This window comes from Burkholderia sp. SCN-KJ, assembly GCF_024656005.1.
Taxonomy (GTDB): Bacteria; Pseudomonadota; Gammaproteobacteria; order Burkholderiales; family Burkholderiaceae; genus Burkholderia.
The window spans coordinates 56,986-171,891 of sequence record NZ_JANKOG010000010.1 but is presented as its reverse complement, the minus strand read 5'-3'; the positions used below and the strand labels follow the sequence as shown (position 1 = coordinate 171,891).

General features: G+C 67.8%; 98 protein-coding genes and 3 pseudogenes (1 of these 101 only partly in view). 60 read left to right on the top strand and 41 right to left on the bottom strand.

Going from position 1 to position 114,906, the window contains the following annotated elements; all coding sequences use genetic code 11:
* Window positions 1-240, top strand: the 3' portion of a protein-coding gene (locus tag NQV17_RS18610) for a hypothetical protein (protein WP_257773379.1). Its footprint begins 111 nt before the window's first position; only the last 240 of its 351 coding nucleotides appear in the window; its start codon lies beyond the left edge, outside the window; the stop codon is at window positions 238-240.
* Window positions 241-436: 196 nt separating this feature from the next.
* Here the strand turns inward: NQV17_RS18610 and wrbA are convergent, their stop codons facing one another.
* Together wrbA and NQV17_RS18600 are read right to left on the bottom strand one after the other, a co-directional pair.
* A complete protein-coding gene (wrbA, locus tag NQV17_RS18605) occupies window positions 437-1,039 on the bottom strand; it encodes an NAD(P)H:quinone oxidoreductase (RefSeq protein ID WP_124646406.1) in 603 nt (200 codons plus the stop codon).
* Window positions 1,040-1,100: 61 nt separating this feature from the next.
* A complete protein-coding gene (locus NQV17_RS18600) occupies window positions 1,101-1,826 on the bottom strand; it encodes a pirin family protein (RefSeq protein WP_257773378.1) in 726 nt (241 codons plus the stop codon).
* A 127-nt stretch (window positions 1,827-1,953) separates the two neighbouring features.
* Here NQV17_RS18600 and NQV17_RS18595 point away from each other — a divergent pair, with 127 nt between their 5' ends.
* The 11 genes from NQV17_RS18595 (at window position 1,954) to NQV17_RS18545 (ending at window position 12,432) form a co-directional block, all read left to right on the top strand.
* On the top strand, window positions 1,954-2,871 hold the full coding sequence (locus tag NQV17_RS18595) for a LysR family transcriptional regulator (RefSeq protein WP_257773377.1): 918 nt from the start codon (window positions 1,954-1,956) through the stop codon (window positions 2,869-2,871).
* Between the two features lie 103 nt (window positions 2,872-2,974).
* The gene (locus tag NQV17_RS18590) at window positions 2,975-4,096 is read left to right on the top strand and encodes a Fic family protein (protein WP_257773466.1); all 1,122 of its coding nucleotides are present in this window, start codon (window positions 2,975-2,977) and stop codon (window positions 4,094-4,096) included.
* Between the two features lie 319 nt (window positions 4,097-4,415).
* Window positions 4,416-5,399 (top strand): lysozyme inhibitor LprI family protein, encoded by a 984-nt coding sequence (locus NQV17_RS18585; RefSeq protein ID WP_257773376.1) that lies wholly within the window; start codon window positions 4,416-4,418, stop codon window positions 5,397-5,399.
* Window positions 5,400-5,973: 574 nt separating this feature from the next.
* Complete coding sequence (locus NQV17_RS18580; protein WP_044847696.1) at window positions 5,974-6,984, top strand: AraC family transcriptional regulator; 1,011 nt, start codon at window positions 5,974-5,976, stop codon at window positions 6,982-6,984.
* Window positions 6,985-6,995: 11 nt separating this feature from the next.
* Window positions 6,996-7,670, top strand: a complete 675-nt coding sequence (locus NQV17_RS18575) for an NAD(P)H-binding protein (RefSeq protein WP_257773375.1) — start codon at window positions 6,996-6,998, stop codon at window positions 7,668-7,670.
* Between the two features lie 41 nt (window positions 7,671-7,711).
* Complete coding sequence (locus NQV17_RS18570) at window positions 7,712-7,900, top strand: hypothetical protein (protein WP_257773374.1); 189 nt, start codon at window positions 7,712-7,714, stop codon at window positions 7,898-7,900.
* Between the two features lie 108 nt (window positions 7,901-8,008).
* Window positions 8,009-8,626 (top strand): START domain-containing protein, encoded by a 618-nt coding sequence (locus NQV17_RS18565; protein ID WP_257773373.1) that lies wholly within the window; start codon window positions 8,009-8,011, stop codon window positions 8,624-8,626.
* A gap of 111 nt (window positions 8,627-8,737) precedes the next feature.
* A complete protein-coding gene (locus NQV17_RS18560) occupies window positions 8,738-9,571 on the top strand; it encodes an oxidoreductase (protein WP_257773372.1) in 834 nt (277 codons plus the stop codon).
* A 41-nt stretch (window positions 9,572-9,612) separates the two neighbouring features.
* Window positions 9,613-10,461: an SDR family NAD(P)-dependent oxidoreductase gene (locus NQV17_RS18555; protein WP_257773371.1), complete on the top strand. Its 849-nt coding sequence runs from the start codon at window positions 9,613-9,615 to the stop codon at window positions 10,459-10,461.
* 451 nt (window positions 10,462-10,912) lie between these two features.
* Window positions 10,913-11,326 (top strand): DoxX family protein, encoded by a 414-nt coding sequence (locus NQV17_RS18550; RefSeq protein ID WP_044847690.1) that lies wholly within the window; start codon window positions 10,913-10,915, stop codon window positions 11,324-11,326.
* 161 nt (window positions 11,327-11,487) lie between these two features.
* On the top strand, window positions 11,488-12,432 hold the full coding sequence (locus tag NQV17_RS18545; RefSeq protein ID WP_257773370.1) for an SDR family oxidoreductase: 945 nt from the start codon (window positions 11,488-11,490) through the stop codon (window positions 12,430-12,432).
* 463 nt (window positions 12,433-12,895) lie between these two features.
* Here the strand turns inward: NQV17_RS18545 and NQV17_RS18540 are convergent, their stop codons facing one another.
* Window positions 12,896-13,510: a cytochrome c gene (locus NQV17_RS18540; protein ID WP_257773369.1), complete on the bottom strand. Its 615-nt coding sequence runs from the start codon at window positions 13,508-13,510 to the stop codon at window positions 12,896-12,898.
* A gap of 518 nt (window positions 13,511-14,028) precedes the next feature.
* Here NQV17_RS18540 and NQV17_RS18535 point away from each other — a divergent pair.
* A complete protein-coding gene (locus NQV17_RS18535) occupies window positions 14,029-14,610 on the top strand; it encodes a hemerythrin domain-containing protein (protein ID WP_257773368.1) in 582 nt (193 codons plus the stop codon).
* Between the two features lie 70 nt (window positions 14,611-14,680).
* Here NQV17_RS18535 and NQV17_RS18530 read toward each other — a convergent pair whose 3' ends face one another.
* Together NQV17_RS18530 and NQV17_RS18525 are read right to left on the bottom strand one after the other, a co-directional pair.
* Window positions 14,681-15,052, bottom strand: a complete 372-nt coding sequence (locus NQV17_RS18530) for a DUF3564 domain-containing protein (RefSeq protein ID WP_257773367.1) — start codon at window positions 15,050-15,052, stop codon at window positions 14,681-14,683.
* A gap of 184 nt (window positions 15,053-15,236) precedes the next feature.
* The gene (locus NQV17_RS18525; RefSeq protein WP_257773366.1) at window positions 15,237-15,410 is read right to left on the bottom strand and encodes a hypothetical protein; all 174 of its coding nucleotides are present in this window, start codon (window positions 15,408-15,410) and stop codon (window positions 15,237-15,239) included.
* A gap of 470 nt (window positions 15,411-15,880) precedes the next feature.
* On the opposite strand from NQV17_RS18525, the gene NQV17_RS18520 reads away from it, so the two are divergent.
* The 3 genes from NQV17_RS18520 (at window position 15,881) to NQV17_RS18510 (ending at window position 18,378) form a co-directional block, all read left to right on the top strand.
* Entirely contained in the window at window positions 15,881-16,210 is a 330-nt protein-coding gene (locus tag NQV17_RS18520) for an H-NS family nucleoid-associated regulatory protein (protein ID WP_044847685.1), read from the top strand.
* A gap of 258 nt (window positions 16,211-16,468) precedes the next feature.
* Window positions 16,469-17,716, top strand: coding sequence for an MFS transporter (locus tag NQV17_RS18515; RefSeq protein WP_257773365.1), 1,248 nt, complete (start codon window positions 16,469-16,471; stop codon window positions 17,714-17,716).
* A gap of 95 nt (window positions 17,717-17,811) precedes the next feature.
* Window positions 17,812-18,378, top strand: coding sequence for a DNA-binding protein (locus NQV17_RS18510; RefSeq protein WP_257773364.1), 567 nt, complete (start codon window positions 17,812-17,814; stop codon window positions 18,376-18,378).
* Between the two features lie 196 nt (window positions 18,379-18,574).
* On the opposite strand, the gene NQV17_RS18505 is transcribed toward NQV17_RS18510, so the two are convergent.
* From NQV17_RS18505 to NQV17_RS18490, 4 genes are all read right to left on the bottom strand, one after another.
* The gene (locus tag NQV17_RS18505; protein WP_374692731.1) at window positions 18,575-19,648 is read right to left on the bottom strand and encodes a polyamine ABC transporter substrate-binding protein; all 1,074 of its coding nucleotides are present in this window, start codon (window positions 19,646-19,648) and stop codon (window positions 18,575-18,577) included.
* Between the two features lie 278 nt (window positions 19,649-19,926).
* Window positions 19,927-20,097: a hypothetical protein gene (locus tag NQV17_RS18500; protein ID WP_193759844.1), complete on the bottom strand. Its 171-nt coding sequence runs from the start codon at window positions 20,095-20,097 to the stop codon at window positions 19,927-19,929.
* Window positions 20,098-20,545: 448 nt separating this feature from the next.
* On the bottom strand, window positions 20,546-21,238 hold the full coding sequence (locus NQV17_RS18495; RefSeq protein WP_257773362.1) for a pentapeptide repeat-containing protein: 693 nt from the start codon (window positions 21,236-21,238) through the stop codon (window positions 20,546-20,548).
* Window positions 21,239-21,324: 86 nt separating this feature from the next.
* A complete protein-coding gene (locus tag NQV17_RS18490) occupies window positions 21,325-21,963 on the bottom strand; it encodes a TetR/AcrR family transcriptional regulator (RefSeq protein WP_257773361.1) in 639 nt (212 codons plus the stop codon).
* 228 nt (window positions 21,964-22,191) lie between these two features.
* On the opposite strand from NQV17_RS18490, the gene NQV17_RS18485 reads away from it, so the two are divergent.
* The 4 genes from NQV17_RS18485 (at window position 22,192) to NQV17_RS18470 (ending at window position 27,375) form a co-directional block, all read left to right on the top strand.
* Window positions 22,192-23,316, top strand: a complete 1,125-nt coding sequence (locus NQV17_RS18485) for an aromatic ring-hydroxylating dioxygenase subunit alpha (protein ID WP_257773360.1) — start codon at window positions 22,192-22,194, stop codon at window positions 23,314-23,316.
* 12 nt (window positions 23,317-23,328) lie between these two features.
* On the top strand, window positions 23,329-25,056 hold the full coding sequence (locus NQV17_RS18480) for an FAD-dependent oxidoreductase (RefSeq protein WP_257773359.1): 1,728 nt from the start codon (window positions 23,329-23,331) through the stop codon (window positions 25,054-25,056).
* 113 nt (window positions 25,057-25,169) lie between these two features.
* The gene (locus NQV17_RS18475; RefSeq protein ID WP_257773358.1) at window positions 25,170-26,069 is read left to right on the top strand and encodes an acetoacetate decarboxylase family protein; all 900 of its coding nucleotides are present in this window, start codon (window positions 25,170-25,172) and stop codon (window positions 26,067-26,069) included.
* Between the two features lie 55 nt (window positions 26,070-26,124).
* Window positions 26,125-27,375: a trans-acting enoyl reductase family protein gene (locus NQV17_RS18470; protein ID WP_257773357.1), complete on the top strand. Its 1,251-nt coding sequence runs from the start codon at window positions 26,125-26,127 to the stop codon at window positions 27,373-27,375.
* A gap of 145 nt (window positions 27,376-27,520) precedes the next feature.
* Here the strand turns inward: NQV17_RS18470 and NQV17_RS37945 are convergent.
* Together NQV17_RS37945 and NQV17_RS18465 are read right to left on the bottom strand one after the other, a co-directional pair.
* Window positions 27,521-27,601: pseudogene (locus NQV17_RS37945) on the bottom strand (type 1 glutamine amidotransferase domain-containing protein); the annotation flags it as partial.
* Window positions 27,602-27,793: 192 nt separating this feature from the next.
* Window positions 27,794-28,882, bottom strand: coding sequence for an AraC family transcriptional regulator (locus NQV17_RS18465; protein ID WP_257773356.1), 1,089 nt, complete (start codon window positions 28,880-28,882; stop codon window positions 27,794-27,796).
* A gap of 241 nt (window positions 28,883-29,123) precedes the next feature.
* Between NQV17_RS18465 and NQV17_RS18460 the strand changes: the two genes are divergently transcribed.
* The 3 genes from NQV17_RS18460 (at window position 29,124) to NQV17_RS18450 (ending at window position 33,438) form a co-directional block, all read left to right on the top strand.
* A complete protein-coding gene (locus NQV17_RS18460) occupies window positions 29,124-30,515 on the top strand; it encodes an APC family permease (protein ID WP_257773355.1) in 1,392 nt (463 codons plus the stop codon).
* Between the two features lie 64 nt (window positions 30,516-30,579).
* Window positions 30,580-31,977: an aspartate aminotransferase family protein gene (locus NQV17_RS18455; protein ID WP_257773354.1), complete on the top strand. Its 1,398-nt coding sequence runs from the start codon at window positions 30,580-30,582 to the stop codon at window positions 31,975-31,977.
* Window positions 31,978-32,013: 36 nt separating this feature from the next.
* Window positions 32,014-33,438 (top strand): aldehyde dehydrogenase family protein, encoded by a 1,425-nt coding sequence (locus tag NQV17_RS18450; RefSeq protein WP_257773353.1) that lies wholly within the window; start codon window positions 32,014-32,016, stop codon window positions 33,436-33,438.
* A gap of 67 nt (window positions 33,439-33,505) precedes the next feature.
* Here the strand turns inward: NQV17_RS18450 and NQV17_RS18445 are convergent, their stop codons facing one another.
* The gene (locus NQV17_RS18445) at window positions 33,506-34,360 is read right to left on the bottom strand and encodes a FadR/GntR family transcriptional regulator (RefSeq protein ID WP_257773352.1); all 855 of its coding nucleotides are present in this window, start codon (window positions 34,358-34,360) and stop codon (window positions 33,506-33,508) included.
* A 233-nt stretch (window positions 34,361-34,593) separates the two neighbouring features.
* Here NQV17_RS18445 and NQV17_RS18440 point away from each other — a divergent pair, with 233 nt between their 5' ends.
* From NQV17_RS18440 to NQV17_RS18405, 8 genes are all read left to right on the top strand, one after another.
* The gene (locus NQV17_RS18440; protein ID WP_257773351.1) at window positions 34,594-35,802 is read left to right on the top strand and encodes an ABC transporter substrate-binding protein; all 1,209 of its coding nucleotides are present in this window, start codon (window positions 34,594-34,596) and stop codon (window positions 35,800-35,802) included.
* A gap of 69 nt (window positions 35,803-35,871) precedes the next feature.
* Window positions 35,872-36,732, top strand: coding sequence for a branched-chain amino acid ABC transporter permease (locus NQV17_RS18435; protein ID WP_044847063.1), 861 nt, complete (start codon window positions 35,872-35,874; stop codon window positions 36,730-36,732).
* Window positions 36,729-37,772 (top strand): branched-chain amino acid ABC transporter permease, encoded by a 1,044-nt coding sequence (locus tag NQV17_RS18430; RefSeq protein ID WP_257773350.1) that lies wholly within the window; start codon window positions 36,729-36,731, stop codon window positions 37,770-37,772. Before NQV17_RS18435 ends, NQV17_RS18430 begins: the two co-directional genes overlap by 4 nt.
* Entirely contained in the window at window positions 37,769-38,536 is a 768-nt protein-coding gene (locus tag NQV17_RS18425) for an ABC transporter ATP-binding protein (RefSeq protein ID WP_257773349.1), read from the top strand. Before NQV17_RS18430 ends, NQV17_RS18425 begins: the two co-directional genes overlap by 4 nt.
* Window positions 38,533-39,234: an ABC transporter ATP-binding protein gene (locus NQV17_RS18420; RefSeq protein WP_044847066.1), complete on the top strand. Its 702-nt coding sequence runs from the start codon at window positions 38,533-38,535 to the stop codon at window positions 39,232-39,234. The genes NQV17_RS18425 and NQV17_RS18420 overlap by 4 nt, the downstream gene beginning before the upstream one ends.
* Window positions 39,235-39,268: 34 nt before the next feature.
* Window positions 39,269-40,549: a Zn-dependent hydrolase gene (locus tag NQV17_RS18415; protein ID WP_257773348.1), complete on the top strand. Its 1,281-nt coding sequence runs from the start codon at window positions 39,269-39,271 to the stop codon at window positions 40,547-40,549.
* Window positions 40,546-42,048 (top strand): M81 family metallopeptidase, encoded by a 1,503-nt coding sequence (locus NQV17_RS18410; protein WP_257773347.1) that lies wholly within the window; start codon window positions 40,546-40,548, stop codon window positions 42,046-42,048. The genes NQV17_RS18415 and NQV17_RS18410 overlap by 4 nt, the downstream gene beginning before the upstream one ends.
* 120 nt (window positions 42,049-42,168) lie before the next feature.
* Window positions 42,169-43,365, top strand: a complete 1,197-nt coding sequence (locus NQV17_RS18405; protein WP_257773346.1) for a beta-propeller fold lactonase family protein — start codon at window positions 42,169-42,171, stop codon at window positions 43,363-43,365.
* Window positions 43,366-43,535: 170 nt separating this feature from the next.
* On the opposite strand, the gene NQV17_RS18400 is transcribed toward NQV17_RS18405, so the two are convergent.
* On the bottom strand, window positions 43,536-44,294 hold the full coding sequence (locus NQV17_RS18400; protein ID WP_124521195.1) for a hypothetical protein: 759 nt from the start codon (window positions 44,292-44,294) through the stop codon (window positions 43,536-43,538).
* Window positions 44,295-44,444: 150 nt separating this feature from the next.
* Complete coding sequence (locus NQV17_RS18395) at window positions 44,445-44,636, bottom strand: hypothetical protein (RefSeq protein ID WP_185735474.1); 192 nt, start codon at window positions 44,634-44,636, stop codon at window positions 44,445-44,447.
* A 350-nt stretch (window positions 44,637-44,986) separates the two neighbouring features.
* Here NQV17_RS18395 and NQV17_RS18390 point away from each other — a divergent pair, with 350 nt between their 5' ends.
* The 16 genes and pseudogenes from NQV17_RS18390 (at window position 44,987) to NQV17_RS18315 (ending at window position 61,736) form a co-directional block, all read left to right on the top strand.
* Window positions 44,987-45,418 carry a hypothetical protein gene (locus tag NQV17_RS18390; RefSeq protein ID WP_257773345.1) on the top strand — a complete coding sequence of 144 codons (432 nt, stop codon included), beginning with the start codon at window positions 44,987-44,989 and terminating at the stop codon, window positions 45,416-45,418.
* 112 nt (window positions 45,419-45,530) lie between these two features.
* A complete protein-coding gene (locus NQV17_RS18385; RefSeq protein WP_257773344.1) occupies window positions 45,531-46,343 on the top strand; it encodes an alpha/beta fold hydrolase in 813 nt (270 codons plus the stop codon).
* A 188-nt stretch (window positions 46,344-46,531) separates the two neighbouring features.
* Window positions 46,532-47,701: a class C beta-lactamase gene (ampC, locus tag NQV17_RS18380; RefSeq protein WP_257773343.1), complete on the top strand. Its 1,170-nt coding sequence runs from the start codon at window positions 46,532-46,534 to the stop codon at window positions 47,699-47,701.
* Window positions 47,702-47,780: 79 nt separating this feature from the next.
* A pseudogene (locus tag NQV17_RS18375) lies at window positions 47,781-47,861 on the top strand (histidinol dehydrogenase); the annotation flags it as partial.
* A gap of 9 nt (window positions 47,862-47,870) precedes the next feature.
* Window positions 47,871-48,038, top strand: a pseudogene (locus NQV17_RS18370) (GntP family permease); the annotation flags it as partial.
* A gap of 319 nt (window positions 48,039-48,357) precedes the next feature.
* Window positions 48,358-50,931 carry a type VI secretion system Vgr family protein gene (locus NQV17_RS18365; protein WP_257773342.1) on the top strand — a complete coding sequence of 858 codons (2,574 nt, stop codon included), beginning with the start codon at window positions 48,358-48,360 and terminating at the stop codon, window positions 50,929-50,931.
* A gap of 11 nt (window positions 50,932-50,942) precedes the next feature.
* Window positions 50,943-51,695: a DUF4123 domain-containing protein gene (locus NQV17_RS18360; RefSeq protein ID WP_257773341.1), complete on the top strand. Its 753-nt coding sequence runs from the start codon at window positions 50,943-50,945 to the stop codon at window positions 51,693-51,695.
* Window positions 51,696-51,735: 40 nt separating this feature from the next.
* Window positions 51,736-51,939, top strand: coding sequence for a toxin VasX (locus tag NQV17_RS18355; protein WP_257773340.1), 204 nt, complete (start codon window positions 51,736-51,738; stop codon window positions 51,937-51,939).
* Window positions 51,940-51,964: 25 nt separating this feature from the next.
* Window positions 51,965-54,298 (top strand): T6SS effector BTH_I2691 family protein, encoded by a 2,334-nt coding sequence (locus tag NQV17_RS18350; protein WP_257773339.1) that lies wholly within the window; start codon window positions 51,965-51,967, stop codon window positions 54,296-54,298.
* A gap of 3 nt (window positions 54,299-54,301) precedes the next feature.
* Window positions 54,302-55,390: a DUF6708 domain-containing protein gene (locus tag NQV17_RS18345; RefSeq protein ID WP_257773338.1), complete on the top strand. Its 1,089-nt coding sequence runs from the start codon at window positions 54,302-54,304 to the stop codon at window positions 55,388-55,390.
* 6 nt (window positions 55,391-55,396) lie between these two features.
* Window positions 55,397-55,891: a hypothetical protein gene (locus tag NQV17_RS18340; protein WP_257773337.1), complete on the top strand. Its 495-nt coding sequence runs from the start codon at window positions 55,397-55,399 to the stop codon at window positions 55,889-55,891.
* Window positions 55,892-55,960: 69 nt separating this feature from the next.
* Window positions 55,961-56,221, top strand: coding sequence for a PAAR domain-containing protein (locus tag NQV17_RS18335; protein WP_069220720.1), 261 nt, complete (start codon window positions 55,961-55,963; stop codon window positions 56,219-56,221).
* Window positions 56,222-56,232: 11 nt separating this feature from the next.
* Complete coding sequence (locus NQV17_RS18330; protein WP_257773336.1) at window positions 56,233-57,372, top strand: hypothetical protein; 1,140 nt, start codon at window positions 56,233-56,235, stop codon at window positions 57,370-57,372.
* Between the two features lie 4 nt (window positions 57,373-57,376).
* Complete coding sequence (gene tssF / locus NQV17_RS18325; protein WP_257773335.1) at window positions 57,377-59,254, top strand: type VI secretion system baseplate subunit TssF; 1,878 nt, start codon at window positions 57,377-57,379, stop codon at window positions 59,252-59,254.
* 363 nt (window positions 59,255-59,617) lie between these two features.
* Entirely contained in the window at window positions 59,618-60,529 is a 912-nt protein-coding gene (locus NQV17_RS18320) for an NAD-dependent epimerase/dehydratase family protein (protein ID WP_257773334.1), read from the top strand.
* A 304-nt stretch (window positions 60,530-60,833) separates the two neighbouring features.
* Window positions 60,834-61,736 carry a LysR substrate-binding domain-containing protein gene (locus NQV17_RS18315; RefSeq protein WP_257773333.1) on the top strand — a complete coding sequence of 301 codons (903 nt, stop codon included), beginning with the start codon at window positions 60,834-60,836 and terminating at the stop codon, window positions 61,734-61,736.
* Window positions 61,737-61,870: 134 nt separating this feature from the next.
* On the opposite strand, the gene NQV17_RS18310 is transcribed toward NQV17_RS18315, so the two are convergent.
* From NQV17_RS18310 to NQV17_RS18280, 7 genes are all read right to left on the bottom strand, one after another.
* On the bottom strand, window positions 61,871-63,265 hold the full coding sequence (locus tag NQV17_RS18310; protein ID WP_257773332.1) for an efflux transporter outer membrane subunit: 1,395 nt from the start codon (window positions 63,263-63,265) through the stop codon (window positions 61,871-61,873).
* A complete protein-coding gene (locus tag NQV17_RS18305) occupies window positions 63,262-66,453 on the bottom strand; it encodes an efflux RND transporter permease subunit (protein WP_257773331.1) in 3,192 nt (1,063 codons plus the stop codon). The genes NQV17_RS18310 and NQV17_RS18305 overlap by 4 nt, the downstream gene beginning before the upstream one ends.
* Window positions 66,450-67,685: an efflux RND transporter periplasmic adaptor subunit gene (locus NQV17_RS18300; RefSeq protein ID WP_257773330.1), complete on the bottom strand. Its 1,236-nt coding sequence runs from the start codon at window positions 67,683-67,685 to the stop codon at window positions 66,450-66,452. The genes NQV17_RS18305 and NQV17_RS18300 overlap by 4 nt, the downstream gene beginning before the upstream one ends.
* Before the next feature lie 280 nt (window positions 67,686-67,965).
* Complete coding sequence (locus NQV17_RS18295) at window positions 67,966-68,307, bottom strand: DUF4148 domain-containing protein (RefSeq protein ID WP_257773329.1); 342 nt, start codon at window positions 68,305-68,307, stop codon at window positions 67,966-67,968.
* Window positions 68,308-68,483: 176 nt separating this feature from the next.
* Window positions 68,484-69,626: an FAD binding domain-containing protein gene (locus NQV17_RS18290; protein WP_257773328.1), complete on the bottom strand. Its 1,143-nt coding sequence runs from the start codon at window positions 69,624-69,626 to the stop codon at window positions 68,484-68,486.
* Between the two features lie 37 nt (window positions 69,627-69,663).
* Complete coding sequence (locus NQV17_RS18285) at window positions 69,664-70,539, bottom strand: alpha/beta fold hydrolase (RefSeq protein ID WP_257773327.1); 876 nt, start codon at window positions 70,537-70,539, stop codon at window positions 69,664-69,666.
* 131 nt (window positions 70,540-70,670) lie between these two features.
* Complete coding sequence (locus NQV17_RS18280) at window positions 70,671-71,390, bottom strand: TetR/AcrR family transcriptional regulator (RefSeq protein WP_257773326.1); 720 nt, start codon at window positions 71,388-71,390, stop codon at window positions 70,671-70,673.
* 351 nt (window positions 71,391-71,741) lie between these two features.
* Between NQV17_RS18280 and NQV17_RS18275 the strand changes: the two genes are divergently transcribed.
* Genes NQV17_RS18275 through NQV17_RS18265 form a run of 3 tightly spaced genes read left to right on the top strand, consistent with a single transcriptional unit; the run spans window position 71,742 to window position 74,920 of the window.
* Window positions 71,742-72,473 carry a YoaK family protein gene (locus tag NQV17_RS18275; protein WP_044847097.1) on the top strand — a complete coding sequence of 244 codons (732 nt, stop codon included), beginning with the start codon at window positions 71,742-71,744 and terminating at the stop codon, window positions 72,471-72,473.
* A gap of 48 nt (window positions 72,474-72,521) precedes the next feature.
* Window positions 72,522-73,463, top strand: coding sequence for a glyoxalase (locus tag NQV17_RS18270; protein WP_257773325.1), 942 nt, complete (start codon window positions 72,522-72,524; stop codon window positions 73,461-73,463).
* A 14-nt stretch (window positions 73,464-73,477) separates the two neighbouring features.
* Window positions 73,478-74,920, top strand: coding sequence for an alginate export family protein (locus tag NQV17_RS18265; protein WP_257773324.1), 1,443 nt, complete (start codon window positions 73,478-73,480; stop codon window positions 74,918-74,920).
* Window positions 74,921-74,948: 28 nt separating this feature from the next.
* Here the strand turns inward: NQV17_RS18265 and NQV17_RS18260 are convergent, their stop codons facing one another.
* Window positions 74,949-75,854 (bottom strand): LysR family transcriptional regulator, encoded by a 906-nt coding sequence (locus NQV17_RS18260; RefSeq protein WP_257773323.1) that lies wholly within the window; start codon window positions 75,852-75,854, stop codon window positions 74,949-74,951.
* A gap of 118 nt (window positions 75,855-75,972) precedes the next feature.
* Between NQV17_RS18260 and NQV17_RS18255 the strand changes: the two genes are divergently transcribed.
* Together NQV17_RS18255 and NQV17_RS18250 are read left to right on the top strand one after the other, a co-directional pair.
* The gene (locus NQV17_RS18255) at window positions 75,973-76,623 is read left to right on the top strand and encodes a DsbA family oxidoreductase (protein WP_257773322.1); all 651 of its coding nucleotides are present in this window, start codon (window positions 75,973-75,975) and stop codon (window positions 76,621-76,623) included.
* Window positions 76,624-76,690: 67 nt separating this feature from the next.
* Complete coding sequence (locus NQV17_RS18250) at window positions 76,691-76,891, top strand: hypothetical protein (protein WP_257773321.1); 201 nt, start codon at window positions 76,691-76,693, stop codon at window positions 76,889-76,891.
* Between the two features lie 22 nt (window positions 76,892-76,913).
* On the opposite strand, the gene NQV17_RS18245 is transcribed toward NQV17_RS18250, so the two are convergent.
* Window positions 76,914-77,822, bottom strand: a complete 909-nt coding sequence (locus NQV17_RS18245; RefSeq protein ID WP_257773320.1) for an AraC family transcriptional regulator — start codon at window positions 77,820-77,822, stop codon at window positions 76,914-76,916.
* A 396-nt stretch (window positions 77,823-78,218) separates the two neighbouring features.
* Here NQV17_RS18245 and NQV17_RS18240 point away from each other — a divergent pair, with 396 nt between their 5' ends.
* The 3 genes from NQV17_RS18240 (at window position 78,219) to NQV17_RS18230 (ending at window position 83,934) form a co-directional block, all read left to right on the top strand.
* Window positions 78,219-81,122, top strand: coding sequence for a winged helix-turn-helix domain-containing protein (locus NQV17_RS18240; RefSeq protein WP_257773319.1), 2,904 nt, complete (start codon window positions 78,219-78,221; stop codon window positions 81,120-81,122).
* A 165-nt stretch (window positions 81,123-81,287) separates the two neighbouring features.
* Window positions 81,288-83,183: an amidohydrolase gene (locus NQV17_RS18235; RefSeq protein WP_257773465.1), complete on the top strand. Its 1,896-nt coding sequence runs from the start codon at window positions 81,288-81,290 to the stop codon at window positions 83,181-83,183.
* A gap of 79 nt (window positions 83,184-83,262) precedes the next feature.
* Window positions 83,263-83,934 (top strand): phosphohydrolase, encoded by a 672-nt coding sequence (locus NQV17_RS18230; protein WP_257773318.1) that lies wholly within the window; start codon window positions 83,263-83,265, stop codon window positions 83,932-83,934.
* Window positions 83,935-84,078: 144 nt separating this feature from the next.
* Here the strand turns inward: NQV17_RS18230 and NQV17_RS18225 are convergent, their stop codons facing one another.
* The 14 genes from NQV17_RS18225 to NQV17_RS18160 form a co-directional block, all read right to left on the bottom strand.
* Complete coding sequence (locus NQV17_RS18225; RefSeq protein ID WP_257773317.1) at window positions 84,079-85,191, bottom strand: alkene reductase; 1,113 nt, start codon at window positions 85,189-85,191, stop codon at window positions 84,079-84,081.
* A gap of 161 nt (window positions 85,192-85,352) precedes the next feature.
* Entirely contained in the window at window positions 85,353-86,570 is a 1,218-nt protein-coding gene (locus NQV17_RS18220; protein ID WP_257773316.1) for an MFS transporter, read from the bottom strand.
* A gap of 184 nt (window positions 86,571-86,754) precedes the next feature.
* Window positions 86,755-87,051 carry a hypothetical protein gene (locus NQV17_RS18215; RefSeq protein WP_257773315.1) on the bottom strand — a complete coding sequence of 99 codons (297 nt, stop codon included), beginning with the start codon at window positions 87,049-87,051 and terminating at the stop codon, window positions 86,755-86,757.
* A 181-nt stretch (window positions 87,052-87,232) separates the two neighbouring features.
* Complete coding sequence (locus tag NQV17_RS18210) at window positions 87,233-88,150, bottom strand: LysR family transcriptional regulator (protein ID WP_044847103.1); 918 nt, start codon at window positions 88,148-88,150, stop codon at window positions 87,233-87,235.
* Window positions 88,151-88,221: 71 nt separating this feature from the next.
* Window positions 88,222-90,483, bottom strand: coding sequence for a molybdopterin cofactor-binding domain-containing protein (locus NQV17_RS18205; RefSeq protein WP_257773314.1), 2,262 nt, complete (start codon window positions 90,481-90,483; stop codon window positions 88,222-88,224).
* The gene (locus NQV17_RS18200) at window positions 90,483-90,983 is read right to left on the bottom strand and encodes a (2Fe-2S)-binding protein (RefSeq protein WP_257773313.1); all 501 of its coding nucleotides are present in this window, start codon (window positions 90,981-90,983) and stop codon (window positions 90,483-90,485) included. Before NQV17_RS18200 ends, NQV17_RS18205 begins: the two co-directional genes overlap by 1 nt.
* On the bottom strand, window positions 90,980-92,263 hold the full coding sequence (locus NQV17_RS18195) for a cytochrome c (RefSeq protein WP_257773312.1): 1,284 nt from the start codon (window positions 92,261-92,263) through the stop codon (window positions 90,980-90,982). Before NQV17_RS18195 ends, NQV17_RS18200 begins: the two co-directional genes overlap by 4 nt.
* Window positions 92,264-92,919: 656 nt before the next feature.
* Window positions 92,920-94,044: an FAD-dependent monooxygenase gene (locus tag NQV17_RS18190; protein ID WP_257773311.1), complete on the bottom strand. Its 1,125-nt coding sequence runs from the start codon at window positions 94,042-94,044 to the stop codon at window positions 92,920-92,922.
* A gap of 157 nt (window positions 94,045-94,201) precedes the next feature.
* Window positions 94,202-95,347 (bottom strand): amidohydrolase family protein, encoded by a 1,146-nt coding sequence (locus tag NQV17_RS18185; RefSeq protein ID WP_257773310.1) that lies wholly within the window; start codon window positions 95,345-95,347, stop codon window positions 94,202-94,204.
* Window positions 95,348-95,375: 28 nt separating this feature from the next.
* Window positions 95,376-97,022 carry a cation/acetate symporter ActP gene (gene actP, locus NQV17_RS18180; RefSeq protein WP_257773309.1) on the bottom strand — a complete coding sequence of 549 codons (1,647 nt, stop codon included), beginning with the start codon at window positions 97,020-97,022 and terminating at the stop codon, window positions 95,376-95,378.
* Window positions 97,019-97,378 carry a DUF485 domain-containing protein gene (locus NQV17_RS18175; RefSeq protein ID WP_257773308.1) on the bottom strand — a complete coding sequence of 120 codons (360 nt, stop codon included), beginning with the start codon at window positions 97,376-97,378 and terminating at the stop codon, window positions 97,019-97,021. The genes actP and NQV17_RS18175 overlap by 4 nt, the downstream gene beginning before the upstream one ends.
* 94 nt (window positions 97,379-97,472) lie before the next feature.
* Entirely contained in the window at window positions 97,473-98,699 is a 1,227-nt protein-coding gene (locus tag NQV17_RS18170) for an FAD binding domain-containing protein (RefSeq protein WP_257773307.1), read from the bottom strand.
* A 1-nt stretch (window position 98,700) separates the two neighbouring features.
* Complete coding sequence (locus NQV17_RS18165; protein WP_257773306.1) at window positions 98,701-99,183, bottom strand: VOC family protein; 483 nt, start codon at window positions 99,181-99,183, stop codon at window positions 98,701-98,703.
* 136 nt (window positions 99,184-99,319) lie between these two features.
* Entirely contained in the window at window positions 99,320-99,592 is a 273-nt protein-coding gene (locus NQV17_RS18160; RefSeq protein ID WP_257773305.1) for a ubiquitin carboxyl-terminal hydrolase 14, read from the bottom strand.
* A gap of 207 nt (window positions 99,593-99,799) precedes the next feature.
* On the opposite strand from NQV17_RS18160, the gene NQV17_RS18155 reads away from it, so the two are divergent.
* Window positions 99,800-101,071 (top strand): NAD(P)/FAD-dependent oxidoreductase, encoded by a 1,272-nt coding sequence (locus NQV17_RS18155; RefSeq protein WP_257773304.1) that lies wholly within the window; start codon window positions 99,800-99,802, stop codon window positions 101,069-101,071.
* A gap of 73 nt (window positions 101,072-101,144) precedes the next feature.
* Here NQV17_RS18155 and NQV17_RS18150 read toward each other — a convergent pair whose 3' ends face one another.
* Window positions 101,145-106,229, bottom strand: coding sequence for an ATP-binding sensor histidine kinase (locus tag NQV17_RS18150; protein WP_257773303.1), 5,085 nt, complete (start codon window positions 106,227-106,229; stop codon window positions 101,145-101,147).
* Window positions 106,230-106,585: 356 nt separating this feature from the next.
* On the opposite strand from NQV17_RS18150, the gene NQV17_RS18145 reads away from it, so the two are divergent.
* The 3 genes from NQV17_RS18145 to NQV17_RS18135 all read left to right on the top strand — a co-directional run bounded on the left by NQV17_RS18145 (window position 106,586) and on the right by NQV17_RS18135 (window position 109,315).
* Window positions 106,586-108,055, top strand: coding sequence for a winged helix-turn-helix domain-containing protein (locus tag NQV17_RS18145; protein WP_257773302.1), 1,470 nt, complete (start codon window positions 106,586-106,588; stop codon window positions 108,053-108,055).
* Between the two features lie 101 nt (window positions 108,056-108,156).
* Window positions 108,157-108,528: a response regulator transcription factor gene (locus NQV17_RS18140; protein ID WP_044847117.1), complete on the top strand. Its 372-nt coding sequence runs from the start codon at window positions 108,157-108,159 to the stop codon at window positions 108,526-108,528.
* Window positions 108,529-108,646: 118 nt separating this feature from the next.
* Window positions 108,647-109,315, top strand: coding sequence for a response regulator transcription factor (locus tag NQV17_RS18135; RefSeq protein ID WP_235879315.1), 669 nt, complete (start codon window positions 108,647-108,649; stop codon window positions 109,313-109,315).
* Window positions 109,316-109,418: 103 nt separating this feature from the next.
* On the opposite strand, the gene NQV17_RS18130 is transcribed toward NQV17_RS18135, so the two are convergent.
* Window positions 109,419-110,861, bottom strand: a complete 1,443-nt coding sequence (locus NQV17_RS18130; protein ID WP_257773301.1) for an efflux transporter outer membrane subunit — start codon at window positions 110,859-110,861, stop codon at window positions 109,419-109,421.
* Window positions 110,858-111,886: an HlyD family secretion protein gene (locus NQV17_RS18125; RefSeq protein ID WP_257773300.1), complete on the bottom strand. Its 1,029-nt coding sequence runs from the start codon at window positions 111,884-111,886 to the stop codon at window positions 110,858-110,860. Before NQV17_RS18125 ends, NQV17_RS18130 begins: the two co-directional genes overlap by 4 nt.
* A gap of 83 nt (window positions 111,887-111,969) precedes the next feature.
* Here NQV17_RS18125 and NQV17_RS18120 point away from each other — a divergent pair, with 83 nt between their 5' ends.
* Entirely contained in the window at window positions 111,970-113,556 is a 1,587-nt protein-coding gene (locus NQV17_RS18120; protein WP_257773299.1) for an MFS transporter, read from the top strand.
* A 130-nt stretch (window positions 113,557-113,686) separates the two neighbouring features.
* On the opposite strand, the gene NQV17_RS18115 is transcribed toward NQV17_RS18120, so the two are convergent.
* Window positions 113,687-114,508, bottom strand: a complete 822-nt coding sequence (locus tag NQV17_RS18115; protein WP_257773298.1) for an alpha/beta fold hydrolase — start codon at window positions 114,506-114,508, stop codon at window positions 113,687-113,689.
* Window positions 114,509-114,906: the final 398 nt, after the last annotated feature.

The window sequence follows — 114,906 nt, the reverse complement described above, 5'->3', positions numbered from 1 at the left end:
GAGAATCCGGCATCCGCACCGACGCAGAAGCAACTCGACAAGGCGCAGAAGAAAGCTGCCCGCAAGGCAGCGCGCGCGCGCCACGCGAAGGACCTGAAGGCGATCGGCACGGGCACCGGCTACCGGCTCACCAACGACCAGAGCAACTATCCGCAGAACGCGGTGGAGAAGGCGCCCGCGACGAAGGCGGCGCCGGCGCCTGCTCCGGCCGCGCCCGCCGCGCCGGCATCGGGCCAGTAAGGGCCGGGCCGGTAGGGGCTGACAAGGACCGACAAGGACCGACAAGGACCGGCAAGGACCGGCAAGGACCGGCAAGGACCGGCGTTCGCGCAATGAAAAACGGCGCCGGGTCGACCCGGCGCCGTTCGTCCTCGTGCGCGCCGCGCAGGCGGCACGCGGCGCGGTCCCGGGCATGCCGGGACGGCCCGCAGCCGCGTTACGACGCGAGCTTCGCGGCGAGTTCCGCGACGTGCTTGCCCTGGTAGCGCGCGATGTCGAGTTCGTTCGCGCTCGGCTGACGGCTGCCATCCGCGCCCGCGAGCGTGGTCGCGCCGTACGGCGTGCCGCCCGTGATCTCGTTCATGTTGACGAGCCCGCTGCACGCATAGGGCACGCCGACGATCACCATCCCGTGGTGCAGCAGCGTCGTGTGGAACGACGTGATGGTGGTTTCCTGGCCGCCGTGCTGCGTACCGGTCGACGCGAACACGCTGCCGATCTTGCCGACGAGCGAGCCTTTCATCCACAGGCCGCCGGTCTGGTCGAGGAACGTGCGCATCTGGCCGGCCATGTTGCCGAAGCGGGTCGGCGTGCCGAAGATGATCGCGTCGTAGCCCGCGAGTTCGTCCACGGTGGCGACGGGGGCGGCCTGGTCGACCTTGACGCCGATCGCCTTCGCCTGGTCGGCGGGAATGGTTTCCGGCACGCGCTTGAGCGTGACCTCGACGCCGGGCACCGATTGCGCGCCTTCCGCGACGTGCTGCGCCATCGTTTCGACGTGCCCGTAGGACGAGTAGTAAAGAACGAGTACCTTGGCCATGTTGCGAATCTCCGATTAAGAAGGCCCCGCCTTCAGCGGGGCCCGAGGTTCCAAGCAGGCGTCATGCCCACTCGGCCGTCACTTCGACCGGACGCAGGTCGAATACCAGCACTTCGGCATCCTTGCCGTCGGCGAACGTCAGCGCCTGTTCGTTGCGGATACGCGCGCCGTCGCCTTCGCCGAGCGTCACGCCGTTGACCGTCACGCTGCCGCGTGCGACATGCACGTAGGCGAAGCGGCCCGGTGCCAGTTCGAGCGTGGCGCGCTCATCGCCGTCGAACAGGCCCGCGTAGATCCGCGTGTCCTGGCGGATCTTCAGCGAACCGCCGCTGCCGTCGGGCGACACGATCGGCGTGAGCTTGCCGCGCTTGTCGGCTTCCGCGATGTTGGTCTGCTGATAGCGCGGCTCGGCACCCTTCTCGGACGGTCCGACCCAGATCTGCAGGAAGTGGACGGGCGTCTCGTGCGAATGGTTGAACTCGCTGTGACGCACGCCGGTACCCGCGCTCATCAACTGGACGTCGCCCGGCACGATCACCGACCCGGTGCCCATCGAATCCTTGTGCTCCAGCGCACCGTCGAGCACGTACGACAGGATTTCCATGTCGCGGTGCGGGTGCGTGCCGAAGCCGCGGCCCGGCGCGACGCGGTCGTCGTTGATCACCAGCAGGTCGGAGAAGCCGACTTGCTTGGGATCGTAGTAGTTCGCGAAAGAAAACGTGTGACGGGAGCTGAGCCAGCCATGCTCGGCACGGCCACGTTGGTTTGCTGCACGAGTCTCGATCATGATGTTTTCCTGGATGTCGCCGGACCTCGGAAGTGGGCCCGGCCGTTCGTTGAGATGAATCTTAGGTCAATCTATTTGACAAATAAATGGCCGTAGAGATAATGACTGTCGCTATGGAGTGGACAATATGGAACTCAACGACCTGAGGATCTTCGTCGCGACCGTCGATGCGGGCAGCTTCACGGCGGCGGCCGACCAGCTGATGCTGTCCAAGCAGTTCGTGAGCCGGCGCACGATGGCGCTCGAGGCGTCGCTGGGCGTGCGTCTGCTGCATCGCAACACGCGCAATCTCGCGGTTACGGAATCGGGGCAGGAGTTCTATGCGCGCGCGCAGCGGATCCTCGCCGAGGTCGCCGACGCCGAGCAGGCGATGTCGGTGCGCAGCACCGAGCTGCACGGCTCGCTGAAGATCAGCGCGCCGCTGTCGTTCGGGATCACGCACGTGTCGCCGCTGATCGCGGAATTCCTGTCCGCGCATCCGGCCGTGCGGCTGAACGTCGACCTGACCGACCGGCGGGTCGACCTGATCGGCGAAGGCTTCGATCTCGTGCTGCGGATTGGCACGCTCGAGGATTCGACGCTGATCGCGCGAGCGCTCGGCGCGTGGCAGATGATCGCGTGCGCGAGCCCCGCTTACCTGAAGCGGCACGGCGCGCCCGCGACGCCGGCCGACCTCGCCGGCCATACGTGCCTGATGTACGGGCGCGAGCGGCGCGTCGGCTGGGAATTCCGGGTCGACGGGGTGGCGCGCACCTTCGACGTGCAGGGGCCGCTCGTCGCGAACAACGGCGAAGTCGTGCGCGACGCGGCGATCGCGGGGCTCGGCATCGCGCTGCTGCCGCATTTCATCGTCGGCGCGGCGCTCGACAGCGGCGCGCTCGTGCCGGTGCTCGACGCGTACGCGCCGCCGCCGATCACGCTGAACGCGGTGTTTCCGCAGCACCGGGAAGGGTTCGTCACGCTGCGGACGTTCATCGGGTTTCTGACCGAGCGGCTGGGGAAGGCCGTGCCGGCGGCGAACGGCGGCGCGGACCCGCGGCGGTAGAGGCGCGGGCGTGCGACGCGTGCGGTGAATCCAGACGTAATCTCCGCAGGATTTGCGGAGATTGTTGAGTCATGCGGTGAATCGGTGGGATAATCTCCGCATCATGAGCGGAGATTACACCTTCATCTGGCAGTCGTCCGACTGGCCCGCCTGGCGCTTCGACCTCCCGGCACTCGCGACGTCACTGGCCGATGTCAGCCGTGCGCAAGGTGCGCTGGCCGGGAGACTGGCGGATGTCGGCCTCGCACTGCGCGATGAGGCCAGCCTGGCCGCATTGACGGAGGATGTCGTCAAGACCAGCGCCATCGAGGGCGACAACCTGAACGTCGCATCGGTCCGATCATCGATTGCGCGCCGGCTCGGCGTCGATATTGGGGCGCTGGCGCCGGTTGATCGCCATGTCGAGGGCGTGGTCGACATGGTGCTGGACGCGACGGCCCGTTCGGCGGAGGCGGTCACCGAAGCCCGGCTGCGCGGGTGGCATGCGGCGCTTTTTCCGACCGGCTATTCCGGGATGTCGCGGATCGCCGTCGGCGCGTGGCGTATGGATGCGAGCGGGCCGATGCAGGTGGTGTCCGGGCCGATCGGCCGGCAACGCGTGCATTTCGAAGCGCCGCCTGCCGCGCGCCTGCCGAACGAGATCGAGCGCTTCCTGCGGTGGTTCAATGCGACGCCGGTCGAGCCCTTGCTGATCCGGGCCGGCCTGGCTCACCTGTGGTTCGTCACGCTCCACCCGTTCGACGACGGCAACGGCCGTATCGCACGCGCGCTCGGGGATCTGGTTCTGGCGCGCGCTGATCGGAGCCCGCAGCGCTTCTATAGCCTGTCGGCGCAAATCCAGCGCGAGCGCAATGCGTATTACGACGTGCTGGAGCGCACGCAGCGCGGTTCGCTGGACGTCACGGCATGGCTCGCGTGGTTTCTGGATGCGCTGGGTCGGGCCGTCGATCACGCGCACACGACGCTCGATGCGGTTCTGGTCAAGGCGCGCTTCTGGCAGCGATGTGCGGGCCTCGCGATGAACGAGCGTCAGGTCAAGGTGATGAATCGCCTGCTCGATGGTTTCGAAGGGAAGCTGACGACCAGCAAGTGGGCCGCCCTCGCGAAGTGCTCGCAAGACACGGCGCTGCGCGATATCGAGCAGTTCGTCGCGCGCGGTGTGCTGCATCGCTCGTCGTCCGGTGGCCGGAGCACGAGTTACGAACTGGTGCCATTCGACGGCTGACGGCTGACGCTTGCTCGCGCTGCCGGCGTTCGCGCGTGTCGCCATCACGGCGAGCACATGCAAGGCCGAGGCATCGTGCGCGTGATCGGTGTGGATGGCGCGCCCGGTTCGGGTTACGCTTCGGCGGGCGGGGCGAGTGCCGCATGCCGCGCCGGGCATTTTTACCTCGAACGTTGCGGGCATGGCGTTTCTACAGGCCCGCGAACCAGCGACGATCCAGGCCATGACAACCCAGAACCGATCGAATGCTCGCGCCGGCGAGCGAGGGCAGGCCGCGCTTCGCGGCCGGCATGCGTGGAGCGTGAGCCCGCGAGCCGCCATGATGTTGGCAATACTGACGATCGCGCCGATGGCTGCGCATGCGGCCGGCTTCGACTGCGCGAAAGCTGCTTCGCCGACCGAGAAGACGATCTGCGCGGACGCCGGGCTGTCGTCGCTCGACGGCCGGCTGGCGGCGGCGTGGCAGAACACGCTCGCCAAAGGCGGCGATACCGCCGTGCTGAAGGCGGCACAGTTGAAATGGCTCAAGCAGCGCGATCGCTGCGGCAACGATGCGTCGTGCCTCGGCGATCGCTATCGCGAGCGGCTCGCGAGCCTGAACGGCGCGCCGCTTGCGGCCGACCGCTGGCAACAGACGTGGTATCGCGACAGCGACAACCCGTCGTTCGGCGGCGTGCTGACGTTCACCGGCACGGCACCGCGTCTGCACTTCGAACTGAGTGGCAACAACGGCGCGAATACCGGCGGCCTCGACGGCGATATCGACCTGCACGGCGAGCGCGGCACGTTTCGCCAGGATCGATGCCGGCTCGATTTCAGCCGCAAGGGCGGCCGCGTGCAGGTCGCGCAGCAGGGCGGCGATGCCGATTGCGGCGCCGGTGCGGGCGTCGTGTATTCGGGCGAGTACGTGACGGCGTCGAAGGCGCAGGCGAGCCAGGCGGCTGACCTCGTGACGCTGAAGGTGCTGGCCGACGCGCACCAGAATGCGATCGCGCACACGCTGCTCGGCGCCGACTATCAGACGCTCGTCGATACGATCAACACCAGCGCGGACGAGCAGGATCTTGACGGCCTGAACGCAGACGTGAAGTCGTACTGGGTGCGCGGCATCGCGACGACGAACGCCGCGATCGTGATGCGCCGGGGCACAGAGTTGTGGATCGGGCTGCTCGTGTTCGATGCCCATGACAAGGTGCGCATGCGCTACTACTCGAACGTGCCGGCGTGGAAAAAGACCGTGCCGAAGACCATTCGCGCCTGGCACGACAATCTCGACAAGACGCTGCCGATCGATGTGATGTGATCCGGCGGGCCGCTGCGCCGGGCGTGACGAGGCCATGGTCTTGGGCCAAGGATCTTCGCAAGCGACGAGCGGCCATCCTGGCCCCGGGCACTGTCTTCGGCTGCGTGCCGGTGTGCGACCGAGATGAAACCGTCGCGTCGGCAGGGGGCTGCGCCACGGCGGCGCACGCGCCCAGCATCACCACGCAAAGAACGGGGAGCGTGGCTGCTGTTCGCAACGACGGACGAAATGCCATATGGCTCCGATGAAGGTTGCGCGGTCTCGCAGAAAAAGAACCGGCATGGATTCGAACCGGGACCGTCGCACGATGAACGGGCCGCCGGGAGAGAGCCGTGCCGAGTATGAACGGTCATCGCGACGCGACGGTTGGCAGTAAGCATGCCGTAAAGAATCGTTTGAATTCTTCGCATGCCTTGCGCCCGCCCGCTATCTCTTGTGCAACTGCCGCCCCCATCGAATGTCACATCCTGCGATCGATTTGGCGCGCATCGCATGTATCCGATCGTGGTTCAACAGCTAAGCTGTTACCGCACGCCGGACCACGTCCGGCCATCATCGACTTTGGTGCACACCCATGGCACGCAACCTCACTTTCTCTCTGGATATCGCCTGGCGCACGCTGCTGAAGGACTTCGGCGTGCAGCCCGACCACGTGCTGCGCAGGGCGCGTCTGCCTGAAGACCTGTTTCACCGCGCGGATCGCGGGCTCGACACGGACGAGTACTTCCGCTTCTGGCGCGCGCTGGAGCTGGAAGCGAACGACCCCATGTTTCCGTTGCGCCTGGTCGAGATGGTGTCGGCCGAGGTATTCGATCCGCCGCTGTTCGCCGCGCTGTGCAGTGCCAACCTGATGCAGGCGGTGCAGCGCCTGGCCAAATACAAGCAACTTGTGGCGCCCATGAGGCTCGAGGTCGACGTGGATGAGGCCGGATCGCTGACGGTGTCGCCGCGCTGGTTGTCGGTGCAGACCGAGCTGCCCTGTTCGCTGCAGGTGGCCGAGGTCGCGTTCTTCCTGCGGCTGGCCCGCCTGGCCACACGCGAGCCCGTGCAGGCATTGCGGGTGGCCCTGCCACAGCTTCCGCCCGCGAGCTGTGCGCCGCGCTACCAGCGCTTCTTCGGCGTGCCCGTTCAACGTGGCGAGCGTCCGGCCATTACCTTTGGCGCCGCCGATGCCCTGCGCCCGTTCCTGACCGTGAACGAAGGCATGTGGCGCGTGTTCGAGCCCGAACTGCGCCGTCGGCTCAGCGAACTGGACGCAACAGCCACCATGGCCGAGCGCGTGCGTGCGGTGCTGCTGGAACTGCTGCCCGGCAACACGGCCACTATCGAGAAAGCCGCCGAGCGCCTGGGGCTGAGCAAGCGTACGCTACAGCGTCGCCTCGAAGACGAAGGCGAGAATTTCCGCTCGCTGGTGAACACCACCCGGGAGAGTCTTGCCCGCCACTACCTCGGGAGCACGACGATGACTGCCGGCGAAATCGCCTTCCTGCTCGGTTTCGAAGATCCCAACTCCTTTTACCGCGCCTTCCTGGAATGGACCGGGCAGACGCCGGATACCGCACGCAATGCCATGCGCCTGAACTGAGAACGACACTCATGACCCTGCAAGAGAAACAACGCAAAGTGCTGCTGGCAGGTGCCACCGGACTCGTGGGCGGCCTGATGCTGAAGGCCCTGCTGGCCGACCGGACTGTCTCGGAGGTCCATGCGCTGAGCCGCCGCCCGCTGGCTGTGCACGACCCCAGGCTCCAGGTCCACCAGGTGGATTTCGGCCGCTTGCCCGCGCTTGCGCAGGTCGACGAGGTGTACCTGTCTATGGGCACCACGATCAAGGTGGCGGGCAGCAAGGCGGCCTTCCGAGCGGTGGACTTCGATGCCAACCTGGCCGTGGCGCAGGCCGCATTTGCGGCGGGCGCGCGGCGTGTGGGGCTGGTCAGCGCCGCAGGGGCGAATGCCCGGTCGTCCATGTTCTATACCCGCGTCAAGGGCGAACTGGAAGATGCGCTCAAGGCCATGCCCTTCACGGCGCTGGTCATCGCGCAACCTTCGCTGCTGCTGGACTACCGCGACGGCCTGGGCCAGGCCACGCGGTACGGCGAGATCATCGCGATCCCCGTCGCCAGACTGCTCGCGCCGATCCTGCCCGGCGCCTACAAGCCCGTACACGCCGAGGCCGTTGCCCAGGCGCTGGTACGAACCGTTCCCACGTCCCGGGGCGTGGTGGTCCTACCTTCTGCCGAGCTGGCCCGGCTGGGCGCCGCGCAGAATTGAGCGAGATGGGAACGCGTCGGCTGCGCGCAGGCCTGCCTTTGATGCTGGCGATCGACGTGCTGATCGCTCCGCCGATCGCGCCCGCGGGCATGGACGATGCCGAGGGCCGGGAAACGGCGCGGCGCCTGGGCTACGAGGCTGCGGTCGCGCAGCTGCCTGCCATCCGGTCGGTCTTGCAATGCCACGGCCTCGCGGTCCAGGTTGCACAGGCGCGAACGAAATTGCCCTGAGTCACGTTCAGGCTGGCGCCGATCGCCATCCCTCTGGCGCGCGTGGCGAGTTCGCTGCGGAGCCTGGCCCTCTATGGTGAAGGCATCTTCACTCCATGAGGTTTCGCGATGATCGCCCGACGCAATGTTCTTTCCGCCGCCCTGCTGATTGGGCTGCTGGCCAGCCAGACGACCTTCGCGCAGGACGGCTGGTCGCTCGCCAGGCAGGCCGATGGCATCAGGGTCTACGTGCGCAACGTCGCCGGATCGCCGTTGCGCGAATTCCGCGGCGAGGTGCAGATCCGGGCTACCCCCGATGACGTCGTCAAGGTGCTGCGTGACGCCGATGCCTACCGTCAATGGATGCCCGACGTGGCCGCTTCCGAACTGCTCAAGGCCACCGACACCGAGCAGTTCCATTACCTCGACAACAAGGCGCCCTGGCCGGTTTCCAACCGCGACGGCATCTACCACTTCACCTACACGAAGGCCGGCGACGGCGCGCTCACCGTGCGCGTGGAGGCGGTCCCCGACTACCTGCCGTTGCGCGAGGGCAAGGTGCGGATTCCGCAGGCCAAAGGTCAGTGGAAGCTGGTGCCCGACGCAGAGGGTGTGAAAGTCACCTACCAGATGCATGCATCCCCCGGCGGCGCCATTCCCGACTGGCTGGCCAACCGGACAGTGGTGGACACGCCTTACGGGACGCTCAAGGCACTGCGCAGCCGTGTGCAGGAAGCCGGCCGATGACCATCGCGCCTCGTGCGGCGGCGCGGATCGCAAGCCGTTTGGCGCATGACGCGAGGCAAGCGGCCTGCTTTTCCTGAAAAGCTAGCGGCAATTCAACAAACGAGGTGCGACATGCCCACCACAGGAAAGAGAAAAACGGCTTTGGTCACCGGCGCATCGTCAGGCATGGGCAAGGCCATTGCCCAGCGTCTGATCAAGGACGGCTACCTGGTCTATGTCGCTGCGCGCAGTGTCGACAAGATGGACGACCTGGCGCGACTCGGCGCCGAGCCTCTGCGCATGGACCTCTCCAGGGACGACGAAATCGTCGATGGCGTCAAGTTCATCCTGTCCCGGACGGGCGGGGTGGACGTGCTGGTCAACAACGCGGGCTTCGGCCTGTATGGGCCGGTCGAGGAAATCAGCATCGACGAGGCGCGCTACCAGTTCGAGGTCAATCTGTTCGGCGCCGCGCGGCTCACGCAACTCCTGCTGCCGGCCATGCGGGCCAGGCGCTCGGGATACATCGTCAACATCACCTCGATGGGCGGCAAGATGTACAGCATCCTGGGGGCCTGGTACCACGCGACCAAACACGCACTGGAAGGCTGGTCGGACTGCCTGCGCCTCGAAGTGGCCGAGTTTGGCATCAAGGTCGTGATCGTCGAACCCGGCGTGATCGAGACGGGCTTCGGTGATGCCGCCACCGACAGCATCGTCAAGCGCTCGGCCAGCGGCCCGTATGGCCGCCTGGTGCAGATGGTGGCCAAGTCGATCAAGAAGACATACGGACACGGCACCGGTAGCGATCCGCGCGTGATCGCGGACGTGGTCTCCAAGGCCGTCTCCAGTCGCAAGCCGCGCACGCGCTACGCGGCCGGCAAGTTCGCCAAGATGCTGATCCGCATGCGCGTCTGGCTAGGCGACCGCATGTTCGACCGCATCATCCTCAGTCAGACGCGCTGACAGACCGTACGGCTTTTTTTCCCAACATGGAGGTATGCGATATGACATCGAAAGTCTGGTTCATCACGGGCGCCGCACGCGGATTCGGGCGCATCTGGGCAGAAGCCGCGCTGGCGCGCGGCGACAGGGTGGCTGCAACGGCCCGCAACGCGGGGTCGCTGGACGTGCTTGCGGAGCGCTATGGCGACCGGGTACTTCCCTTGGCCCTGGACGTGACCGATGCGCAGCAGGTTGCGGACGCAGTCACGCAGGCGCACCAGCGTTTCGGGCGGCTCGACGTGGTGCTGAACAACGCCGGCTACGCGTTGGTTGCCGCCATCGAAGAAGCCACGGTCGACGACGTGAAAGCCGAATTCGAGACGAATTTCTTCGGTGCGCTGCGCGTCATCCAGGCGGCGCTGCCTGTCCTGCGCAGCCAGCGCAGCGGGCATATCCTGGGCGTCTCCAGCGTAGCGGGCATCGTGGCCGGTCCCATTTCCGGCTTCTACAACGCCTCCAAGTGGGCGCTGGAAGCCCTGCACGACAGCCTGGCGCAGGAAGTCGACAACTTCGGCATCAAAGTGACGCTGATCGAGCCCGGTGCCTACGCGACCGACTTCGCGAGTCCCGCGTCCCTGAAGATCTCCGAGGGGCTGGAGGCCTACGCCGCGCTGCGTCAGCAAGCGTTCGCGCGGGGTGCGGCCATGGAATTCGGCGAACCGCAGGCCACGGCGCAGGCCGTGCTGCAGGTCGTCGATACGGACAAGCCGCCGTTGCGTCTGTTCCTCGGTACCGAGGGCATGCCCGTCGTGCGTGCCGCCTACGCGGCGCGACTGGCCGAGTGGGAGCAATGGGAGGCTGTATCGAATGCGGCCCAGGGCGTCTCGATCCGCCAGGCCATCGTTACCTGAGGTCAAGCCGTGGCCGGTGCCATCGGCATGTCCGGCGGGTGCCGTTCGGCGTATTCGCGGGCTGAGGGGGCCTCGAAGCTGCGCTGGCCGGGCCACCGCCGATCGCCAGCTGCCTTTGCATGGAAGGGAAAGCCGCGACAGCCCTTTCGTGTGAGATGCCCCGCCGGCCGCCGATGACGCGTTTGTTACGTGACAATTGTCCACTAAATCGAGACAGCCAATCTTGTTATGACGGATTGATGATTTCCGGTGAGACAGTAGACTGCACCCGTGCTTCGCCAGAACCGTTCCGCAGCGCGCCACGACGGCGCGACCGGACGGATTCTTCGGCAGCGGGCCGGCCGGCCCGCGGTTCGATCGTGCGAGGCGGGTTCGTTGTCGATCCGTGAGTTCGCCGTTGCGGCGGACGTCGGCACCGAATGCGTCAAACCGTCAAATCAAGGTGATTGCTATGCGTTACGTTTCGCTGGAGTCGAAGAAGGACGAGCTGCTGCTGGCGGCTCGCGTGCTGCTGATGATCCTGTTCGTGCTGTTCGGCTGGCAGAAGCTGAACGGCTTCTCGGGCACGGTCGCGTACATGGCGTCGACGGGGGCGCCGTCGCCGGAGCTGTCGGCGGTGATCGCGGTGGCGGTCGAGCTGGTCGGCGGCGCGCTGATCGCGGTCGGGTTCTATACGCGTCCGCTCGCGCTGGTGTTCGCGGTCTATACGCTCGCGACCGCGTTGATCGGGCATCGCTACTGGGCGCTGCAGGGCATGGACCAGTACCTCGCGATGATCAACTTCTACAAGAACATCAGCATCATCGGCGGGCTGCTGTTGCTCGCGGTGAGCGGGCCGGGGCGGTATTCGTTCGACCGGAAGTAAGCGGGCGCGAGAATTCGTGCTGCTCGACGGGCCCGGTGCGTGGAAGCGCGCCGGGCCCGTGTTTCATCATCCGCCCGTCGTCGACGGGCGAGCGAAATCGACATCGGTTGCCGGTTCTCGTATAGATTGGGGGCCCTCATTCCCTTTCATCGTTGGCTACCGTGTCGCACCCGACCATCCTTCTCATCGGCGCGTCCGGCCTGCTCGGCCGTGCGGTTGCCGCATCGTTGTCCCGCGAAGCGTCGCTGACGCTCGTCGCAACCATCCGGAACCCGGACACCGCGGGCGCACGGCGCCTCGGATTGCCGCCGGAAAACGTCGTCCGACTCGACGTGCTCGATCAGCCGGCACTCGAACGTCTGTTCGACACCCGCCGCCCGGCCGCCGTGATCATCTGTGCCGCCGAGCGCCGCCCGGACGTCTGCGAACGCGACCCCGCGGCCGCGCGCGCGATCAACGTCGATGCGCCGGCCCGCATCGGCGCGCTCGCCGCGCGCTACGGCGCGTGGACGCTCGGCATCTCCACCGACTACGTGTTCGACGGCAAGGCCGCGCCGTACCGTGAAGATGCCGTGCCGAACCCGCTGAACATCTACGGCCGCACCAAGCTGGAAGGCGAGGCCGCGTTGCTCGCCGCGTCGCCGCTTGCCTGCGTGCTGCGCCTGCCGTTGCTCTACGGCCCGATCGTCGACTGGCGCGAGTCGGCCGTCACGAGCCTCGTGCCGGCGATCGTCGCGTCCGCGCGAGCGGGCGCGGATGCGGTCGGCATGGACGCGTGGGCGATCCGCTATCCGACCTACACGCCGGACGTGGCGGACGTGATCCGCGACCTGACGCTGCGCCGGCTCGCGGGCTCGCCGGTCACGGGTATCCGTCATTGGTCGGGTGAGGAACCGATGACGAAGTACGACATCGCGCAACGGATCGCGGCCGCGCTCGGGATCGACGCCGCGCTCACGCGGATCGACACGCCGGCCGATGCGACGCCGCGTCCGTACGACTGCCATCTGGATGCATCGCGCGTGCGCGCACTCGGCATCGCGCATGCGACGCCGTTCGCGGCCGGGCTGCAAGCCGTGTTGCGCGACGCGCCACCGCTGCCGTAAGGTCGGCGCGCCGCAATGCCGCAACGTGAACGTGTGGCAGCGGTCGGCGCCGGTGCGCGGCTGGACGTTACACTGCGCAACATTTCCGTTTGGCGGGAAGCGTCCGGGCCGCGAGGCGGCCCGTCCGGTTCGCCGATACCCTGGCGCATTCGAAAAATCACGCGAGCAAGCGAGAGCCGATCGTGGCGTGTCTTTGTATCGGATGCGATCGCGCGCGCGACCTCGTGCGTGCCCGTTCCCTGCCGACTGCTTTCTGGCCGCGTTGCCGGACGAAGCGAAACGTTACGTCATCCATATCGATATCGACCCGTTCCATGCGCCGTGGCTCGGGACGAGCCCGGCTGAATCGGGGGTGATCGTGTCAGCTGTCATCGTGGTTGCGTCCGCAACTGTGGGTTGCGGACGCAATCGTGGATCGATTCAGCAGTGCCGGCGACGTGCGGAGGATTTCGCGCTTGCGACCCTACTGCGATTCGAGCCATGTGGCGACCGCATTGGCGTCGTCGGCATCCAGCGTATGAGCAACGGCTGTCATGACGGGGGAATTGGCACGTGTCTCGTTCTTGAAGAACTCGATCTGCCGAAGCAGATAGTTCACGTGTTGTCCGGCAAGCCGCGGGAACGCGCCGGCACCCTGGCCCTGCGGGCCATGGCACGACGCGCATGCCGGGGTCCCCCGGTCCGGTACGCCATGCTCGAAAATATCCTTCCCCCTTGCCATCAGCGCGGCGTTGCCTGCCTTGCCATGCACCGGTTCCTGATGCGAGTAATAGGCGGCAAGCGATGCAATCGTCGCATCGTCGAGCCGCGACGCAATACCCCACATATACTCGCGCGCATGCGTCTCGCCCCGCGTGTGCTCGCGGAAGCCCTTGAGCTGCACAGTGAGATATTCCGGTGTCTGAGCGCTTAGGCGCGGGAACATGGGTGATTCGCTGTGTCCCTGTGCACCGTGGCAAGTGGCACAGACCTGCCGAGCCAGCTGCTCCCCGTCCTCGGCGCGTGCGTGCGACGGGACGCTGCCGATCGCGATGACGATCGGTAGCAGTGACATTGGCAAGGAAAACATCTTGTTCATCTTTCTTTGCTTCCAGTCGAACCGCGGTACAGCGAAACAGCCGGTATCGGTCGCTTGCTTTGGTATCGATGTCTTCCCTGGTGGGCTCATGCTTGCGTAGCGATACTGAATACAGTGTGAGAGCGCCGGAGACGGGTATCTTGATTGAAGTCAAATACGAGTGTATTTCGACGCTCGCCGCGGGTGTCTCGCCGGTCCATCGCTGTGGCCCATCTTTGCACGATCGTGCTGGCGGCAGAGCGCACCCGGACCTCGAAAACCAGGTGCCGGATCGATGACAAGCACGAGCGATTCAGTCGGCAGGGCGCCTGTTCGAATCGGCCGACGCATGCCGACTTCGCGCGTTGCCGGGCCGGCACACTCTTTGATCTCCCTCAAAGCCGTCGCGTCGGCACACTTTGATGTCGAGCCGCAGCCGACCAAGATGGAAATTGTGGGCACTGGCTGACGGGCTCGCCGAGCAAGCGAGTCGATCGAGCGATCGCCAGTGCATTCCGCCTGTTTCCGTGAGGTCTGGTATGTCGTCGTTGGGGCCGCGGGCCGCGATCACCGTCATCCTCCGTGAGCACGAGCGGCTGTCTGCCGTCGTCGAGGGCATGCGGCGCTATGTCCATCTGCTTGCGGCTGGCAAGCCCGTTCCGGGTCTCATGGTGTTCCGGGCGATGCTCTATTACATTCGAGAGTACCCCGAGCAGATACATCATCCGAAAGAGGAGCGCTACCTGTTTGCCCCATTGCGGGATGCGGCTTCCGAATTCGACGGCGTGATCGACGAACTGGAGACTCAGCACGCGCGAGGTGACGGGATGTTGACCAATCTCGAACACGCGCTGACCCGGTACGAGTTGAAGGGTGCGCCCGCATTAGCGGCACTGGTGGCGCTGGTGGATGAATATGCCGAGTTCTATTCGGATCACCGGTTTACCGAGGAGACGCTGATTTTGCCGGCCGCGAGACGTCTGCTGTCAAACGAGGACTGGGCGGAACTTGACCTCGCCTTCGGAGCCAATCGCGATCCATTCGACGGGGTCAAGCTCGAAGCCGATCTCGGCAAGCTGTTCTCGATGATCGTCAACGCGATTCCGGAAACGGAAGATTAGCGGTTCGCGCATGGGTCTCGGCCGAGGCTCTCTACCGAGCCAGGATGCCGGCTCCGTGTGTGCGGCGCGCTCAGCGTGCGTCGTCTGCAAACAGCCGGTGCTCGGGTTCGGCCTGCTCGGTATCGAGACATTGCACGCGCCAGCGACCGGCATCCGGCGCGTGATGGGCATGTGGGTACCAGCGTGCCATGCCGGATGCGCCGACACCTGGTGCTTTGGCATTGCCGGACGCGAAGCCGTCCAGGACGATGAGCGGACGGCTGGCATCGGGCACGGCAAGCTGGATGCCGTCGCCGGTCCGGGCAAGCGTCCCCCATGACGGCATTGTCATCGCGTAGTGGCCTTCACACGACCACTTTTGCTCGTCGAAATCAAGCCAGACGATCGCATACGCGGACGGGCCGGCATGCGCGAACGTGTCGAGATGAACGGTGATGCGCATGGTGGATTCCTGTGACGAGTGACTGCCGACATCCGGTGAGAGGGCATGGGTCCAGTCTAGGTTTGGCCGTGCGCCTGGCCTTGACGCACGTCAACCGGTCAAGCGGCATGACGGCCATCAACGATCGCTGGCTCGACGACTTCCGTCGTGGTTTTCTCGTAACGCTGATGCGGGCATTTCCTCGTCAATTCTTGCTGGCTTCGCCGCTCAGCGTGTCGCGCTCGACCGCGATCAACGTAGACTCTGGTGCATACACAAGCCGGTCGCGCACCGGCGAGGTCGGCCGCTTGACGAGCGGGTCGGGACCATGAAACGTACAGAACACTTGTCCTGCCGGCAGTGCCGGGTCGAATCGCACGTGAATTTCGTGCTGCCCATCAATCCCAACCCAGATCGGCCGGCGCGAAGCTGCATGCGCTGTTCGCGCGGATCGCGCGGGACGGGTGCAGCTTCGGCACGTGAAACGCCGCGCCGGCGTCGAGGCTCGCGGCCCAAAGCCGGCGAGTGTGCGCCGGACCGCAAAAGTCCTCGAACATGACCGATGCGCACTGCTATCATTCGCGCCATGCCGCGCCCCAACCACGGGGCGGCGCCAGGCGGCGAGGAGGTCGCCGCCGAAGGCTCGCCGCGCGTTCGAACGCGGCGCGCCAGGTGTTGCGTGCCGATGTCATGCGGTTTTCGACGATGGTGTCGCGTTCGGCACACTTCGAAAGCCTTACAGATCGAGGCAAACGATTCACACATCGCAACACAGATTGGCGGAACTTCGTGATAGGTTCTGCCATCGGAGGTTTTTTGAATAAAAACATGCCCAAAGAGGATGAATACATGACCCAGGCTCTGCAGGAACTCGAAGCACAACTTCGGGACCTGAACATCAAGCTGTCGGAAGCCAAGCAGAAGGAGAAGCAAGCCGCACTCGCGGCATTCAGGGAGCAGGTCCAGCTGTTGGGCATCTCGCAGCAGGAAGTGCTGAGCGCCCTCGGCTACATCGTCCAGCGAAAACGCAAGGCGCCTGCCAAGTATTACGATCCGACGACCGGCCGCTCGTGGTCGGGCCGCGGCCCGCGACCCAAATGGCTTGAAGGCCGGGATCTCGATACGCTGCTGGTCGACCGCGAGGCCAAAACCTGGTGGCCCGGGGACGACCAGGGCTGAGGCAGCACCGCACCGGCACCGCGCCGGTGCCGTTCGAACCGCGCCGGCCTCACCACTCCCGCGTCCTCCCGTTCTTTCGGTGTCCCGGCCTGACTGCGGGATCGCCGGCTTCAACATCTTTCAAATTCATTACCACCGCTACCCGCTTCCGTTCCCGGAAGCGGGTAGCGCGGCGCTTTCTGCGTGCGCCCGTGCGCCGGCCCGTCATGCGCGGGAACAGGCTTTAGAATGTCGCCCGGACATTTCCGGCGGGACACCATGGCAGCAAACATGAAATCTTCGGCGCTCGACGATCCGGCGGCGCCGCGCGGCGGGCAGGTCGGGGCGTATGCGTGGAAGGCGCTGGCCGGCTCGGCGATCGGCTACGCGATGGACGGCTTCGACCTGCTGATCCTCGGCTTCATGCTGCCGGCGATCACCGCGGCTTTGCAGCTGACGCCCGGGCAGGGCGGCGCGCTCGTCACGTGGACGCTGATCGGCGCCGTCGCGGGCGGCATTCTGTTCGGTGCCCTGAGCGACCGCTACGGCCGCGTGCGCGTGCTGACCTGGACGATCATGCTGTTCGCGGTCTTCACCGGCCTGTGCGCGTTCGCGCAGGGCTTCCGGGACCTGCTCGTGTATCGCACCATCGCGGGCATCGGCCTCGGCGGCGAATTCGGCATCGGCATGGCGCTCGCGGCCGAAGCGTGGCCGGCGAGCAAGCGGGCGCGCGTGTCGTGCTACGTCGCGCTCGGCTGGCAGGCCGGCGTGCTGCTGGCCGCGCTGCTGACGCCGCTGCTGCTGCTCCATATCGGCTGGCGCGGGATGTTCGTGGTCGGCGTGTTGCCCGCACTGCTCGCGTGGGTGCTGCGCAACCGGCTGCACGAGCCGGAAGTCTTCGCGCAGCGCTCGACGCAGCCGCGCGCCAACGCGTTCCGGATGCTCGTCGCCGACGCGCGCACCGCGCGCACGAGTCTCGGCATCGTAATCCTGTGCTCGGTCCAGAACTTCGGCTACTACGGGATCATGATCTGGCTGCCGACCTTCCTGTCGAAACAGATGGGTTTCTCGCTGACGAAGTCGGGGCTGTGGACCGCGGCGACCGTCGTCGGGATGATGATCGGCGTCTGGACCTTCGGGCAGCTCGCCGATCGCATAGGCCGCAAGCCGACGTTCCTGCTGTACCAGCTCGGCTCGGTCGTGACGGTCATCGCCTACGCGCGCCTGTCGGACCCGACGGCGATGCTGTGGGCCGGCGCGCTGATGGGGATGTTCGTCAACGGGATGGTCGGCGGCTACGGCACGCTGATGTCCGAAGGCTATCCGACCGCCGCGCGCGCGACCGCGCAGAACGTGCTGTGGAATATCGGCCGTGCGGTCGGCGGCTTCGGGCCGGTGGCGGTTGGCGCGCTGGCCGCTCACTACTCGTTCCAGACGGCGATCGCGCTGCTCGCCGGCCTCTACGTGCTCGACATGGTCGCGACGCTGTTCCTGATCCCCGAGCTCAAGGGCGTCGAACTCGAATGACGATGCATGACGATGCGCGGCGCGCGGCCGGGTTTCGCAGCCCGGTGCCGCGCCGCGGTTCAATTCAACGATTCATCACATCACCGGAATACACGATGCAACGCAACCACCGAACGATCGGCGTGATGGGCTCGGGCAAGGAGCCGTGGCTCGCGTTCTCCGAGCCGCTCGGCGCATGGCTCGCGCAGGCCGGCTTCAACCTGCTGACGGGCGGCGGCCAGGGCGTGATGCTGGCGGTCGCGCGCGCGTTCGCCGGCGTGCCGGGGCGGGCCGGCCGGTCGATCGGCATCCTGCCGACGCAGGCCGATCCGCACGCGGGCTTCGTGCCGCTCGACGGCTATCCGCATCCGTTCGTCGAGATCCCGATCCTCACGCCGCTGCCGCGCCGCGAACCGGGTGCCGATCCGCACACCATCAACCGGAACTACGTGAACGTGCTGAGCAGCGACCTGATCGTCGCGCTGCCCGGCGGGCACGGGACCGCCGAGGAGATCGCGCTCGCGCAGCGCTGGCGCAAGCCGCTCATCTGCCTCGGGCCGGACGGCGCGTTTTGTGAGCTCGCGGCGGGCGCGACGTGCACGTCGTCGCTCGACGACGTGATCCGCTTCATCGACGCAGCGTTCGCGGCGGCGCTGCCGCATGCGGAGCCGGTGCAGCGATAGTGCGGCCGCGGCCGTGCGTCAGTCGCCGGGTGCGGGTGCCGACGGCGGCTGGTCGTGCAGCCGGTCGAGCACGGCCCGTTCGGATCGGCCGTCGCGCATTCGCGGCCGTTTCCCGAAAAGTGAGTGATCGTCGCAGGAGCGCGTCGGCGCGTGCTGGCGATCTGTCGGTGCGGCTCGACTGGCCGCCCCGCGCTGGTCAGCGCCCCGTCTTCAGTTGCGCCCACAACCGGTTCTGGAGCCGGCGAATCTCGGGCGGCATCGGCTTGAGCAGCGTCATCTTGCTCAGCACCTCGTCGGCCGGGTAGACCGACGGATCGCGCGCGATCGCGGGCTTCACGAACTGGCGCGCGGCCTTGTTCGCGGTCGGGTAGAACACCGCGTTGGTGATCCCCGCGTTGACCTTCGGGTCCTGCAGGTAGTTGATCCACTTCAGCGCGGCATCGCGGTTCGGCGCATCCTTCGGGATCACCATCATGTCGAACCACAGCAGCCCGCCTTCCCGCGGATTCGCGAAGCGGATCTCGTACGGACGCTTCGCTTCCGCCGCACGGCGATGCGCGATGCCGACGTCGCCGGAATAACCGAACGACACGCACAGGTCGTTGTTCGCGAGATCGTTGATGTAACCCGACGAGTTGAACTGCGTGATGTACGGGCGCACCTTCTTGAGTACTTCGTACGCGGCGCGGTAATCGGCCGGATTCGTGCTGTTCGGATCCTTGCCCATGTACTGCAGCGTCGCGGCGAACACGTCGACGGCCTGGTCCAGGAACGATACGCCGCAGCTCTTCAGCTTCGCCATGTTGGCCGGGTCGAACACCAGCGCCCAGCTGTCGACCGGCGCCTTGTCGCCGAGCGCTTTCTTCACCGCCTGCACGTTGTAGCCGATGCCGTCGGTGCCATACGCCCACGGCACGCCGTACTGGTTGCCCGGATCGGCGTCGGCGACCATCTTCATCAACAGCGGATCGAGGTTCGACAGGTTCGGCAGCTTCGTCTTGTCCAGCGGCTGGTAGACGTTTGCCTGGATCTGCTTGGCCATGTAGTTCGACGTCGGCACGACGATGTCGTAGCCGGAGTTGCCCGACAGCAGTTTCGCCTGCAGCGTGTCGTCGCTGTCGTAGTTGTCGTAGCGCACGTGCAGGCCGGTCTGCTTCTGGAAATTCGGGATCGTGTCCGGCGCGATGTAGTCGGACCAGTTGTAGATATTCAGCTCGCCGGCCGCCTGGGCGTGTGGGGTGACGACGGCGGCGATGCCCGCGACGGACATCGTGGCGGCGGTTGCGATGGTGCGGCGAAGGGTGCGGAGTTGCATGGCTTGTCTTCCGTATCGGCGTACGCGGCGCTGGGCGGTTGGCGAGTCGTCGCGCCACGGTTCAGGTGATGGACGTGTGGAACCGGCCGGCGCTCGAATCGAGCGCCGGCGGTGCATGATGATCAGGAGTCCGTTCGGTATGCGAAGCGAATCGTTCGGACATAAAACGCGAGTCGATCGGGTCGCGAGTCACGCGACACGATGCGCAGGTCGAACGGAGCGGAGGGGGCGCGCTAAGGCAGCAGCGACGCCACGTCGTCGGTGTGGATCGCGACGTATGCGCGCGCGGCGACGGCGTTGTGACGGCGGACGGAACGGCGGGACAGGATGGTGTAGATCGACAGATGCAGGCGAGGACTTTGCCGGCGGTCACTGTCGTCGGTGGACGAGATCGATGCACGCACGTTGCGCGCATCGCCTCGTCTCCACCGCACCAGCGGGCCACGGATTCTCACGATTGCTCTCGACCGGGTTGTTGAAAGTATTGAACACCTGGCGACTCGCGGACGCTGGCCGTTTCACGTGTCGATCGCCGCATTTGCCGCGCGGCGGCAGCGGGACCGTCAAGCAAAACGAAAGCATGATGCAAAGCGAAATCGCCGAAACATCGCGTTCCTGTGAATCATCAGGTAAATCGCTGTAAGGATGCCTCCGGATTTTCCCTAGTGATTCGAGCGCCGATGGATCGGGTCGATGAGCGTGAGCGCCGGGGCGTGCGTGACGTGTGCCGGCCGGGATGCGGCCGAAGTGATGAGAATATTCGACAGATTGCCGGCAGCACATGCGACATTTGCGGTTCGCGGCCGGCGTCACGCATGTCGGCCGCGGGGCGAAGCAACGCGCGTGCGGTCGTCAGGCGACCCGGATCCCCAGATTCTCGATCAGCATCGCGGCCTGGTCATACGAGATGGTCGCGCCGCGCAGCACGCCCGACGCGAGCAGCTTCGGCGTGCCGCCGAGTTCCACGTCGCGCAGGTCGGCCCCGTCGAACCGGGCGTCGTTCAGATGCGCGTTGCGCAGGCTGCCGCCTTCGAACACGGCGTCGCGAAAGTCCGTGCCGGCGAGATCGGCATCCGAGAAGTCGAGCGCCACGAGCCGCGTTTTCCGGAACGAGAAGCGGCGCAGGCTCGCGCCGACCAGCAACGTGTTCGCGAATTCGATGCCGAGCGACTTGCATTCCTCGAAGTCGGCGCCGGTCAGCCTGCATTCGTCGAAGCGCGCCGAGCCGAGCTTGCTGCGGCGCCAGCTCGTGTTGTTGAGATCGCAGGACTGAAACTGCGCGTCCTCGAGGTCGGCCGACGCGAAGCTCGTCTGGCGCGCGCGGCAGCGAATCCACGCGGTCTGCGCGAGCGTCGCGCCGACGAACGACGCTTCCGCGAGCGCGCAGCGCTCGAATCGCACGCCGCGCAAATCGAGCCGCGACAGGTCCGCACCTTCGAGATCGCAGTCTTCGAGACGAATCGGCGCAGGCGAGCCTTCGACGAGAAGCAGCAGGTCGGCGCGATCGAGCGTTCGGCCGGAGACGGAAACTCCGCAGGTCGTCATGGGGTAGTCCGGTGTGAGTTGAAATGTTCGAGGCCGGTATCGGATGGTATCGGCCGGGCTGAGCGACATCGCGCGGGCGCCGCCGCTCAGCGCGCGGCCTTCATCCGGGCCGCGACCGGCTTGCCGGCCGGCTCGCGCTGGAACGTCCACAGGATGCGCATCTGCGCGCGCATCGCCTGCTCGTCAGCCGGAACCAGGCAGTACGCGAGCCCGATACGGCTGATCAGCGCGATGATGTCGTCGAGCGCGGGCACCTGCGCGCCGTGCACGGCGATGTATTCACGGTACGGCTTGTCAAGCACGCGCTGCCACATCGGCGCGATGTTCTCGACGATGTAGCCGAACACGTCGGTGGACAGGCTCGTGGCCAGATAGTTGTGGTGAAAGCCGCCGTGATGACGATCGCGATAGCGCACCGCGAAGCACACGCTCTCTTCGCAGTAGGCCTCGAAGTCGTGCTCGAAGGCGGTGAGCGCGCGCTGCATCTCGTCGAAGAACTCGGCGTTCTGGATGCCGATCACGCCCTGGATCAGCTCTTTCTTCGTGCCGAAGTAGCGGTACAGCGTGCGCCGCGAAATGTTCGCGCGGCGTGCGACGTCGTCGATCGACAAGCGGTCGATCCCGTGCTCGATCATCGCGTCGAGCGTGGCGCGCAGGATCGCGCTTCGCCCGTCGTTGACGCTGTCCATCCTGCTGGCGTCGCCCCAGCGCAGTTGCCGATCCATACCTTTCCTCGTTGCCGTGCGTTGCGCGGCGTGTGCCGATGTGCCGACCGAATACGTCGGTTCGGAATTTTCGCACACGTTGTCACAAAAATGGAGTTTGTGCCATTATGCGTCACAAAATAAGCAGTTTGTGACATAGCGCCGGGTGCATCGACCTGCCCGGTGTGTTCCCGGCACGGTCCGCCACGCAGTGCAGGGCTGCGCCTTTCGACTGGAAGGAGACGATCCATGACCGAATCATCCACGCCGGCCACCCGGCATCCCGTTCACCGGATTCATGCCGCACCCATCGACGCGCGCTACGCGCGCGGCTGGCATTGCCTCGGGCTCGCCGACGACTACCGCGACGGCCGCGTGCACGGCCTGGCGATCTTCGGCACGCGCGTGGCGGTGTTCCAGGGCGAGGACGGGCAGTTGCGAATCCTCGACGGCTACTGCCCGCACATGGGCGCCGACCTCGGGCGCGGCCACGTCGACGGCAACGCGCTCGTGTGTCCGTTTCACGGCTGGTCGTGGGCCGGCGACGGCACCTGCACTGCGATTCCGTATTCGCAGCGCATCCCGCCGAAGGCGCGCATCAAGTCGTGGCCGGTGATGGAGCAGAACCGCCTGCTGTTCGTGTGGAACGATCCGGAGGGCAACGCGCCCGATCCGGCGGTCGAGATTCCGCGCATCGACGCGTGCTTCTCCGATGCGTGGAGCGACTGGGCGATCGTCAAGTGGGTGATCGACACGAACTGCCGCGAGCTGATCGACAACCAGTCCGACATGGCGCACTTCGGCCCCGTGCATGGCGCGCCGATCGACTACTTCTGCAACACGTTCGCTGGCCCGGTGGCCTACCAGAAACTGCGCGGCGGCAGCACGCGGCTGGCCGGCAGCGGCGGGTTGACGGCCGACTCGGCCTACTTCGGCCCGGCATACCACATCACGCTGATGACGGGCGAAGCGCAGGGGCAGCCGCTCAGGTCGATCCTGCTCAACAGCCACGTGCCGATCGATACGAACAGCTTCGAGCTGCGCTTCGGCGTGATGGTCGAGAAGAATCCGGCGCTGACGGAAGAACAGAATCGCGCGATGGTCGACGGCTACGTGCTGGCCGCGCAGTCGGCATTCCGCGAGGACGTCGCGATCTGGGACCACAAGACGCGCGTCGACAATCCGCTGCTGTGCGAAGGCGACGGTCCGATCTATCGGCTGCGCCAGTGGTACCAGCAGTTCTACACGGACGTGGGCGAGCTGCCCGCGCGACACGCGAGCGTCGAGGTGCACGAATACCGCGGCGAGCACGGCGCCTGGCGCCAGCTCGCCGACGTGCCGGCCGATGCGGCAAGCTGCCTTGCCACGATCTGAGCGGAGGCGATCATGCACGACGATCGACACGATTCGTTCGGCGACGCCACGTACGACGTGGTGGTGGTCGGCTCCGGCGCGGGCGCGATGACGGCGGCGCTGCGCGCGCACGACCAGGGGCTGTCGGTACTGGTGGTCGAGAAGAGCACCGTCTATGGCGGCACCACGGCGGTGTCCGGCGGCGGCATCTGGATTCCATGCAACGACCAGATCGCCGCGCTCGGCGGCAGCGATTCGTATGACGAAGCAATCATGTATTTGCGCGACGTGGTCGGCGAGGATTTCGACGCGCGGCGCATCGATGCGTATCTCGACAACGGCCCGAAGATGGTCGCGTATCTCGCGAAGCACGCGCACACGCGGTTCAACGCGGTGCCGCGTTATCCCGACTACTACCCGGACCGCAAGGGCGGCAAGCCCGGCTACCGGACGATGGAGCCGGCGCCGTTCGATGCCGCGCGTCTCGGCGCGCATTTCGACACGTTGCGCGCGCCGTCGCCGGCGACGCTGATCGGCGGGCGCATCGCGATGACGCAGATCGAGGCGCACACGATCCTCGCGAAGGAGCGCGGCTGGCTGAGGCTCGCCGCGCGCCTGATGCTGCGCTATGCCACCGATTTCAAATGGCGGCGCCGCACGCCGCGCGACCGGCGCCTGACGCTCGGCAATGCGCTCGTCGCGAGCCTGCGCGCGGCGCTCGAGCAGCGCGGCATCGCGCTGTGGCTCGCAACCCCGATGCGCTCGCTGCACACCGACGGCGCACGCGTGAACGGCGTGGTCGTCGAGCGCGACGGCCGGCCGTTCGGCATCCGTGCGACGCATGGCGTCGTGCTCGCGTGCGGCGGATTCGAGGCGAACCAGGCGATGCGCGACCAATATCTGCCGAAGCCGACGCGCGCGGAGTGGAGCGCGGCGCCGCCGATCAACACCGGCGACGGCATCCGCGCGGGGCTCGCGCTCGGGGCCGACGTGGCGCTGATGGGCTTCGTCTGGGGCGTGCCGACGGTGCGCGTGCCGGGCGAGGAGAAGCAGCGCGGGCTGTTCGTCGAGCGCTCGGCGCCGCGCTGCGTGATGGTCAACCGGCTCGGGCGGCGCTTCGTCAACGAATCGGCGCCGTATCCGGACGTGATCCACGCGATGTATGCGGACCATGCGAATACGCAGGCCAACGTGCCCGCGTGGCTGATCTTCGATGCCGAATATCGCAAGCGTTATCCGTGCGGCGTGCTGCTGCCCGGCAGCGTGCAGCCGGACAGCAGGATCCCGCCCGGCTGGCTCGACTCCGTCATCTATCGCGCGGGCTCGCTGGCCGAGCTGGCCGCGAAGATCGGCGTGGATGCGCAGGGGCTCGCGCAGACGGTCGAGCGGATGAACGGTTACGCGCTCACCGGCATCGATACCGAATTCGGCAAGGGCGGCAACCTGTTCGATCGCTATTACGGCGATTCGTCGTCGAAGCCGAATCCATGCCTCGGGCCGATCGAGCGTGCGCCGTTCTATGCGCTGCGGGTCGACCCGGGCGAGATCGGCACGAAGGGCGGCTTGCGTACCGATGCGCATGCGCGCGTGCTGCGTTCCGACGGTTCGGTGATCGACGGCCTCTATGCGCTCGGCAACACGTCGGCGGCCGTGATGGGCAAGACCTACCCGGGCCCCGGCTCGACGATCGGGCCGGCGATGACGTTCGGCTATGTCGCGGCCGATCACATCGCGGCCGCGCGTTCCGACCGCTTCCTCTAGTCGAGGCCTTGACCTTGAAGTCGGGTTGAATCTTAGAGTGCCTGCTGACGGTAGTGAATCGGCAGGCCCGCACGTTGCCTGCGACGATCAATCTTCGACGAGAGGCAACGCAGATGGACAGGCGCTTTACACAGGTCGAATTCGGGCCCCACAAGGTCGATGTGCCCGAAGGCGGGTACTACGACCGGTTCCGGATGAATCCGGATCTCGACGCGGTCGCGCGGGATCCCGCCGCGGGGAACATCGATTTTTTCCGTCGGATTCCGAAGCGTCAGGTCGCGTCGCGCGTCGGTCCGACCTGGGCGCCGAATTTCTACTATCGCTCCAGCAGCATCCAGCTGCTGTTTCTCGCGCCGCTCGAGCGCCTGCGTACCACGCTGCCGGTGCCGCTCGAACCGCTGCGCGCATTTCCCGGTTACGGGCTGGTCGCGCTGACGTTCTTTTCGTATTCGGTCTGTGACAACGATCCGTATGACGAGGTGTCCGTCGCGGTCGTGATTCGCCGGCCGGGTGCGCGCGGCTCGCATGCGCTCGAGCTGCTCGACGCGATGCGGCGCCGGAGCTTCTTCGCGCATGTGCTGGCGCTGCCCGTCACCACGGAAATCGCGCGGGTGCGCGGCGTGCACGGCTATCAGCTGCCCAAATGGCTCGCCGATATCGACATGAACATCGGCGCACGCGTGAGCGCGCGGATCGCCGGGATGGACGGCCGGCCGGACCTGACGCTGAACGCACCGTCGCCCGCGCTGATCGACGTGCCGTCGCAGTCGCGGATGGGCACGAATACCATGGTCAATCTCGTCGACGGCGTGTGGCACCAGAGTTCGGTGCAGACGAATACGCTATCGTTCGCACAGCGCGTGTTGCCGCTCGGCATCGAGCTGGTGCGGCACGACGGGCCGCTGAGCCAGCTGCTCGACGGGCTCGGCGTATCCACCATCGTGCGGTTCGACGTGGTCAAGGATGCCCAGCTGGTGCTGAATCTGCCGACGCCATTGGGGAACGTTCAATGAACCCGTTCGATGAATCCGGCTGCTCGTAACCAACCCGTTTTCGGAGGAAGCATCGATGACCCAGCCGACCCGTGATCTGGATCTCGTCGTATTCGGTGCCACCAGCTTCGTCGGGCAGATCCTGACGCGCTACCTGTCCGAATACCTGTCGGGCAGCGGAGAAACGCTGCGCTGGGCGATCGCCGGCCGCTCGGAGGCGAAGCTCCGGCAGGTCAGGGACGCGCTGGGCGCCGCGTGGCAGGCGCTGCCGATCATCGTGGCCGATGCAGCCGACGAAGCGCGGTTGCGTGCGTTGTGCGTGCGCACGCGCGTCGTCGTGTCGACCGTCGGCCCGTACGCACTGTATGGCGAGCCGCTGGTGCGGATCTGCGCGCAGACCGGCACGGACTACTGCGATCTCACCGGCGAGACGCAGTGGATCAAGCGGATGATCGAACGGTACGAACCGGCGGCCAGGCAATCGGGCGCGCGCATCGTGCATTGCTGCGGTTTCGATTCGGTGCCGTCGGACATCGGCGTCCTGTTCCTGCAGCAGCACGCGCGGCGGCAGTGGGGCAGGCCGGCCACGCAGGTGAAGATGCGCGTGAAGACGCTGAAGGGCGGTGCGTCGGGCGGAACGGTCGCGAGCGTGATCAACGTCGTGCGCGAAGCCGCGGCCGATCCCGCGTTGCGCCGCGAACTGCTCGATCCGTATGCGCTGTGTCCGAAGGATCATCGCTTTACGGTGCGGCAGCACGCGGTCCGGTCGGCGGAATTCGATCGCGACGGCGGCACGTGGATTGCGCCGTTCGTGATGGCGGCCATCAACGAGCGCGTCGTGCATCGCTCGAACGCGCTCGCGCACAACGCGTACGGCAGCCGGTTCGCGTATGACGAAGCGGTCATCACGGGCACGGGTTTCAAGGGCCGCCTCGCCGCGCTCATGATGATGGCCGGCCTCGGCGCGTTCATGGCGGGCGTTCTCGTCAAGCCGGTGCGCAGCCTGATGGAGCGCTTCCTGCTACCGAAGCCCGGCGAGGGGCCGAGCGTTGCCGCGCAGCTGGCCGGCCGTTTCGATCTGCGCTTCTTCGGGCGCGCCGACGACGGGCGGACGCTGCGCGTGAAAGTCACCGGCGATCGCGATCCGGGCTACGGCTCGACCGGGAAGATGCTGGGCCAGGCCGCGCTCAGCCTCGCGCTGGATTGCAGCCGCGACGGCGAGAAGACCGGGCGCGGCGGCGGCTTCTGGACGCCCGCGACGATGTTCGACGAGCGCTTCGTCGAGCGCCTCGTGCGTCATGCCGGGTTGCGTTTCGAGGTGCTTTGAGCGTGTGGCGCACGCGTCCGGGTCGACAGGAATCGAAAAAACAGAGGATCACGAATCAACGTGAGGAGGCAGCTTGCTGCAACCTGCAACCGCGGGTCGGAAGGCCGGATCCGGTGTCGCCGGCGCGCCGCGCCGGTCGGACGCGTTACAGGAGCGCGATGACCTGCGCGGCCGTCGCCTTCGCCGACTGCGGATTCTGCCCGGTCACGAGACGGCCGTCGTCGACGCGCCGCCATTTGTCGGATGGCAGGACACCTGCCCATGGCCTCGATACGCTTGCCGAGGCAAACCGTAACCTTTAAGTGAAGTTCAAGGGCAGGCGTTTTTCGCCTTGCCTTTGCGCGCGCGCGTTGCCCATGACGAGGCCGGGAAGTGCCGGTACGGCGCGGAGTGGCTGACGTTCGCGCGCCGCGCGATTTCAGTCGTTCGCGCCCGCGCGCGGCGTCTTGCCGGTCCAGCGCCGGTACGCATGGCGGAAGCTGCGCGGCTCGCTGTAGCCGAGCCGCTCCGCGATCGCGGCCACGCTCAGCGCCGGCTCGTCGAGCAGCCGCACCGCCTCCTGGCGACGCACGTCGTCGAGCAGCGACTGAAACGTGATGCCGTCCTTGTCGAGCCGGCGTCGCAAGGTGCGCTCGGTCAGGTGCAGCGCGTTCGCGAGCGACGTCATCGACTTGAAGCGCGCGAGGTCGCGCGCCATCAACTCCTTCGCGCGATCGGCGAAACGCGTGCCGACCGACGCGGCCCACTGCCGTTCGAGCGCTTCGCATTGCCCGTGCAGCGCATTGAAACTGACCTCGTTCGCGAGCCGCGGGGCTTCCGTGCCGTTCACGCTCGTGAACACGAGCCGGTTCTCGTCCGCATTGAACGTGACCGGGCAGTCGAAGTGGCGTGCGTAGTCCGCGCCGTTGCGCGGCGTGCGGCGGGCGAGATGCAGCTGCGCGGGCCATACCGGCTTGCCGACCAGATCGGACACGATCAGGCGCAGGCTCGACAGGCACATGTCGGTCTGGAACACCTCGAGGTCGGGTTCGCCGTTGTAGCGGCCGATCGTCACGCTCATCCCGTCCGCGTGCGCGTGCACGCGCACGTCGAAATACAGCCCCATGAACAGCGGAAACTGGCTCATGCACCGGAACGCCTGCATCACGGAGCCGCTGATCAGCATCGCGTAACCGGCCAGGCCGAGCGTCGACACATGGAGCCGCGCGCCGATCGACAGGCCGATCGACGGTACGCCGCTGCAGCGCAGCAGGTTGCGGAAGCAACGTTGCTCCTGGCCGCGATTCACGTGCAGGTTCGGCGACGCGACTTCGGCCGCGCCGAGGCCGGTGCCCGCGAGCAGCGCGGCGCCGTCGATGTGCCGGACGCGGCATTCGTCGAGCGCGACCGCGATCGCGTGCACGGTGGCGGGAATGTCTTCCTGGCGTCCGGCCGGACGCGCGAGGCCGAGCGCCGAACGCAGGCTGCGTTCGGCGCGGCTTTGAGGTCGATGGGACTTGCTGTCCATGGCGAGGGGCGGCAACGGGTTCGCGTAGAACATAGCCGGAATGTCCGCGAAACGCCAGAGGGCCCGCATCAGCGGGGGAGCAGGCCGGCTGCCACGCGTCCGGAAATATCCCCCGATTACGTCCGCTTTTCTCATTCGTCGTCGATTTTTTGGCGCACCACACTCGTTTCCGGATCGCGCAATGCCCGCATTGCCGACGAGACGAGTGTTGATGTCATGGACCACGCCACGTGAGGACAGCATGAAAGACACCAGGCCGGAGCAGCGCACGCCCAGCGCCGCGACAGACGACGTGCGGGCGCGCACGGACGGGCACGCCGACGCGGGGCCACACGCCGCGCATTCGCTCGGGCTGTTCACGCTGGTGATCTTCGGCCTCGCATACATGCTGCCGATGACGGTGTTCACGACCTACGGGATCGTCACGCGCGAAACCAACGGACACCTGACGATCGCGTATGCGGTCACGCTGGTCGCGATGCTGCTGACCGCGCGCAGCTACGGCCACATGGCGCGGCTGATGCCGAGCGCCGGTTCCGCCTATACGTTCGCGAGCCGCAACTTCGGCACCTCGGCCGGCTTCATGGTCGGCTGGGCGCTGCTGATGGACTACCTGTTCATCCCGATGATCAGCTACCTCGCGATCGGCATCTACATGAAACAGCTGTTCCCGGCCGTGCCGGCCAGCGTGTGGATCGTCGCGAGCATCGCGCTGGTCACCGGGCTGAACATCGTCGGCATCCGGCTCGTCAACCGCGTGAACCTGATCCTGATCGCGAGCCAGCTCGTGTTCATTGCGGTCTTCGTCGCGGCGGCCGCGCATGTCGCGGCCGGCGAGGGGCTGGCGCCGACGCTCGCGCTGCCGTCGTCGGGCGACGCGCGGGCGATCTTCGCCGGGTCCGCGATCCTGTGCCTGTCGTTCCTCGGCTTCGATGCGGTGTCGACGCTGTCGGAGGAAACGCGCGAGCCGCGCCGCACGGTGCCGCGCGCGATTCTGCTCTGCACGCTCGCGAGCGGCCTGCTGTTCATGCTGATCGCGTATGCGGGGCAGGTGGTGTTCCCCGACTGGCATGCGTTCAAGGATCTCGATTCGGCCAGCCTCGAACTGATGCGGCGCATCGGCGGCGGCACGCTGTCGGCGCTGTTCGTCGCGGTCTACGTGGCCGGCTGTTTCGCGAGCGCGATGGCCGGCCAGGCGAGCGTCACACGCGTGCTGTTCGCGATGGGCCGCGACCGGGTGCTGCCCGAGCGCGTGTTCGGCCACCTGCACGCCCGGTTGCGCACGCCGGTGCGCGCGACGCTCGCGGTCGGTGTCGTGTCGCTGTCCGCGCTGTTCATCTCGCTCGATCTCGCGTCGACGATGATCAGCTTCGGCGCGCTCGTCGCATTCGCGGTCGTGAACCTGTGCGTGATGCGCAGCTATCTCGGCCGCCCGGAACATCGCCGCTTCGCGGGCTGGATCAGGTACGGCGCGGTGCCGGCGCTCGGCTTCGCGATGAACGTCTGGCTGTGGTCGGGCCTGTCGCGCCAGACCTTCTACGTCGGCATCGGCTGGCTCGCGATCGGGCTGTGCCAGCTGCTGTGGCTCACGCGCGGCTTCACGCGCCCGGCGCCGACGCTGTCGATGAACTGAACGACCGGCCTGCGGCTTCCGGCTGCGGGCCGCCGGTTTCGAATCCCTGAAGGAGGAATGACCCATGAACGGTGTTGACGTCAATCTCGATGCGGACCTGCAGGCGCTCGGCAAGCGCCATCTGCTGATGCACTTCACGCACGCCGATGCGTATCGCGACCACGCGCTGACGGTGTTCGACCGCGGCGAAGGCTGCTGGCTCGTCGATCGCAACGGCAAGCGCTACTTCGACGGGCTCGCCGGGCTGTACTGCGTGCAGGTCGGTTACAGCCACGGCGCGGAGATCGGCGACGCGATCCGCGAGCAGATGGTGCGGCTGCCATTCGCGACCAACTGGGGCTACGGCCACGAGCCGGCGATCCGCCTCGCGCACAAGCTCGCGGCGCTCGCACCGGACGGCCTGAACCGCGTGTTCTTCACGTCGAGCGGCTCGGAGTCGAACGAATCGGCGATCAAGCTGGTGCGCCAGTATCACCAGGCGCGCGGCGAGCCGCAGCGGCGCAAGTTCATCGCGCGGCGCGTCGCGTATCACGGCACGTCGTTCGGCGCGCTCGCGCTGAACGGGATGACCAACTTCCGCAAGCATTTCGAGCCGCTGATGGCGGGCGTGCGGCACGTGAGCAACACGAAGCGCTACGGGCGGCCGGAAGGCGAGACCGAAGCGCAGTTCACGCGCCATCTGCTCGACGAGATCGAAGCGCTGATCGTCCAGGAAGGGCCGGACACCGTCGCCGCGCTCGTCGTCGAGCCGCTGCAGAACGCGGGCGGCAGCCTGACGCCGCCGGCCGGTTATGCGCAGGGGCTGCGCGCGCTGTGCGACCGGCACGGCGTGCTGCTCGTGGCGGACGAAGTGATCTGCGGGTTCGGCCGGCTCGGCGAATATTTCGGGTCGACGCGTTACGGGCTGAAGCCGGACCTCATCACGTTCGCGAAGGGGATCGCGTCGGGCTACGTGCCGCTCGGCGGCGTGATCGCGAGCGACACGGTGGTCGACACCGTGCTCGCCGGCCCGCAGCAGATGTTTCTGCACGGCGCGACCTACGGCGGCCATCCGGTCGCGTGCACGGCCGCGCTCGCGAACCTCGCGATCATGGAGCGCGAAGGCGTGCTCACGAACGTCCGCGCCAACGAAGCGGTGTTCCGCGAGACGCTCGACGGCCTGCTCGAGCTGCCGTGTGTCGGCGACGTGCGCGGCGACGGCTATCACTATTCACTCGAACTCGTGACCGACAAGGCCGCGCGCCGCTGGGCCGCCGGCATCGGCGCGCAGACGTTCGTGTCGACGCTGCTCGCGCCAGCGATCTTCGAAGCCGGGCTGTTGTGCCGCGCCGGCGTCGACCACGAAGGCACGCCGATCGTGCAGTTCTCGCCGCCGCTCGTGATGTCGCGCGACGAGATCGTGTGGTTCGTCGCGAAGATCCGCGACATTCTCGCCGACACCTACGCGCGTGCGACGCGCTGAGCGCGTCGCACGCATTCGCCACCACAGGAGCATTCGATGCGAACCTCACAACAGAGCTATATCGCCGGACAGTGGTGCGATCCGGCCGATGCGCGCGCGATCGACGTGATCGATCCGGCGACCGCGAAGCCATACGCGCGGCTCGCGATCAGCGGGCCGGCCGACGTCGACCGCGCGGTCGGCGCGGCGAAGCGGGCATTCGACGCGTATTCGCGCTGGACGGTCGACGCGCGCGTCGCGCTGCTGCAGCGCGTGCTCGACATCTACCGGCGCCGCTACGACGAAGTCGCGCGCACGATCAGCCAGGAGATGGGCGCGCCGATCGCGTTCGCGCGCGCGATGCAGGCCGCGGTCGGCACCGCGCATCTCGAACAGACGATCCGTGCGCTGCAGTCGTTCCGGTTCAGCACGCAGACCGATTCGCTGCTGGTGTCGCACGAGCCGATCGGTGTGTGCGCGCTGATCACGCCGTGGAACTGGCCGATCAACCAGATCGTCTGCAAGGTCGCGCCGGCGCTCGCGGCGGGCTGCACGATGGTGCTCAAGCCGAGCGAGATCGCACCGTTCAGCGCGATCCTGTTCGCGGAGATCCTGCACGAAGCCGGCGTGCCGCCGGGCGTGTTCAACCTCGCGCACGGCTACGGGCATGAGGTCGGCGATGCGCTGTCGCGGCATCCGGACGTCGACATGGTGTCGTTTACCGGCTCGACGCGTGCCGGTGTCGAAGTCGCGAAGGCCGCGGCCGATACCGTGAAGCGCGTGCACCAGGAACTCGGCAGCAAGAGTCCGAACCTGATCCTGCCCGATGCCGACATCGAGGATGCCGTCACGCGCGGCGCGCGCAGTTGCTTCAGCAACAGCGGGCAGTCGTGCAACGCGCCGACGCGGATATTCGTGCACGTCGATCAGCTGGCCGCGGCCGAGGCGGCGGCGCGCAAGGAGGCGGAGCGCACCGTCGTCGGCGATCCGCGTTCGCCGGAAACGGGCATCGGGCCGGTCGTCAGCCGCACGCAGTTCGACCGCATCCAGCAGCTGATCCGGCGCGGCATCGACGAGGGCGCGACGCTCGTCGCCGGCGGGCCCGGCCGTCCGGACGGGCTCGGCGACGGCTTCTACGTGAAGCCGACGGTGTTTTCGAACGTCACGCCGGACATGACGATCGCGCGCGAGGAGATCTTCGGGCCGGTGCTGTCGATCCTGACCTACCGGACCGAGGACGAAGCCGTGGCGCTCGCGAACGATTCGGTCTACGGGCTCGCGGCTTACGTGCAGACGAAGGATCTCGAGCGCGCCCGCCGCATCGCGGCGCGCTTGCGCGTGGGCAACGTGCACATCAACTATCCGGCGTGGAACCCGGCCGCGCCGTTCGGCGGCTACAAGCGTTCGGGGAACGGGCGCGAGTATGCGGAGTTCGGCCTCGTCGAATATCTGGAGACGAAAGGCACGACGGGGTACGCGTGAGCGGCGGTGGCCGACCGCCGCCGGACGGTCGGCCCCTGCCGCGAGCCGGCTTCGCGTGTACCGACAGTCAGTTATCCTCGCGATCTGCCGCGGCCGCGTCGGCGCCCGGAACGGGCGCGGCGGCCCGCCTGCGGATTTCGGAGTCGAGGATCAAGCGCCCGCGCAGCTTCCCTTTCATCCGCTTCACGTGCTTGGGCGCCTCGGTCATGTGCTCGACCATCAGCGCACGCACGCGCTCGGCATCGCGCGCTCGCGCGGCCAGCAGGATCTCCTTGTGGATCGACACGTTCGCTTCGCCGAAGCGCTTGTGCTCCACGAGCGGCGTATCGTTCCTGAACTCGATCAGCTGCCGGATCATCTCGTTGATCAGCTCGCAGCTGAAGCGCAGGAAGGGGTTCGGGTTCGCGGCCGCGAGGATGTCGTGGAACGTCGTGTCCTCCTGCCGCTGGCGCAGCATGTGGCCGCGGTCGTGCACACCCGACGCGCCGTCGCAGCACGCGATGTTCGCCTCCAGCGCCGCGAAGTCGCGCTCGGTCAGGTGCGGCACGGCGCCCGCCGCCAGCTCGGGTTCGAGAAGCTTGCGCACCGTGTAGATGTCGTCGATCGTCACGTCCTTGAAGAACAGGTAGTTCTGCAGGAGTTGCAGCGTGCGGTCGAGCGGCACCTCGACGACCATCCCGCCGCCCGACGGCCCCGTCGTGACCTTGATGAGCCCCTGCACCTCGAGCGACTTCAGCGCCTCGCGGATCGTGCTCTTGCTCACCGCGTACAGCTGCTGCAGTTCCGCCTCGCGCGGCAGGCGGTCGCCCGGCTTCAGGTCCTTCTCGGTGATCAGCCGCTTGATCTCCTCGGCGACGAGATCCGCCCGCTTCGGCTGCTTGATTTCGACCGCGAGGCCCGCCCTGGCTCGGTCCATGACCATCTTCAAGACTCCTTTGTCTGACTGCGCGCCACGTCATCGTCGACGATCCGTTGCGGCGCGGGGTACGGAATTTTGCCTGATTGACACCAATTTTGATCAACTCTAGCATCAGGTTCATTCTATTTATCATGATAAATAGGATCAACCGGCGACGCGCATCCTGCAGGGCGTGGATACGGTTTGGGTTTGGCAGTCGGTCGCATCGTGTGTCCCCCTTTATCAGGAGCGTCAACTTGAATCGCCGAGAACTGTTGAAACTGGCCGCGCTGTCGGCCGTGCCGGGTGCGCTCGGCAGCATGTCGTCCCGGGTCGCCCTCGCGCAGGGTTCGACCATCCAGCTTGCCTGCCCGGTGCCGATGTCGGGGCCGTTCGCCGCCAATGGCAAGTACGCCGATCTCGGCATGCAGCTCGCCGTCCGGCAATACGGCAAGGTGCTCGGTGCGCCGCTCGCGTATACGGCACTCGACACCGAGGGCAAGCCCGCGACCGCCGTGCGGCGCGTGCAGGAGATCGCGCAGCAGAAGGGGGCCCGCTTTTTTGCGGGCGGCATCCTGTCGTCCGAATCGCTGGCGATGGGCAAGGAAGTCCAGAAGGCGGGCGGCGTGTTCATCACGACGGCGGGCGCGGACGAACTGACCGGCAAGGACTGCAACGATGCGACGTTCCGCTGGTCGGTGCCGACCTTCGGCGCGATCGAGCAGACGGTGCGGCCGTTGCTCCAGATGCTGCCGAAAGCGAAGCGCTGGTACACGATCACGCCGCAATACGTGTTCGGCGAGGGCCTGCTGTCCGCCGCGAAGGCGATCTTCAAGGAGAAGGGCATCGAGCATGTCGGCAACAGCTACCACTCGCTCGCCGAGAAGGAGTTCAGCGGCTACCTGACGAACGCGGCGGCCGCGCAACCGGACGTGCTGCTGATCCTGAACTTCGGCTCGCAATCGTCGGACACGCTGCGCCAGGCCGTCAGCTTCGGGATGAAGCGCAACTGCACGATCCTGCTTGCGTGGGCATCGGGCCTCGAGCAGTTCGAGGCGCTCGGCCCCGACATCTGCGACGGCGTGTATTTCGGTGCGCAGTACTGGCACGGCATCGATTCGCCGCTGAACCGCGACTTCGTGAAGCGCGCGAACGCCGCGTTCAAGGCGAACCCGAACTACAGCCTCGCGGGTTCGTACATCTGCTCGAAGATCCTGCTCGACGCGATGGTGAAGGCCGGCAGCGCCGATCCGAAGAAGGTCGTCGCGGCGATGGAAGGCATGAAGTACGACGGTCTCACGGGCCCGGAGGAAATCCGCAAGGGCGACCACCAGGTGCTGAAGAACTACTACCTGCTGAAGGGCAAGCCGAAGAGCCGGATGAAGAACGCGGACGACTACGCGGATATCGTCAGCTCGGGTCAATCGTTCCTGTCCGTCGACAAGACGGGGTGCAAGCTCGCGTAACGCGATGGGCGCGTTCGCGGCCGTCGCGCGCCGCGGACGTCCGTTTCACTCCTTTCCGATACGGAAGCCATGAACGTCTATCTGCTGCAGATCGTCAACGGCATCGGCGTGGGCATGCTGTATTTCCTGCTCGCCGTCGGCCTGTCGATCGTGTTCGGCCTGCTGCGCTTCGTGAACTTCGCTCACGGTGCGTTCTATCTGCTCGGTGCGTACCTCTGCTACCAGGCGCTGCAATGGTCGGCCAACTTCTGGGTTGCGCTCGCGGTCGTGCCGCTCGTCGTCGGCGCGTTCGCGTGGATCGTCGAGAAGCTCGTGCTGCGTCACGTGTATGCGCAACAGCATGAATTCCACATCCTCGCGACCGTCGGGCTCGCGCTCGTGCTGCAGGAGTGCGCGATCCTCGCCTGGGGCCCGCTCGGCGACAACGTGCCGCCGCCCGACGCGCTGAACGGCGTCGTGATCTGGGGCGGCTTCGTCTACCCGAAATACCGGCTGTTCGTGATCGCGTTCACGGCCTTGCTCGCCGGACTGCTGTGGTGGGTGCTCGAAGGCACGCGGCTCGGCAGTACGGTGCGCGCGGGCAGCGAATCGACGGAGATGGTGTCGCTGCTCGGTATCAACGTGACGCGCGTGTTCAGCCTCGTGTTCGCGCTCGGCGCGGCCACCGCCGCGCTCGCCGGCGTGCTCGCGGCACCGATCCGCGGCGTCGATCCGTTCATGGGCATCGAGGCGCTCGGCGTCGCGTTCGTGGTGGTCGTCGTCGGCGGGATGGGGAATTTTCTCGGGGCGCTCGTCGGCGGGCTGCTGGTCGGCATCGTGCAGAGCCTGATGAGCACGCTGTGGCCGGAAGGCGCGCGCTTGATGATCTACGTCGCGATGGCGGCCGTGCTGCTGCTGCGTCCGAACGGATTGCTGGGGAGGGCTGCATGATCGAATCGTCGAAACCGCTGCCGCCCGCGGCGGCGGCCTCGCCGCGCGCGCGGCCGTGGCACGGCGCGCTGCGGCGGCCGGAGGGCTGGCTCGCGGTGGCCGTCGCGTGCGTGCTGCCGCTGGCGCTGAGCTCGGGCTCGCTCGCGACCGAAGTGCTGGTGTTCGCGCTCGCCGCGCTCGGTTGCAACCTGCTGCTCGGCTATACGGGGCTGCTGTCGTTCGGGCAGGGCATCTTCTTCGGGCTCGGCAGTTACGCGGCGGGGCTGGTGCTGACGCACGGCGTCCGGTCGGTGACGGCTGCGCTCGTCGCGGCCGCCGTGCTCGGTGCCGCCGCGGCCGCGCTCGTCGGCTGGTTCTCGATCCGGCAGCGCGGCACTTACTTCGTGATGCTGACGCTTGCGTTCGGGCAGCTGTTCTACTTCCTCGCGTATACGACGCCGGATGTGACGGGCGGCGACAACGGGCTGCTCGACATCCCGCGCCCCGCGCTCGCCGCATTCGGGCATCCGCTCGTCTCGCTCGATTCGCCGTGGCGCTACTACGGCTTCGTCGCGGTGCTGTTCGTCGCGGTGTTCTGGCTGCTGTTGCGCGTATCGCGTTCGGTGTTCGGCCGCACGCTGCTCGCGATTCGCGACAACGAGGCGCGCGCGGCGGCGGCCGGCTACGACGTGCAGCGCTTCAAGCTCGCGGCGTTCGTGATCTCGGGCGCGGTCACGGGCCTCGCGGGGGCGCTGCACGCGCTGATGACGGGCATCGCGCCGCTGTCGAACATCGACTATCACACGAGCGAGATGATCCTCGTGATGACGGTGATCGGCGGCACGGGCAACCTGTTCGCGTCGGTGCTCGGCGCGGCATTCTACGTGCTGTTCGCGGATTGGCTGTCGACGCTGTGGCCGCGCTGGCTGCTGTTGCTCGGCCTCGTGCTGATCGCGGTCAGCCTGTTCATGCAGCGCGGATTGTGGGGACTCGGCGAACGCGTCGCGGCATCGCTGCGGCGCGCCGATCGCACTGCGGCTACGGCCAGGGAGCGGCAATGAGCGAAGCGATTCTCGAAGCGCGCGGCATCGTCAAGCGCTACGGCAAGTTCACGGCGCTGGGCGGCGTCGATCTGCGGATCATGCCGCGCACCGTGCATTCGGTGATCGGCCCGAACGGTGCCGGCAAGACGACGCTGTTCCATACGCTGACCGGCACACTGCCGATCACGTCGGGCTCGATCCTGTTCGATGGTCACGACGTGTCGCGCGAACCCGATCACAAGCGCGTGCGGCGCGGCATCGCACGTTCGTTCCAGGTGACGAGCCTGTTTCCGAACCTGAGCGTGCGCGAGAACCTGCGCGTCGCCGCGCAGGGCGTCGAATCGCGGCGCGCGCTGAATCCGTGGACGCCGCCGCGCGGCGCACTCGCGCATCACGGCGTCGTCGACGAGGTGCTCGAGCGGCTCGGCCTGCAGCGCTTCGCCGACACGGCGGCCGGCGTGCTGTCGCATGGCCAGCAGCGCCGGCTCGAGGTCGGGATGGCGCTTGCGGCGCGGCCGCGCGCGATCTTCCTCGACGAGCCGACGTCGGGCATGGGCATCGACGACCTCGACGACATGAAGGCGCTGATCCGCGGCCTGCGCGACGACTACACCGTCGTGCTGATCGAACACAACATGGGAATCGTGATGGACATCTCGGACACGATCACGGTGATGCAGCAGGGGCGCGTGCTGGTCGAAGGCAAGCCCGATGCGATTCGCGGCGACGCGCGCGTGCGCAGCGCGTATCTCGGCAACATGATCACCGGAGGCCGCGCATGATGCTCGACGTGAAGGAAGTTCACGCCTGCTACGGCAAGAGCCACGTGCTGCAGGGCATTTCGCTGAACGTGAACGAAGGCGAGACGGTGACGCTGCTCGGCCGCAACGGCGCGGGCAAATCGACCACGCTCAAGGCGATCGCGGGTGTCGTTGCGCCGACCGGCGGGACGGTGACGTTCGCCGGCCGGCCGGTGTCCGGGCAGCCCGCGCACCGGATTGCCGCGTGCGGCCTGTGCTTCGTGCCCGAGCATCGCGGCATCTTCCGGCTGCTGTCGGTCGAGGAAAACCTGCGGCTCGGCGCACGCCGCGATTCGCCGTGGCAGCTCGACGATATCTACCGGATCTTCCCGCGCCTGAAGGAGCGCCGCCGCAACGGTGGCGCGCAGTTGTCGGGCGGCGAGCAGCAGATGCTCGCGATCGGCCGCGCGCTGATGAACCACCCGCGGCTCTTGATGCTCGACGAGCCGGTCGAAGGGCTCGCACCGGTGATCGTCGAGGAGATCGTCGCGCAATTGAAGCAGATCAAGGCGGCCGGCGTCGCGATCCTGCTCGTCGAACAGAACCTCGAAGTGTGCACGCAGCTTGCGGACCGCCACTTCGTGATCGAACAGGGCGTGATCGTCTACGAAGGCAGCAACGCGGCGTTCGCGGCCGATCACGAGGTGAAGGACCGTTACCTGGGTGTCGGCGTCGCGTAAGCGCCGGGCCCGTTCATTGCGAGGAATTCCACCGATGCAAGTTCTGGATTCGACACAGGGCGCCACGGCGTCCGGCCTGCGCGTCGACGGCGCGCGGCTGTGGGACAGCCTGATGCGTCTCGCGCGAATCGGCGCGACCGACAAGGGCGGCGTGTGCCGCCTCGCGCTCACCGAACTCGATCGCGAGGCGCGCGACCTGTTCGTCGCGTGGGCGAAGGAAATCGGCTGCACGGTACGCATCGATGCGATCGGCAACATCTTCGCGCGACGTGCGGGCGAACGCGACGACCTGCCGCCCGTGACGACGGGCAGCCATATCGACACGCAGCCGACCGGCGGCAAGTTCGACGGCAACTACGGCGTGCTCGCCGGCCTCGAAGTGCTGCGCACGCTCGACGACGCGGGCGTGCGTACGCGTGCGCCGCTCGAGGTCGCCGTGTGGACCAACGAGGAAGGCTCGCGCTTCGTGCCCGTGATGATGGGCTCCGGCGTGTTCGCGGGTGCGTTCACGCTCGACCACGCGCTCGCGCAACGCGATCGCGACGGCACATCGGTGGGCGATGCGCTGGCCGCGATCGGCTATGCGGGCGACGCGAATGGCGCGCATCCGGTCGGCGCGTATTTCGAGGCGCATATCGAGCAGGGGCCGGTGCTGGAGGCACACGACACGACGATCGGCGTGGTCGAGGGCGCGCTCGGGCAGCGCTGGTACGACGTGACCGTACACGGGATGGAGGCGCATGCGGGACCCACGCCGATGGAACTGCGGCGCGACGCGCTGCTGGTCGCGGCCGATCTCGTGCGCGCGGTGAACGGCATCGCGCGTGCGCACCCGCCGCACGGGCGCGGCACGGTCGGCTGGGTCGACGTCCATCCGAATTCGCGCAACGTGATTCCGGGCCGCGTGACGCTGACCGTCGACTTGCGCGCGGCCGACGATGCGACGCTGGCGGCGATGGATGCGGAATTGCGCGCGGCCTGCGCCGATCTGGGGGCGGTGGCCGGCATGCGGATCGACGTCGAGCAGGTCGTGTATTTCGCCCCGCAGCCGTTCGACGCGGCACTCGTCGAGCGGGTGCGCGCGGGCGCAAGTGCGCTCGGGCTGTCGTCGATGAACGTGATCAGCGGCGCGGGTCACGACGCGGTGTATCTCGCACGCGTCGCGCCCACCGCGATGATCTTCGTGCCGTGCAAGGACGGGATCAGCCACAACGAAATCGAGGACGCCGATCCCGCCCACCTCGAAGCGGGCTGCAACGTGCTGCTGCATGCGATGCTCGGCGCGGCGGGCGTGGCGGAGGGCGCCACGCGATGAAGATCCTGATCGCCCGGATGAACCACGAAACCAATACGTTCTCGCCGGTGCCGACGCCGCTCGCCGCGTTCGGCCGCAACGGCCCCGACTGGGGCGACGACGCGTATCGCGCGAACCACGGGATGCGCACCGCGATGGCCGCGTTCATCGATGCGGCGGCTCGCGCAGGCGCGGAGATCGTCACGCCGGTGTCGGCGGCCGCGAACCCGAGCGGGCCGGTCGCCGCCGACGCGTATGCGGCGATCTGCGACGCGATCGTCGCGGCCGCGCCCGGCTGCGACGCGGTGATGCTCGACCTGCACGGCGCGATGGTCGCCGAGCAGAGCGCGGACGGCGAGGGCAACCTGCTCGCGCGCGTGCGCGCCGCGCTGCCCGATGCGCCGATTGCGGTCGCGCTCGACCTGCACGCCAACGTCACGCAGAAGATGATCGACCATGCGGACGTGATCGTCAGTTTCAAGACCTATCCGCACGTCGACATGTACGAGACGGGCGAGCACGCGGCGCGTGTGCTGCTCGACGGGCTGCACGGCCGCGCACGGCCCGTGCTCGCGTGGCGGCAGCCGCCGCTGATGACGTCGACGCTGCGCAGCGCGAGCGCCGAAGGCGCGATGCGGCGCGCGGTGGAGGCCGCGCGTGCAGCCGAAGCCGACGGGATGCTGGCGGTATCGGTGCTGCCCGGCTTCTCGCTCGCTGACATTCCCGCGCCGTGCATCAGCATCGTCGTGGTCGCCGACGGCGACCGCGCGGCGGCCGACGCGGTGGCCGAGCGCATCGCCCGGCAGATCTGGGACGCACGCGACGCGTTCGTCTACCGCAGCGCGCCGCTCGCGGAATCGGTCGCGCAGGCCGCGGCGCTGGCGCGCGGTGCGGACCGTCCGGTGCTGATGCTCGATCACGGCGACAACTGCATGTCGGGCGGCCCGTGCGACACGATGGACCTGCTGGAGGAAGCGCTCGCGCAGGGGCTCGACGGGATCGTCAGCGGGCCGCTGTGCGACCCGGATGCAGTCGCGGCGCTGATCGACGCGGGCGTCGGCGCGACCGTGACCGTGCCGGTCGGCAACCGGATGCCGTCGCACGGCGGCGCGCGGCGCGCGCCGTTTCGGGCGACGGGCATCGTGCGCGCGATCACCGACGGCGAATACGTGATTACCGGGCCGACGTATACGGGCCAGCGCGCATACATGGGCCGCGCGGCGGTGCTCGATATCGGCGACGCGACGCTGGTCGTCACCGAGCGCACGCAGGAGCCGTGGGATCTCGGCGTGTTCGAGAGCGTCGGCATCGATCCGCGCCGCGCGCGATTCCTGCTGCTGAAGTCGCGGATGTACTGCCGGCCGGTGTTCGTGCCGATCGCGGCCGCGCTCGTCGAGTGCGACAGCCGCGGCGTGACCGGTTCGGACTACGGGCTGTTCCGCTACGAGCGGCTCGCGCGACCCGTGTATCCGCTCGACGACGTCGGCCGGTGGGACAGCGCGGGCGTGCGCACGACCTGAGCGGCGGGCACGAGACGCCGGTTTCGCGCGCTTTCGTGCATCATGCGGTGGCATCGACCCGTCGAGCAGCAGGGTCGTGCCAGTCCTTGCATCCGCAACCGATCCGGAGAACCGACCGCCATGCATTCGAATCGCTTTCGCCTTCGTCGCGCCCGCCTGCTCGCCGCGCTGACGCTCGCTACCACCGCCGTCACCGCCGTCACCGCGCACGCGGCCGACTGGATCGTGTCCGGCAACGACGGCAAGTATCAGCGCGTCGAAGGGCGCGACACCTATCTCGCGTCGCCGCCCGCCGACACGCTGACGCTGCTCGACGCGAGCGTGTTTCCGCCGAAGTTCGCGCTGCAGGTCGACGTCGAGAACGGCATCCAGGGGCCGCCGCAGGCCGTCGCGATCGCACCCGACGCGAAGCTCGCGCTGGTCGGCGCGCCGACGCGCTACGACCAGACCGCGAAGCAGCTCGTGTTCGACACGTTTGTGCAGGTCGTGAACCTCGCTGCGTCGCCGCCGGCGATCACGCGCATCGAGCTCGGCACGCACCCGCAGGGGATCGCGATCGACCGGTCGGGCCGGCTCGCGCTGGCGGCGAACCTCGACGGCAGCGTGTCGATCCTGCGGATCGACGGAGCGCAGGTGACGCTCGACGGCAACCTGAAGATCGGCAAGAAGCGGCTCGCCGGGATCAGCTTCACGCACGACGGCAAGCATGCGCTCGTGTCGCTGCGCGACGAGCAGGGCATCGCGGTGCTGAACGTCGACGACGGCAAGGTGACCGACAGCGGCACGCGGCTGAGCACGGGCGTCGCGCCCTACACGATCGACGTGTCGAGCGACAATCGCTGGGCCGTCGTCAGCAACGTCGGGCTCGCGGGGCTGCCGGGCTATACGGGCACGCTCGCGGGCGATGCCGATTCGATCGCGCTGATCGACGTGTCGCGCACGCCGTTCCGCACGGTCCAGTACCTGACGGTGCCGTCGCTGCCGGAGGGCGTCGCGATCTCGCCGGACGGAAAGTGGATCGCCGTGCAGGCGATGGACGGCTCGAACCTGACGCCCGACAACCCGGGCCGCCACAAGCTCGGCAAGGTGGTGCTGTTCGAGATCCGCGACGGCCGCGCGGTGCAGACGAGTGAAGTGCCGGGCGGCGAAGCCGCGCAGGGCATCGTGTTTACCGCCGACAGCCGGCACGTGATCGTGCAGTTCAACGTCGAGCGGCAGCTCGCGCTGTATGCGGTGGAGGGCGGCAAGCTGCGCGATACGGGCAAGCGTATCGCACTGACGGGCGGGCCCTCGTCGTTGAGGACGTTGCCGCGGTGATTTGCTGAAGCGTTCGACGGGCGGGTCGACGCGTGCGTCGCGCCGGTCCGGGATGCCGGGCTGCGCACGCAGCCCGAAGTCGCGATGACGGCGACGGTCCGCCGCCATCCGCAAGCCGAACGGCTCGCGCCGCTACGCGTCACGCAGCGCCGGCCGTTCGCGCCCGCGGCTCATTGACCGAGCAACGCCGGCAGGTTGCCCTCATAGAGATGAACGCCCGCGTGGACGGTCTGGAACCACGAACACGCATACAGCTTGCCGCCGCACATCCGCCATTTCTTGCAGAAAGACAGATCCTCCGACAGCGAGCGCCCGTCGGGTTCCCTCAGGAACTCGAAATGTTCGTACATGGAGGTCGAATTCGGCGACAGGTTCCGATAGCTCGGCGGAAACTGGACCTGCGTCTCGGGATAGGCCTGCGCCATCGTGTCGAACACGGGGCGCGCGATCATCATCAGGCCGGCGCCGCCCGAGTGGATTTCGGAAACCGAATCGAGCTGGATCCGGGACTGTGCACCGTCCACCGCATACGCGGTCTGGCTGTAATCGGCGCTGAACAGCGCGAGCCGCTCGGGCGGCGCCGACGGATCCGAGCGCGCGGCCTCGGCGACCGCCGCCCAGTTGATGCTCTTGGACGGATAAAGCCCGAGCATCACGTCGTGCTGCTGTTCGAACATCCGGATCACGTCGCTGCCGCGAAAGCCGATGTCCGCATCGATGAACATCATGTGCGACAGGCCGCTGTGCAGGAAGCGCTCGACCGCGACGTTTCGTTGCTGATGCAACAGTGCGGTGCCGCTCAGGTAGAAGTATTCGAACGCGAGGCCGGCGCTCAGGCACGCATGCTGAAGCTCCAGCAGCCCGTTCACGTAGGGCAGGTAACACATGCCGCCGTAGGCGGGCGTGGCGACGAAAATGCCTTGTTTCATGATCGGACGGCCTGCGTGGGCGGTGCCCTGTTCGTGCTGCGCGAGAATGACGACTCCGACCCGCATCTTACCCTGCGTCGCGGCTCGCCGGTCGGCGTTTTTCAGTGCGGCGGCGAAGCGCGTCTGTCGCTGCCGCGCGCGCTGCCGCCGTTACGGACGCAACAGGTCGAATCCGCCGAACACGACCACGCCGCTGAGCGCAATCATCGCGACCGAATGCTGGCCGAAATAGAGAATCGCGGCCGCGAGCCACGTGGTCAGGCAGAAGGCGCCGATGCGGGCCATCGTGAATTCCTCGAAATGCGTGATGAAGGGGGGCGTGCCGAAGTCGGCGCGTCGCATGTCGATGCGGGCGCGGGGCTCGCGTTGCGACGGCGCCGGACGGCATCGCGTGTCGGGCCCGACCGGACGGGCGCCGACGCGGGGCAGCCCGCGAGGCCTTGCCGGAAGCAGCCGGTGTGCTGCGGCAGCAGGCCAGCCGGCGATTTTACCAGCGTCGACGGCCGGCCAATCTGGCCCCTTCGCGACGATCGGCGGTACGCGCACGGCGCGGGCATCTCTGGGCATCTCTGGGCATCTCGGGGCAGTTGGAAAGGCGGGGCTCAAGTTTCATCCGACGAATACCGTAAACCGGTTGCAAGGTATCCCCTGTTCAACCGACCCGAGTCACACACTCACTACGGACCGACACGATGCAGATCGACCCTTCTTCCGCCGCGCAGACCTCGCCCGCCACCGGCAACGCGACCGCCGATCCGTCCGGCACCGGTGCCGCGTCGACGGCGACGTCCGCCGCATCGTCGCCGGCGGGCGGTGCCGCCCAGTCGGACGGCGCGGGGCAGACGCCGGGCGCGTCGGGATACTCGGCCGAGGATCCCGCGGTCAAGCAGCTGAAGCAACTCATCGAGCGCTTGCAGAAACAGCTTGCGCAACTGCAGCAGCAGATGGCGGCGGCCGCGCAGCGCGCGAAGCACGATCCGGCCGCGGCACTCGAGCAGCAGACGCTGGGCGCGGAAGCCAGCACGATCTCCGCCGCGCTGTCGACGGCGATCGCGCAGCTTGCGCAGGCGATCCAGAAGTCGGGCGGCTCGACGTCCGGCGCGCTGGTGTCGACGCAGGCCTGAAGGCACGGCACGGCGCCGGGCCGTCGCGCACCGCAGCGCGCGGACGCGTCGCGGCACGCTGTCGCGCGCATTACAATCGCAGGCTCGTCTCCCTCGCAAGGACGGCAGAACGATGAACGCGGAATTCGCCGACGACGACCTCGTCCGCTTCGACGCGCAAGGCGGCACGCCGCTGCCGGCGGCCGACGCCGAAGGATGGCTGGACCACGACGGCGCGCGCATCTGGCACGCGTCGTTCGGCCATGGCCCGCCGGTCGTGCTGCTGCACGGCGGCCTCGGCCACGGCGGCAACTGGGGCAACCAGGTGCCGGCGCTGCTCGCGGCCGGCTACCGTGCGATCGTGATCGACAGCCGCGGCCACGGCCGCAGCACGCGTGACGATCGCCCCTATTCGTACGAACGCATGGCCTCCGACGTGCTGGCGGTGCTCGATGCGCTGCGCATCGGGCGCGCACGCTTCGTCGGCTGGAGCGACGGCGCGTGCGTGTCGCTTGTGCTGGCCGCCCGCGCGCCGGCGCGTGCGGCGGGCGTGTTCTTCTTCGCGTGCAACATGGATCCGGGTGGCACCAAAGAGATGGTGCCGAGCCCGCTGATCGACCGCTGCTTCGCGCGGCACCGCAAGGACTACGCGCGGCTGTCCGCGACGCCGGACCGGTTCGACGCGTTCGTCGCCGCCGTCAGCGAAATGATGCGCACGCAACCGGATTACCGCGCGGCCGACCTCGCGGCGATCGCCGTGCCGGTCGCGATCGTGCAGGGCGAGCACGACGAGTTCATCCGCCCCGACCATGCGGCGTATCTCGCACGCACGATTCCGGGCGCGACGCTGACGATCCTGCCGGGCGTGAGCCACTTCGCGCCGCTGCAGCGGCCGGCGCGCTTCAACGCCGCGATGCTGGCGTTTCTCGACCGGTTGCGGGGCTGACCTCCGCATGGCGGCCGGTTCGCGCGCCGCATAAGATTTTCTTTAGGCTCGCGCAACATATCGTCGATTGTCGGTTGGCGGCCGGAAGCGGATAGTCCTGCTTCGACGGGCCGGCTGGCGCGGCGTCCGCGCGGCGCGGCCTGATCAGTTGTTCATGCAACCATCGGAAAATCGAAGGAACCGCACCCATGCGATTCAACGCGATCCGCATCGCCGCGACCCTGTTCGTCGCCGCATGCGCCGCCGCCACGGCCGGCCGCGCGGCCGCCGCCACGCAGGACGAGATTCACGACACCGTAACCCGCCACGTCGCACCGCTGATGAAGCAGTTCGCCATTCCCGGCATGGCGATCGGCATCGTCGCCGACGGCAAGCCTTATGTGTTCGACTACGGCGTGATGTCGACGCAAACCGGCCAGCCGGTGACCGGCGACACGCTGTTCGAGATCGGCTCCGTCAGCAAGACGCTGACCGCGACGCTCGCATCCGACGCGCAGGAAGGCGGCGAGCTGTCGCTCACGGATCCGGCCGGCAAGTATCTGCCCGCGCTGCGGGGCAAGCCGTTCGGCGGCGTGACGCTGCTCGAGCTCGGCACGCATACGCCCGGCGGGATGCCGCTGCAGGTGCCCGACAGCATCCGCGACGACGCGGGCCTGATGCGCTATCTCGACGCGTGGCGTCCCGCGTACGCGCCGGGCACGCGCCGCACGTATTCGAACGTCGCGATCGGGATGCTCGGGCAGCTCACCGCGATGGCGATGAATCGCGACTTCGCGGGGCTGATGGAACAGCGGCTGTTTCCCGCGCTCGGGATGACGCACACCTACATCAACGTGCCTGCCGCGCGGCAGGCCGACTATGCGCAGGGTTATACGCAGGACGGCAAGCCGATCCGGATGACGGGCGGCATGCTGTGGCAGCCGGCGTACGGCGTCAGGACGACGGCGGCCGACCTGTTGCGCTTCGTGCAGGCGAACATGGGGCTCATCGAAACGGCGCCGCGGCTGCAGCGTGCGCTCGAACGCACGCACACCGGCTATTTCCGCGCGGGGCCGTTCACGCAGGACCTGATCTGGGAACAGTATCCGTATCCGGTCGCATTGCCGACGCTGCTCGCGGGGAATGCGCCGCCGATGCTCCACGACGCGACGCCCGCGACCGAACTCAAGCCGCCGCTCGCACCGCGCCCGGACGCGTGGATCAACAAGACGGGGTCGACCAACGGCTTCAGTACCTATGTCGCGTTCGTGCCCGCGAAGCGGCTCGCGATCGTGATGCTCGCGAACCGCAGCTTCCCGATCGAGGATCGTGTGAAGACTGCGTACCGGATCGTCGAGTCGCTGGGCGGCAAGCCGTAATCAGCGTCGTGCCAGCCCGTGCGGAATTGCTTGTGACGGGTGAGCAGTCCGGTCTCGTCAACGCGACTCGGCCGGGCGGCACGTCGCGTTTGGCGACAAGGTGATTGGCACGAACCACACGCTGCCGACCGGCAAGGCCGCGCGCTATACGGGCGGACTGTGAGGCGGCTGGACGATGGACGCGTTGCCGGGTTCGCCGCAGATCCAGAACGTCGTCCCGACCACGTTCTTCAGGACGACGACATGGGCCGGCCCGTGGCTCGGCGTGACCGGCTCGGTGTCTATCGTCGTCGCGGGCCTCGCATTTCTCGAATGGCGCCGCCAAACATCACCTCGGGGCTGCGGGTCCGCGTGGCTTCGACGTCCCGCACCACCTGCACGAGCAGTAGTTGCAGCGTCCGGCGATGGACGATCAGAACCCGATGTTCGGATGGCTATCGCTCGAGGTCGAAGAGCGCCGTGCCGCGATCCTGTCGCCCCGACGGACGCTCCTTTGAGCCAGCGCACGACGGAGCGACAGCGCACGCGACGTACCCAGATCGGGCGGATCGATGCCGAGTTGCTCGCCGAGATGCGCCATCCACCATTGGCTCAGCGACCGAACCCCTTCCGATGGGCCTGTTCCGTGCTTTGTGGTATACGTCTGAGCTTATGTTGTGCGCTGGGACGCGGCAGTTCAAATTTGCTGCGCCCCCTTTTCCGAGGGCGCACGGGCGGCCCAGCGGCATTTCGCGCCCGGATCAACGGATAAAAAAACAATGCAGAACACGGCACAAGCCCTGAGAGACCTTGCGCTGGGGCCGCAGCACAACCGGCAAGTGCAAATCAGCTTTCCGGACGATAACGCGCCTTACAGAATCTTGCTGCCGAACGCATTCGAGGCGGTTGAAGCGCTATCAAAGGATTTCGCGTACAAGATCGAAATCCTGTCGGACAACGACCAGCTCGCGCCGAAGGATTTCATCGGCAAGCGCGTGACGGCCAGCTTGGCACGTGGTGACGGCAGCCAGCGCTATTTCAACGGTTATATGTTTGCATTCCGACACATTCGTACGGACGGCGGCTGGGTTTTCTATGAGGCGCATGTCGGCCCGTGGCTGCGCTATCTGAAATATAGCCAGCACAATCGCCTGTTCCTCGATCAGAACCTGCACGACCAGACTGCGACGATCTTCCAGGACTACGGCGCGTTGCCCGAATGGGATTGGCAGGTCGGCGAAGACGATCCGCGTATGACGATGGCCTGTCAGTTCGACGAAGACGATCACAATTACGTGCATCGGCGCTGGGAACATGCCGGCTATCTGTACTGGTACGAGCACACCGCCACGTCGCACAAGCTGACCGTCTCCGATCCGACGCGTCCCGCGCATGCAATCGACGGCAAGCTTCACGAAATCCGTTTCCATAATGGCATGGGTGCCGAGGAATCGGACAGCATTCTGAGCTGGTCCCCGTTCCAGCAGACCACGTCGACGCATGCGGAACTGTCCCGTTTCGATTTCAAGAGCCCGACGCCGACCCATGTTCAAACGAGCCTGTCGAGCACGGAAGCCGCGCTGCCGCAGCTCGAATGGAACGAGTACGCCGGCGCATACGGCTATCGGAACATGGAGCATGGCTATCAGGTCGTCAATCGCCGGATGGAGGAAATCGAAGCGACGATCAAGCGCTTCGATGCGACGGGCAACAATCGCTTCGTGCAGCCGGGGCGCTGGTTCCGACTGACGGACCGTTACGGTTCGGCGCTGAGCCGCGATCAGAGCGACGATGAATACCTGATCATCGCGGTTCGTCATGTGGCGACCAACAACTATCTGCAGGACACCGGTGTGCTCGCGGAATACCGCAACGAGTTCACGTGCGTTCCTAGGGCGACGCCGTGGCGGCCCGGGCGCGGCTTCAACAGTGTCGACACGAAGATCTTCGCGCCGCAGACAGCGACCGTCGTCGGCCAGTCAGGCACAAGCATCCACACCGACGAACACGGCCGCGTGCGGGTTCAATTCCACTGGGATCGCGACGGCAAGTATTCGACGTGGGTGCGGGTCGCAAGCGGATGGGCCGGCGGCGGCCAGGGGATGGCTGCGCTGCCTCGCATCGGTTCCGAAGTGATCGTGCAATGGCTCGACGGCAATCCGGACCACCCGATCATTACGGGCCGCGTGATGAACGCGCGCAACGTCCCGTCGTGGAAGCTGCCGGGCGAGCATGCGCTGATGGGCATTCGCAGCCGGGAACTGAACGGTGCGGACGGCAACGCGTCGTCCGGTCGCAGCAATCACCTGATTTTCGACGATACGGCGAACGCCATTCAGGCACAACTTCGGTCTGACCATGCGGCGAGCCAGCTTTCGCTCGGCAAGATCACTCGCATCGAAGACTGGCAGGGGCGCAAGGATGCCCGAGGCGAGGGCTTCGAGCTGCGTACGGATGAGGTCGGCGCGATTCGCAGCGGCAAGGGCATGGTGATCAGCACAGAGGTGCGTCCCGCCGCGCAGGGGCATCTTTCGGATGTTGGTGAGCCGGTATCACGCCTGACCAAAGCGCAAACGTTACACGGACAACTTGGCAAGCTCGCGCAGCATTATCAGGCTCAGGACAACGGTGGGGACCAGACGCCGATCGCCGACGCGCTGAAATCGCAGGTGGAGGGTATCCAGGGCGCGGGTGCGACGGGCAGCAGCGACAAGGGCGAGTTCCCTGAGCTCAACGAAGCGCATCTGTTGTTGGCAGGCGCGGCCGGCATTGCCGTCACGACGCCCGCGACGGCGCACGTCACGGGCGGGCAGCACGTAGCGGTCACGGCCGGCGATAGCATGTCGGTCGCGACAGGCAAATCGCTCTTCGCGAGCGTATCGGACAAGTTTTCGTTGTTCGTGCACAAGATGGGCATGAAGCTGATTGCGGCGAGCGGCAAGGTGCAAGTGCATGCAGAAAACGACGAGCTGGAACTGCTGGCGAAGAAGGTCCTGTCGATCATCAGCACGACGGACTGGATCAACATCACCGCCAAGCAGGGCATTCGCTTGACGGCCGGCAACAGCCGGCTCGAAGTCAGCGCGAAAGGCATCGTGGGCTATACGCCCGGCGAGAACAAGATTCATGCGGGCAGCCACGATACGGTGGGGCCGGAAAGCATCCCGGCGCAGTTCCCTGGATCGGACTTGTGCTCGCAATTGGCTGACGGTGCCGCACAAACCGGCCAAGCGTCGATCGCGCTCACCTGATGGATGACCAAATGAAAACGTCCACGCCCCCGATGCAGGCTGTACCTGATCGTCAGGAGCCGATGACGACTGGATTCCTGTTGGTGGAACCTGCGACCCTCGCGCACGTGCCTGATCTAGCCGCGCTCGACATGCGTGCCTGCACGCCACGCGTACTGGCCCATCGCGAAGAACTGATGCCACGGTTGATCGACCTCGCCGCGCTCGATCCGGAGGGGCGACGGATTGCGACCGAACGATGGCAAGAGGAACCGGAAGTTGAGCGACCGCCCGCAATTTGCGCGTGGATCGACAGCGCCGTGGATGCCGATGCGCTCGCCGAACACATCGCGCGGTATCTGGTCGGTCCTGGAGAGGGTGGACAGCCGGTGTTCTGGCGGTACTACGATCCGCGTGTCTTGAGCCTCACGCTGGCAGTGTTCGATCCGACCCAGCGACTGGCCCTCTTGGGACCCGTCCACGAATGGTGCTTCGCTTGGGGCGGCCATCGCTGGCGCAGCGCCGGCATAGGTGCCGAAATTGTGCCGCCGGACGATCAATCGTCGGGCTGGCCGCGCCTTGACCAGTGGCCACGTATCAACCGCAGCGAGATCGCCGACCAGATTCGCCGCCGGCTGCCGGCACTGTCGGTCGATCAGGCAGCGCAGTTGCCGGCAGCGCTCGATGCGGTCTTGCGCTCGGCGGGCGGACAGGATGCGATGACCACTGACGCGCTCGTCGAAGATGCGGTTCAACGTATGCGGCACGCTTTCGCGACCGAATAAATACTGTCACTTCACAACATGAAATTCCGAGGATCAACCCATGCCGACCACTAAGGGCTGTCCGCTTTGCGATCGCCAGTCGCTGCTGATCTATCCCGTCCGATACGCGATCGCGTGCCCGCGTGGCGCATCCAAAGCGCCGGCTCTGTCCGGCAATTTTCGGATCGACGGGCGCGCCCCTCAGGCCGTTGCCACCGCCAAGTACACGCTGCGCGCATTGCGCCCCGGCTATCTGTACACGTAAGAAGCGGAAGAAGCTGGCCGCCTATATGGTTCTCGACGACGGGATCATGTGGAATTTTCCGCCGGACGTGACGCCGCCGCCGGGCGACGCGGAGAACGCGCTTACCCAAGGCTGCGCGATGAACGGAGACTTGGCTTTCGAATCGTTTGGCCGTTGTGTGAGCGTTGAACACACGCCCGGAAGTGACGAGGCGGCCAACCTCTGGATTGGCTGGTCGAGTGTGCGATGGACCAAGGACCTCGTACACAACAAAGTCAATGACGCCGCTTGGCGCAAGCAGCATATGCAGTGCATCAGCGTTCCCGCGATGCTGGCCGGGGGCGCGACCGATACGGGCGAATTTCAGGCCACCCAGAGCAAGATCGCGCATTTCGCGATGGACGCTCAGGCGATGAAGTCGGCGTTTGGCTTTAGCAACCGCGCGCCCAAGGACGAGATTCGCTTACGTCAGCGCAACGTCGCCAAACGAATCGGCGATGCGATGGCCGAGTCGCCCAACAAGAAAGGTTTTGTGGTCGCGGTCAACGACCCTGTCGGCCTCACTAACGATCTCGCGGAACTGACGGTTCCCAACCTGAACAACGGTTTCGACGAACAGGTGTATTGGAAGTGGACTTCGGCGCAACTGCTCGAACGTGCTGAAGCGGGAATCCGAGCGAATGCGAAGGCCGTTACGGGACTGACCTATGGAACCTCGAAAACCATCGCGGACGCCAATGCAGTCAATATGAAGGTCGGCGCACCAATTGCACCGGATGCGATTGGTTTTTTCCACGTGATGCGCTCCTGGGTTAGAACGGGAAGTCTTGAGCAGGCGATGAAGGAAGAGGATCGAAAGACCGAGAACGTTCCCGCAACGCAGGAAGATGCGGCGAACGAGGCTTGGGAGGACGCAGCGTTCAAGGTCGGTTCCGACGGGAAGCGAACCAGCGTGCTTGATGAAGAGACGTTGAAACGCTTCCCGCAGGAGTATCAGCAAGCGCTCGAAGCCTTCAAGCCGAAGTGGCAGCCGCTAGTGCAAGCGCATGCGGATTGGCTCAAGTCGCAATTGCTCGCCGAATGGATGGCTGGTGTTCACGATTCGCAAGATCTTCGGAGCGGCTACGCGTACAGTGAATCGTGCGCACAGGCTATTGGCGCTGCTGTCGGTACCGAGGCTTGCAAGAAAGTGCTCGATGACTGGTTGAACGGTCAAGCTTCGAATATCCGCAATCTGTACGTGCGTGCCCTGATGTTCAATCAGGACACGCTGATGAAAGCGGCGGATGCACAGGTGCACGGTTCTGATATCCAGTATGAGAACTTCCTGAACCTCTACAAGGAAGCGTTCAAAAAGATTGAAAAACTCGGTAACGCGGCCGACCTGCGCGATCGACTCATCGTGACGACCGCCAATCAGATCGTCGGCGTACTCACGAAGGCAACGCGGGGGGCCGCGCTCGGCTTCGTGACCATTCGATTGGCGATACAGTCAGGTGTTCGACTCAAACCGTCACAAGTCAGCAAGCTTGCCATTCGCGACTGGGCTTTACAGCAAGCCCGGGAGTTGGGCGTCAAACTGGACGGCAACCGGACCGAACAGCGCGCGTCGGCAACCCAAGTCGGGAAGCAGGTTCTGAGGACGGCACCACCGAGTGATCCGAATATCGTCGCCTACGAGATGGACGTCGACGCTCTGGTCCGGGACGGGAAGTTGGAGGCCAGCGCGATCAAGGCCGTTAAAGTTCCGGGAGTGGACTCAGCTAAGAAGTGGCTCAATTCGTCGACCGAGTTCAATTTGGGCGTCGTGACTATAATCTTCCAGATGACCACGCTCACGTTTGCCACCCTAGATTGGAAGGATCGAGATCAGTTCAATCAGACCGAAACCACTCTGAAGGGCATTGGTGCTGTTGTTGCGATCGTCGGCACTCTCGTCGAATACTCGTCGGAGACCGTAGTGAAAACACCGGCTCATCCTTTGTCAGCATATCTCATGAAAGCGTGGGGCGTCTCCAAGGGAGGCGCCGAGGCGGGGGTAAAGTTTGGCCGTGGACTCGGCGCGGCCGCAGGCATCTTCTTGGCTGGGTATGACATTTTCAAGAACGCGCCTGAGGCTTTCCAAAATCACGAGAAGAAATTGGGATGGCTCTATATCGGCAGTGGAAGTCTTGGCGCGTACGTTGCTGTTGCCGCACTTTTCAGTTGGCCCCTATTCTGGCCGGCCCTGATTTTGTCGATTCTGATAGCAATTGCGATTGCAATTTTCAAGGCGTCAGCCCTCAAGGATTGGGTCTCACGTTGCAAATTCAGCAAGGGGGAGCACTACGACTCCCTTGAGGCGGAACTCAAGGCATTTAGCGCGGCGGCGGGAGGCTGACATATGGACGAACGCGTCATGAAGAAGTGCATCGGCAAGCCGATACCAGAGTGGGATCTAGCACATCGCTTGCCGATCGATCGATTTGTCGGTCCGGATGTTCAGGATTGCGGTGCAACATTCAGCATTAACTCGATATTTATGGATGTGATCGAGCCTTCCTTTCTCGAAAAACAATGGTTTGTCACTGGCGTAGTGTTCGCCTTCCTGTGTATAGGGATCGGGCCATATGTCTATTGGCTCACTCATATTCGCTACCCATACGCGGCTGATTCACTGGGCGATTTTTTTGCGGTATGCATTTCTCTAGGATTTGGTTTCATAGTCTGGAAACTTGGGCGCGGCCTGTTCTTTGGTCTCCGCCACCGCCCGATCCGCTTCCATCGCGAAGCTCGCAAGCTTTTCGCGATTCGCGCGCGGCGCTTTTTCGCGAAACCCGGCGAGGGTGACATCGTTTGGGAAGCACCGTGGACGGAAGATTCGATCTTTTGCCTGCACCGCGAAGACACGTCCTTCGGAACGATCTTCCACATTCGGCACTATACGGTCGACGACCACGGCAATGTCACTCGCGTGTTCTCGATCGGTCGGGAATGGACCGGCAAGCGGCAGGTCGAAATGGCGCTCGCGCAGTGGAACTATTGGTGCGCGTACATGAATGACGGCCCGAACGGCTTGCCCAAGCCGATGCTGTTTCACACGCGGCATGAGACGCCGCGCGAGTCGTTCCTGTTTTCGTTGTATAGCTTTGGGATGCGTGCGCCGGTCTTCATTCGTCTGTTGATGATGCCGCTGATTCTGGTTTTCACCGTCATGCGAATCCTTGCGAATGCAACGTGCCGCGATCCCGTCTGGCCTGCCGCGATCGAGCAAATCTCCGCGATCGCTCCCGACGATCTTTACGCGGAACCCCGCTCCGGGACGCCTGTTGGATGGGGGGGCACGGTTTTGGCCCAGCAGCGCGGCGAGTACCCGGATGATCCGAAAGCACGGGTCGAAGACTGGGCGGGAGAACCCGATGGCGGAACGTATGCAGCAGCTTGGCTCGAGAACCCTGATGCCGACATGATGCACGCGGCGACCCGCAGCTAACGATGAATGATGAAGAGGGTTTCCGGCATGATAGAGAGGCGAATCGTAGCGACACTAGCCACTACGCTTGCGTTGTTCGTTGGATGCACGCCAAGTGCGTTCGCAAAATACGATGCTGCGGAAAAAGCGGTTCGGGCAGCACTGTCCGATGACCAGGATATCGAGTTTTCCGACTTATACGAAAGCACTCCCGATTTGCATGGAATAAGTCAAACGCCGAACGACAAGCGCACGTTCATTTGCGGTTACGCCACCTACAAAAAACAGGATGGCAAACCAGTTCGAGTACGCTTTATCTATGTGGTCCATTCGGATGATCCGTCTCTCGCCGACTATGGCCCGCTCAACCTGGAGAAGCCTGAGTTGAATTACGGCGTTCGTGATGAAAGCAGTGGAGGCAGGTATGCGACCGCGTTCGAATTCTCCGGGTGGAATCGCGTTTGCGCCAATGCTCAGCATCCGAAAACTTTTAGCGGAGTCGCTCCGAAGAGCGACGGTTGACCTGGATGCGGTACCGATCGGGTCTTGCTAGTTCAACAGCATGGCAATGCAAACGATGCGGAAAGGATGATGAAGGATGAAAACGGACGAGGCGTGATCCGCCTCCACGACAAGACGACCCACGGCGGCGAAGTCATCACCGCGAGCGACGATCTGACAGCGCTTGGCGTTCCGGTTGCGCTGAAGGATCACCTGACATGGTGTCCGAAGTGCGGCGGGCAGTTCAGGATCATTCCGCAAAACAGCACGCGCAACCATCACGGTACGCCAGTCGCCTTTCACGACGATTTGACGGAGTGCGGGGCGCGACTGATTTCGTCGCTTGAATAGAGGTATTGCGCATGAGCGGTTCGGTAGGTAGAGCGGAGAAAGTAACTTTGACGGGGGCGTCATCCCACAACCCCGTCTTGATATCCGAGGCCCGGCGTCAAGCTCTGCGCGCCGACATTCGTCAACGGCTCGTGACCGCGCTGATGCGCTCGGGCGACGCCGTCACCGATCCGAAGCTCGCTCGCTTGCCCGGACCGGTTCGCTATCGGGTCACGGGTGCGCTCGCCGCGTGGGACGCGCTGCGAGCTGAAACAGATTGCGTGGCGTCGCCGACCCTAACCGAGATGCTGCGGTCGCACGGCATCCTTCGTTTGACGCGCTATTTCGATCGGTTCACACGGGACCTCTTGCCGCACGGCGCTGACGGCCGCCCGGCCGACGTACTCGCCGGGGTCGCTCAATACAGCGCCGTTTGGCTGGCATTCGAGGTACGCAAAGGAGCTTTTTACGAGCCGACCCCACCGCTGCACCGTCTGCTCGACGCCGCCTATATCGCGGAGGATGTGTCGATCGGCATGCTCGAGATGCCAACCGATACGCTGTGCATCATTCCCGAACCTAACCGCTGGAAACAGGCTGGCGACATCGAGGCGATCGCGATTTTCAAGAACGACCGGTCAATCGGGTTTGCGGCATGGCTAATGCCTGGCAGTCCTGATGATGGCGCGACGATAGATTCGATTACGCTTCCGCTGGAAGACCCCGACAAGACGATCCGTGAGTTGGTGGACGACTTGTTCCAGCGGCCTGCGGCTGACGGAATGCCCGATCCGCCTGCCGCTCAGCGGTTCTGGCGCGACGCCCTGGACTATGCGATCAAGATGTTGTTGTACCTCAACGTACGCGATGCACAGGTCGTCCATGATCGCGCTTATTCGAACGCGCCGCGACACTTTCCCGGGCTCGGCAAGCGCAAGCGCACGGAACGGCTCGCCGAAATCGAACAACTCTACGATCGCCACGTCGTCGGCCCCGCGATTCTCGACGCCGAGGCGGCCGGATCAGTCCCATCGGACAGCGTACAGCGCGAAGTAAGCGGCCACTGGCGGCGGCCGCACTTCCGGATGCAGCCATACGGCCCACAAGCGGCATTGCGCAAACTTATCTTCGTCGGCCCAACGCTCGTGCGTCCCGATCGACTGGGGCTATAGCTGAATGGATCACCTGCTGTCGCATTACGAATACGAACTCGGGTTGTTCGCGCGGGCGTTGGGCGATTTCGCGATCCGCTATCCGAAGATTGCCGCTCGGCTGGGCATCCAGAGCGGCCGGGCCGACGATCCGCATGTGACGCGTCTGATTCAGACCTTTTCGTTTCTTGCCGCACACCTCGATTCGAAGCTGGCCGACGACTATCCCGAATTCACCGAGGCGTTGCTTGAGGTTGTCCACCCGCATTATCTGCGCACGGTGCCATCGTGCGCGATTGCCCGATTCGAACCACGGGCGATCGTCGGTCAACTGACAGAGCCGGTCGTCGTGCCGCGTGGCGTGGAGTTGAATGCACGTACAGCCCCGGTGCGATTCCGGTCGGCCTACGACGTGACCATCTCGCCATTGCAAATCCGGTCCGCGCGGTATGCACCGACGACGCTGGCACCGTCGGCCGTGAGATTGCCCGCCGACGCAACTGGCATGCTGTCGATCAGTTTTACGTCGGCTGCCGGCCCGTTCACGGCGGCCATTACTGACGGCCCCATACGTGTCCACCTTTCCGGCGAGCGGCCGTTTGTCTCGTCGCTGCTGGATGCTTTGCTGCTGCGTGCGGCCGCCGCGTATGTTGAGGTCGATCAATGTGGGCGCTGGCGGGCCATATCGAAGGTGCCGTTTGAACCGGTCGGTTTCGCCGATGACGATCGCTTGCTGCCGGGTAGCCGAACCACCAGTCGCACCGCGACCACCTATCGCTACTTGCTGGAATACTTCGCGTTTCCCGAACTGTTCGATTTCGTCGATCTCGACATCGGCCGCGTGCGGCGTGCAGCAAGCGCCCCCGATGCTCGGGAGTTGACCTTGCACGTCGTGCTGCGCGATATGCCCGCCGATTCGGTCGCTGCGCTGGCGCTCGCATCGCTCGACGCAACGGCGTTCAAGCTGTTTTGTACGCCGGTCGTGAATCTCTTCTCTCAACCGGCCCTGCCCATTGTGTTGAAGGAGCAGGACGCCTATCCGGTTCAGCCCATGCGACTGGCGAAACATTCACCGCTGGGCGTGTATTCGGTCGACGCGGTCTATCTGGGCGAGCTGTCCACGAAGAAGGACAAGGACGGGGACGTGTCGCTCGACAGTGATCGACCTAGAACCCTGGTGAGACCCTATCAGGCACTGAGTCACGATCCACGCCCCGATTCGGCGACGGTCTATTGGGTCGCGTTTCGTGATCGCGACGCGGGATCGCCCGGTCGTCAAACCATGATGCTGTCGCTGGTCGGGCTGGACGGACAGTCGGCCCGGCCAAAGCTGCCTCAAATCGATGTGGTGACGACGGTGACGAATCGCGACTTGCCGGCGCGCTTGTCGATCGGCAATTCGGTGGGCGATTTGCTGCTCGAAAGCAAGGCGCTGGATTGTCCGGTTCAGTTGATTACTCGACCGACATTGACGGCCGAGCTGCCGCGCGGCAATGGCGCGTTGTGGCGTGTGCTGTCGACGTTATCGCCGCATCCGCTGGATCTGACGCGGGACGGGCTGCCGGCCCTGAAAGCATTCATGCGGCTGCACGCGGTGCGCACGACGCCGCTCGCGCAGCGCTGCATCGACGCGATCACCGGCCTGGACTACAAGCCGGCGATCAAATGGATGTCGCTCGATAGTCAGTTTCCGTCGTTCGTGCGCGGCATCGAAATCATGCTGTCGTTCGACGAGGCCGCACTGCGAGAAGTCAGCCTGGTCGTGTTCACGAAACTGCTCGAACGGTTCTTCGCGCCGTACGGGCCGATGAACAGCTATGTTCAACTGGTGGTTCGTTCGGCGCAGACCGGCCGGGAACTGACGCGAGGCGTGACCACGCCCGGCACGCAGCCGCTGATTTGACCGTGGTATGCCCGACCGCTTACCTGCGGACGCAAGATCGACTACTTGATCACGCAGGTCGCGGTGGCGACGCTGCTCGTGTCGGCGATTTCGATCGCGATCGGCATCGCGTCGTTCTACACGTCGCTGTTTCGCGGGCTGGCGCCGCCGATCTTCCCGCGCGGATCAAAACTCTTTTCACGATCCGCTTCTTTCGCCGCCCGCGCGCGGCATCGATACTGTTGCTACAGGCCGTGTTGCGCAGGTTCGACGCGCAGCACGGCCGGCATCGACGGCCCGCGCCCATCCGAACACCGGTGCGCGCGGGCCGACTCATTTCCGCGAGGCGCGGGCAGTTTCGCGGCCTCGCCATCGGAGCGGTGGATGAAGGGCATCAAGGTATTCGTGACGGGCGCGGCCGGCTATATCGGCGGCTCGGTGGCCGCACGGCTGGTATCGGAAGGGCATGTCGTCACCGGGCTGGCGCGCGACGGCGAGAAGGCCGCGACACTCGCGGCAGCCGGCATCATGCCGGTCATCGGCACGCTCGACGACACGGCGCTGCTGCATGCGTTCGCGAGCGACGCGGACTGCGTGATCAACGCGGCGAGCAGCGACCACCGCGCATCGGTCGAGACGATCGTCGCGGCGCTGAGCGGCTCGGGCAAGACGTTCCTGCACACGAGCGGCACCAGCGTGATCGCGGACGACGCACAGGGCGCGCACGGCGACGCGCCGGTGTTCGACGAAGCGACGCCGGTCGTCGCGCCGGCCAAGCCCGAGCGCCGTGCGATCGATCAGCTCGTGATGTCGGCGGCAACGCTCGGCATCCGCTCGGCGGTGATCTGCAACAGCATGATCTACGGCGACGGGCTCGGCATCCGGCGCGACAGCGCGCAGCTTCCGCTGCTCGCGGCGATCGCGCGCGAGGCCGGCGCGGTCCGCGTGATCGGCAAGGGGTTGAACCGCTGGTCGAACGTGCATGTCGAGGACGTCGCCGATCTCTACGTGCGCGCGATGCGGCACGCGGCGCCCGGCGCGCTGTATTTCGCGGAGAACGGCGAAGCGTCGTACGCGGACATCGGCGCGGCGCTCGCCGAGCGTCTCGGTTTGCCGTCGGTGGTCGAGTGGGACATCGCCGAGGCCGAGCAGGTGCTCGGCCACTCGCGCGCGCATTTCTCGCTGGCGTCGAACAGCCGCGTGAAAGCCGTGCGCGCGCGGCAGGAACTCGGCTGGGCGCCGCGGCACGGCGCGATGCAGGACTGGATCCGCCACGACATGCCGATCGCGGACTGACGCCGCAGAATTGCTCCGCAGCACGCAGCACGCAGCACGCAGCACGCAACACGCAACACGCAACACGCAACACGCAACACGCAACACGCAACACGCAACACGCAACACGCAACACGCAACACGCAACACGCAACACGCGCCCTCCCGGGCGCGTGCGCCCGCCGGCCCGCGACCGCATCGATCGGACAATATTGGCCGCGCATTCTTGAATCCGAATCAACTATGATTCGCGCCGGCTCCCGCTTATCAAACAGGCGCTGCGGCACTATCGTGACGATTCTGCAACTGTCACCGATTCCCGACCATGAAGACCACCCTCGACGAGATGCTCGCATTCGTGACCATCGCCGATACCGGCTCGTTGACGGGGGCGGCGGACAAGCTCCACCAGCCGACGTCGGTGATGAGCCGGATCCTGCGGCGTCTCGAGGAAAAGCTCGACACGACGCTGATCCGCCGCACGACGCGCCGGCTCGAAGTGACGGAAGAGGGCAAGCTGTTCCTCGAATACGCGCGCGAGATCATCGCGTCGGTCGAATTCGCCGAGGAACAGCTCGTCAGCCAGCGCGAGAAGCTGGCCGGGCGGTTGCGCATCAACGCGGCGATGCCGTTCATGCAGCACGTGATCGCGCCGATGATGCCGGGCTTTCGCGAAGCGTTTCCGGCGATCGCGGCCGAACTGCATACCAGCGACGAAATCATCGACCTGCTCGAACAGCGCACCGACGTCGCGATCCGGATCGGCGAGCTGCGCGATTCGACGCTGCATGCGCGCAAGCTCGGCAGCAGCCGGCTGCGCATTCTCGCGAGCCCCGCGTACCTGGAGAAGGCCGGCGTGCCGACGCGCGTGGCCGATCTCGCGGACCATACGCTGCTCGGCTTCGTGCAGCCCGAAACGCTGAACCACTGGCCGCTGCGCACCGCGGACGGCGACGTATACCGGATCCATCCCGCGCTGCAGGCGTCGAGCGGCGAGACGCTGCTGACGCTCGCGCTGAATGGCGCGGGCATCGTGTGCCTCGCCGACTACATGACGGGCACCCATCGCCGCGACGGCAGCCTCGTCGAAGTGCTGGTCGACGACACGACTGAATTCCGCCAGCCGATTCATGCGGTCTACTATCGCAACGCGACGCTGTCGTCGCGCATTGTCAGTTTTCTGGACTACTTGAGCGCACAGCTGGAGGAAGGCGGCGATATCGACTGAAGGGGCGCGCAAACCGCCGCTCGTCTCGTGCGAAGGGCGACGTGTTCGATCGATATCGGGCACGTCGCCCTTTTTTCATGGCGACGCGACCAACGCGACCGATGCGCCGCACCGGTCGCATCGCACCAACCCGCCTACTGCCCGAGCGCGGTCATCAGCCTGACCTGCGCGAGCATCTCATTGGTGCGCGCCTGCGCGAGCGAATCCTCGGCCGCGAGCAGCGAGCGCTGTACTTCGAGCGTGTCGATGAACGCCGATTCGCCGCTGCGCCACGAACGGTTGATCTGCGCATAGGCATCGCGCGCATTCGACGCCGCGCGTTCGAGGCGCTCGGTCCGGCTGTGATCGCGGGCGGTTGCGGCCAGCGACGTTTCGACGTCGCTGACCGCGCCGAGCACGGTCGAGCGATAGGCGGCGACGGCCTGATCGGCCTGCGCGCGTCGCAACGCGACGATGCTGCGGCGCCGTCCGCCGTCGAACAGCGGCGCGCTCGCGCCGGCGCCGGCCATCCAGGCGAGCGAATGCGCGAGCGTCGCGCCGGAGAAGCCGTCGACGGCCGCGCCGATCACGCCGATCAGCTGCAGGTGCGGCTTGAGATCGGCTTCGGCCACGCCGATGCGCGCATATGCGGCGACGACCCGCGCTTCGGCGGCGCGCACGTCGGGCCGGCGGCGCAGCAGGTCGGCCGGCGTGCCGATGCCCGGCGCCGCTGCCGTCCACACCGGCCCCGGCGCGGGCGGATCGAGTTGCGCATAGACGTCCTGCGGCGTCGTCGCGGTGATGATCGACAAGCGGTGAATCGCGGCCTGCCGCTGCAACTGCAGCGCGGGCAACTCGGCGAGCGTGGTTTCCGCCTGCGCGGCGGCGCGGTCGACGTCGGCGATCGGCACGACGCCCGCGTCGAACAGGCGCCGCGTCGATGCCTCGGTGCCGCGCTGGCTTTCCGCGTTCGCCTCGACCAGCGCGAGCCGCTGCTCGAGCCCGCGCACCGTCACGTAGGTGCGCACCGTTTCGTCGATCGTCGCGATCCGCACGGCCGCCGCGTCGTTCTGCGCGGACGCGATATCGGCGTCGGCGGCCGACACGCCCTGGCGGATGCGCCCGAAGATGTCGATTTCCCATGCGACGCTCGCATTCAGGTCGAACGCATTGCCGGTCGTCGGCGTATCGGTCGGGAACGCCTGCGACGCGGACAGCCGCCGGCGGCCGGCATCCGCATTCAGGTCGAGCGACGGGAACCACTGCGACGCGGCGCCGATCCGTACCGCGCGCGCCGCGTCGATGCGCGCGACCGCCGCCTTCAGGTCGAGGTTGTTGGCGAGTGCGCGATCGACCAGCCGGTCGAGAATCGGATCGTGAAAGCCGTGCCACCACGCGTCGGTCGCGGCGGCAGGGCCGGCGGCGACAAGATCCGCGTTCGCGTAGGTCGCGGCGAGCGGCGGCGGGGCGACGGTGGCGACCGGCGCGCTCGTGCACGCGGTCAGGACGGCCGCCGCGGACAGCGCGGCCACGAGTCGGATGAATTTCATTGCACCACCTCCGCGGCCGCCGCCGCGACGCCGGATTTGCGCGTCGCGAGCCGGCGGACCAGCACATAGAACACAGGCGTGAACAGCAGCCCGAAGAACGTCACGCCGATCATCCCGAAGAACACGGCCGCGCCGACCGCCTGGCGCATTTCCGCGCCGGCGCCTTCGGAGATCACGAGCGGCAGCACGCCGAGAATGAACGCGAGCGACGTCATCACGATCGGGCGCAGCCGCTGCACGCACGCGTCGACCACCGCGTCGACCAGCTCCCGGCCGTCGGCCTCGAGCTGCCGCGCGACCTCGACGATCAGGATCGCGTTCTTCGCGGCGAGCCCGACCAGCACGATGAAGCCGATCTGCGTGAGGATGTTCACGTCCTGGCCGAGCGCGCGCACGCCGAGCGACGCGGCCAGCAGGCACATCGGCACGATCAGCAGGATCGACACTGGCAGGCTCCAGCTGCCGTACTGCGCGGCGAGTACCAGATAGACGAGCAGCACGCACAGCGGGAACACGAGCAGCCCCGTGTTGCCGGCCGTGGTCTGCTGGTACGACAAGTCGGTCCATTCGAACGAGATGCCGGGCGGCAGCACCTGCTTCGCGAGCGTCTCCATCGTCTTGATCGCAAAGCCGGAACCGAGGCCGGGTGCGGTATCGCCGTTGATCTCGGTGGCCGGATACAGGTTGTAGCGCGGTGCGCGATCGACGCCGAGCGTGTCGTCGATGCGCGTGACGCTGCCGATCGGCACCATGTCGCCGTCGCGGTTGCGCACCTTCAGGCGCCCGAGGTCGGAGGCCGTCACGCGGAACGGCAGGTCGGCCTGCGCGGTGACGCGATAGGTGCGCCCGACGATGTTGAAGTCGTTGATGTAGGCCGAGCCGAAATACGTTTCGACCGCATCGTTGATCTCCTGGCTCGGCACGCCGAGCATCTCCGCCTTCTCGCGATCGAGCTCGACGTGCACCTGCGGACTCGTCGCCGAGTAGGGCGTGTAGACGCCGACCATGCCGGGCGTGCGGTTCGCGGCGTCGACGAGATCCTGCGTCGCCTTCGCGAGCGCGGCCGTGCCGAGGCCGTTGCGGTCTTCGAGCCGCATCGCGAAGCCGCCCGTGCTGCCGAGGCCCTGCACCGGCGGCGGCATCGCGACGACGATCGACGCTTCGGTGATGCCGGCGAGGCGCTTGCGCAGCTCGGCCGCGATCGTGTCGATGGTGAGGCCCTGCGCTTTGCGTTCGGGCCAGGGCCTGAACACCGGGAACAGGCCGGCGCTGTTCGCCGAATTCGTGCCGGTGGCCGCGTTGACGCCGGAGAACACCGGCACGCGCGCGACGCCCGGCACCGACAGCGCGATGTCCTCGATCTTGCGCGCGACCGCGCTCGTGCGTTCGAGCGTCGCGCCGTCGGGCGTGCGCACCAGCACGACCAGGTAGCCGCGATCCTGCGCGGGAATGAAGCCCTTCGGGCTCGATACCAGCAGATAGCCGGTCGCGGCGATCAGCACGACGTACAGCACGCTCATCGCGGGGATGATCCGCACGAGCTTCCTGACCAGCGCGCCGTAGGCGTCGGACACGCGCTGGAACACGCGGTTGAATGCATCCGCGAAACGCTGCACCGCGCGCGTGAGCGGCGCGAGCAGCGCGGCCGTGCGCGACGTCGACGCCGGCGCATCGTGCGCGGGGTCGTGCGCCTTCAGCATCATCGCGGACAGCGCGGGCGCGAGCGTGACCGACGTGAAGAACGAGATCGCGGTCGACACGGCGATCGTCACGCCGAACTGGCGGAAGAACTGGCCGGAGATGCCCGGAATGAACGAGGTCGGCACGAACACCGCGCACAGCACCAGCGTGATCGCGAACAGCGCGCCGCCGACTTCCTTCATCGTCAGCAGCGTCGCATCGCGCGGCGCGGCGCCGGCCGCCAGGTGCCGCTCGACGTTCTCGACCACGACGATCGCGTTGTCAACGACGATCCCCACCGCGAGCACGAGGCCGAACAGCGTCAGGTTGTTGATCGAGTAGCCGAGCACGGCCATCGCCGCGAACGTGCCGACCAGCGACACCGGAATCGACAGGATCGGGATGATCGACGGCCGCCAGCCCTGCAGGAACAGCAGCACGACGAACACCACGAGCACGACGGCCTCGTAGATGGTCTTCACGAGTTCGTGGATGCTGTCGCCGATGAACGCGGTCGGGTTGTAGCCGATGTTGTAGACGATGCCCTTCGGAAACGCCTTGCCGAGTTCGGTCATCTTCTTCTCGACCGCGTCCATCGTCGCGACCGCGTTCGCGCCGGGCTGCTGCAGCACCTGCAGCGCGATGGTCGGGTGGCGCAGCATGTAGCTGTCGGTCGCGTACGCGAGCGCGCCGACCTCGATGCGCGCGACGTCCTTCAGCCGCACGAGACGCCCGTCCTGCCCCTGCTTGACGACGATGTCACTGAAATCCTCGGGCCGCTTCAGGCGCCCTTCGAAGATCAGGTTCGGCTGGAACGCCTGGTTCGTGATCGGCGCCTGCGCGACCACGCCGCCCGCGAGCTGGGTGTTCTGCGCGCGCACCGCGGCGATCAGGTCGCGCGGGCTCAGGCCGAACGACGCGACGCGTTCCGGGTCGAGCCAGATGCGCATCGAGTATTCGCGCGCGCCGAGCGGGTTGATGTCGCCGACGCCGTCGATCCGCTTCAGCACGTCGGCGACGTTGCGGATCGCGTAGTTCGACACGTACAGCGGATCGTAGCGCTGGTCGGGCGAGTAGATGAAGATCGTGCCGAGCTGCGTCGGCGACGACTTGCGGACCGACACGCCGCTGCGCTGCACGGGCTCGGGCAGGCGCGGCGTCGCGAGCGCGACGCGGTTCTGCACCAGCACCTGCGCCTTGTCGACGTCGGTGCCGGGCTTGAACGTCGCGGTGATGTTCAGGCTGCCGTCGGAGGTCGCCTGGCTGTACATGTACAGCATGTCCTCGACGCCGTTCACTTCCAGTTCGATCGGCGTCGAGACGGTTTGCGACACGGTTTCCGCGGACGCACCCGGGTAGCTTGCCTGGATCACGACGGTCGGCGGCGCGATGTCCGGATACTCGGACACCGCGAGCGAGAAATAGGCCAGCGCGCCGGCGATGGTCAGTACGATCGACAGGACGATCGCGAGCACCGGCTGCTGGACGGACAGGCGGCCGAGGTTCATTGCGCGCTCCCGGTCGCGGTGCTGGACGCAGCGGTTGCGTTCGCAACTTTTTCTGAATTCGTCGCATTCGCCATCTGCGCCGCATCGATCGCGCGCGGCACCGCGTTGACCTGATCGCCGGCCTGCACGCGCTGGAAGCCGTCGACGATCACGCGGTCGCCGGCCTTCAGGCCCGCATCGATTTGACGCAGGTTGCCGAACAGGCGGCCGGGCGTCACCGGGCGCACCGACACGGTGCCGTTCGCGTCGACGAAATACAGCACGCGGCGCGTCGCGTCGGTCGCGACGGCCGAATCCGGCACGAGCAGCGCCGCGTGCGCGACGCGGCTCGACAGCGACACGCGGCCGAACTGGCCGGGGCTCAGGCGTCCGTCCGGATTCGCGACGCGTGCGCGCTGGCGCAGCGTGCCGGTCGAATCATCGAGGCGGTTGTCGACGAAATCCATCGTGCCCGACAGCGACGGCTTCGCGTCGCCCGGCAGCGCGATCGCCACCTGTCGCGACGACGCGCTGCCGCCGTGTTGCGCGGCTTCGCGCGTGTAGCGCAGGTAGCTTTCCTCGTCGACGTCGAAGTAGATGTCGATCGGGTCCTGCGACACGATCGTCGTCAGCACCGTGGCTTCGCTGTCGCCGCCCTTCACGAGGTTGCCCTCGCTGACGCGCTTGCGGCTGATGCGCCCCGACATCGGCGCGACGATGCGCGTGAACGACAGGTCGAGCCGCGCGCGTTCGAGCGCGCCTTGCGCGCTCGTCACGTCGGCCTGCGCGCTTTGCACGGCCTGGCGGCGCTGGTCGTACAGGCTCTGCGCGATGGTGTCGGTCTTGATCAGGACGCTGGCCCGCTCGAAATCCTGCCGGCTCAGCTTCAGTTGCGACTGCGCGCGCTCGAGCGTGCCTTGCGCGGCCGTCACCGCCGCCTGGTACGGGCGCGGATCGATGACGAACAGCAGGTCGCCTTTCTTCACGGTCGCGCCGTCCTGGAACGCGACGCGTTCGAGATAGCCGCTCACGCGCGGGCGCACGTCGACCGTGTCGACCGCTTCGAAGCGGCCCGTGTAGACGTCGACGTCGTTCACGTTGCGCGCGACGGGCGCGCTGACGATCACGTTCGGCTTCGGGGCCGGCGCGGTGTCGTCCGACCGGCAGCCCGTCAACGCGAGCAATGCGGCGAGCGGAAGGGCGGCCAGCGCGGCCGGTCGCGCGAAGCGCTTCAATCCTGGGTAGCTGTTCATGTTGTTCGGGGTATCGAATGACGCGCACGGCGCCGGATGGTGCGCAGTATCGTGCGTGGCGCGCGATGGATAAACGGACGCGGCGACATAAGAACTTGTACTGCGCAGTCACGAATCGCGCGGTGCGGCGACGATGCGCGCGGCAGGGGCGTGATGCGGGAAGCGGTGCGACGACGCGCGGCCCGAACGCCTGTTCAGGCGATTCGGGCCGGCGATGCGGAGGGGACGGACGAGCGGGGGCGCGTGGCGGGCAAGGTGCTCGCGCGCGCGTCGACGCCGCTCAATGACCGCGATAGATCGCGTCGCGGCCGTTGGTCGTCAGTGCGCGGCCGGATGCGCTGGTGCTGGTGCCTTCGCTGCCGTAGCCGGTCGTGTCGGCTGCCGGTGCGGTGTTCGATGCCGCTTGCGCGCCGGCGTTTTCACGCGCGCGCTTTTCGGCGGCGAGGATCGCGACCGGATACTGGTTGTGGTCCAGTGCCGGCGTATAGCCGACGGCGGCGAGGCGGGCCATTTCGGCCTTCACTTCGGCGCGGGTCAGCGGGTGGTCATGCTGCTGCGCGAACGAAACGGCCGGCGTGGCGATGATCAGTGCGGCAAGCGTGGAAGAAACGAGCGTTTTCATCAGGGGTACCTATCGGGTCGAGTGAATCGCAACCACGTCGTCGTCGTTGCGAGTGCTGCCAATATAGGTATCCCGACGCCGCGGAAAAACGGGCCGCCGGCGAAATCATTTTTGACCTGGAATCACGAATCGGCGGCCGATGCAAACGAACGGGCCCGCGCACGGCGGCCGGCCGGTCACGCGCGTCCCATGATCCGCGTGCCGAGCGAGATGCCGAGCGCGGACAGCGACGCATTGGCCGCGAGCTGAGCAGCCTCCCAGCGCGACAGCGCGGCGTCGAGCGCGTTGGCGGGCACGCCGCCGCGCAGCGCCTCGGCAAGACCGACCGCGTTCTCTGCCGCTTTCGCGACACCGGCGGCCGTATGCGGCCGCACGAGGCAGGCCGCGTCGCCGAGCAGCACGGCCCGGCCGAACGCCATGCGCTCGACCGCGAGATCGAGGATCGCCTGTGCGAACGGCGCCTGTGTCGCGTCGACGAGCGCGGCGAGCGTCGGTGCGAGCATCCGGCGGCCGGCGTTCACGAGTTCGAGCCGGTTGTCGTCGCGCATCGCGCCGGGCGGCAGCGAGCCGTCGCGCTGCATGCCGTCCTGCCCGAGAAACAGCGACGTCAGGCGATCCGGCGCGAGCCGCCGGTACCAGACCCAGTTCACGCGCCGCTTGCCGGGCGCGATCGCGCCGTCGCGGCCGGGCACCAGATAAGTCAGGAACAGGTGGGCGTCGCCTTGCTGGAACGTGAAGCGCTCGCGCAGCAGCTGCAGCACCGTGTCGGGAAGCAGGTGCTCGTCGACGAGCCCGCGCCACGCGACATACCCCGCGTACGCGGGCCGCGCATCGGGCAGCAGCTGCGCGCGCACGGCCGAGCGCCCGCCGTCGGCGCCGACCAGCAGGTCGGCCTGCTCGACGCGGCCGTCCGAGAAGTGCGCGATCACGCGCGCGCCGTCCTGCTCGAACCGGTCGAACGCGACGCCGGCGTGCAGGACGTCGGCGGGCAGCGCGCGCTTCAGCGCCGTATAGATCACGTTCCAGGCGGTCTGCGTCTGTGGCATGTCGAAGCGCTGCACGATACGGTCGTGTTCGTCGACGTAGATCCGGTCGCCCGAATCGACGCCCGCGTCGCGCGGCACAGGCACGCCGCCGAACGCGAACGCGCGCTCGATCGGCGGCTGCAGCACGATGCCGCCGCCGCGGCTGTCGAGATCGTGCGGCGATTGCTCGAACACCTTGACGCGCCAGCCGGCCGCACGCAGCGCGGTTGCCGTGAACAGTCCGCCCACCGATCCGCCGACGACGATCGCCGACGGGCCCGAAACGTCGCTCATGATTGCTTTCTCCCGATGATTCGCCGCACGCGGCGGTTCAACCTTCCCAGTGCTCGAGGAAGTCGAGCAGCAACGCGTTCACGCGCTCCGGCTGCTCCTCCTGCGGCAGGTGCCCGCATTGCGCGATCGGCTCGGCACGCAGGTTGGTCGCCATGCTTTCCCACACGGACTTCATGTCGAACAGCTTGCCGACCGCATAGAAATCCTCGCCCCAGATGGCCATCGTCGGGCAGGCGATCGGGACGTCGGCGTCGACGAGATCCTGCTTCACGTCTTCCGCGTTCGCGCGGTAGTCGGCCAGCGCGCCGCGCACGGCGCCCGGGCGCCGGTACGCACGCACGTACGTGTCGAACGCGTCGCCGGAGATCGCGTGCGGGTTGTAGCACCAGTCGGAGAAAAAGTGGCTCAGCCACTCGGCTTCCTTGCCGGCGATCAGCGCCTCGGGCAGGTCGGGCACCTGGTGGAACAGGAAGAACCAGTACGCGCGCGCGGTTTGCGCGGTCATGTTCTGCGCGACGATGCGCGTCGGCACGTTGTCCATCACGACGAGCCGGTCGACGCGCTCGGGGAAGTCCTTCGAGAAGCGCGTCGCGACACGCGCGCCGCGATCGTGGCCGACGAGCGCGATGCGGCCGATGCCGAGCGCATCGAGCAGCCCGGCTACGTCGCGCGCCATGTTGCGCTTGTCGTAGCCGGCGGCAGGCTTGTCGGTTTCGCCGTAGCCGCGCAGGTCGGGCGCGATCACGCGGTAGCGCCGCGCCAGCGCCGGGATCTGGAAGCGCCACGCGAAGCTGGTTTCCGGGAAGCCGTGCAGCAGCACGACGACCGGCCCGCTGCCGGCATCGATGTAGTGCTGGCGGATGCCGTTCGCGGTGACGGTGTGATGCGTGATCGAAGGCGCGTCGTGGGTCATGGCGTGGTCCCTGTCCGGTTCGGTGTGCGCGCAGCCGGAGGCGGGCGCAGATGCCGTTCGAGGATAGGCGAAGCGATCGGCGCGCCGGATAAATTGTTCTGAAATCGTCTGGCGGCGCGCGCCGCGCCGGATTACGCGCGCCGGCGGCGCCGGCCGCCCGCGCCGGATGCGATCTGCTTCAGCGTAGCGGGCGTGCCGTGGAGAAACGCGTCGACCAGCCGCTCGATTTCGGTGTCGAGATCGTCGGGCACCGGCAGGCCATAGACCCACTTGCGAACGCCGAAATAGAAGATGCTCGCGTGCAGGCTCCAGACCAGTTCGATTTCCGCGTTGCGCTGTGCCTCGGTCGCCGGCGTCGCGATGTCGTACTCGTGCCGCAGCTCGCGCAGCACCGGCAGGAACACGCGTTCGCGCAGCCGCGACAGGTAGCGCGTGTTGAAACCCTCGCGGCTGAGCCCCGCGAAGATGAAGGTGCGGATCCATTCGCGCCGCAGGATGGTTTGCGCGTACGCGCGATAGAACGCGACGAGCCGTTCCTGCAGCGGGACCGTGCGATCCGCGATCAGTTTTTCCCAGTCGGGACTCCACGTGTAGATCTCGTCGTACACGCGGTCGATCAGCGCCTCCTTGCTCGGGAAGTACCGGTACAAGAGCGGCTGGGTGACGCCGATCTGCCGCGCGAGCTCGCGCGTGCTGCCGGAAAAGCCGTGCGTCGCGAAATGCTCGATCGCCTTCTCGACGATCTGCCGCTCGCGCGCTTCCGGCGCGAGCCGGCGGCCCGGCGTGACGGCGTTGCCGTCGGCGTCCGTCCCGCGCTCGCGGGCCGGCGTGCTGCGTTTTCTTTCGGTCATGCATCGGCTCCTGATGGCGCGCTTAAGCTATCGATCGAAAAATAGCACGTTCGGGGGCGCGAATCCGGTTTGCGGCGCGGCTTTCGACGCGACGCGCGCGGTGGTCCGCGCCGCGCCGCGCCGGCCATCCCGTCGGGTGCGCGAGCGGGATTTTCAGAAAAATTCAGCGGCGCCGCCATGACATTAAGACGTGCGTTGACTAGTCTTGCTGTCGAACCGCCGCATGGGCCGGACGCCAGTCGGCGCACCGGGCCGTGCGGCGCAACCGGAGCGGAACATGCGTGATCAGATCTCGCCGGACGCAGGCAGTACGTGCGCCGGCGCAACCGTCGCCATCCAGGAGGCCGGGGCATGCCGACGCAGCCGGTAACCGCGGCCGCGGCGCCCGACCACGTGCGCGGCGAGGACGTGTTTCTCGCGTCGATCGCCGGCTACGTCGACACGCTCGGCTTCGTCGCGCTGTTCGGCCTGTTCACCGCGCACGTCACCGGCAACTTCATCCTGATCGGCTCGGGGCTCGCCGGCGTCGGGCAAGGGCTCGTGATCAAGTGGCTCGCATTCCCGGCCTTCATCGCCGGCATCGTCGGCGCGCGCGTGCTCGACCATCGGATGCGATCGCTCGGCCACGGCCCGCGCGCGCGTTCGCTGTATGCACTGCAGGCCGTGCTGCTGGCCGGGTTCATGCTGGCCGGCGTGATGGCGTCGCCGATCGCCGACGCCGACGCGCCGCGCACGATCCTGTGCGGCCTGCTCGGCGCCGCGGCGATGGGCGTCCAGAACGCGCACGGCCGGCTGACGGCGCGCTCGGTCGTCGCCAACACGGTGATGACGGGCAACGTCACGCAGGCGGTGATCGATGCGTTCGACTGGCTCGTGCCGCTCGCCGCGCCGGCCGAACGCGAAGCCGCGCGCGTGCGGCTGCGGCGCACGCTGCCGCCGGTCGCGGGCTTCGCGCTCGGGGCCGGCGCGGGGGCCGCCGCCTATGTGTCCGCCGCCTTCTGGGCGCTGGCGTTGCCGCTCGCGGCCTTGTGCTTCCTGGCCTATCGATCCGGCCGGCCCGACGACGGGCCGGCGTCACGCTGAATCCGCGCGCGGCGTACGGCCGCGCTTGTCATTTTCAAGGAGATTTCGATGATTGCACTGAAGTTGCGACAGGTATTGCGGACGATGGCCGCATCGACGGCCATGTTCGGCGCATTGCTGGCGAGCGCGCCGGCCCATGCGGACGAGACGCGCCTGCTCGATACCTCGTCAGGGAAGGTGCCGGCCGTCGCGGTCGGCCCGCAATACGACACGACGCACGTGTGCGTCGCGCCGGAAGACTTCGATCGCTTCACCGACAGCTTCGTCGCGACGTTCGGCGGCAAGAAGTCGCAGCAGGGCGTGTTCCAGGTCACGCCGACGCCGAGCCAGACGATGTCGCAGCTCGTGCTGACGCCGGTCGGCACGATCTCGGTGTTCGGCTTCAAGACGCCGATCCCGTATCCGTTCTGCGAGGAGCGCACCGGCTATCTCGTCACCGACATGGACGTCGCGATGAAATCGGCGCGCGCGCACGGCGCGGACGTGGTCGTCGACACGTTCCCCGATCCGATCGGCCGCGACGCGATCATCCGCTGGCCGGGCGGCGTGAACATGCAGCTGTACTGGCACACCCAGGCGCCGCACTACGACCCGCTGCAGACGGTGCCGGAAAACCGCGTGTACGTGTCGCCGGAAAGCGCGAGCAAGCTGGTGCACGACTTCGTCGCGTTCTCGCGCGGCAAGGTCGTGTCCGACGTGCGCAAGGCACCGGGCATCGAGATCGGCCGGCCGAACGACACGTATCGCCGCATCCGCATCGAGTCGGGCTTCGGCAAGATGACGGTGCTGGCGACCGACGGCCGTCTGCCTTATCCGTTCGGGCGCGAAATGACGGGCTACGAAGTGCCGGACCTCGCCGCCACGCTGGAGAAGGCCAAGGCCGCTGGCGTGACCGTGCTGGTGCCGCCCTTCACGTCGGACGGGCGCGATGCGGCGCTCGTGCAGTTCCCGGGCGGCTACGTCGCCGAGATCCACGCGCGGTCGAAGTAATGGCGCATCGGGCGATGAGGCGGGCGTGGCGGTGCGTGCTGCCGGCCGCCGTGCTGGCGGGCGGCGTCGCGACGTACGCCGGGACGGCGGACGCTGCCGAGGACACCGCGGCGCCGGCCTCGGCCGCCGGCACGACGTGCACCGCGAAGCGGCCCGCGGTGCTGTTCAACCGCTGGCAGGAAGACTGGTCGGTGCTCGCGAATCCGTGCGTGCCGCGCAAGCCGCTCGACGGGCTGAAGTACATCCCGCTCGGCGGCGACCCGTCGACCTACCTGTCGCTCGGCGCGAACCTGCGCGAGCGTTTCGAGCTGAACAACGCGCCGCTGTTCGGGCTCGGCGCCGCGCACGACGACAACTACGTGATCCAGCGCGCGACGGTGCACGCGGACCTGCGCTATGCCGGGCATTTCCAGGCGTTCGTGCAGTTCGTCGATGCGCGGCCGTTCGGCAAGGACACGGTCGGCACGGTGGACAAGGATCAGCTCGACATCGAGCAGGCGTTCGTCGCGTATGTCGATCAGCTGGGCGGCGGCACGTTCAAGGCGCGTGTCGGCCGGCAGGAGATGGCGTACGACCTGCAGCGGTTCGTGTCGGTGCGGGACGGCCCGAACGTGCGTCAGGCATTCGACGCGCTGTGGGCGGATTACGAAATCGGCAACTGGCGGCTGATCGGCTATGTGACGCGTCCGGTGCAATATCGCAACGACGCGGTGTTCGACGACGTGTCGAATCGGCACCTGCGCTTCGACGGCGTGCGGATCGAGCACAACGGCGTGGGACCCGGCGAATTGTCCGCCTACTGGTCACGCTATACGCGCGACAACGCGCGCTATCTCGCCGGCGCCGGCACCGAGCGGCGCGACGTGTTCGACATGCGCTACGCGGGCAAGTCTGCCGGGTTCGACTGGGACGCCGAAGCGATGCTGCAGACCGGCCACATCGGCCAGGACACGATCGGCGCATGGGCGTTCGGCGCGCTCGGCGGCTACACGTTCGCGAAAGCGCCGGGCACGCCGCGCATCGGCATCCAGGTCGACGGCGCGTCGGGCGACAAGCATCCCGGCGACGGGCGCATGGGCACGTTCAATCCGCTGTTCCCGAACGGCTATTACTTCACGCTCGCCGGCTACACCGGCTACAGCAACCTGATCCATGTGAAGCCGTCGCTGACGTTCAAGCCGGCCAGCAACGTGACGGTGCTGACCGCGGTCGGTTTCCAGTGGCGCCAGACGACCGCCGACGCGATCTACGGGCAGGGGATGCAGGCGGTGCCCGGCACGGCCGGCAAGGGCGGCGCGCGCACGGGCATGTATGCGCAGGCGCGCGTCGACTGGCTCGTCAATGCGAACGTGGCGCTGGCGGTCGAGGCCGTGCATTTCCAGGTCGCCGATTCGATTCGCGCGCTCGGCGCGCGCAATGCCGACTACGTCGGCATGGAGGCGAAGTTCGGCTGGTAACGCGGCAATCCGCACCGCGTCGCGCGGCTCACGGCTGCGCGCGTGCCAGCGCCTCGACGAAATCGATGAACGCGGTGACGCGCTTCGAGCCGCGCTGATTCGGCAGGTACAGCGCGGTCACGACCGAGCGCGCCGCATCGGGCGTGACGTCGTACGCTTCGAACAGCCTGCGCAGGCGGCCCGACTGGACATCGGCATCGACGAGCCAGTCGGGCAGCAGCGCGATGCCGGCGCCGTCGAGCACGGCCTCGCGCAACACTTCACTGTGATTCGATTTCAGGCGCCCGGCGACCAGCACCCGCGTCGTGCCGCGCGCATCGGCGAACGACCACGCCTGCTGGTCGCCGCCGAAGTGAAAGCGCACGCACGCGTGATCGACCAGTTCGCCCGGCGTTGCCGGCGTGCCGTGCGCGTCGAGATAGTCGTGGCTCGCGACGACATAGCGCTGGAACGTCGCGAGCTGCCGTGCGACGACCTCCGCGGAAGGCGCCGCTTCGCCGAGCCGGATCGCGACGTCGATCCGGCCGGCGACAAGATCGACGCGTTCGTCGGTGAGCTGCAGGTCGAGGTCGAGTTTCGGATGGCGCGCGAGGAAGGCCGCGACATGCGGCGCGATGCGTCGCACGCCGTACGCGACCGGCACCGACACGCGTAGCGGCCCGGACGGCTCGTCGCCGCGATCGGCGACGAGCGCGTCCGCTTCCGCGAGCTCCTCGAGCAGCCGCTTCGCGCGCGCGTAGTACATGGAGCCGGCATCGGACAGCGTTACCTGGCGCGTCGTGCGGTTCAGCAGCGCGGTGCCGAGCGATGCCTCGAGCGCATCCACCGCGCGCACGACCGACGACGCCGCGAGGTCGAGACGCCGTCCCGCGCTCGAGAAGCCGCCGGCTTCCGCCACTTCCACGAACGCGCGCAGCGCGGAGAATTTGTCCATGTCGTTGCCTCGTACGTCGGTGTCGTTGTGCGTGCCGCAACGATGCGTTGCGTGCCGTTCGCATTCTATCGTCGGTCGGCAAGCGCTATCTTCGGACTGCAATCAACAGGAGAGCGCAATGCATGCCGTCGAAGTCACTGTCACCTACGATCTCATCTGCCCGTGGTGCTGGATCGCCGAGCGCAGGCTCGCGGAGGCGATCGACGAAGCCGGGCCGGCCGGCTACGTGAGCGTCCGGTTCGTGCCGTTCGAACTGAATCCGACGATGCCGGCCGGCGGCATGGACCGCAAGGCGTACCGCAGCGCGAAGTTCGGCAGCTGGGCGCGCTCGCAGGCGCTCGACGCGCACGTGGCCGAGGCCGGCCGCGCGGCGGGCCTCGTGTTCGATCACGCGCGCATCGCGCGCACGCCGAATACCCGGCTCGCGCACCGGCTCGTATGGTTCGCGCAGCAACGCGGCAGCGCGGTCGCGCTCGTCGATGCGCTGTTCGCCGCGTATTTCCGCGACGGCCGCGATATCGGCGACGCGGACGTGCTCGTCGAGATCGCGGCCGGCGCCGGCTTGCCGGGCGATACGGTGCGGGCGTTCCTCGCATCCGGCGAAGGGCTCGACGCGGTGATCGCGCTCGAGGCCGACGCGGTGCGCGCAGGCATCGCGTCGGTGCCGTCGACGCGCATCGGATCCACCGTCGTCAGCGGCGCGCAGCCGACCGCCGTGTTTCGCGGCGCGTTGCTGGCCGCGCAGCGCGCGCATGACGCGGTAGCCTGAAGCGGTGCCTTGAAGCGGTGCCCTGAAGCCCGGCCGGTGCCGTTCCGGCCCGGCTTCAGAACGTTTCATGTCCGCCTCAGGACAAGGGCGCGAGCGGCCGGTAGGCTCGATGTCGCGCGTACAGGCCCGGCCGACCGTCGGATCGGCAAGCGTCGCGCGACGTCGACACGCAACCGGGGGATCGGACATGAACTCACTGAAGCGGCGCATGCGCGCGCTGCGCGCGGGCAGCGTGCCGGTCAACTACGACGCGACGCCGCTGCGCTGACCGGATGACGTGCGCGACGGTGTCAGCGCGTCATGCCGCGCCGCCATGCGCCGGGCGGATGGCCGACGATGCGCGCGAAGATGCGGTTCAGGTGGCTCTGGTCGGCGAAACCGCAGACGGCCGCGATTTCCGCGAGCGTCATGTCGGTCGTCTCGATCAGATGGCGGGCCCGGATCACGCGCTGCTCGAGCAGCCACTGATGCGGCGTGCGCCCCGTCGTGCGCGAGAACGCGCGGATGAAATAGCCGCGCGACAGATCGCATTCGCTCGCGACTTCCTCGATCGATACGCCGAGGTTCGCCTTTTCCAGCAGCAGTTCCTTCGCGAGCGCCGTCTTGGCCGGCGACAGCAGGCCCTTGCGCTGCAGGTCGCGCGCCTGCGCATTGCCGTAGCGGCTGGCGAGATGCGCGCCGATCGCGACCCCCATCTGCTCGACGAACAGCGTGTTCAGCGCGCCCGGCACGTCGAGGCTGTCGGCGACCGCATGCGCGAGATGGCCGAGCACCGGGTCCTGCACGTCGGGCGCGCAGGTCAGGCCGCCGATCGCCGTGCCGTCGTGTTCGCGGCCGAGGCGGTCGAGATAGCTGTGCGACAGCTCGATCAGCACGAAATCGAACTTGCCGTACAGGTCGGCGCGGAAATTCTGGGAAAAGTCGCGAATGTAGATCGAGTCGTGCTGGAACCGCCGCTCGGATTTGCCGGCGCCGCCGTAGATCGTGCGCCGGTGGCCGTCGTTCAGCGACACGCCGATCAGGAAGCCGCGATCGCTGGCGGCCATCTCGATGCGCTCGAAGTGTTCGTCGCGCATGCATTTGCGGTGGAGCGTCAGGCCGCCGACCGACCGGTCGATATCCTTGGACAACAGGCTCGACACGCATCCGAGCGTATCTTTCGGCACCGCCGCGGGCACTGCGGCGAAAGGATCTGACATGACGGAACGTCCTTCAATGGGGTACGGCATACGAGCAGTTTTACGTGCAAGTTTATACGGCACACACATCCGGCTAAGCATAACTTGAATAAATGTCCGCTTGCTGACGAAAAAATCGCCGTCCGGCCGAGCGCCGGCGCCGACGCTCGACCCGCTGGCGGAAGCGACAGGTCGAACGATATCGCCCCATTTATATCCGCGCGGCCCGCGTATCCGCCACGGGCCGAGGCGGCGGGCGCCAGTGCATTTTCGTTCAAGATTTTTATTGATATGGCGTTTAGACTCGGGCCACTTTTTGAGACTCTGCGCCCGTCTGCCGTGCAGGCCGGCGCGGACTCCCGCCCCGGTGAACCGCGTGTTCACATGGCGGTCATCGTGGGGAACCTGGAGGCGGCCATGATCCAGATCGGGAATTTGTCGGTGGATTTCGAGCAGCGCGACATACGCGACCACGGTGCGTCGTTGCGTATCGGCGCGCGTGCGCTCGACATACTGGAAGTATTGCATCGCGCGAACGGCTCCCTCGTCTCGAAGGACGACATCATGGACGCGGTGTGGCCGGGCCTGATCGTCGAGGAGAACCGGCTGCAGGTGCACGTCGCGACGTTGCGCAAGGCGCTGGGCCCGAACCGCGACCTGATCAAGACGGTGCCGGGCCGCGGCTACCTGCTGATCGCGCACCCGCCGGTCGCGCACGTGGTCGCGCCGCGCGCGTCCGAGGTTGCGTCCGAGGTTGCGCCCGAAGCGGCCGCGGCACCCCATCCGGCGCCGCTCGTCGGGCGTCAGACCGAGATCGGGCAGATCGTCGACATGCTCGAGCGGGCATCGGTCGTCACGCTGGTCGGCGCGGGCGGCATCGGCAAGACGAGCCTGGCCGAGCGCGTCGCGCATGAACTGCGCGGCCGCGCCGGCGAACGCGTGCTGTTCGTGGAACTGGCGCGCGCGGCGACGCGCGACGACGTGCTGCGCGCGATCGGCGCGGAACTCGGGCTCGACGCGGATGGCGTGCCGGCCGTCGAACGGATCGGCGAGGCGTTCGCCGCGTCGCGCGGCCTGCTCGTGCTCGACAACGCGGAGCACGTCGTCGACCTGGCGGCCGACCTCGTCGAAACGCTGACGTCGCACGCCGCGCCGCTGCGCGTGCTCGTGACGAGCCGCGAGCCGCTTCATATCTCGGTCGAGGCCGTGTTTCGCGTGAGTCCGCTGGCGGTGCCGGACGCCGATGCCGGCGTCGACGAGATCGTGCGCCATTCGGCCGTCGAGCTGTTCCTCGCGCGGGTTCGCGCGGCCACGCCCGATTGCGCGGTCGATGCGGCCGGCATGCGGCTGATCGGCGACATCTGCCGGCGCCTCGACGGGCTGCCGCTCGCGATCGAGCTGGCCGCCGCGCGGGTCGCGACGCTCGGGCTCGAGGTCGTCGCGGCGCGTCTCGACGACCGGCTGAACCTGCTGACGGGCGGGCTGCGCTCGGCGTTGCCGCGCCATCAGACGCTGCGCGCCACGTTCGACTGGAGCTACGTGCTGCTGGATGCGGCCGCGCGGTCGCTGTTTCGCCGGATGGCCTGCTTCGTCGGCCCGTTTACGTTCGATGCCGCGCGTGATGTCGCGATGGACCCGGGCATGCCGTCTGCCGAAATGATCGCGCTGCTCGGCGAGCTGGTCGCGAAGTCGCTGGTGACCGTCGAGTTCAACGGCGCGCAGGCGCGCTACCGGCTGACCGAATCCACCCGCGCGTACGCGCTCGAAAAACTGCGCAACGAAGGCGAGTTCGACACGGTCGCCGCACGTCATGCGCGCTACGAACGCGAGCAGGCGGAGGCCGCGATGGCGGCCCAGGCCCAGGCCGCGCATGCGGCCAGCCTGGGTGTCGGCGCGGGCATCGCGCCGCTACGCGAACTCGCCGCGGCCGGCCCGCCGGCCGCGGAAATCGACGCGCTGGCGCATGCGTTGCTCGAGCCGGCGCGCATGCGCGAAAGTTCGATCCCGGCGAGACGCGCGCTCGACGCGCTCGATGCCGGCGCCCACGGCGCCGTCGACGCGGCACGCGAGATGCGCCTGCGCGCGGCCTATGCGGCGGCGCTGCTGCATACCGACGGCGATACGCACACGGCCGCCGCGACGTGGGACAGGACGCTCGGTCTCGCGGGCCGGATCGGCGACGAGGCGTTCGACGCGCGCGCGCTGGTCGGGCTGTGGAACACGATGCTGACGCGCTCCGACATTCATGAATCGCTGCGCTACGCGACGCGCTTCGAGCGGGCCGCGGAGCGCCGCGGTGACCGGCCGCAGCGGCTGCTGGCGGACGCGATGGTCGCGACCTCGCTGCATTACTTCGGCGAGCATGCGCAGGCGCGCGAGCGGCTGGAGGCGGCGACGGCCGAGCTGGCCGTCGCCGGCGAGCCGCCCTGTGCGCAGGCGGCGCTGGGCATCGACGTCGCGACGCTCGGCCGGACGATGCTGACGCGGCTCGTCTGGCTGCAGGGCGATGCGGAATATGCGATGCGGCAGGCCGCGCAGGCGGTCGAATGCGCGCGCCGCAGCGGCTCGGCGCCGGCATTGTGCGTGGTGCTCGGCGCCGCGGCCGTGCCGATGGCGTTGTCCTACGGCGATCACGACGCGATTTCCGATTATCTGGCGACGCTGCGCTCGACCGCCGATGCGCACGGGTTCGACATCTGGCGCAGCCACGCCGAGTGTCTCGCCGGGCAGTTCGACATGCAGGCCGGCCATCCCGGCGCCGGGCTCGCGCGGCTCGAGCCCGCGCTGCGGCGCATCGAAGCGAGCGGCTTCCGGCGCCTGCTCGCGCCGCTGGTCGTCGCCTACGCGGAAGGGTTGACGCGCACGGGCCGCGCGGCCGACGCGTGCACGAAGCTCGACGCGACGCTCGCGCGCTGCCGCGCGCACGGCGAGCATCTGTTCGTGCCGGAACTGCTGCGCGCGCGGGGGCTGGCGATGCTCGAACAGGCCCGCACCGCCGACCCGGATCTCGCGATCGCGTGCGAAGCCGACGGGCACCGTCACCTGCTGATGGCGATTCATGCGGCGAACGGCCAGGGTGCCGCGATGTGGGCGCTGCGCGCGACGCTTGACCTGGCCGATCACCTGATCGAGCGCGGGCGCACCGCGCAGGCGTCGTCGCTGGTAGCCGACCTGTCGGGGCATGTCGACCCGCAATCGCGGGCGTTCGACGTGCGCCGCCTGGCGCGCCTGCAGAACTTCGTTCGCCCGGAGACGGCTGTGCCGACGGGCCTGACGCGCAAGCGACGCGAGGCGGCGGATGCGATGCAGTCGGTGGCGTAACGGCGTGCCGGGCCCGCGCCGGGCGCCGTCGCGTCCGCGCGCCGCGGCGCGGCGGCCTGATCGTGCAATGTTCAAGGGGGAAGGGATGGTCGGTGTATCGTCAAACCGGGTGCATGCCGCGTGCGGCCGCATGCCGGCGTTCGGCGCGAGCAGGGGGGGCTGACGGTGCTCGACACGACGGCATTCGCCGAAGCGGCGGACCTCATCGTCTACAACGGCAAGATCGCGACGCAGGACGCGCGGCAGTCGTTCGTGACCGCGCTCGCGGTGAAGGACGGCCGGATCCTCGCGAGCGGCAGCGGCCGCGACGTGCTGCGCCATGCGCGCGACGGCACGCCGCGCATCGACCTGAACGGCCGCACCGTGATCCCGGGGCTGAACGATTCGCACCTGCACATGATCCGCGGCGGCCTGAACTTCAACCTCGAGCTGCGCTGGGACGGCGTGCCGACGCTGGCCGACGCGCTCGGCATGCTGCGTCGCCAGGTGCTGCGCACGCCTGCGCCGCACTGGGTGCGCGTGGTCGGCGGCTGGACCGAATTCCAGTTCGCGGAAAAGCGCGGGCCGACGGTGGCCGAGCTCAACGCGATCGCGCCCGACACGCCGGTCTTCATCCTGCACCTGGGCGACAGCGCGCTGCTGAACGCGGCCGCGCTGCGCGCGATCGGCTACGGCCGCGACACGTCCGATCCGCCCGGCGGCGAGATCCAGCGCGATCGCCTCGGCCGGCCGACCGGCATGCTGATCGCGCGCCCGGACATGGGGATCCTGCATGCGGTGCTCGAGCGCGCCCCGAAGCTCGGCCACGACGACCAGATCAATTCGACGCGGCATTTCATGCGCGAACTGAACCGGTTCGGCGTGACGAGCGCGATCGACGCGGGCGGCGATTTCCAGGCCTATCCGGACGACTACGCGGCGATCATGGCGCTCGCGAAGCGCGGCGAACTGACGGTGCGCATCGCGTACAGCCTGTTCGTGCAGCAGGCCGGGCGCGAGCTCGACGACTACACGCGGTGGGTGACGCTGGCCAAGCCTGGCGACGGCGACGCGTTCCTGCGGATGAACGGCGCCGGCGAACTGCTGGTGTATTCCGCGGCCGATTTCGGCAATTTTCTCGAACCGCGCCCCGACCTGCCCGACGCGCTCGAGGCGGAACTGGCCGTCGTGGTCCGGCTGCTGGTGCGGCACCGCTGGCCGTTCCGGCTGCACGCGACCTACGACGAATCGATCGGCCGCTTCCTGAACGTGCTGGAAGCCGTGAACCGCGAGCTGCCGTTCGACGGGCTGCGCTGGTTCTTCGATCATTGCGAGACGATCTCGGATGCGAACATCGCGCGCATCGCCGCGCTCGGCGGCGGCGTGACGGTCCAGCACCGGATGGCGTTCCAGGGCGAGTACTTCATCGCGCGCTACGGCGCGGAAGCGGCCGCGCGCACGCCGCCGATCCGCGCGATGCTGGCGGCCGGGCTGCCGGTCGGCGCGGGTACCGATGCGACGCGCATCGCGAGCTACAACCCGTTCCTGTCGCTGTACTGGATGGTGTCCGGGCGCACCGTCGGCGGCACGGCGCTGTATCCCGAATGGAACCGGCTCGGCCGGATGGAAGCGCTGCGCCGCTATACGGTCGGCAGCGCGTGGTTTTCGAACGAAGACGATCGCAAGGGCGCGCTGGTGCCCGGCCAGTATGCGGATTTCGCCGTGCTGACGGACGACTACTTCACGATCGACGAGGCGCAGATCAAGACGCTCTCCTCGGTGCTGACGGTCGTCGGCGGCAAGGTCGTGCATGCGGACGACGAGTTCGCGCCGCTGGCGCCGCCGCCGTTGCCGGTCAGCCCCGCGTGGTCGCCGGTGGTCGAATTCGGCGGTTTCGGCCGGCGTCGTCCCGCGGCGGCGGTGTCGCTGCGCGCAGCGGCCGGCGGCAGTGCCGCTGCCGCCCGCGCGGATGCCGGTGCCGGGCGCGGTCCCGCGGCGCGTTTCGCGCGGCGCCTGCAGGTGGCTGCGCGCGAAGTCGTCGAGCAGTGCGAAGCATTCGGTTATCCCGGCGTCGCCTCGTAGGCGGCGGATCGGCGGGCCGGCGCGTGCGGCCCGATGAACAGACAATTTTCCGCCCCGGCGCGGGGCAGAAGGAGACGAGATGAGTGGAGCGCCGACGTGCGCACCCGCCGATGACGAAGTCGCCGGCGTTCGCATTCCGCGCACGCCGATGGCGATCGAAGCGGCCGAAGCGGCGTGTGCATCGTTGCCACCGGTGCTGACTGGTCATGCATGCCGGGTGTTCGTCCTGGCGTCGCTTGCCGCGCGCCGTGCCGGCGAGACCCTCGATGCCGATGCGCTGTACGTGGCCGCGATGTACGCGAACATGGGACTGAGCCCCGCCTATTGCCGCTCGAGCGCGCGCTACGAGGTCGACAGCGCCGATGCCGCGCACGCGTTCCTGCTGCGGCATCACACGTCGCAGCGCCAGTGCGACGACGTGTGGCGCGCGATCGCGCTGCATACGACGCCCGGCGTGGCCGCGCGCGTCTCGCCGCTGGCGCGCGCGCTGGCCGAGGCCGTGGCGGCTGACCTGATGGCCAGCGGCTTCGACGCATATTCGGCGGACGAGCGTCGGGCGCTGCTCGCCGCATATCCGCGCGAAGACGGGTTCGGCGACGCGTTCCTCGATGCGGTCGCACGTGGCGTCGCGCACCGGCCGGCGTCGACGTTCGGCACGTGGAGCGCCGATGTGCTCGAGCGTGCCGACCCGGATTTTCAGCGGCCGAATTTCTGCGGGCGCGTGCTGGGCGCGCGCTGGAAGGACGTTTGACGGCTTCGTTTCGGGGCCGGTGGCGCGGGCTTGCAGCGGTGGCAGCTGGCCGCTGCTGCGGCGCCGGGGCGTTGAGGCGTTTAGATGCTCAGACGTCCATGCGTCCAAGCGCTCAGGCACTGAGGCGCCCAAGCGCCCAAACGTTCAAACGTTCGCGCCCGCCGCGTCATGACGCGCATAGTCGACATAACCCGCGCGGTCGCCGCCATACCAGCCGACCGTCTTCGGCGCGGCGAGCGGCGCCTTCGCCGCGATGCGCTCGACGAGATCGGGGTTCGCGATGTAGGCGCGCGCGAACGCGACGAGATCGGCGTCGCCCGCGTCGATCAGCGCATTCGCGGCCTCCGGCGCGATGCCGCCGTTGACGATCAGCGTGCCGCGGTACGCGTTGCGCGTGTTGGCGACGATCCGCGGCAGGTCGGGTTCGCCGCTCCAGCCGTTGGTGTCCGCCGCGTGTACATAGGCGACGCCGGCTTCGTCGAGCATGCGGCCGACGTACGCGTACGTCGCGTCCGGATCCGCGTCGCGCACGTTGTTGTACTTCGCGTACGGCGAGATGCGCACGCCCACCCGGTCGAGCGGCAGCACGCCGCCGACCGCGTCGACGATTTCCTCGAGGAAGCGCGCGCGGTTCGCGACCGAGCCGCCGTAGCGATCGTCGCGGCGGTTCAGCGTCGACGACAGGAACTGGTGCGGCAGGTAGCCGTTGGCCGCGTGAATCTCGACGCCGTCGAAGCCGGCCGCCTTCGCGCGCAGCGCGGCCTGGCGGAATTCCTCGACCGTCGCGGCGACCTCGTCGGTCGTCATCGCACGCGACGGCGTCGCGTGAATCTTCGTGTAATAACCGTTCTGCAACTGCGCCCACACTTGCAGCTGTTCGAGATCGTCGTTGACGCCGGACGGCGACAGCGGCGCTGCGCCGCCGAGCAGCGTCAGCGAGCTGACCCGGCCGCCGTGCCACAGCTGCGCGAAGATGCGCCCGCCTTCCGCGTGGACCGCGTCCGTGATCTGCCGCCAGCCGGCCGCCTGCTCGTCGGTGACGAGCCCGGGCGTCAGTTCGAATGCCGCGGAGGCCGGGCTGACGTTGGTCGCCTCGGTCACGATCAGGCCGGCGGACGCGCGCTGCGCGTAGTATTCGGCCATGAGTTCGGTCGGCTGGCCGCGCGACGGCGCGCGCGAGCGCGTCATCGGCCCCATCACGATACGGTTGGGAAGCGGCAGGCCGCGCAGATCGTAGTGGCTGAGCAGGGAAGACATGAAGGATTCCTCTTCAGTGGAGCAGGGCGCCGCCGCATGTCGTCCGGTTGCGTCCGGTGCGGCGGCTGGCGCTGCGGAAAGTCGGAGATGACGTGCCGGCAGCATTCCGGTGCGCGAAGCGCCCGCTCGGGATTCGCGCGTGAACCGGTGCCGGCGCCGGTTCAAGCCTGGGCGTGGCGTTGCGCGTGCGGCCGCCCGATCACGAGGTAGTGGGCGAGCGCGACGATCGGGAACGCACCGGCGACGGCGGCGACGAGCGGCCAGCCGCCATGCTCGTACAGCGGGCTCGCGAGCGCGGAGCCGACGGCGCCGCCGCCGAAGATGCTCGTCATGTACAGCGCGTTCAGGCGGTTGCGGCTCGCCGCATGCAGCGCGTAGATCTCGCGCTGGCCGAGCACCATGTTCATCTGCACCGCGAAGTCGAGCACGATGCCCGTGACGACGAGGCCGTACAGCCCGGCGCCGTGGACCAGCGCGACCGCGTACGACAGCGCACCCGCGACCAGCGCGATCAGCGTCGCCCGCACCGTGTGCCCGGCATCCGCGAGACGGCCGGCGACGGGCGCCGACGTCGCGCCGATCGCGCCGACCAGCGCGAACAGGCCGATGGCCGATTGCGACAGGCCGTAGTGACGCGTGAGCTCGACCGGCACGGCGGTCCAGAACAGGCTGAACGACGCGAACATCAGGCCCTGGTAGAACGCGCGATGGCGCAACACCGGCATCGTGCGGACCAGATGCAGCAGCGAGCCGATCAGTTCGAAATAGGTCGCGCGGTGATCGGGCTGGCGCGACGGGATCGTCAGCGCGAGCACGGCCGTCACGAGCGTCATCAGCACGGCGGCGGCGGCGAACACGAAGCGCCAGCCGAACGCGTCGGCCACCACGCTCGACAGCGGGCGCGCGAGCAGGATGCCGAGCAGCAGCCCGCTCATGATCGTGCCGACCACGCGGCCGCGGGAATGATCGGGCGCGAGGTGCGCGGCGAGCGGCACCAGGATCTGCACGGCGACCGAGCTGAAGCCGATCAGCAGCGAGATCGCGAGGAACGGCCCGGGCGTATGCACCATCGCCGCCGCCGCGAGGCTCGCGATCGACACGACGGCGGTCGTGATCATCAGCTTGCGGTTTTCGAGCAGGTCGCCGAGCGGCACGATGAAGAACAGGCCGAGCGCGTAGCCGATCTGCGTCAGCGACACGATGAGGCTCGCGGTCGCGCCGGACATGTGCAGGCTCGGCGCGATGAGTTCGGTGATCGGCTGCGCGTAGTACAGGTTCGCGACGATCGCGCCGCAACTGAACGCGAACAGCAGGATGAGGCCTTGCGTGAGTTTGGCCGCATGCCCGTGGGCCGCGAGCGGGGTGGATTCTGCTGACATGGTCGACTCCTTCGAAAGAGATGTCGGGTGCCCGGTCGTCGGGCGGATGATGCGGTGTGGGTCGCGGCGAAACGGAAGCCGCCGCATTGCCGTCAAGATTATTGATCGATCGATAACAAGGGAATACGGCCGCCGCGCAATCGAGCATTGCGCGGCGCGCAAAGGGGGCGGATCGCGGGCGGCTTCATGCGCGCCCGCCGCGACCGGGATCGGCCGCGAACCGCATGCCGGTGACGGCGAGCCCGGCCGCGGCGTGCGCGCAGGCGGACGCCAGTGGCGGGGAGCCTGGCCGACGCGAGCGCGCAGGTGGACGCCCGGGGGCGGCCAGATGGCCGCGCAACGGTTCGCCGTGCGTGTCGGGAAAGGTGGTCAGGCGGCGCAGCACCTTGACCGCGCCGCCCTGAGCGGGCGACGGCCGGTCGCGACGTTCGTGGACGGCGGCCTCGCGGCCGACGCAAGGCAGCGTGACGGCGGCGGCCACGTCCGCGATGGATGGCGCCGCCGGCGATCGCGATCTTCATGATGGCCTCTCGTCGCGGGCCTCCGGCGCGGATATCGCGGATCGCGAAGCCCATGAAACCAGTCTGGATCGCGCGGGCTGAATTGTCCTGAAACGCCGCCTTGAATCACTTGATTCATGCGCTGCGCGATGCGGGCGGCCTTCAGCCTCGCTGGCCCTGCAGCGTCGGGATCTGCGCGAACAGGCCGGCAAGCCAGTCGACGAAGACCTTGAGCTTGACGGGCGTGTGGCGGTTGGGCGGATACAGGATCGAGATCGGCCGCGGCGGCGTGTTGAAATCGGTCAGCACCTCGCGCAGGCGTCCCGATTTCAGGTACGGCTCGACCAGGTACAGCGAGGTCTTGATCAGGCCGATTCCCGCGACGCCGCATGCGATGTAGGTGTCGGCGTCGTTGACCGCAACCGTGCCGCACATCTGGATGATGCGCGTCTCGCCGTCGACGACGTAGTCCCACGGCCGCGGCCGGCCCGTATCGGCCGACATGTGGCTGACCGCGATGTGCTGCGCGAGGTCGTCCACCGTGTCGGGTGCGCCGCAGCGCTCGAGATACGCGGGGGCCGCGCAGGTGCAGGTGGTGAGGCTGCCGATCCGTTTCGCGACCAGCCCCGAGTCGTCGAGCGCGCCGATGCGCACGACGCAATCGACCCCCTCGCCGACGAGGTCGATCTGCCGGTCCGTCACGCCGAGTTCGACCGAGATGCCCGGATGGGCGGCGAGGAACTCGGGCAGCGCGGGCACCATGATCTGTTTCGCCATCGCCGGCGGCAGGTTCACCTTCAGGCGGCCGCGCGGCACGTTGCGCGCCTGCGAGACGGCCGCTTCCATGTCGTCGATCTCGCGCAGCACGCCGACGCAGCGTTCGTAATAGGCCTGCCCGTCCTCGGTCAGCGAGATGCGGCGCGTCGTGCGGTTCAGCAGCCGGCAGCCGAGATGCTGTTCGAGCGTGCTCAGCAGCGCGGACACGCGCGGCGTCGTGAGCCCGGTGGTGTCCGACGCGCGCGTGAAACTGCCCGTCTCGACGATACGCGTGAACACGCGCATCGAAAGCAAGGTATCCATCGTTCAGAAATCTCCAGCCTGTCGGGTTGCCGGCGCCGGTCCGTGCCGGCGCGGTCGGTTGTGATGTGCGGCTATGCGTCGATCCGTTTCCTGAGCGAATCGCCGGCGAACGGCATTTCGCGCATGCGCTGGCCGGTCGCGTCGAAGATCGCGTTGGCCAGCGCGCCCGCGGTCGGCCCCATCGACGCCTCGGCCGCGCCGAGGAACGGCGCACCGGGGCGATTGATCAGATGCACCTTGATGCTTTGCGGGGCCGAGCCGAATCGCAGGATCGGATAGCTGCTCCAGTCGAAACTGCGAATGCGCTGCGTATCGTATTTCAGCGCCTCGTACAGTGTCCAGCTCGCGGCCTGCACGATGCCGCCCTCGATCTGGTTGCGGATGCCGTCCGGAGATACGACCTGGCCGGCGTCGACCGCGACTTCCGCGCGATCGAGCGTCACGTGGCCCGTCTCCGGCTCGACCGTGATCTCGACCGCGATCGCGACGTAGGCCATCAGGTTCTTGTACTTGCCGAACGCGAAGCCGACGCCGCGATTGCGCGCGCGCGGCGGCCGCGGCCAGCCGAACCGGGCCGCGGCGAGCTGGATCACCTGCCGCGCGCGATGGTCCTGCATGTGGCGCAGGCGGAATTCGACCGGATCGATGCCGGCGGCGTGCGCGAGCTCGTCCATGAAGCTCTCGATGGCCCACACGTTGGTGTGCGCGCCGAGCGAGCGCATCGCGGAAGTCTGCAGCGGCATCGTCGGCGAGAAGTTGTTGACGATGTGCATGTTGGGCAGCGCGTAGAGCGGGATCGCGTTGCGATCGCCGCCGCCCTCGGGCTGCAGCATCGGCGTCGACGGCGCAGACACGAACGGCGGCTCGAGCATCCGCGCGGGCAGCAGCCGGCCGGCGTTGACGATGCGCTCGTTGTGCGAACTGCTCCACAGCGCATAGTTCCAGTCGACGATGCGGCCGCCCGCGTCGAGCGACGCGCTCAGCTCGGTGACCATCGCCGGCGTGAAGTGGTCCCACGTATGTTCCTGCTCGCGCATCCATTGCACGCGGATCGGCTTGCCGGGCATCGCCGCCGCGATCAGCGCCGCATGCGCGGCCGCATCGTCCGCGCCGTTGTGCCCGTAGCAGCCGGAACCCTCGGTGTGAATGCAGCGCACGCTCGCCTTCGGCAGCGACAGCATCTCGGCGAGGGCGTCGCGCAGCGGGTACACGCCCTGCGAGTGGGTCCACACCGTCAGCGTGCCGTTCTCGAGATGCGCGACCGAACACGACGGCCCGATCGAGCCGTGCAGCAGGTAGTTCTTCAGGAACGTGGCGGATAGCGTCTTCGTCGCCGGCGCGGTGGGCGCACGCGTGTTGGCGATTTCGATGCGCTGGGTCGCGATCCGCTTGAGCTCCGCGTGGACCGTCGCGCGATCGGGCAGCGCGCGGCCGCCGGACCAGCGGCAGCTTGCGGCCAGCGCGCGCTGCGCGACGACCGCCTGCCATTCGCCGTGCGCGACGACCGCGAGCATGCTGCCGTTGCGCACGATCCGCACGACGCCCGGCAGCTTCAGGATCGCGGCCTCGTCGAACGACTGCAGCGCCGCGTCGTACACCGGCGGCATCACGACGCGCGCGTGCAGCATGCCCGGCAGTTCCATGTCCTGCACGTAGCTGACGCCGCCCGTGACCTTGTTCGGGATGTCGACGCGCGGCAGCGACGTGCCGATCACGGTGAACGTGGCCGGGGGCTTCAGCGGCGAGGTCGGCGTCGCGTTGCGGTGCAGGTCGACGGTGCGCACCGCGTCGCCGTAGCGCATCGTGCGGCCGTCCGGCGCCTTGATGACGGCATCGGCGACGGTGAGCGTGCGCGGATCGACGCCGAACTGCTTCGCCGCGCCGTCGACCAGCAGCCCGCGCACCTGCGCGGCGGCGTTCAGCAGCGCGGAGCCGCTGTCCGCCATCGTGTGGCTGCCGGCCGTCAGGCCCTCGTCCGGCGACGCGCCGGTGTCGGCGGTCAGGAACGTGATCAGCGAGGGCTTCATGTTCAGCTCCTCGGCGGCCACCTGCAGCAATGCGGTGCGCACGCCGGTGCCGAGCTCGACCTTGCCGGTAAACACGGTGACCTTGCCGTCGGGCGCGATCTTGATCCACGCGTCGAGCAGCGGGTTGGTCTTGAGGCTGCCGGCCAGCGTTTCGGTGGCCTTGGCGACGTGGACGGCGGCGCCTTCGTCCGCGATCACGACTTCGGCGGCCGCGCGCGCGGCCGGCGCGAGGCTGAACGCGACGAAGAGCGCGCCGGAGACCATGAAGTGCCGGCGGCCTTCGTCGATGTCGTCGGGTGCGTTCATCAGATTCCCTTGCTGATCATGACCGGCGCGGCGGACGGTTCCGGCTGCGGCAGGCCCGCGACCTGGCGCACGGCGGCCAGGATCCGCATGTGGGTGCCGCAACGGCACAGGTTCGGTTCCATGTGGGTGCGCAGCTCGCGTTCGGTCGGTTTCGGATTGCGTTCGAGCAGCGCCTGCGCACGCATGATCATGCCCGCGATGCAGTAGCCGCACTGCGCCGCCTGGTGGTCGATGAACGCCTGCTGAAGCTTGCCCGGATGGTCGGCCGTGCCGAGGCTTTCGACGGTTCTGACGCGGCGCTCGCCGAGCGCGGCGACCGGAATCAGGCACGAGAACATCGGCTTGTCGTCGACGATCACGGTACATGCGCCGCATTGCCCGAGGCCGCAGCCGAATTTCGCGCCGTGCAGGTGCAGGTCGTTGCGCAGCGCGTACAGCAGCGGCGTCGACGGATCGATGTCGAGCGTGTGCCGCACGCCATTCACGGTGAGGGTGATCATGGTGCGCGGTCCTCCTTTCTGAGCTTCGCGGCGAGGGTGTCGATGCCGCTCCATGCGGGGCGATCGGAATACGTCTCGCGCAGGTAGGCGGCGAGATCCGCGATCTGCGCGTCGTCGTACTGGTCGAGGTAGGACGGCATGTAGTTCAGCGTGTCCTCGCCATGCCAGCCGATGCCGTTGAACATCATCTGGATCGCGTTGCGCGGCGTGTCGGCATGGATGGCCGTGCTGAACGCGAGCGTCGGCCGCTCGCCGATCGACTGCATCGGCGAGGCCGGCCCGTGACACTGCGCGCACGACGCCTGGAACAGTACGGCGCCGCGCTGCGCGGCCGGCGTCGTCGGGCCGTGTTCCGCGGCGGCCGTCGTTGCGGGACGCGCGGCGGCCGGCTTCTGGATGGACAGGATGTACGCGGCGATCGCCTCGACGTCTTCCGCCGGCACCGTCGCGAGATCGCGCGTGACCGGCAGCATCGGTCCGGCGGCCGCGCCGTGCTCGCTCGCGCGGCCGGTGCGCAGGTACGTGACCAGTTGCGCCTGCGTCCACGGCCGGGCCGCGTTGCCGAGCGTGTTGAGCGGCGGCGCGTCCCAGCCGTCGACGATGCCGCCGTCGAACGCCTTGCCGGCCTGTTCGCCGCCGATCGCGTTCAGCGGCGAATGGCAGGACGCGCAGTGCCCGAGGCCGTCGACGAGCATCTTGCCGCGATTCCATTGCGCGGATTGCGACGGATCGGGCTGGTACGCGCCCTCGCGCAGGAACAGCACGTTCCAGAACGCGACCAGCGGCCGGAAGTTGAGCGGGAAGATCAGGTCGTTCGCCGGCGTCTTCGTCTGCACCGGTTCGCGCGTCATCAGGTACGCGTATGCGGCCTCGATGTCCTGGTCGGACATCCGCGTGAAATGGATGTACGGAAACGCCGGGTAGAGCGGATGGCCGTCGCGGGCGATGCCGCTGCGCAGCGCCCGCTCGAACGCGGCCTGCGACCAGCGGCCGATGCCCGTGTCGGCATCCGGCGTGATGTTGGTCGCGTAGATCGTGCCGAATGGTGTCGCGAGCGGCAGGCCGCCGGCGAACGGCTTGCCGTCCTTCGCGGTGTGGCACACGACGCAGTCGCCGAGCGCGACGACGCGCGCGCCGGCACGAACGAGCTGCGGATCGAAAGACGTGCGCGCGGGCGGATCGACCGGCGCGATCGACGGCCGGACCATGATGCCGATCGCGACCGCGAGGCCGACGACCGCGACAACCGCCGCGCCGAACCAGAGTCGTTTGTGCTTCATGCGCGCTCCACGCGAACCGGTTCGTCCGGCGTCATGCAATTGGCGTGGCACGGGAACGGACGCCGGCCAGGCCGGTTGCCCGCTGCGGCGCGCACCGGTGTGGCGTGGCGCGCGGGCCGATGTGCGCGGCCTGGACAGCGCGTGCCGGCGGCGGATGTCGCAGCCGGGGCCGCCGGATGGCGATGCGGCATCGCCGATCGATCCGGCCATGCGAGGCCTGTCCGGCCGCAGCGATTCGCGGCGGAAATCATGTCGTCACTCCTGGGGTGGGGGCGCGCGGGCCAGAGGCCGCGCGGCGATTGATGGAGGCAGTCTACGCTGGCGTCGGCGGCAATTCCTGAAGCCGCGCTGAATCGTTCTGAACGGTGACGGGCGGCGCACGCGCCCACGCCGGCCGTGACTTGCGCGCGAGCGGCGCCGGCACCGGCGCGAGCAGCACGAACGTGAAGTTGCACGCCTTCGTTCACCGGCTGGCGGCGATCGTTTCCTTGCGGCCGTGCGCGGGTCGAATGATGCGCGTGGCAAAACAGGTCGACGCATGAATGGCCGCGCCGTGCGGAGTCGACCGCGCGGGTTCCGTCGAAGAACGCGCCCGCCGATGCGACAAGATAAGGACAACGAAGCGAGAAGGGAGAGCAGAACATCATGCAATGACCTCAGCGCGGCGAGCCGAGGCCGAACGATGCGGCGAGTTGCGGCCCTTTCTCGAGCAAGGCGGTCACTTCCTCGCGCCGCCGCGCCGACCATTGCGCGAGACGCTCGACGACATCGGCCGCGTCGGCCGGCAGCGCTTGCGCGAGCGACACGGCATCGGCCGCCGCCTTCGATGTGCCGGACGCCGTATGCGGGCGCACGGTGCAGGCCGCATCGCCGACCAGTGCGACGCGACCGTCGGCGAAGGTGGGGCTCAGCACGTCGAAGATCGCCTGGTTGAACGGCGCGCGTGTCGCGAGCACCAGCTGCGACAGCGATGCCGGCAAGCGCTCTTGCGCCAGTTGCCGCAGCGACGCAACGGTCTCGTCGGCAAGCATGCCGGGGTGCACGGACGCATGATGGACGTTGCCGTTCCGGTCGGTCAGGTGGCGGCGCAGCGCGGCGCGATCGGCTTCGTTGCGATACCACAGCCAGTTGAAGCGGCGCATGCCCGGCGCGAGCGAGCCGTCGAGCGCCGGAATCAGGAACGCCATGAACAGTTCGCCCGGCGCCTTGTGTAGCGTCATGTTCTCGACCAGAGGCGCGATCGCGGCGGGCTCGAAGCCGGCTTCGTCGACGATGCCGCGCCACGCGAGGTAGCCGGCGAACGACGGCGCATGGCCGGGAAACAGGCGCGTGCGCAGGCTCGAGCCCGCGCCGTCGGCGGCGATCAGCACGTCCGCGCGGATGCGCTCGTCGCCCAGGTGCACGTCGACCCCGTCGGCATCCTGCTCGAAGCCGCTGACCGCGCGGCCATAACGGATGCGTCCGTGCGGCAGCGTCTCGCACAGCGAGCGGTAGACGGCGTCCCACGACGAGAACGGCAGCATTTCGGGTTCGTCGCGCGTGACGATGCCGGCGCGGTCGATCCAGCGCCGCCGACGGGTCGGCACGCTGAGCGTCTGCCGGCAATGACGGCCATGCTGTTCGAGAAACGCCATCATCCGGCGCAGCACGGCCACGCCGCCGCCCTGGCCGCGCAGCGGCGACGGCGAGCGCTCGTAGACCGTCACGTCGTGCCCGATGCAATCGAGCGTCAGCGCGGTCGCGAGACCGGCGATCGACCCGCCGGCAATGGCTATCTTCATCGTGCGTGGTTCCTTGTTGGAAAAAGCGGCCCGGCTGCCCGGCTGCGCGGCGACGTGTGCCGTGCCGACGGCTCGCCGGATGATGGCATGTCGGCCGGCGGGTTGCGCCGATCGTGCAAGCGTCGTCGCGCGAGCGCGACATGGCGGCCCGATCGCGCTAGATCCGCAGCAGCTTCCCCGCATTGCCGCCGAGTATCAGCGCGCGCTGGGCCGCGCTCAGGTCGAGCCGGTCGAGAAAGCGGACCGGCTGTTCGTAACCCATGTCGAAGCAGTAGTCGCTGCCGAGCACGAGCCGGTCGATGCCGACGTTCGCGATCAGGAAGTCCAGCACCGGCCTCGAATGGGACACCGTGTCGTAGCTGAAGCGCCGCAGATAGCTGCTGGGCTTCTGCGCGAGCCGGCGCGTTTCGGGACGCACGGTCCAGCCCGCGTCGAGGCGCCCCGCGACGATCGGCAACGCGCCGCCGGCATGCGGCAACGTGAAGTGCAGGTCCGGATGGCGATCGAGCACGCCGCCGAGGATCAGGTGCGCGGCCGCGATCGCCGTGTCGAACGGATTGCCGAGCAGGTTGCTCAGGTAGAAGTCACCGAGCCGTGCGCCGCCGACCGTTTGCTGCGGATGCAGGAACACCGGCAGGTTCAGTTGCGCGATGCGCGCGAAGACGGGTGCGAACAGCGGGTCGTCGAGATCGCGATTGTCGATGTTGGTGCCCATGTACACGCCGCGCACGCCCGGCAGCTGCGCGGCGCGCTCGAGTTCGTCGATCGCGTCGGTCGCGTTCAGCATCGGCAGCGTCGCGAGTACGACGAAGCGGGTCGGATGCCGCTCGTAGACGCGCGACGCGGCCGAGTTCCAGTCGCGCGCGAGCTTCGCATTGAACGGCCGGTCGGCCCAGTACGCCATCGGCACGCTGAGCGACAGCGCCTGGACGTCGACGCCGGACGCATCCATGTCCCGCAGCCGGGCATCGACGTCGATGAACTTCATCGGCAGCGGCCCGAGGCCGCCGGCCGGCGTGCGGAACGTGAACGACGCGTCGTCGCACGTGAACGACCCGCCGAAGCGCTTGCCTTCGCCGCCGACCAGATTGCAGAAGCTTTCCGGGTAGTAGTGCGCGTGGATGTCGATCGCGCGCGGCCGCTGCAGCGGCGCGGTGGCCGATGCGGCCGGCGTGCTCGCGGTCGCGGCGGCCGATGCCGAACGGCCGGCCAAGGCCGTGCCGGCGAGCGCGGCGAACGTGCCGAGCAGGCGTCGCCGGGCCGGCGACGGGCAGCAGGTGCAGGTCAGCATGGTGTCTCTCATGGGGTATCGGATGTTCGAATCGTGCGGCTCAGCCGCGTTGCGTGATGCCCGTTGTGCTACCCATTTCGCACGCGACGAGCTGCGTGTCGAACTGCTCACGCTCGCGCCGCGCGCGGGCCGAGCGATCGGTGACGGAGAACAGGACGATGCCGGCGAACGCCGCCGCCATCGAGAATAGTGCCGGGTATTCGTACGGATAGACCGCGTGCGCGTGGCCGAGCACCTGCACCCACACGGTCGGGCTCAGCACGGTGAGCGCGACGGCGGTGGCGAGCCCGAGCAGGCCGCCCAGCACCGCGCCGCGCGTCGTCAGGCCGCGCCAGTAGATCGAGAGCAGCAGCACCGGAAAATTCGAGCTCGCCGCGATCGAGAACGTGAGGCTGACGATGAACGCGATGTTCTGCTTTTCGAACGCGATGCCGAGCAGGATCGCGAGCACGCCGAGCACCACGGTCGTCGCGCGTGCCACGCGCATTTCCTCGTGATCGGACGCGCGCCCGCGGCGCAGCACGTTCGCGTACAGGTCGTGCGAGATCGCCGACGAGCCCGCGAGCGTGAGTCCGGCGACCACGGCGAGGATGGTCGAGAACGCGACCGCGCAGACGAAGCCGAGGAACACGTTGCCGCCGACCGCGTGCGCGAGGTGGATCGCCACCATGTTCACGCCGCCCGTCACGGCGCCGGATCCATCGTGATAGCGCGGGTCCGGTGCGACGAGCGCGATGGTGCCGAAGCCGATGATGACGATCAGCACGTAGCCGGCGCCGACGATGCCGGTCGCATGGAGGATGCTCTTGCGGGCGGCCTTGACGTCGCCGACCGTGAAGAAGCGCATCAGGATGTGCGGCAGGCCCGCCGTGCCGAAGATCAGCGCGAGGCCGAGCGACACGGCGGAGACCGGATCGGAGACCAGGCCGCCCGGACGCAGGATCGCCGCCTGCTTCGGATGCGCGCTCACGGCCTGCGCGAACAGCGCGTCGAGGCTGAAGCCGAAGCGGCTCAGCACCATGAATGCCATGAATGCGGCGCCGGCGAGCAGCAGCACGGCCTTGATGATCTGGATCCAGGTGGTCGCGAGCATCCCGCCGAAGAACACGTAGATCACCATCAGCACGCCGACCACCAGCACCGCGACGCGGTAGTCGAGACCGAACAGCAGCTCGACGAGCTTGCCCGCGCCGACCATCTGCGACACCAGATACAGCAGCACGATGACGATCGAGCTCGATGCCGCGAACGCGCGGATCGGCCGTTGCCGCAGGCGATAGGACACGACGTCGGCGAGCGTGTACTTGCCGAGGTTGCGCAGCGGCTCCGCGATCAGGAACAGGATGATCGGCCAGCTCGCGAGAAAGCCGACCGAATAGATCAGGCCGTCGTAGCCGCTCGTGAACACCAGCGCGGAAATGCCGAGCAGCGACGCCGCCGACATGTAGTCGCCGGCGATCGCCCAGCCGTTCTGCAGCGCGGTGATCCGGCCGCCGGCCGCATAGTGGTCGGCCACGCTGTGATTCTTGCGCGCGGCCCAGCGCGTGATGACGAGCGTCGACGCGACGAACAGCAGGAACATGCCGATCGCGACCGGGTTGTGTCCGTGTGCGATCGCCGCGGGGCCGGCCGCGAACGCCGGTGCCGTGCCGGCGGCGGCGATCGCGGCGAGGAGCAGGCGTTTCATGGCGTGTCTCCGTGACGAAGGGACGCGACGAGCGCGTCGTGGACCGAATTGGCCTGGAATACGTACAGCGCGACGAGCGCGAACGTGACGACGAACATGCCGAAGCCGACCGGGATGCCCCACGGCGTCGGCCGGCCCGGCACGATCGGCTGGCCGAGCAGCGCCGGCGAAAACGCCAGCGTCAGGATGAACGCGAAATAGAGAGTGAGCATGACGAGCGTCAGCGACCAGGCGAGCAGCCTTCTGCGCCTGACGAGCGTGCGAAAACGGGCATCGCGCAGCAGCGGATGGGCGGCCTGCGCCGGCGAGTCCTGGGCGGGCGCGGTGCCGGCGGTGGCCGGAAGCGGGTGGTTCACGGTGTCTCCTCGATGGATCGAATGTCGCGGCCGGGCAGCAGGCGTCGCGCGTCTCGTGCGCGGCGCCCGCCCGTGCCCGGCTCGGAAATGCGGCTCAGAAATGCGGCGGCACGGCGGTTTCCCGCATCACGACTTCCGGCGTGCGATAGCGCTCGGCCATTTCGCGCTCGGTGTCGTTTTTCAGTTGCGCCTGCATGTAGGCGCCGAGATGGCGCGCGTGCTGCACGATCGCGACGCCGAAGGCGGTGCGCGTTTCGCTGTAGTCGCTCAATGCGTCGAGCGTGTCGGCGCGCGTGCCGAGTGCCGCGGCGAGTGCGAGCGCATCGCCGGCCGCCTTCGTGACGCCCATTCCGCAATGCGGCCGCGCGACGAACGCGGCATCGCCGAGCAGCGCGATCCGGCCGAACGCCATGCGCGGCACTTCGAGGTCGTAGATCGGCTGGAACAGCGGTTGCGTCGCGCGTGCGACGACTTCGGCGAACTGCGGCGCGAGCAGCGCGTGGGCCGCGTCCTCGAGATCGGCGAGGACGTCGCGCCGGATCAGCGTCGGCGGAATGCCGCCCGCCCACAGTTTGCCGGCCTCGTCGGTCAGCAGGTTCGGCAGGTCGGTGTCTTCGCGCGTCGCGCGATACCAGACGAAGTTGTAGCGGCGCTCGCCGGGCCGCGTGCTGTTGCCCTGGCCGGCGACCGGATAGCCGAGGATCTGTTCGTGCGGCGGCAAGCCGAACGCGAACTTGTCGAACAGGCTCGCGTGGGTCGCTTCCGACAGCGCGGCTTCGTCGACCAGCCCGCGCCACGCGACGTAGCCCGCGTATTGAAGCTGCGCGTCCGGCAGCAGCCGCTCGCGGATCGCGGAGCGGAACCCGTCGGCGGCAATGACGAGATCGGCGTGCACGACCGAGCCGTCGGACAGCGTGACGCACGCGTGCGCCGGCCCGTCCGCGACATCGGTCACGACGGCGCCCGCGTGATAGTGCTGATCGGGCAGCGCCGCGCGCAGCACGTGGTACATCTTGCTCCACGCGGTGAGCGTCTGCGGCAGCCGGCGCGCCGACTCGACGGTGCCGTCCTGCGACAGCGTGATGCGCGACTCGACCTCGACGCCGATCGACGCATCGATGCGCACGCCCGCGGCGCGCATCACGTCGAACAGCTCCGGATGCGTGACGATGCCGGCGCCGCGGCCCGACAGCGCCTCGGGCACCCGCTCGTAGACGTCCACGTCCCAGCCGTTGCGCAGCAGGAGGTTGGCTGCGAACAGCCCGCCCAGCGAGCCGCCGACGATGGCGGCCTTGCGTTTGCTTGCAGTGATGTTGTTCATGTCAGTCTCCGGTGGATGCGCCGGCCGATGCGGCCGTGTCGGGAAGCGTCAGGCCGGCGACTTCGGCGGCAGGGAAGTTGAGTTCGATCGTCACGCCGGACGGATCCTCGATGAAGATCTGATGCAGCCCGAGGCTCGGCACCGTGCGGTCGCGCCACGGCACGTTCTCGGCGCGCAGCGTGCCCCACATGGCTTCGACGCCGGTCGCGAGGAACGCGATGTGGTCGACGGTGCCCGTGCCGGTGGCCGGCAGCGCCTTGTCGCCGAGATACGCCGCGAGCCCGTCCGGGTTGTCCGGATCGACGCCGATGATGTGGACGATGCCGTAGTCGGCTTCGTCCCCGCCCTTGTAGAGCCATGCGCCGGGAAAGTCGAACGGCGGGCGATAGCCGCGTTCGAAGCCGAGCACACGTTCGTAGAAGCGGCACGATCGTTCGAGATCGAGTGTGCGGATCGAGTAATGCGCGAGTCTGGATACAGGCATGGCGGACCTCGTGTTTATCATTCGATAAGTTATCGTTCGATAAACTATAGTCGAAAAAAGCGGCGGCCAGAAGCCGCGCTCGAACGGTGTTTACCCGCAGCCGGAAACGGTGCCCGATGCCGCCGCGCGGCGGGCGTTACGACGTGATCTCGCCGGCCATGACGTTGTCCGCGTAGCACCATACCCAGCGCTCGCCCGGTTCGATCGAACGGGCGAGCGGATGGCCGGTTTCGTGGAAATGCCGGCTCGCGTGGCGATTCGGCGACGAGTCGCAGCAGCCGACCTGCCCGCAGGTCAGGCACAGGCGCAGATGCACCCACCGGCTGCCGGACTTCACGCATGCCTCGCAGGTGTGCTTGTCGGTGTTCAGGACGCGTGCTTCGCCGAGATGCGTGCAGGTCGTGGTCATCTTTCGCTCCGATGCCGGCGCCGCAGGGCGCTCGCAGCGCGGCCGGCACGACGCTGCAAGCGGAGGTGAACGGGCTTCATTGTGGACGGCACACGGCGCGCGCCGACCTTAATTCTTGTTAACCGCGGCGGCGCGAAGGCGACGAGGACGTACAGTCGCCAGTGCGGCCGACACGAAACGCGGCAGTGCGCTTACCGGGAGGGATTCATGACGCAGTCTCAGCATGTCAAGGTCATCGGCTTGCCGAACAGCAAGGAAGCCTACGCAATTCGCGATTTCCTGAAGCGCGGCGTGGTCGAGTACGCGTGGTGCGAACTGAGGTCCGACACCGACTGCATGCGCGAACTGGGCATCGCGCCGCTCGCCGACCTCCGGCTGCCGGCCGTGGTCTTCCCGGACGGCACGTGCCTCTACCAGCCGACGCTGCCGGAGATCGCCGCGAAGCTCGGCTGGGTCGCCCGGCCGCGCTTCGTCGAGTACGACGTGTCGATCTACGGCGCCGGTCCGGCCGGCCTGTCGGCGGCCGTCTATGCGGCGTCGGAAGGGCTGCGCGCCGTCGTGATCGAGCGCGACGCGATCGGCGGGCAGGCGGGAACGAGTTCGATGATCGAGAACTACATGGGGTTTCCGGACGGCATTCCGGGGGCCGAGCTGGCCGAGCGGGCGCGCCAGCAGGCCGTGAAATTCGGCGTCGAGCTGCTGATGATGCGCGAGGGCGTGCATGCGACGTTCGTCGACGGCAAGATTCGCGTCGACCTGGCCGACGGATCGATCCTGACCGCGCGCACGAACATCTGCGCGACCGGGATCGAATATCGCAGCCTCGGCCTGCCCGACGAACAGCGGTTTCTCAACGCCGGCCTGTTCTACGGCGCGGGTTCGAGCGAGGCGCCGATGTGCGAAGGCAAGCACGTGTTCATCGTCGGCGGCGGCAACTCGGCGGGCCAGGCCGCGATGAATTTCGCGCGGCACGCACGCGAAGTCACGATGATCGTGCGCGGCGCATCGCTGGCGGCAACGCTGTCGCGTTACCTGGTCGACCGGATCGAGCGCACGCCGAACGTGACGGTCCGGTATCTCTCGAATGTCGACGCGCTCCACGGCGACGGCCGCCTCGAAGCGATCGTGCTGCGCTCGGACGACGGCGCGCGCGAGGTGCTGCCGGCCACGCACCTGTTCGTCTGCATCGGCGGTGCGCCGAACACCGAATGGGCGAGGGACACGGACATCATCCGCAACGCGGGCGGCTACCTGGTCACCGGCAGCGACCTGTACGACTGTCCCGGGTTCGAGCGCGTGTGGCCGCTCGAGCGCCGGCCCTACCATCTGGAAACGAGCGTGCCCGGTTCGTTCGCGGCGGGCGACGTCCGGTCGGGGTCGGTCAAGCGGGTGGCGTCGGCGGTCGGCGAAGGCGCGATGGCCGTGACCTTCGTGCACCGGTTTCTTGGCGAGGACGCGCACCGGCCGCGCGCAACCTGAGCCGTGCGATGCCGGCGCTGCCGCTGCCGCTGCCGCAGCCGCAGCCGCAGCCGCTGCCACGCATCGGCCGGTATCAGTGGGGCGCCGAAACCGGCAGCCGGAACGTCATCACGGTACCGTGCCCGTCGCGCGGCGCCGCTTCGAGCGTGCCGCCATGCGCCTCGATGATCGAACGGCAGATCGCGAGGCCCATCCCCATACCGTGCGACTTCGTCGTGAAGAACGGATCGAAGATGCGATTCGCGATGTCCGCATCGATGCCGGCGCCGCGGTCGGCGATGCGGACGACCGCATGGCCGTCCTCGACCTGCGAGGCGATCTCGAGCTCGCGCGGCGCGACGAGTCCGTCCATCGCGTCGAGTGCATTGGTGACGAGGTTGAGGATCACCTGCTGGATCTGGGTCCGGTCGGCCATCGCGCGCACGCCGTCGCAGTGCAGGTCGACGCGCAGCACCACCTGCTTCGCGTCGATTTCCGTCTCGGTGAGACGCAGCATGTCGCGAATCAGGTCGTCGATCGCGACCGGCGCCAGCGCGGGCGGCGTTTGGCGCGCGAGCGATCGCAACGCGCGGACGATGTCGGCCGCGCGCACGCCGGACGCACGGATGTCGTCCAGGCTCGCGAGCGCCTCGCCGAGATCGGGTTGCGGGCCGCGCAACCAGCGCATGCCTGCGCCGGCGCTCGACACGATGCTCGTCAGCGGCTGATTGATCTCGTGCGCGATCGATGCGGCGAGTTCGCCCATCACCGTCATGTGCGCGGTGCGCGCGAGCTCGGTGCGCGCATGCCGCAGCGCGGCCTCGGTCTCGACCCGGCGCGCGTTCTCGTCGATCAGCTCCGCGTAAAGCCGCGCGGATTCGAGCGCGTTGGCCGCCTGCGGCGCGAGCACTTCCAGCATCGCGATGCGCCGCGGCGAGAACACGCCGTTGCTCAATGCATTCTCGAGATACAGCACGCCGACCAGCGCGCCCTGTTTCAACAGCGGCAGGCAGAACAGCGAGCGCGTCGGGTGCGCGCGCAGGCTGTCGACGTGATCGGGCACGCCGTCGCGCTGCGCATTCGCGAGCACGATCGGCTTGCGCGTGCGCGCGACGGTGTTCAGGATCGACAGCGGCACATCCTGTTCGGTGGGTTCGCTGCGGGCGATGTCGACGATCACGTCGCTGCCCGCGATGCGCGCCACCGCCTCGATGGTCAGCCGGTCGTGCCGGGTGAGCAGCAGCAGGCCATGGCGCGCGCCTGCGTACACGAGCATGTTGCGCATCAGCGTCTGGATCAGGCGCTCCAGCACGATTTCTTCGGACAACGAATGGGCGGCACGCATCGCGAGCGCGAAATCGAGATCCTCGCGCGCGGGCGCGGCCGGGCCGCCCGGCGACGGATCCATCACGAGGAACGGATGCTGCGCTTCCATCGCCCGCGTCTTGCCGGTCGCGCCCCAGCGCCGGTAGCACGCATGGGCGAGCCGCAACTGGTGACGGGCCTGGCCGGCGAGCCCGAGCGACGCGGCATGCTGCGCGGCCCGCTCGTGCGCGAGCGCCTGTTCGTGCACGAAGCCGTGTTCCGCCGCGAGGCTGGCCGACGTTTCGTACTGCTGCATCGCGACGACATGCTCGCCGCGCGCGCGCGCGAACTCGGCGTCGATCAGCGCGAGCTTGTTGAGAAACGTTCCGGGATTTCGCTCGCTCCACACCGCGAAGCGGGCGCGCTGGGGCGCGAAGCGTTCGAGCATGCGTTCGGGCGGCGTTGCGCCGTCGTCGCACGCGATCCCGGCCAGCACGCTGAACAGGTGGAAATCGGCAAGCATGATGTGCGCGGGCGTCGACCATGCGCTCGACGCGGCCGCATCGAGCGATGCGCGCGCCGTCGCCGCGTCGCCGAAGATGAAGGCCGCCCGGCCGGCGAGCACGTCGGTCCAGAACGCCAGGACCGACATCGGGGTCCGGGTCGAGGCACGCGCACGCCACGTGCCGATCATCCGGTCCTGGCCGAACTGCAGCGCGTCGATGAATTCCGACTGGGTGGAGACGAGATCGACGATGTCGTCGTAGCGTGCGCCGCGCGCGATCTCCAGCAGCGGGTCGATTTCGTCGCGGATCGCGGGCAGCGCCTCGCCCATCGACAACAGGTCGCTGACGATGTGGTTGCAGCTGTAGCACATCCAGCGCAGCTCGGCGCTCGCATTGCCCGCCGCTTTCGCCTCGCGCGCGCGTTCGAGTGCATAGGTGAGCGGCTGGGTCCAGACGCTCACCTGGTCGAGCGCGATCAGCGTGGCGGAGCGATAGCGTTCGAAGCCGTGGCGATCGACCAGCGCGAGCGCGACCTTCGCGAATTCGAAGCCGTCTTCATACGCGTCGTGGTGCTCGGCGATGCTGACGCCGTACCACGCGAGCCCCTGTACCGACGCGGCAGTGACACCGTGGCGCAGCGTCAGCCGCACCATCGTCGCGAAATGGAGCAGCATCAGCCCCCCGCTCGGATAGAACATCGCGGCCTCGAGCGCGGTCAGCAGCGCCATCGTGGCTTCGACGCGCGTGTCGGTCATCACGGGCAGGTCGACCAGGTCGGCGATGGCGCGGCCGTCGAGCGCCGCGCGCACCGCATCGCAGGCCGCCTCGAGATCGGCTTCGGACGGCTCGGCCGGCAGTTCGACGCCGAGCAGCGCCAGCCCGGCCAGCGCGACGTCGATGGCTTGCCGGTAGTGCGCCTCCACCGTGAGCTGCGCGGCCTTCAGCCGATGCGCCTCGGCGCGGTCGGCGGGCGTGCGCGTACGCGCCATGAGCGTGTCGATCGCGTCGGACGCCTGTGCGGTTTCGCCGGTCGCGAGCAGCAGGCCGCTGCGCAGGATGCCGATCCGGCTGGCGAGGCCGTAGTGTTGCGACCACGCATGCGGGCCGAGCAGCGATTGCGCCGACGCAAGAAACGACAACGCACGATCGCGCGCGGCGGCCGTGGCCGCGGCCTCCGCGGCGTCGGCGAGCGCACCCGCGTATGCGAGCGCGAGCGTGTCGTCGAGCGGCACGCCTTGCGCCAGTTCGATCTGGGCGGCGAGCGCCAGCAAGGATTCGGGTGACGGCGGGTTCACGCGCGCGAGCATCGCGGCGGCGATCCGGGCGTGGCGCAGCGCGCGCTCCGGGCGCCCCGTGAGTGCGTAGACGGCCTCGAGGATGCGGTCGTGAGCGAAGCGCCAGCGGTTGCCGGAGAGCGACACGAGACCCATCCGGCGCGCCGGGTCCAGCCAGAAGCGGAGTTCGGCCAGCGTTTTGTCGGCGGCCGCGCGCAACAGCGCTTCGTCGATGTCGATGCCGATACAGGCCATCAGCGCCAGCAGCGTTCGCGTTTCGTGCGGCAAGCGCTGCATCCGGACCGCGAGCAGGCTCACGACGTTCTCGGTCTCGTGGCGCGCCTCGATGTCGTCCGCATTCCATTGCCACGCTTGCCGCACCGGATCGTAGCCGAGCAGCTGCTCGTCGATCAGCGTGCGCAGCAGCTGCTGGATGTAGAACGGATTGCCGCCCGTCCTGCGATGAACGATGTCGCCGAGCCCGGACAAGCGGGCCGGCGCCTCGCCGAGCATGCCGGCGAGCATGCGCGTGACGTCGGGCGTATCGAGCGGTGCCAGCGTCAGCGACGCGACGCGGGCGCGATCGAGCTGCTCGCGCAGGCGCCGGAACGCCGGCGCGTCGTCATGCGGCGGCCCGCTCCGATAGCTGGCGACGATGCAGACATGGGCCGGCGGATCGAGCGCGATCGATGCGAGGAACGCGAGCGTCGCGTCGTCGGCCCACTGGATGTCGTCCAGAGTCATGACGAGCGGCTCGCCCGGCGCCGCGAACGCGCGGAATGCATTCACGACGATCTGGCACAGATGGAATTCGGGAATCGCATCGGTCGGGTCGAACGCGACGGGCTCGACGTCGAGCAGCCACCCGGTTTCCGGGAAGATCGCGGCAAGAAGACTGGCCTGCCGGCCCACGCAGTCGCGCAGCCGCGCGGCGATCGCCGCGATTTCGTCGTCGCGCCTCGCCAGCGCACTGCCGAACAGCGTGCGCAGCGCCTGCAGCACGGCCGCATACGGCCGCGCGGGCTGGAACCGGTCGACCGTGGCCGACGCGAACCAGGCGGTGCGCGACACGGCGCGCGCATGACGCACGAAGTGTTCGGCGAGCGCGGTCTTGCCGACGCCGGCCGGTCCGCCGACCAGCACGAGGGCCGACTCGCCGGTGCGCGTGACGGTCTCCAGGATCCCCTCGAGCAGATGAATTTCCGCGTCGCGGCCGACCGGCAGGTCGAGCGTGTGCAGACCGGCGAACGGATCGCGGCCGCCGAGCGCGAAGGGCTCGACGCGCCCCGCGGCGAGCCAGTCGTGCAGGATCCGTTCGAGATCGTGCTGCACCGCTTCACAGGACGGGTAGCGATCGGCGGGTTCCTTGGCGATCAGCTTCAGGATCAGATCGTTCAGGATGGCGGGCACGTCGCCGCGAAACGCCGCGGGCGGCGACGGCTGGATCGCGACGTGCGCGTGGACCCAGTCGGACGTCGACGCGGCCTTGTAAGGCATCGCGCCCGTCAGCAGGCGGAACAGCGTGATGCCGAACGCGTACAGGTCGGCGCGCTCGTCGACACACGTGCCTGCCGAGACTTCCGGCGCGGCGTACGCGGCGAAATCCGTGCGCATCGTGCGGTCCGCCGCCTGTTTCGTCGCGCGCTCCCGGGCATGGGCGAACGAGCGGAGCATGACGGTGCCGTCCGGTGCGATGACGAAACTGGCCGGCTGGAGATCGCCATGCAGCCAGCCGCGCCGATGCAGTTCTCCGAGCGTGCGGGCGGCGCCGATCGCCGTTTCGAGAAAGGCGTCGAGCGGCAGCCGGCCGTCGGTCAGCGTGTCGAACGCACGCACGTCCAGGCGCGGACGAACGAGCACCGGGCCGTCGGCCGCGCGGATCAGCGCCACCGGCAAGAGCGCCCAGGCCGGGTCCAGGATCCCGTTCAACGCATGTTCCTGCTCGAACTGCCGGCAGCGCTGGTCGAATTCCCAGCCGGTCTGGCACGCCGGCCACACGCGCCCCGTCGCGCGGTCGGTCAGGTCGAATGTCAGGACGTCGCCCGAACGCACCACGTTCGACAGGCGGGCACGCGCGAGCCATTCGGCATCCATTCGGTTCGTGTCGTCCGGGTTACGCAAGGGCTGATTCACGGTGGGGCGGCGGGCTGGGTGGAGGAGGGTGGAAGCGGCTCGCGATGCGGGATCGGCCGGGCTCGGTCGCGCGCGTTCGGGCCGCGACCCGTGCATTGTCCGACAGCCCGCGGGATTTTGCAGTACCTCTGCGCCCTCGCGCCCCGGCGGAAGTCGGGGCCGGACTTAAACCTATGGATAATATTCGCGGCGCCGGTTGAGACCTACGATACGGTCACGCCTCCCGGCATGCATCGGCATGGCCGGACGGGCAACCCAGGAGCGCGTCGCCTCGCGAGGCGGCGCGAGGTGGCAGGCAGCATAAGCGAGTGCGGATCATGTACACGTTCGGACGGGTGACGGTTTCCCTTGAATGCCGCGAAGTCTGTGTCGACGGGCAGCCCCGGTATATCGGCGCCCGGGCGTTCGAGATCCTCGAACTGCTGGTGAAGGCGGCCGGCCGGCTCGTGTCGAAGGACGAGATCATGCAGGCCGTGTGGCCGAACACGATCGTGGTCGAGAACAACATCCAGGTCCACGTCTCGACGCTGCGCAAGCTGTTCGGCGGCAAGCACGGGTGGATCCGGACCGAATCGGGCCGCGGCTACCGGCTCGCGCCGCCGGCCGACCATGCGATCGGCGATCGCCCGCCGCTCGCGTTCGACTCGGCAGGCAATGTCCGCGCGAGTGCTACGCCGCGCAAATGTCCGATGATTGGCCGGGAGCAGGAAGCGGCCGAACTGCACGGGCTGCTCGATCGCGAGGCGCTCGTCACGCTGGTCGGTCCCGGCGGCGTCGGCAAGACGCATCTGGCGCTGGAGGTCGCGACGGCCTGGTCGGCGGCGCACGGGATCGAGATGGTCCGGGTCGACCTGGCCGGCCTGCGGGCCGACGCGACCCTGGCGTGCGCGGTGCTGGACGCGTTCGACCTGGCGGGCGGCCCGGGCGCGGGTCCCGCCGACGTCGTCCGGGCGATCGGCGAGCAGCGCGTCGTGCTCGTGTTCGACAACGCCGAGCAGTACGTCGACGAACTGGCCGACCTGAGCGAAGCGATCGCGGACGCGAACCCGGGCGCGATACTCGTCGTGACGAGCCGGGAGCCGTTGCGGGTGGCGGGCGAGCGGGTCTATCGCGTCGGGCCGCTGTCGTTGCCGCCGGCCGGCGCGAACGCCGACGACATCGTCGCGAGCGGCGCGGTCCGGATGTTCCTGGCGCGCGCGCGCGCGATGGGTACGGATCTTCCGGCGGACGCGAAGACGCTCGACGCGATCGCAACCCTCTGCCGCCGCCTGAGCGGCCTGCCGCTCGCGCTCGAGCTCGGCGCGGCCCGTGTCGCGTCGCTCGGCATCCAGGGGCTGGCGGCGGATCTCGACAAGTCGGTGCTGTCGCTGTCCGGCGGCCTGCGCACGGCGCACCCGCGCCAGCAGACACTCCGGGCCACCATCGAGTGGAGCTATCGGCTGCTCGACGACATGGAGCGCATCGTGCTGTGCCGTCTCGCGGTGTTTCCGGATGCGTTCCGGCTCGACGCGGCCTGCGCGCTGGCCGCCTGCAACGAACTGGGTGCGGACGAGGTGCTGGACTGTCTCGTCAGCCTGGCGTCGAAATCGCTGCTGGTCGTTCATTCGGTCGGATTGTCGAAGCGCTACTCGCTGCTCGAGGTCGTGCGCGCGTATGCGCTCGAGAAGCTGGCGGAATCGGGCGAAGCCGGGCGTCTCCACGCGCGCCGCGCGTCGTTTGCGGCCGACCCGCACGCAGACGCGCTGCAGCCGGCGCCGGCCGCGCCGGTCGCCGGATCGTGGGCGTGACAGCCGGGCTGCGCGGACCTGGCGCGCAGCGGCGGCGCCTGTCGATGCGGCATGAACCGCACGGCGCTCACCTCGATTGACACCATTTAGGTTTTTATTTCATGGCCCTTGTTTGCATCATCGATGACGATGCGTCGGTCCGAAAGAGTCTTGCCAGCCTGCTGAAATCGGCGGGCCATACCGCATTGCCGTTTGAGTCGGGCGAGGAATTTCTCGCGACCGGCCCGCTGGACGACGCGGCGTGCGTGCTGCTCGACCTGAAGATGAAAGGGATGGGCGGTCTCGACGTCCAGCGCCTGCTGGTGCAGCGCAACGCGGCGCTGCCGGTCATCCTGATGTCGGCGCACGGCGACGACGAGTCGGTCCGCCGGGCGCTCGCGCAAGGCGCGGTCGCGTTCCTGCGCAAACCGTTTCCATCGGACGACCTGCTCGACCTGATCGATCAGGTCGCATCCGGCACACCGCCCGCGTGAGCGGCGCGTCCGCCGTCATGCCGCGCGCGCCGGCGTGTCCGCCCGGACTTTTCTCGGTTTATCATTCGATAATGAAGCGGATGCCTACACGAGGAATGCGATGGCGAGCACGCCGGATATGACTTCGAACCGTCACCAGGGCGCGGGCGATCCCGCGCCGATCGTCTATGTGGTCGACGACGACGAAACGCTGCGGCGCGCGCTGAGCGCACTGTTGCGTTCGGCCGGGTTTCGCGTCGAGACGTTCGCGTCGTCGCGCGCGTTCCTCGCATTCGAGCGGCCCGACGTGCCGAGCTGCCTGATCCTCGACGTGCGCCTGGCCGACGAGAGCGGACTTGCCGTCCAGGAGGAAGCGGTGCGCGCGGGCCTGAACGTGCCGATCCTGTTCATGACGGGTTACGGCGACGTGGCCACCACCGTCAAGGCCATGAAGGGCGGCGCGCTCGATTTCCTGACCAAGCCGTTCGACGACGACACGATGCTCGATGCCGTCGGCCGCGCGCTGGCCCGCGACGGCGAACGCCTCGCGCGCGAGCGTGCGCTGGATGCGGTGCGGCAGGCCTATGCGTCGTTGACGCCGCGCGAACGCGAAGTGATGAGCCAGGTGATCGCGGGCCTGATGAACAAGCAGATCGCGTCGAATCTCGGGCTGCAGGAAATCACGGTGAAGGTGCATCGTGCGCAGGTGATGAAGAAGATGCAGGTCCGCACGCTGCCGGATCTCGTGCGCCAGGCCGAAGCGCTCGGCGTGCGCCCGGCGGGGGCGGGTGGCAGAGCGGGTGACTGAGCAGGTGACCGTGCAACAACGCAAAAACGTTAGGTAAGCTTAAGAGCGGCATGAAAACGTCTGACGCCGTTCCGGCGAACGCGCGGCGCGCGTTCGTGCAGCGTCACAAGCGTCCGGCGCGACGTGCGTCGCCGGCCGGCGCGGACACCGACGCCGGCGGCGTCCATCCGCCGCCCAGCGCGCGCACCAGGCCGATCGTCGCGATGGCGAGCGACTGGCGGCTGTGGATCAGCTGGCGTTGCGCGCTCAGTGCATCGCGGTCCGCGTCGATCACCTCGAGATAGCTGACGTAGCCGTGCGCATAACGGCTCAGCGACAACCGCGCGGCCGCCTCGGTCGCGTGCGCCGCGCTGTCGTAGCGCGCGATCCGCTCCTTCTGCGCGGCGATGTCGTTGAGCGCGTCCTGAACCTCGCGCAGCGCGCCGAGCGCGGTCGCGCGATAGTTCGCGTCGGCAAGGTCCGCGCCGGCCGTCGCGGCGGCCACCGCGGCGTCGCGCTTGCCGCCGTCGAACAGCGTTTCGGCGACGCTCGCGCCGAGCCCCCACAGCGAACTGTTGCGATCGAGAAACGTGCCGAGATCGCGGCTCGCGAAACCGCCCTGCGCGGTCAGCGTCAACGTCGGCAGCCACGCGGTGCGGGCGACGCCGATCTCGAGCGACGCCGCGTCGGCGCGGCGCGCGGCCGCGTAGACGTCGGGCCGTTGCGCGAGCAGCGCGGACGGCAGGCCGGGCGGCACGTCCGGCACGCGCACGAGCGATGCGGTGGGCGCGACGGCGAATGCGGTCGGCGACACGCCGGTCAGCACCGCGAGCGCGTCGACGAGGTTCTCGCGCAGCCGCCGGCTGTCCGCGAGATCGGCGCGTGCGGTATCGAGATCGGCCGACGCGCGCAGCGCGTCGAGATCGCTCGCCGCGCCGGCCCGCACGCGCGCGGCGATCACGTCGAGCGCGGTGCGGCGCAGCTCGATCGCGCGCGCGAGCGTCGTGAGATCCTGTTCGACGAAATGGAGCGTCAGGTAGTCGGTCGCGACGTCGGTCGCCACGCGCAGGCGCACCGCCGCGCGATCCGCATCCGCCTGCAGCACGTTCTGCCGGCCAATCTCGGCGTCGCCGCGCAGGCGGCCCCACAGATCGACTTCGTAGCTCGCGGTGAACGGCACCGACCAGTTGTGCATCGTGCGTTTCGGCAATGCGTTGTCGACCGTGCCCGACACGCGCGAGCGGCTGAACGACGGCGCGACACCGACGGTGGGCGCCAGCGCGGCTTCGCGCACGCCGAGCAGCGCCTGCGCCTGGTCGACGCGCGCCGCGGCGGCGCGAAGGTCGGGATTGCCGGCGAGCGCGGCCTCGACGAGCGTGACGAGCGGCGGCGCGCCGAACCATGCGGGCCACTCGGCGAGCGGCGCGGCGGGTGGGTTCGCCGCATCCGCATGGCGGAACGGGGCCGGTCCGACCGGTACGGGCGCAAGCGGCCGCGGCGCGATCGTGCACGCGCTCAGCAGGCCGGCGGCGAGCAGGGCGGCGAACGGGGTGGCGATGCGGATCATGGCTGCGTGCGCTCGGGCTGCAGCGTGACGACGACCGACAGGCCGGGCCGGATGCGCGGCTCGGTCGCTGCCTGCGCGTCGAGCAGGATCTTCACGGGCACCCGCTGCGTGACCTTCGTGAAGTTGCCGGTCGCGTTGTCGGGCGGCAGCAACGAAAACTGCCCGCCGGTCGCGGGCGACAGGCTGTCGACGTGGCCGCTGAAGGTCCGCTCCGGCAGCGCGTCGAAGCGCAATTGCACGGCGTCGCCGGTACGTACGTGCCGCAGCTGCGTTTCGCGGAAGTTCGCGACCACCCACGGATGCGGCTCGACGAGCGTGAGCAGCGCCTGGCCGGGCGCGACGTGCTCGCCGGTCTCGACGGTCTTCTTGCCGACGTAGCCGTCCGACGGCGCGACGACGGTCGTGTATTGCAACTGGAGTTCCGCGTCGCGCAGCTCGGCGTCGTTCTGGTTCGACACGGCGGCCGCCGCCTGCCACGCGGCCTGCGCGCTGCGCCATTGCGCGTCGGCTGCGTCGATGCGCGCGCGGGCCGACTTGCGGGCCGCGTTGGCCGCATCGAATTCCTGCTGCGACAGCCCGCGCGGCGTTTCGCGGGTCAGCTCGCGGGCCCGCGCGTAATCGAGCTCGGCCTTCTCGGCATCCGCATGTGCCGACACGCGCGTCGCATCGGCCTGCTCGACCAGCGCCTTCGCGCGGCTCGCATCGGCGTGGGCCTGCGCGACGCGCGCCCGCTGCAGCGCGACGCGCACGTCGAAATCGCGCGAGTCGAGCCGCACGAGCGGCTCGCCCGCATGCACGAACCGGTTGTCGTCCACCAGCACGCGCTCGACCGTGCCGGCCACGCGCGGCGAGATCACGTGCAGATGGCCGGTCACGTACGCGTCGTCGGTGCCGCGTTCGTGCGCATCGTATTCGTAGACCAGCAGCGCGACGAGCAGCAGCGCGCCGGTGGCGATCAGCACGACCGGCCACTTGCGCGAACGCGCGGCGGGAACGGACGGCGAGTCCGGCGGGTTCGGGGTCATGATCGGGATACTCCATCGTACGGACGACTTTCTTCGTATCGCGCTATGCTTGCGCGAGCCTCATATGCGGGAGCCGCTCGACGATGAACACCACGTTCGCCCCCGGTGGCGCGACACCGGGGCCGGCCGCCGCGCCGGCCGCCGACATACCGACGTTTCGCTCGATCGCCGCGATCGCGTCCGTGCTGCTCGGCGCGATCATCGCGACGCTGACGTCGCGCATCACGTCGCTCGGGCTCGCCGACGTGCGCGGCGCACTCGGCGTCGGGTTCGACGAAGGCGCGTGGATCAACACGGCGTTCACCGCGTCGCAGATGTTCATCGGCCCGCTCGCGATCGCGGCGGCCTTCGTGTTCGGCACGCGCCGCGTACTGCTGGCGGGTGCCTCGGTGTTTCTCGTCGTCGAAACCGTGCTGCCGCTGTGCACGAACTTCGGAACCTTCATCGCGTTCCAGAGCCTCGCCGGCCTCGCGTCCGGCGTGTTCGTGCCGCTGACCGTCGGGTTCGTCGTCCGCACGCTGCCGCCGCGGCTGATCCCGTTCGGCATCGCCGCGTATGCGATGAACCTCGAGATGTCGCTGAACCTGTCCGCGACGCTCGAAGGCTGGTACAGCGAACACCTGAGCTGGCGCTGGCTGTTCTGGCAGAACGCGCTGCTGACGGTGCCGTTCATCGTCTGCCTGCTGCTGTCGCTGTCGAACGAGCCGGTCAAGCGTTTCGTGTCGGGCATCGACACGCGCGGCATGCTGCTCGGTGCCGGCGGGTTCGCGTGCCTGTGCATCGCGCTCGACCAGGGCGAACGGCTGTTCTGGTTCCAGTCGCCGCTGATCGTCGCGCTGCTGTGCATCGGCATCCTGATGATTGCCGCGTTCCTGATCCACGAACTCACGTCCCGACAGGCCGGGCTCGATCTCGGCTACCTCGCGCTGCCCAACGTCGCGCTGCTGATCCTGCTCGTCGGTCTCGTGCGCTTCACCGTGCTCAACACGAGTTTCATTCCGTCGGTGTTTCTCGCGAGCACCTACGGGCTTCGCCCGCTGCAGATCGGCGATACGCTGCGCTGGATCGCGATTCCGCAATTGCTGTTCGCGCCGTGCGTCGCGTGGCTGCTGCAGCGCGTCGATCCGCGCCGGCTGATCGTTGCCGGTTTCCTGATGGTGGCGGTCGCGTTCGCGCTCGGCGCGCGTCTCACGCCCGCGTGGGCCGAGCCCGACTTCATCCCGTCGCAACTGCTCCAGGCGCTGGGGCAGACGATGGCGCTCACGTCGGTCATCTTCTTCTTCGGCAAGCATGTGACGGCCGAGCACGCGCTGACGTTCGGCGCCGTCGTGCAGACGACGCGCCTGCTGAGCGGGCAGCTCGGCACGACGTCGATCGCGGTGATCCAGCGCATCATGGAGGCTACCCATTCGAATCTCGTCGGTCTGCATGTCACGCTGTCTGATCCGCAAACGCTCGCGCGGCTGCGGGCTGGCGCGGCGTCGCTCGTGTCGCACGGCGCCACCTTCGCCACGGGCGACCAGGCGACCTATGCGCTGCTCGACCGGGCGGTCCGGGTCCAGGCGACCACGCTCGCGCTCGCGGACAATTTCCGGGTCGCGATGGCGTTCGCCGTCGCGGGGGTGTTGATCGGCATCCTGCTCAGGCCGGCGCGCGCGCCGTCGCCATGAGCCCCCGGCATCGCGCAGCGACGATCTTAGCGATCGCGCTCGCCGCGACGGAACGGCGCCGGGCTGAAAATTCCTGAATCTTCCTGAACGGCGCGACGGCGCCAGGGCCGCGCGCGCCGTGCCGCAGCGCTTACGCCTTCAGGAACGCGAGCAGTTCGGCATTGATCACGTCGGCATTGACGACGCACATCCCGTGCGCGCCGCCGGGGATCACCTTCAGCTGCGCGTGCTTTACGATCTTCGCGGACAAGCGCGCCGAATCGTCGATCGGCACGATCTGGTCGTCGTCGCCGTGCAGGATCAGCGTCGGCACGTCGATCTTCTTCAGGTCCTCGGTGTAGTCGACCTCGGAGAATTCCCTGACGCACTGATACTGGCCGTACACGCCGCCCATCATGCCTTGCGCCCAGAACGCGTCGATCGTGCCTTGCGACACCTTGACGTTCGGCCGGTTGAAGCCGAAGAACGGCACCGCGAGATCCTTGTAGAACTGCGAACGGTTCTCGGCGACGTTCTTGCGGATGCCGTCGAACACGTCCATCGGCAGGCCGCCCGGATTCGACGCCGATTTCACCATCTGCGGCGGCACCGCGCCGATCAGCACGGCCTTCGCCACGCGCTTCGTGCCGTGCCGGCCGATGTAGTGCGCGACTTCGCCGCCGCCGGTGGAATGGCCGACGAGCGTGGCCTCGCGCAGGTCGAGCGCATTCATCAGCGCCGCCAGGTCGTCGGCGTACGTGTCCATGTCGTTGCCTTGCGACGGCTGGCTCGAGCGGCCGTGACCGCGCCGGTCGTGCGCGATCACGCGGTAGCCGTGCTGCACGAGGGACAGCATCTGCGCATCCCACGCATCGGCGCACAGCGGCCAGCCGTGCGAGAACACGACCGGACGGCCGCTGCCCCAGTCCTTGAAGTAAATCTGCGTACCGTCTTTGGTGGTGATCGTGTTCATCGCATGGGCTCCTTGATGGGCGGAAGCGGCGTGTTTGGGGGCGGCAGCGGCGGCAGCGGCCGGCAGCGCGGCGGCGGCAACGGCGGTCGCGCCGGCCAGCAGCATGTCTCGGCGGCGCGCCGAGGGAATGGCGTCGTGATCTGCGGGACGCATGAGGACTCCTTGAACGTGCGGTGCAATGGTGCCGCGTTGGATTTGAAGGGTTTCGGATCTGCCCGCGAGCGGCGCTCGCGCGGGCGGCCGGCGCGTTCGCGTTCGCGCGCCGGCAGGCACGCAAGGGCACGAACGAACGCCGACAGGAGGCTATCCCGCGACCGCGCGGCGCGTACTGAAATCGTGCTGAATTGTCATGAACGCGGCCACCGCGCGCCACGCGAGCGCGCTCGCCAGAAAAATTA

Coding starts and splice junctions, on each gene's coding strand:
- wrbA (WP_124646406.1), bottom strand. CDS start 1,039: ATGGCCAAGGTACTCGTTCTTTACTACTCGTCCTACGGGCACGTCGAA.
- NQV17_RS18600 (WP_257773378.1), bottom strand. CDS start 1,826: ATGATCGAGACTCGTGCAGCAAACCAACGTGGCCGTGCCGAGCATGGC.
- NQV17_RS18595 (WP_257773377.1), top strand. CDS start 1,954: ATGGAACTCAACGACCTGAGGATCTTCGTCGCGACCGTCGATGCGGGC.
- NQV17_RS18590 (WP_257773466.1), top strand. CDS start 2,975: ATGAGCGGAGATTACACCTTCATCTGGCAGTCGTCCGACTGGCCCGCC.
- NQV17_RS18585 (WP_257773376.1), top strand. CDS start 4,416: ATGATGTTGGCAATACTGACGATCGCGCCGATGGCTGCGCATGCGGCC.
- NQV17_RS18580 (WP_044847696.1), top strand. CDS start 5,974: ATGGCACGCAACCTCACTTTCTCTCTGGATATCGCCTGGCGCACGCTG.
- NQV17_RS18575 (WP_257773375.1), top strand. CDS start 6,996: ATGACCCTGCAAGAGAAACAACGCAAAGTGCTGCTGGCAGGTGCCACC.
- NQV17_RS18570 (WP_257773374.1), top strand. CDS start 7,712: ATGCTGGCGATCGACGTGCTGATCGCTCCGCCGATCGCGCCCGCGGGC.
- NQV17_RS18565 (WP_257773373.1), top strand. CDS start 8,009: ATGATCGCCCGACGCAATGTTCTTTCCGCCGCCCTGCTGATTGGGCTG.
- NQV17_RS18560 (WP_257773372.1), top strand. CDS start 8,738: ATGCCCACCACAGGAAAGAGAAAAACGGCTTTGGTCACCGGCGCATCG.
- NQV17_RS18555 (WP_257773371.1), top strand. CDS start 9,613: ATGACATCGAAAGTCTGGTTCATCACGGGCGCCGCACGCGGATTCGGG.
- NQV17_RS18550 (WP_044847690.1), top strand. CDS start 10,913: ATGCGTTACGTTTCGCTGGAGTCGAAGAAGGACGAGCTGCTGCTGGCG.
- NQV17_RS18540 (WP_257773369.1), bottom strand. CDS start 13,510: ATGAACAAGATGTTTTCCTTGCCAATGTCACTGCTACCGATCGTCATC.
- NQV17_RS18535 (WP_257773368.1), top strand. CDS start 14,029: ATGTCGTCGTTGGGGCCGCGGGCCGCGATCACCGTCATCCTCCGTGAG.
- NQV17_RS18530 (WP_257773367.1), bottom strand. CDS start 15,052: ATGCGCATCACCGTTCATCTCGACACGTTCGCGCATGCCGGCCCGTCC.
- NQV17_RS18520 (WP_044847685.1), top strand. CDS start 15,881: ATGACCCAGGCTCTGCAGGAACTCGAAGCACAACTTCGGGACCTGAAC.
- NQV17_RS18515 (WP_257773365.1), top strand. CDS start 16,469: ATGGCAGCAAACATGAAATCTTCGGCGCTCGACGATCCGGCGGCGCCG.
- NQV17_RS18510 (WP_257773364.1), top strand. CDS start 17,812: ATGCAACGCAACCACCGAACGATCGGCGTGATGGGCTCGGGCAAGGAG.
- NQV17_RS18505 (WP_374692731.1), bottom strand. CDS start 19,648: ATGTCCGTCGCGGGCATCGCCGCCGTCGTCACCCCACACGCCCAGGCG.
- NQV17_RS18495 (WP_257773362.1), bottom strand. CDS start 21,238: ATGACGACCTGCGGAGTTTCCGTCTCCGGCCGAACGCTCGATCGCGCC.
- NQV17_RS18490 (WP_257773361.1), bottom strand. CDS start 21,963: ATGGATCGGCAACTGCGCTGGGGCGACGCCAGCAGGATGGACAGCGTC.
- NQV17_RS18485 (WP_257773360.1), top strand. CDS start 22,192: ATGACCGAATCATCCACGCCGGCCACCCGGCATCCCGTTCACCGGATT.
- NQV17_RS18480 (WP_257773359.1), top strand. CDS start 23,329: ATGCACGACGATCGACACGATTCGTTCGGCGACGCCACGTACGACGTG.
- NQV17_RS18475 (WP_257773358.1), top strand. CDS start 25,170: ATGGACAGGCGCTTTACACAGGTCGAATTCGGGCCCCACAAGGTCGAT.
- NQV17_RS18470 (WP_257773357.1), top strand. CDS start 26,125: ATGACCCAGCCGACCCGTGATCTGGATCTCGTCGTATTCGGTGCCACC.
- NQV17_RS18465 (WP_257773356.1), bottom strand. CDS start 28,882: ATGGACAGCAAGTCCCATCGACCTCAAAGCCGCGCCGAACGCAGCCTG.
- NQV17_RS18460 (WP_257773355.1), top strand. CDS start 29,124: ATGAAAGACACCAGGCCGGAGCAGCGCACGCCCAGCGCCGCGACAGAC.
- NQV17_RS18455 (WP_257773354.1), top strand. CDS start 30,580: ATGAACGGTGTTGACGTCAATCTCGATGCGGACCTGCAGGCGCTCGGC.
- NQV17_RS18450 (WP_257773353.1), top strand. CDS start 32,014: ATGCGAACCTCACAACAGAGCTATATCGCCGGACAGTGGTGCGATCCG.
- NQV17_RS18445 (WP_257773352.1), bottom strand. CDS start 34,360: ATGGTCATGGACCGAGCCAGGGCGGGCCTCGCGGTCGAAATCAAGCAG.
- NQV17_RS18435 (WP_044847063.1), top strand. CDS start 35,872: ATGAACGTCTATCTGCTGCAGATCGTCAACGGCATCGGCGTGGGCATG.
- NQV17_RS18430 (WP_257773350.1), top strand. CDS start 36,729: ATGATCGAATCGTCGAAACCGCTGCCGCCCGCGGCGGCGGCCTCGCCG.
- NQV17_RS18425 (WP_257773349.1), top strand. CDS start 37,769: ATGAGCGAAGCGATTCTCGAAGCGCGCGGCATCGTCAAGCGCTACGGC.
- NQV17_RS18420 (WP_044847066.1), top strand. CDS start 38,533: ATGATGCTCGACGTGAAGGAAGTTCACGCCTGCTACGGCAAGAGCCAC.
- NQV17_RS18415 (WP_257773348.1), top strand. CDS start 39,269: ATGCAAGTTCTGGATTCGACACAGGGCGCCACGGCGTCCGGCCTGCGC.
- NQV17_RS18410 (WP_257773347.1), top strand. CDS start 40,546: ATGAAGATCCTGATCGCCCGGATGAACCACGAAACCAATACGTTCTCG.
- NQV17_RS18405 (WP_257773346.1), top strand. CDS start 42,169: ATGCATTCGAATCGCTTTCGCCTTCGTCGCGCCCGCCTGCTCGCCGCG.
- NQV17_RS18400 (WP_124521195.1), bottom strand. CDS start 44,294: ATGAAACAAGGCATTTTCGTCGCCACGCCCGCCTACGGCGGCATGTGT.
- NQV17_RS18395 (WP_185735474.1), bottom strand. CDS start 44,636: ATGCGACGCGCCGACTTCGGCACGCCCCCCTTCATCACGCATTTCGAG.
- NQV17_RS18390 (WP_257773345.1), top strand. CDS start 44,987: ATGCAGATCGACCCTTCTTCCGCCGCGCAGACCTCGCCCGCCACCGGC.
- NQV17_RS18385 (WP_257773344.1), top strand. CDS start 45,531: ATGAACGCGGAATTCGCCGACGACGACCTCGTCCGCTTCGACGCGCAA.
- ampC (WP_257773343.1), top strand. CDS start 46,532: ATGCGATTCAACGCGATCCGCATCGCCGCGACCCTGTTCGTCGCCGCA.
- NQV17_RS18360 (WP_257773341.1), top strand. CDS start 50,943: ATGAAAACGTCCACGCCCCCGATGCAGGCTGTACCTGATCGTCAGGAG.
- NQV17_RS18355 (WP_257773340.1), top strand. CDS start 51,736: ATGCCGACCACTAAGGGCTGTCCGCTTTGCGATCGCCAGTCGCTGCTG.
- NQV17_RS18350 (WP_257773339.1), top strand. CDS start 51,965: ATGGTTCTCGACGACGGGATCATGTGGAATTTTCCGCCGGACGTGACG.
- NQV17_RS18345 (WP_257773338.1), top strand. CDS start 54,302: ATGGACGAACGCGTCATGAAGAAGTGCATCGGCAAGCCGATACCAGAG.
- NQV17_RS18340 (WP_257773337.1), top strand. CDS start 55,397: ATGATGAAGAGGGTTTCCGGCATGATAGAGAGGCGAATCGTAGCGACA.
- NQV17_RS18335 (WP_069220720.1), top strand. CDS start 55,961: ATGAAGGATGAAAACGGACGAGGCGTGATCCGCCTCCACGACAAGACG.
- NQV17_RS18330 (WP_257773336.1), top strand. CDS start 56,233: ATGAGCGGTTCGGTAGGTAGAGCGGAGAAAGTAACTTTGACGGGGGCG.
- tssF (WP_257773335.1), top strand. CDS start 57,377: ATGGATCACCTGCTGTCGCATTACGAATACGAACTCGGGTTGTTCGCG.
- NQV17_RS18320 (WP_257773334.1), top strand. CDS start 59,618: ATGAAGGGCATCAAGGTATTCGTGACGGGCGCGGCCGGCTATATCGGC.
- NQV17_RS18315 (WP_257773333.1), top strand. CDS start 60,834: ATGAAGACCACCCTCGACGAGATGCTCGCATTCGTGACCATCGCCGAT.
- NQV17_RS18310 (WP_257773332.1), bottom strand. CDS start 63,265: ATGAAATTCATCCGACTCGTGGCCGCGCTGTCCGCGGCGGCCGTCCTG.
- NQV17_RS18305 (WP_257773331.1), bottom strand. CDS start 66,453: ATGAACCTCGGCCGCCTGTCCGTCCAGCAGCCGGTGCTCGCGATCGTC.
- NQV17_RS18300 (WP_257773330.1), bottom strand. CDS start 67,685: ATGAACAGCTACCCAGGATTGAAGCGCTTCGCGCGACCGGCCGCGCTG.
- NQV17_RS18295 (WP_257773329.1), bottom strand. CDS start 68,307: ATGAAAACGCTCGTTTCTTCCACGCTTGCCGCACTGATCATCGCCACG.
- NQV17_RS18290 (WP_257773328.1), bottom strand. CDS start 69,626: ATGAGCGACGTTTCGGGCCCGTCGGCGATCGTCGTCGGCGGATCGGTG.
- NQV17_RS18285 (WP_257773327.1), bottom strand. CDS start 70,539: ATGACCCACGACGCGCCTTCGATCACGCATCACACCGTCACCGCGAAC.
- NQV17_RS18280 (WP_257773326.1), bottom strand. CDS start 71,390: ATGACCGAAAGAAAACGCAGCACGCCGGCCCGCGAGCGCGGGACGGAC.
- NQV17_RS18275 (WP_044847097.1), top strand. CDS start 71,742: ATGCCGACGCAGCCGGTAACCGCGGCCGCGGCGCCCGACCACGTGCGC.
- NQV17_RS18270 (WP_257773325.1), top strand. CDS start 72,522: ATGATTGCACTGAAGTTGCGACAGGTATTGCGGACGATGGCCGCATCG.
- NQV17_RS18265 (WP_257773324.1), top strand. CDS start 73,478: ATGAGGCGGGCGTGGCGGTGCGTGCTGCCGGCCGCCGTGCTGGCGGGC.
- NQV17_RS18260 (WP_257773323.1), bottom strand. CDS start 75,854: ATGGACAAATTCTCCGCGCTGCGCGCGTTCGTGGAAGTGGCGGAAGCC.
- NQV17_RS18255 (WP_257773322.1), top strand. CDS start 75,973: ATGCATGCCGTCGAAGTCACTGTCACCTACGATCTCATCTGCCCGTGG.
- NQV17_RS18250 (WP_257773321.1), top strand. CDS start 76,691: ATGTCCGCCTCAGGACAAGGGCGCGAGCGGCCGGTAGGCTCGATGTCG.
- NQV17_RS18245 (WP_257773320.1), bottom strand. CDS start 77,822: ATGTCAGATCCTTTCGCCGCAGTGCCCGCGGCGGTGCCGAAAGATACG.
- NQV17_RS18240 (WP_257773319.1), top strand. CDS start 78,219: ATGATCCAGATCGGGAATTTGTCGGTGGATTTCGAGCAGCGCGACATA.
- NQV17_RS18230 (WP_257773318.1), top strand. CDS start 83,263: ATGAGTGGAGCGCCGACGTGCGCACCCGCCGATGACGAAGTCGCCGGC.
- NQV17_RS18225 (WP_257773317.1), bottom strand. CDS start 85,191: ATGTCTTCCCTGCTCAGCCACTACGATCTGCGCGGCCTGCCGCTTCCC.
- NQV17_RS18220 (WP_257773316.1), bottom strand. CDS start 86,570: ATGTCAGCAGAATCCACCCCGCTCGCGGCCCACGGGCATGCGGCCAAA.
- NQV17_RS18210 (WP_044847103.1), bottom strand. CDS start 88,150: ATGGATACCTTGCTTTCGATGCGCGTGTTCACGCGTATCGTCGAGACG.
- NQV17_RS18205 (WP_257773314.1), bottom strand. CDS start 90,483: ATGAACGCACCCGACGACATCGACGAAGGCCGCCGGCACTTCATGGTC.
- NQV17_RS18200 (WP_257773313.1), bottom strand. CDS start 90,983: ATGATCACCCTCACCGTGAATGGCGTGCGGCACACGCTCGACATCGAT.
- NQV17_RS18195 (WP_257773312.1), bottom strand. CDS start 92,263: ATGAAGCACAAACGACTCTGGTTCGGCGCGGCGGTTGTCGCGGTCGTC.
- NQV17_RS18190 (WP_257773311.1), bottom strand. CDS start 94,044: ATGAAGATAGCCATTGCCGGCGGGTCGATCGCCGGTCTCGCGACCGCG.
- NQV17_RS18185 (WP_257773310.1), bottom strand. CDS start 95,347: ATGAGAGACACCATGCTGACCTGCACCTGCTGCCCGTCGCCGGCCCGG.
- actP (WP_257773309.1), bottom strand. CDS start 97,022: ATGAAACGCCTGCTCCTCGCCGCGATCGCCGCCGCCGGCACGGCACCG.
- NQV17_RS18170 (WP_257773307.1), bottom strand. CDS start 98,699: ATGAACAACATCACTGCAAGCAAACGCAAGGCCGCCATCGTCGGCGGC.
- NQV17_RS18165 (WP_257773306.1), bottom strand. CDS start 99,183: ATGCCTGTATCCAGACTCGCGCATTACTCGATCCGCACACTCGATCTC.
- NQV17_RS18160 (WP_257773305.1), bottom strand. CDS start 99,592: ATGACCACGACCTGCACGCATCTCGGCGAAGCACGCGTCCTGAACACC.
- NQV17_RS18155 (WP_257773304.1), top strand. CDS start 99,800: ATGACGCAGTCTCAGCATGTCAAGGTCATCGGCTTGCCGAACAGCAAG.
- NQV17_RS18150 (WP_257773303.1), bottom strand. CDS start 106,229: ATGGATGCCGAATGGCTCGCGCGTGCCCGCCTGTCGAACGTGGTGCGT.
- NQV17_RS18145 (WP_257773302.1), top strand. CDS start 106,586: ATGTACACGTTCGGACGGGTGACGGTTTCCCTTGAATGCCGCGAAGTC.
- NQV17_RS18140 (WP_044847117.1), top strand. CDS start 108,157: ATGGCCCTTGTTTGCATCATCGATGACGATGCGTCGGTCCGAAAGAGT.
- NQV17_RS18135 (WP_235879315.1), top strand. CDS start 108,647: ATGACTTCGAACCGTCACCAGGGCGCGGGCGATCCCGCGCCGATCGTC.
- NQV17_RS18130 (WP_257773301.1), bottom strand. CDS start 110,861: ATGATCCGCATCGCCACCCCGTTCGCCGCCCTGCTCGCCGCCGGCCTG.
- NQV17_RS18125 (WP_257773300.1), bottom strand. CDS start 111,886: ATGACCCCGAACCCGCCGGACTCGCCGTCCGTTCCCGCCGCGCGTTCG.
- NQV17_RS18120 (WP_257773299.1), top strand. CDS start 111,970: ATGAACACCACGTTCGCCCCCGGTGGCGCGACACCGGGGCCGGCCGCC.
- NQV17_RS18115 (WP_257773298.1), bottom strand. CDS start 114,508: ATGAACACGATCACCACCAAAGACGGTACGCAGATTTACTTCAAGGAC.